Origin of the sequence: Chitiniphilus shinanonensis DSM 23277, assembly GCF_000374805.1 — a bacterium.
GTDB lineage: Bacteria > Pseudomonadota > Gammaproteobacteria > Burkholderiales > Chitinibacteraceae > Chitiniphilus > Chitiniphilus shinanonensis.
The window spans coordinates 1-112,446 of the sequence record NZ_KB895339.1 but is presented as its reverse complement, the minus strand read 5'-3'; the positions used below and the strand labels follow the sequence as shown (position 1 = coordinate 112,446).

105 protein-coding genes, 2 tRNA genes and 1 pseudogene (1 of these 108 only partly in view) are annotated in these 112,446 nt (G+C 66.8%); 55 read left to right on the top strand and 53 right to left on the bottom strand.

Features of this window, described 5'->3' with window-relative positions:
- The 3 genes from C556_RS0107680 to C556_RS0107670 form a co-directional block, all read right to left on the bottom strand.
- Positions 1–438, bottom strand: the 5' portion of a protein-coding gene (locus C556_RS0107680) for an ABC transporter ATP-binding protein/permease (RefSeq protein ID WP_018747659.1). Its footprint begins 1,284 nt before the window's first position; the window shows 438 of its 1,722 coding nt (coding positions 1–438); its start codon is at positions 436–438; its stop codon lies beyond the left edge, outside the window.
- A 235-nt stretch (positions 439–673) separates the two neighbouring features.
- Positions 674–1,108 (bottom strand): hypothetical protein, encoded by a 435-nt coding sequence (locus C556_RS0107675; protein ID WP_157236013.1) that lies wholly within the window; start codon positions 1,106–1,108, stop codon positions 674–676.
- Positions 1,105–2,790 (bottom strand): glutamine--tRNA ligase/YqeY domain fusion protein, encoded by a 1,686-nt coding sequence (locus tag C556_RS0107670; protein ID WP_018747657.1) that lies wholly within the window; start codon positions 2,788–2,790, stop codon positions 1,105–1,107. Before C556_RS0107670 ends, C556_RS0107675 begins: the two co-directional genes overlap by 4 nt.
- Before the next feature lie 209 nt (positions 2,791–2,999).
- Here C556_RS0107670 and C556_RS0107665 point away from each other — a divergent pair, with 209 nt between their 5' ends.
- The gene (locus C556_RS0107665; protein WP_018747656.1) at positions 3,000–3,569 is read left to right on the top strand and encodes a DUF1282 family protein; all 570 of its coding nucleotides are present in this window, start codon (positions 3,000–3,002) and stop codon (positions 3,567–3,569) included.
- 164 nt (positions 3,570–3,733) lie between these two features.
- On the opposite strand, the gene C556_RS0107660 is transcribed toward C556_RS0107665, so the two are convergent.
- Both C556_RS0107660 and upp read right to left on the bottom strand, forming a co-directional pair.
- Positions 3,734–4,975 (bottom strand): uracil-xanthine permease family protein, encoded by a 1,242-nt coding sequence (locus tag C556_RS0107660; protein WP_018747655.1) that lies wholly within the window; start codon positions 4,973–4,975, stop codon positions 3,734–3,736.
- A gap of 65 nt (positions 4,976–5,040) precedes the next feature.
- Positions 5,041–5,667 (bottom strand): uracil phosphoribosyltransferase, encoded by a 627-nt coding sequence (gene upp, locus C556_RS0107655; RefSeq protein WP_018747654.1) that lies wholly within the window; start codon positions 5,665–5,667, stop codon positions 5,041–5,043.
- Between the two features lie 247 nt (positions 5,668–5,914).
- Here upp and ku point away from each other — a divergent pair, with 247 nt between their 5' ends.
- From ku to C556_RS0107640, 3 genes are read left to right on the top strand one after another with little or no spacing between them, the layout of a single operon-like run.
- On the top strand, positions 5,915–6,784 hold the full coding sequence (gene ku, locus C556_RS0107650; RefSeq protein ID WP_018747653.1) for a non-homologous end joining protein Ku: 870 nt from the start codon (positions 5,915–5,917) through the stop codon (positions 6,782–6,784).
- Between the two features lie 14 nt (positions 6,785–6,798).
- Entirely contained in the window at positions 6,799–9,330 is a 2,532-nt protein-coding gene (gene ligD / locus C556_RS0107645; RefSeq protein WP_018747652.1) for a DNA ligase D, read from the top strand.
- A 37-nt stretch (positions 9,331–9,367) separates the two neighbouring features.
- Positions 9,368–9,802, top strand: coding sequence for a low affinity iron permease family protein (locus tag C556_RS0107640; RefSeq protein ID WP_018747651.1), 435 nt, complete (start codon positions 9,368–9,370; stop codon positions 9,800–9,802).
- Here the strand turns inward: C556_RS0107640 and C556_RS19745 are convergent.
- The 4 genes from C556_RS19745 to C556_RS0107620 all read right to left on the bottom strand — a co-directional run bounded on the left by C556_RS19745 (position 9,706) and on the right by C556_RS0107620 (position 12,088).
- On the bottom strand, positions 9,706–10,710 hold the full coding sequence (locus tag C556_RS19745; protein WP_211214695.1) for an NAD(P)H-hydrate dehydratase: 1,005 nt from the start codon (positions 10,708–10,710) through the stop codon (positions 9,706–9,708). The two genes, C556_RS0107640 and C556_RS19745, sit on opposite strands and share 97 nt — an antisense overlap.
- Complete coding sequence (locus tag C556_RS0107630) at positions 10,707–11,477, bottom strand: histidine phosphatase family protein (protein ID WP_018747650.1); 771 nt, start codon at positions 11,475–11,477, stop codon at positions 10,707–10,709. Before C556_RS0107630 ends, C556_RS19745 begins: the two co-directional genes overlap by 4 nt.
- Before the next feature lie 7 nt (positions 11,478–11,484).
- Entirely contained in the window at positions 11,485–11,652 is a 168-nt protein-coding gene (locus C556_RS22885; protein WP_018747649.1) for a hypothetical protein, read from the bottom strand.
- Between the two features lie 88 nt (positions 11,653–11,740).
- The gene (locus C556_RS0107620) at positions 11,741–12,088 is read right to left on the bottom strand and encodes a DMT family protein (RefSeq protein ID WP_026262900.1); all 348 of its coding nucleotides are present in this window, start codon (positions 12,086–12,088) and stop codon (positions 11,741–11,743) included.
- A gap of 120 nt (positions 12,089–12,208) precedes the next feature.
- Between C556_RS0107620 and C556_RS0107615 the strand changes: the two genes are divergently transcribed.
- Both C556_RS0107615 and C556_RS0107610 read left to right on the top strand, forming a co-directional pair.
- Complete coding sequence (locus C556_RS0107615; RefSeq protein ID WP_018747647.1) at positions 12,209–13,294, top strand: nuclear transport factor 2 family protein; 1,086 nt, start codon at positions 12,209–12,211, stop codon at positions 13,292–13,294.
- Positions 13,295–13,309: 15 nt separating this feature from the next.
- Positions 13,310–14,578, top strand: a complete 1,269-nt coding sequence (locus C556_RS0107610; RefSeq protein WP_051083219.1) for a L,D-transpeptidase family protein — start codon at positions 13,310–13,312, stop codon at positions 14,576–14,578.
- A 102-nt stretch (positions 14,579–14,680) separates the two neighbouring features.
- On the opposite strand, the gene fabG is transcribed toward C556_RS0107610, so the two are convergent.
- Entirely contained in the window at positions 14,681–15,421 is a 741-nt protein-coding gene (gene fabG, locus C556_RS0107605) for a 3-oxoacyl-ACP reductase FabG (protein ID WP_018747646.1), read from the bottom strand.
- Between the two features lie 215 nt (positions 15,422–15,636).
- Positions 15,637–15,933: pseudogene (locus C556_RS0107600) on the bottom strand (DUF3579 domain-containing protein); the annotation flags it as partial.
- Positions 15,934–16,132: 199 nt separating this feature from the next.
- Between C556_RS0107600 and argF the strand changes: the two are divergent.
- The 9 genes from argF (at position 16,133) to C556_RS0107555 (ending at position 22,881) form a co-directional block, all read left to right on the top strand.
- Positions 16,133–17,047 (top strand): ornithine carbamoyltransferase, encoded by a 915-nt coding sequence (gene argF, locus C556_RS0107595; RefSeq protein ID WP_018747644.1) that lies wholly within the window; start codon positions 16,133–16,135, stop codon positions 17,045–17,047.
- Positions 17,048–17,054: 7 nt separating this feature from the next.
- Positions 17,055–17,681 (top strand): leucine efflux protein LeuE, encoded by a 627-nt coding sequence (gene leuE, locus C556_RS0107590; RefSeq protein ID WP_018747643.1) that lies wholly within the window; start codon positions 17,055–17,057, stop codon positions 17,679–17,681.
- A gap of 78 nt (positions 17,682–17,759) precedes the next feature.
- The gene (locus C556_RS0107585) at positions 17,760–18,977 is read left to right on the top strand and encodes an argininosuccinate synthase (protein WP_026262897.1); all 1,218 of its coding nucleotides are present in this window, start codon (positions 17,760–17,762) and stop codon (positions 18,975–18,977) included.
- Between the two features lie 54 nt (positions 18,978–19,031).
- Positions 19,032–19,238: a DUF2788 domain-containing protein gene (locus C556_RS0107580; RefSeq protein WP_018747641.1), complete on the top strand. Its 207-nt coding sequence runs from the start codon at positions 19,032–19,034 to the stop codon at positions 19,236–19,238.
- A gap of 29 nt (positions 19,239–19,267) precedes the next feature.
- On the top strand, positions 19,268–19,579 hold the full coding sequence (gene ppnP, locus C556_RS0107575; RefSeq protein ID WP_018747640.1) for a pyrimidine/purine nucleoside phosphorylase: 312 nt from the start codon (positions 19,268–19,270) through the stop codon (positions 19,577–19,579).
- A gap of 12 nt (positions 19,580–19,591) precedes the next feature.
- Positions 19,592–20,092 (top strand): DinB family protein, encoded by a 501-nt coding sequence (locus tag C556_RS0107570; RefSeq protein ID WP_040430721.1) that lies wholly within the window; start codon positions 19,592–19,594, stop codon positions 20,090–20,092.
- A 15-nt stretch (positions 20,093–20,107) separates the two neighbouring features.
- The gene (locus C556_RS0107565) at positions 20,108–20,593 is read left to right on the top strand and encodes a YajQ family cyclic di-GMP-binding protein (RefSeq protein WP_018747638.1); all 486 of its coding nucleotides are present in this window, start codon (positions 20,108–20,110) and stop codon (positions 20,591–20,593) included.
- Between the two features lie 29 nt (positions 20,594–20,622).
- Entirely contained in the window at positions 20,623–22,485 is a 1,863-nt protein-coding gene (locus C556_RS0107560) for a diguanylate cyclase (protein ID WP_018747637.1), read from the top strand.
- A 201-nt stretch (positions 22,486–22,686) separates the two neighbouring features.
- On the top strand, positions 22,687–22,881 hold the full coding sequence (locus C556_RS0107555; RefSeq protein WP_018747636.1) for a DUF3149 domain-containing protein: 195 nt from the start codon (positions 22,687–22,689) through the stop codon (positions 22,879–22,881).
- Positions 22,882–22,936: 55 nt separating this feature from the next.
- Here C556_RS0107555 and C556_RS0107550 read toward each other — a convergent pair whose 3' ends face one another.
- The 5 genes from C556_RS0107550 to radA form a co-directional block, all read right to left on the bottom strand.
- On the bottom strand, positions 22,937–24,586 hold the full coding sequence (locus C556_RS0107550) for an ArnT family glycosyltransferase (RefSeq protein ID WP_018747635.1): 1,650 nt from the start codon (positions 24,584–24,586) through the stop codon (positions 22,937–22,939).
- 117 nt (positions 24,587–24,703) lie between these two features.
- Complete coding sequence (locus C556_RS0107545) at positions 24,704–24,973, bottom strand: type B 50S ribosomal protein L31 (protein WP_018747634.1); 270 nt, start codon at positions 24,971–24,973, stop codon at positions 24,704–24,706.
- 93 nt (positions 24,974–25,066) lie between these two features.
- A complete protein-coding gene (gene rho, locus C556_RS0107540; RefSeq protein ID WP_026262895.1) occupies positions 25,067–26,317 on the bottom strand; it encodes a transcription termination factor Rho in 1,251 nt (416 codons plus the stop codon).
- A 182-nt stretch (positions 26,318–26,499) separates the two neighbouring features.
- Positions 26,500–26,826 (bottom strand): thioredoxin TrxA, encoded by a 327-nt coding sequence (gene trxA, locus C556_RS0107535; RefSeq protein ID WP_018747632.1) that lies wholly within the window; start codon positions 26,824–26,826, stop codon positions 26,500–26,502.
- A gap of 228 nt (positions 26,827–27,054) precedes the next feature.
- A complete protein-coding gene (gene radA / locus C556_RS0107530) occupies positions 27,055–28,407 on the bottom strand; it encodes a DNA repair protein RadA (RefSeq protein ID WP_018747631.1) in 1,353 nt (450 codons plus the stop codon).
- 155 nt (positions 28,408–28,562) lie between these two features.
- Between radA and C556_RS19735 the strand changes: the two genes are divergently transcribed.
- Positions 28,563–29,996, top strand: a complete 1,434-nt coding sequence (locus C556_RS19735; RefSeq protein ID WP_020608484.1) for a hypothetical protein — start codon at positions 28,563–28,565, stop codon at positions 29,994–29,996.
- A 58-nt stretch (positions 29,997–30,054) separates the two neighbouring features.
- On the opposite strand, the gene flgL is transcribed toward C556_RS19735, so the two are convergent.
- From flgL to C556_RS0107465, 12 genes are all read right to left on the bottom strand, one after another.
- The gene (gene flgL / locus C556_RS0107520) at positions 30,055–31,440 is read right to left on the bottom strand and encodes a flagellar hook-associated protein FlgL (protein ID WP_018747628.1); all 1,386 of its coding nucleotides are present in this window, start codon (positions 31,438–31,440) and stop codon (positions 30,055–30,057) included.
- A 13-nt stretch (positions 31,441–31,453) separates the two neighbouring features.
- Positions 31,454–33,640 carry a flagellar hook-associated protein FlgK gene (gene flgK, locus C556_RS0107515; RefSeq protein ID WP_018747627.1) on the bottom strand — a complete coding sequence of 729 codons (2,187 nt, stop codon included), beginning with the start codon at positions 33,638–33,640 and terminating at the stop codon, positions 31,454–31,456.
- Between the two features lie 33 nt (positions 33,641–33,673).
- Positions 33,674–34,606: a flagellar assembly peptidoglycan hydrolase FlgJ gene (gene flgJ / locus C556_RS0107510; RefSeq protein ID WP_018747626.1), complete on the bottom strand. Its 933-nt coding sequence runs from the start codon at positions 34,604–34,606 to the stop codon at positions 33,674–33,676.
- A gap of 137 nt (positions 34,607–34,743) precedes the next feature.
- Positions 34,744–35,838 (bottom strand): flagellar basal body P-ring protein FlgI, encoded by a 1,095-nt coding sequence (locus tag C556_RS0107505; protein WP_018747625.1) that lies wholly within the window; start codon positions 35,836–35,838, stop codon positions 34,744–34,746.
- 17 nt (positions 35,839–35,855) lie between these two features.
- Positions 35,856–36,527, bottom strand: coding sequence for a flagellar basal body L-ring protein FlgH (locus C556_RS0107500; RefSeq protein WP_018747624.1), 672 nt, complete (start codon positions 36,525–36,527; stop codon positions 35,856–35,858).
- Positions 36,528–36,536: 9 nt separating this feature from the next.
- Complete coding sequence (flgG, locus tag C556_RS0107495) at positions 36,537–37,322, bottom strand: flagellar basal-body rod protein FlgG (RefSeq protein WP_018747623.1); 786 nt, start codon at positions 37,320–37,322, stop codon at positions 36,537–36,539.
- A 28-nt stretch (positions 37,323–37,350) separates the two neighbouring features.
- Positions 37,351–38,094 carry a flagellar basal-body rod protein FlgF gene (gene flgF, locus C556_RS0107490; RefSeq protein ID WP_018747622.1) on the bottom strand — a complete coding sequence of 248 codons (744 nt, stop codon included), beginning with the start codon at positions 38,092–38,094 and terminating at the stop codon, positions 37,351–37,353.
- Positions 38,095–38,112: 18 nt separating this feature from the next.
- Positions 38,113–39,414, bottom strand: coding sequence for a flagellar hook protein FlgE (flgE, locus tag C556_RS0107485; protein ID WP_018747621.1), 1,302 nt, complete (start codon positions 39,412–39,414; stop codon positions 38,113–38,115).
- A gap of 70 nt (positions 39,415–39,484) precedes the next feature.
- Positions 39,485–40,162 (bottom strand): flagellar hook assembly protein FlgD, encoded by a 678-nt coding sequence (locus C556_RS19730; protein WP_018747620.1) that lies wholly within the window; start codon positions 40,160–40,162, stop codon positions 39,485–39,487.
- A gap of 15 nt (positions 40,163–40,177) precedes the next feature.
- Entirely contained in the window at positions 40,178–40,588 is a 411-nt protein-coding gene (gene flgC / locus C556_RS0107475) for a flagellar basal body rod protein FlgC (protein WP_018747619.1), read from the bottom strand.
- 12 nt (positions 40,589–40,600) lie between these two features.
- A complete protein-coding gene (gene flgB, locus C556_RS0107470; RefSeq protein ID WP_018747618.1) occupies positions 40,601–41,005 on the bottom strand; it encodes a flagellar basal body rod protein FlgB in 405 nt (134 codons plus the stop codon).
- 348 nt (positions 41,006–41,353) lie between these two features.
- Positions 41,354–41,680 (bottom strand): DUF2325 domain-containing protein, encoded by a 327-nt coding sequence (locus C556_RS0107465; RefSeq protein ID WP_018747617.1) that lies wholly within the window; start codon positions 41,678–41,680, stop codon positions 41,354–41,356.
- Between the two features lie 387 nt (positions 41,681–42,067).
- Between C556_RS0107465 and C556_RS0107460 the strand changes: the two genes are divergently transcribed.
- The 4 genes from C556_RS0107460 to C556_RS0107445 all read left to right on the top strand — a co-directional run bounded on the left by C556_RS0107460 (position 42,068) and on the right by C556_RS0107445 (position 46,645).
- On the top strand, positions 42,068–43,180 hold the full coding sequence (locus C556_RS0107460; protein WP_018747616.1) for a Re/Si-specific NAD(P)(+) transhydrogenase subunit alpha: 1,113 nt from the start codon (positions 42,068–42,070) through the stop codon (positions 43,178–43,180).
- A 13-nt stretch (positions 43,181–43,193) separates the two neighbouring features.
- The gene (locus C556_RS0107455) at positions 43,194–43,538 is read left to right on the top strand and encodes a proton-translocating transhydrogenase family protein (protein ID WP_018747615.1); all 345 of its coding nucleotides are present in this window, start codon (positions 43,194–43,196) and stop codon (positions 43,536–43,538) included.
- 1 nt (position 43,539) lies between these two features.
- Positions 43,540–44,904: an NAD(P)(+) transhydrogenase (Re/Si-specific) subunit beta gene (locus tag C556_RS0107450; protein ID WP_018747614.1), complete on the top strand. Its 1,365-nt coding sequence runs from the start codon at positions 43,540–43,542 to the stop codon at positions 44,902–44,904.
- Positions 44,905–45,046: 142 nt separating this feature from the next.
- Entirely contained in the window at positions 45,047–46,645 is a 1,599-nt protein-coding gene (locus C556_RS0107445; protein WP_018747613.1) for a mechanosensitive ion channel family protein, read from the top strand.
- A gap of 94 nt (positions 46,646–46,739) precedes the next feature.
- Here C556_RS0107445 and C556_RS0107440 read toward each other — a convergent pair whose 3' ends face one another.
- The 3 genes from C556_RS0107440 to C556_RS0107430 all read right to left on the bottom strand — a co-directional run bounded on the left by C556_RS0107440 (position 46,740) and on the right by C556_RS0107430 (position 49,643).
- Positions 46,740–47,705, bottom strand: a complete 966-nt coding sequence (locus tag C556_RS0107440; protein ID WP_018747612.1) for an NAD(P)H-quinone oxidoreductase — start codon at positions 47,703–47,705, stop codon at positions 46,740–46,742.
- A gap of 17 nt (positions 47,706–47,722) precedes the next feature.
- Positions 47,723–48,874, bottom strand: coding sequence for a cell division protein ZapE (zapE, locus tag C556_RS0107435; RefSeq protein WP_018747611.1), 1,152 nt, complete (start codon positions 48,872–48,874; stop codon positions 47,723–47,725).
- 166 nt (positions 48,875–49,040) lie between these two features.
- Positions 49,041–49,643 carry a peroxiredoxin gene (locus tag C556_RS0107430; protein WP_018747610.1) on the bottom strand — a complete coding sequence of 201 codons (603 nt, stop codon included), beginning with the start codon at positions 49,641–49,643 and terminating at the stop codon, positions 49,041–49,043.
- A 251-nt stretch (positions 49,644–49,894) separates the two neighbouring features.
- Here C556_RS0107430 and C556_RS0107420 point away from each other — a divergent pair, with 251 nt between their 5' ends.
- Positions 49,895–50,794 (top strand): hypothetical protein, encoded by a 900-nt coding sequence (locus tag C556_RS0107420; protein ID WP_051083218.1) that lies wholly within the window; start codon positions 49,895–49,897, stop codon positions 50,792–50,794.
- Positions 50,795–50,882: 88 nt separating this feature from the next.
- Here C556_RS0107420 and C556_RS19725 read toward each other — a convergent pair whose 3' ends face one another.
- Complete coding sequence (locus tag C556_RS19725) at positions 50,883–53,306, bottom strand: EAL domain-containing protein (RefSeq protein WP_169338604.1); 2,424 nt, start codon at positions 53,304–53,306, stop codon at positions 50,883–50,885.
- Between the two features lie 607 nt (positions 53,307–53,913).
- Here C556_RS19725 and C556_RS0107405 point away from each other — a divergent pair.
- On the top strand, positions 53,914–55,632 hold the full coding sequence (locus C556_RS0107405; RefSeq protein ID WP_026262890.1) for a M30 family zinc metallopeptidase: 1,719 nt from the start codon (positions 53,914–53,916) through the stop codon (positions 55,630–55,632).
- Positions 55,629–55,925, top strand: coding sequence for a hypothetical protein (locus tag C556_RS0107400; protein ID WP_018747604.1), 297 nt, complete (start codon positions 55,629–55,631; stop codon positions 55,923–55,925). Before C556_RS0107405 ends, C556_RS0107400 begins: the two co-directional genes overlap by 4 nt.
- Before the next feature lie 61 nt (positions 55,926–55,986).
- Here the strand turns inward: C556_RS0107400 and hisC are convergent, their stop codons facing one another.
- From hisC to gyrA, 8 genes are all read right to left on the bottom strand, one after another.
- On the bottom strand, positions 55,987–57,087 hold the full coding sequence (gene hisC / locus C556_RS0107395) for a histidinol-phosphate transaminase (protein ID WP_018747603.1): 1,101 nt from the start codon (positions 57,085–57,087) through the stop codon (positions 55,987–55,989).
- A gap of 65 nt (positions 57,088–57,152) precedes the next feature.
- Positions 57,153–57,740 (bottom strand): LOG family protein, encoded by a 588-nt coding sequence (locus tag C556_RS19720; RefSeq protein ID WP_018747602.1) that lies wholly within the window; start codon positions 57,738–57,740, stop codon positions 57,153–57,155.
- 201 nt (positions 57,741–57,941) lie between these two features.
- Positions 57,942–59,015 (bottom strand): prephenate dehydratase, encoded by a 1,074-nt coding sequence (gene pheA, locus C556_RS0107385; RefSeq protein WP_018747601.1) that lies wholly within the window; start codon positions 59,013–59,015, stop codon positions 57,942–57,944.
- 6 nt (positions 59,016–59,021) lie between these two features.
- A complete protein-coding gene (locus C556_RS0107380) occupies positions 59,022–59,225 on the bottom strand; it encodes a hypothetical protein (RefSeq protein WP_018747600.1) in 204 nt (67 codons plus the stop codon).
- A gap of 50 nt (positions 59,226–59,275) precedes the next feature.
- Positions 59,276–60,346: a 3-phosphoserine/phosphohydroxythreonine transaminase gene (gene serC, locus C556_RS0107375; protein ID WP_018747599.1), complete on the bottom strand. Its 1,071-nt coding sequence runs from the start codon at positions 60,344–60,346 to the stop codon at positions 59,276–59,278.
- Between the two features lie 61 nt (positions 60,347–60,407).
- Complete coding sequence (locus C556_RS0107370) at positions 60,408–60,848, bottom strand: PaaI family thioesterase (RefSeq protein WP_018747598.1); 441 nt, start codon at positions 60,846–60,848, stop codon at positions 60,408–60,410.
- Positions 60,845–61,282, bottom strand: a complete 438-nt coding sequence (locus tag C556_RS0107365; RefSeq protein ID WP_018747597.1) for a PaaI family thioesterase — start codon at positions 61,280–61,282, stop codon at positions 60,845–60,847. The genes C556_RS0107370 and C556_RS0107365 overlap by 4 nt, the downstream gene beginning before the upstream one ends.
- Positions 61,283–61,298: 16 nt before the next feature.
- Entirely contained in the window at positions 61,299–63,917 is a 2,619-nt protein-coding gene (gene gyrA / locus C556_RS0107360) for a DNA gyrase subunit A (protein WP_026262887.1), read from the bottom strand.
- A gap of 321 nt (positions 63,918–64,238) precedes the next feature.
- On the opposite strand from gyrA, the gene C556_RS24070 reads away from it, so the two are divergent.
- The 6 genes from C556_RS24070 (at position 64,239) to C556_RS0107330 (ending at position 69,813) form a co-directional block, all read left to right on the top strand.
- Positions 64,239–64,928 (top strand): OmpA family protein, encoded by a 690-nt coding sequence (locus tag C556_RS24070; RefSeq protein WP_018747595.1) that lies wholly within the window; start codon positions 64,239–64,241, stop codon positions 64,926–64,928.
- A gap of 64 nt (positions 64,929–64,992) precedes the next feature.
- Complete coding sequence (gene lolA, locus C556_RS0107350) at positions 64,993–65,610, top strand: outer membrane lipoprotein periplasmic chaperone LolA (protein ID WP_040430715.1); 618 nt, start codon at positions 64,993–64,995, stop codon at positions 65,608–65,610.
- A complete protein-coding gene (locus C556_RS0107345) occupies positions 65,594–66,925 on the top strand; it encodes a replication-associated recombination protein A (RefSeq protein ID WP_018747593.1) in 1,332 nt (443 codons plus the stop codon). The genes lolA and C556_RS0107345 overlap by 17 nt, the downstream gene beginning before the upstream one ends.
- A gap of 91 nt (positions 66,926–67,016) precedes the next feature.
- Complete coding sequence (gene serS / locus C556_RS0107340) at positions 67,017–68,300, top strand: serine--tRNA ligase (protein ID WP_018747592.1); 1,284 nt, start codon at positions 67,017–67,019, stop codon at positions 68,298–68,300.
- A gap of 110 nt (positions 68,301–68,410) precedes the next feature.
- Positions 68,411–68,869 (top strand): NfeD family protein, encoded by a 459-nt coding sequence (locus C556_RS19710; protein WP_018747591.1) that lies wholly within the window; start codon positions 68,411–68,413, stop codon positions 68,867–68,869.
- Positions 68,866–69,813 (top strand): SPFH domain-containing protein, encoded by a 948-nt coding sequence (locus C556_RS0107330; protein WP_018747590.1) that lies wholly within the window; start codon positions 68,866–68,868, stop codon positions 69,811–69,813. The genes C556_RS19710 and C556_RS0107330 overlap by 4 nt, the downstream gene beginning before the upstream one ends.
- A gap of 59 nt (positions 69,814–69,872) precedes the next feature.
- On the opposite strand, the gene C556_RS0107325 is transcribed toward C556_RS0107330, so the two are convergent.
- The 4 genes from C556_RS0107325 to C556_RS0107310 all read right to left on the bottom strand — a co-directional run bounded on the left by C556_RS0107325 (position 69,873) and on the right by C556_RS0107310 (position 74,855).
- Positions 69,873–70,187, bottom strand: a complete 315-nt coding sequence (locus C556_RS0107325) for a PilZ domain-containing protein (RefSeq protein WP_083930469.1) — start codon at positions 70,185–70,187, stop codon at positions 69,873–69,875.
- A 231-nt stretch (positions 70,188–70,418) separates the two neighbouring features.
- Positions 70,419–71,888, bottom strand: coding sequence for a type II secretion system ATPase GspE (gene gspE, locus C556_RS0107320; RefSeq protein ID WP_018747588.1), 1,470 nt, complete (start codon positions 71,886–71,888; stop codon positions 70,419–70,421).
- Positions 71,885–74,035, bottom strand: a complete 2,151-nt coding sequence (gspD, locus tag C556_RS0107315) for a type II secretion system secretin GspD (RefSeq protein WP_018747587.1) — start codon at positions 74,033–74,035, stop codon at positions 71,885–71,887. The genes gspE and gspD overlap by 4 nt, the downstream gene beginning before the upstream one ends.
- Before the next feature lie 10 nt (positions 74,036–74,045).
- Entirely contained in the window at positions 74,046–74,855 is an 810-nt protein-coding gene (locus tag C556_RS0107310; protein WP_169338603.1) for a type II secretion system protein N, read from the bottom strand.
- 279 nt (positions 74,856–75,134) lie between these two features.
- Here C556_RS0107310 and C556_RS0107305 point away from each other — a divergent pair.
- A tRNA-Val gene (locus C556_RS0107305) sits at positions 75,135–75,210 on the top strand.
- A gap of 37 nt (positions 75,211–75,247) precedes the next feature.
- Positions 75,248–75,324, top strand: a tRNA-Asp gene (locus tag C556_RS0107300).
- A gap of 125 nt (positions 75,325–75,449) precedes the next feature.
- Here the strand turns inward: C556_RS0107300 and C556_RS0107295 are convergent.
- Entirely contained in the window at positions 75,450–76,676 is a 1,227-nt protein-coding gene (locus tag C556_RS0107295) for an SfnB family sulfur acquisition oxidoreductase (RefSeq protein ID WP_018747585.1), read from the bottom strand.
- 381 nt (positions 76,677–77,057) lie between these two features.
- Here C556_RS0107295 and msuE point away from each other — a divergent pair, with 381 nt between their 5' ends.
- The 8 genes from msuE to C556_RS0107255 all read left to right on the top strand — a co-directional run bounded on the left by msuE (position 77,058) and on the right by C556_RS0107255 (position 85,248).
- Complete coding sequence (gene msuE / locus C556_RS0107290) at positions 77,058–77,627, top strand: FMN reductase (RefSeq protein WP_018747584.1); 570 nt, start codon at positions 77,058–77,060, stop codon at positions 77,625–77,627.
- Positions 77,628–77,659: 32 nt separating this feature from the next.
- Positions 77,660–78,748 (top strand): dimethylsulfone monooxygenase SfnG, encoded by a 1,089-nt coding sequence (gene sfnG, locus C556_RS0107285; protein ID WP_018747583.1) that lies wholly within the window; start codon positions 77,660–77,662, stop codon positions 78,746–78,748.
- Between the two features lie 10 nt (positions 78,749–78,758).
- Entirely contained in the window at positions 78,759–79,907 is a 1,149-nt protein-coding gene (locus C556_RS0107280; protein WP_018747582.1) for an AMP-binding protein, read from the top strand.
- 10 nt (positions 79,908–79,917) lie between these two features.
- On the top strand, positions 79,918–80,697 hold the full coding sequence (locus C556_RS0107275; RefSeq protein ID WP_018747581.1) for an ABC transporter ATP-binding protein: 780 nt from the start codon (positions 79,918–79,920) through the stop codon (positions 80,695–80,697).
- 219 nt (positions 80,698–80,916) lie between these two features.
- Entirely contained in the window at positions 80,917–81,798 is an 882-nt protein-coding gene (locus C556_RS0107270; RefSeq protein WP_018747580.1) for a branched-chain amino acid ABC transporter permease, read from the top strand.
- 27 nt (positions 81,799–81,825) lie between these two features.
- Entirely contained in the window at positions 81,826–82,893 is a 1,068-nt protein-coding gene (locus tag C556_RS0107265; RefSeq protein ID WP_018747579.1) for a branched-chain amino acid ABC transporter permease, read from the top strand.
- Positions 82,894–83,079: 186 nt separating this feature from the next.
- Positions 83,080–84,402, top strand: coding sequence for an ABC transporter substrate-binding protein (locus C556_RS0107260; RefSeq protein ID WP_018747578.1), 1,323 nt, complete (start codon positions 83,080–83,082; stop codon positions 84,400–84,402).
- Between the two features lie 99 nt (positions 84,403–84,501).
- Positions 84,502–85,248 carry an ABC transporter ATP-binding protein gene (locus C556_RS0107255; RefSeq protein ID WP_018747577.1) on the top strand — a complete coding sequence of 249 codons (747 nt, stop codon included), beginning with the start codon at positions 84,502–84,504 and terminating at the stop codon, positions 85,246–85,248.
- Positions 85,249–85,282: 34 nt separating this feature from the next.
- Here the strand turns inward: C556_RS0107255 and ribB are convergent, their stop codons facing one another.
- From ribB to ssuD, 3 genes are read right to left on the bottom strand one after another with little or no spacing between them, the layout of a single operon-like run.
- The gene (ribB, locus tag C556_RS19705; protein ID WP_018747576.1) at positions 85,283–85,933 is read right to left on the bottom strand and encodes a 3,4-dihydroxy-2-butanone-4-phosphate synthase; all 651 of its coding nucleotides are present in this window, start codon (positions 85,931–85,933) and stop codon (positions 85,283–85,285) included.
- Between the two features lie 11 nt (positions 85,934–85,944).
- Positions 85,945–87,138, bottom strand: a complete 1,194-nt coding sequence (locus tag C556_RS0107245) for an acyl-CoA dehydrogenase family protein (RefSeq protein ID WP_018747575.1) — start codon at positions 87,136–87,138, stop codon at positions 85,945–85,947.
- On the bottom strand, positions 87,138–88,283 hold the full coding sequence (ssuD, locus tag C556_RS0107240; protein ID WP_018747574.1) for an FMNH2-dependent alkanesulfonate monooxygenase: 1,146 nt from the start codon (positions 88,281–88,283) through the stop codon (positions 87,138–87,140). Before ssuD ends, C556_RS0107245 begins: the two co-directional genes overlap by 1 nt.
- Before the next feature lie 381 nt (positions 88,284–88,664).
- Here ssuD and C556_RS0107235 point away from each other — a divergent pair, with 381 nt between their 5' ends.
- From C556_RS0107235 to C556_RS21575, 10 genes are all read left to right on the top strand, one after another.
- Positions 88,665–89,873: an acyl-CoA dehydrogenase family protein gene (locus tag C556_RS0107235; RefSeq protein WP_018747573.1), complete on the top strand. Its 1,209-nt coding sequence runs from the start codon at positions 88,665–88,667 to the stop codon at positions 89,871–89,873.
- Entirely contained in the window at positions 89,870–90,949 is a 1,080-nt protein-coding gene (locus tag C556_RS0107230; protein ID WP_018747572.1) for a sigma-54 interaction domain-containing protein, read from the top strand. Before C556_RS0107235 ends, C556_RS0107230 begins: the two co-directional genes overlap by 4 nt.
- Before the next feature lie 131 nt (positions 90,950–91,080).
- Positions 91,081–91,572: a rhodanese-like domain-containing protein gene (locus C556_RS0107225; protein ID WP_018747571.1), complete on the top strand. Its 492-nt coding sequence runs from the start codon at positions 91,081–91,083 to the stop codon at positions 91,570–91,572.
- A 16-nt stretch (positions 91,573–91,588) separates the two neighbouring features.
- Positions 91,589–92,527 carry a serine O-acetyltransferase EpsC gene (gene epsC, locus C556_RS0107220; RefSeq protein WP_018747570.1) on the top strand — a complete coding sequence of 313 codons (939 nt, stop codon included), beginning with the start codon at positions 91,589–91,591 and terminating at the stop codon, positions 92,525–92,527.
- Positions 92,524–92,751 (top strand): helix-turn-helix domain-containing protein, encoded by a 228-nt coding sequence (locus C556_RS0107215; RefSeq protein ID WP_018747569.1) that lies wholly within the window; start codon positions 92,524–92,526, stop codon positions 92,749–92,751. The genes epsC and C556_RS0107215 overlap by 4 nt, the downstream gene beginning before the upstream one ends.
- Positions 92,752–93,021: 270 nt before the next feature.
- A complete protein-coding gene (locus C556_RS0107210) occupies positions 93,022–93,948 on the top strand; it encodes a family 2A encapsulin nanocompartment shell protein (RefSeq protein WP_018747568.1) in 927 nt (308 codons plus the stop codon).
- Complete coding sequence (locus tag C556_RS0107205; protein WP_026262882.1) at positions 93,923–95,683, top strand: family 2A encapsulin nanocompartment cargo protein cysteine desulfurase; 1,761 nt, start codon at positions 93,923–93,925, stop codon at positions 95,681–95,683. The genes C556_RS0107210 and C556_RS0107205 overlap by 26 nt, the downstream gene beginning before the upstream one ends.
- Before the next feature lie 243 nt (positions 95,684–95,926).
- Positions 95,927–97,189 carry a PAS domain-containing protein gene (locus C556_RS0107200; RefSeq protein ID WP_169338602.1) on the top strand — a complete coding sequence of 421 codons (1,263 nt, stop codon included), beginning with the start codon at positions 95,927–95,929 and terminating at the stop codon, positions 97,187–97,189.
- Positions 97,190–97,572: 383 nt separating this feature from the next.
- Positions 97,573–101,502, top strand: coding sequence for an ATP-dependent RNA helicase HrpA (gene hrpA, locus C556_RS0107195; RefSeq protein WP_026262881.1), 3,930 nt, complete (start codon positions 97,573–97,575; stop codon positions 101,500–101,502).
- A gap of 249 nt (positions 101,503–101,751) precedes the next feature.
- A complete protein-coding gene (locus C556_RS21575) occupies positions 101,752–102,252 on the top strand; it encodes a PEP-CTERM sorting domain-containing protein (protein WP_018747564.1) in 501 nt (166 codons plus the stop codon).
- A 67-nt stretch (positions 102,253–102,319) separates the two neighbouring features.
- Here the strand turns inward: C556_RS21575 and C556_RS0107185 are convergent, their stop codons facing one another.
- The 4 genes from C556_RS0107185 to C556_RS23610 form a co-directional block, all read right to left on the bottom strand.
- Positions 102,320–103,156, bottom strand: coding sequence for a sulfurtransferase (locus C556_RS0107185; RefSeq protein ID WP_018747563.1), 837 nt, complete (start codon positions 103,154–103,156; stop codon positions 102,320–102,322).
- Positions 103,157–103,303: 147 nt separating this feature from the next.
- On the bottom strand, positions 103,304–104,482 hold the full coding sequence (locus tag C556_RS0107180; protein ID WP_018747562.1) for an acetyl-CoA C-acetyltransferase: 1,179 nt from the start codon (positions 104,480–104,482) through the stop codon (positions 103,304–103,306).
- Positions 104,483–104,536: 54 nt separating this feature from the next.
- The gene (locus C556_RS0107175; RefSeq protein ID WP_051083217.1) at positions 104,537–106,267 is read right to left on the bottom strand and encodes a PHA/PHB synthase family protein; all 1,731 of its coding nucleotides are present in this window, start codon (positions 106,265–106,267) and stop codon (positions 104,537–104,539) included.
- 181 nt (positions 106,268–106,448) lie between these two features.
- Positions 106,449–106,742, bottom strand: a complete 294-nt coding sequence (locus C556_RS23610; RefSeq protein WP_211214693.1) for a hypothetical protein — start codon at positions 106,740–106,742, stop codon at positions 106,449–106,451.
- Here C556_RS23610 and pbpG point away from each other — a divergent pair.
- A complete protein-coding gene (pbpG, locus tag C556_RS0107170; RefSeq protein ID WP_211214692.1) occupies positions 106,741–107,526 on the top strand; it encodes a D-alanyl-D-alanine endopeptidase in 786 nt (261 codons plus the stop codon). The two genes, C556_RS23610 and pbpG, sit on opposite strands and share 2 nt — an antisense overlap.
- Before the next feature lie 174 nt (positions 107,527–107,700).
- Here pbpG and trxC read toward each other — a convergent pair whose 3' ends face one another.
- Positions 107,701–108,123 (bottom strand): thioredoxin TrxC, encoded by a 423-nt coding sequence (trxC, locus tag C556_RS0107165; protein ID WP_018747559.1) that lies wholly within the window; start codon positions 108,121–108,123, stop codon positions 107,701–107,703.
- A gap of 230 nt (positions 108,124–108,353) precedes the next feature.
- On the opposite strand from trxC, the gene C556_RS0107160 reads away from it, so the two are divergent.
- The 5 genes from C556_RS0107160 (at position 108,354) to C556_RS0107140 (ending at position 112,309) form a co-directional block, all read left to right on the top strand.
- Positions 108,354–108,662, top strand: coding sequence for an ArsR/SmtB family transcription factor (locus C556_RS0107160; RefSeq protein ID WP_018747558.1), 309 nt, complete (start codon positions 108,354–108,356; stop codon positions 108,660–108,662).
- Positions 108,659–109,084, top strand: coding sequence for a YeeE/YedE family protein (locus tag C556_RS0107155; protein ID WP_018747557.1), 426 nt, complete (start codon positions 108,659–108,661; stop codon positions 109,082–109,084). Before C556_RS0107160 ends, C556_RS0107155 begins: the two co-directional genes overlap by 4 nt.
- An 11-nt stretch (positions 109,085–109,095) precedes the next feature.
- Positions 109,096–109,527, top strand: a complete 432-nt coding sequence (locus C556_RS0107150) for a YeeE/YedE family protein (protein WP_018747556.1) — start codon at positions 109,096–109,098, stop codon at positions 109,525–109,527.
- A gap of 109 nt (positions 109,528–109,636) precedes the next feature.
- Complete coding sequence (locus tag C556_RS0107145; protein ID WP_018747555.1) at positions 109,637–111,394, top strand: SulP family inorganic anion transporter; 1,758 nt, start codon at positions 109,637–109,639, stop codon at positions 111,392–111,394.
- A 39-nt stretch (positions 111,395–111,433) separates the two neighbouring features.
- The gene (locus C556_RS0107140; protein WP_018747554.1) at positions 111,434–112,309 is read left to right on the top strand and encodes an SMP-30/gluconolactonase/LRE family protein; all 876 of its coding nucleotides are present in this window, start codon (positions 111,434–111,436) and stop codon (positions 112,307–112,309) included.
- The last annotated feature ends 137 nt before the right edge of the window (positions 112,310–112,446 follow it).

The following is a 112,446-nucleotide window of genomic DNA, read 5'->3' as shown; positions in this document are numbered from 1 at the left end:
CACGTCTTCGGCGATCCGCTGGTCGGGGTTGTCGGTCTGCCGGTCGACCAGTTGCATGCGGTAGTAGCCCTGGTTCTCCAGCCAGCGCCGGTTGAAGCGCTCGGTCATCCAGCGGCGCCATTTCACGTCCAGCATCTGCCGCAGGTACTGCGCATATACCCCGGTCAGAATCCAGAAGAACGCCAGGATGCAGAACCGCCACATCTGCGCCCAGAACTCCTTGGCGTCGTAGCCCTGCATGGCGCGGTAGAACTTGCCGTACCAGTCGTTGAACTGGACGCTGAGGTAGACGATGCCGAGGTTGAGGCCGATCACCAGCGCCAGCAGCGCCCAGGCCTTCCACTTTTCCTCGCTGACCCAGAACGGCTTGGCCAGGCGCCAGAGGTTCTTGAACAGGTCGCGCTTGCGGATGCGCGGCGCGGACGGTTGCTGATCCATCTTCGCTTCTCGCTGGGTTGGCGCCCCTCGGTCTACGCCGGGGTGCTTTTCGGAATGAAACGGTGGGTATCAAGAGCGGCTGACAGAACCCAGCGTAGCGGTTCTGGCAAGACGCGCGAAACGCAGACAGTACAAGATGTACGGCAAGTAAGCGCGCCGCCGCCAGAAGGGTTTTGTCAGCCGCTCCACACGCGATGACGCCGGAGCGGGGCTCCGGCGTCATCGCCGCGAGGCGTTACTTGCAGGGACGCTGGGTCCAGCCCTTGCCGCCGCGGCGGCATTGCCAATCCTGGCGGGCATGGTCGATCACCCAGGCGTGGGCGGCATCGTCGAAGGCCAGCTTGAACTGGAAGCGCTGGGTGGCGACCGAGTCGTCCGTCAGGCCCTTCATCTGCACTTCGAGGCCGACGTGCTTGAAGTCCTCGCCCTTGGACTGCTGGGCGATGCGCAGTTCGCGGTAATCCGCCACGCCGTATTCGTCGGCGACGCGATCCTTCAGGTAGCGGTAGGCGACCTCCACCGGCGTCTGTCCCGGCTCGCCGCGATGGATCACCGGCGTCGGGGCCAGGATGGCGGTCGCCTCGGCGACGGCCGCTTCATCCGCCGCCAGCACCACGCCGGCCAACGACGCGGCGAGCATGCCGCCGACCATAGCTTGCAACAACGTCATGCCTGCTCCTTGGCCCAAGAATCCTTGAGCGTGACGGTACGGTTGAACACCAGCCGCTCGCCCGGACGATGGTCGTGGCGGTCGGTCACGAAATAACCCAGGCGCTCGAACTGGTAGCGCGCCTCGGCCGGCAGTTCGCGCGCCACCGACTCGACATAGGCAGTCACGGTGGTGAGCGAATCGGGATTGAGGAACTGCTTGAAATCGAGGTATTCGCCATCGTCGCCGCGCACCGCGTCGGGGCGCGGCACGGTGAACAGGCGGTCGTACAGGCGCACTTCGGCCGGCACGGCGTGCGCCTGGCTCAGCCAGTGGATCACGCCCTTGACCTTGCGCCCCACCGGGTTCTGCCCCAGCGTGTCGGGGTCGATGCTGCACTTCAGCTCGATCACCTTGCCGTCGGCGTCCTTGACCACTTCGTCGCACTTGATCACGTAGGAATAGCGCAGGCGAACCTCGCCGCCCGGCGTCAGGCGCTGCCAGCCCTTGGGCGGCACTTCGGCGAAATCGTCGCGCTCGATCCACAGCGTGGGGCCGATCGGCACCTCGCGCTCGCCGAACTCGGGGTGGTGCGGGTGGAACGGCGCGCTACGCGAGCCGGTGCGGCCTTCCTCGTAGTTGGTCAGCGTGACCTTGAGCGGATCGAGCACCGCCATGATGCGCGGGCTGGCTTCTTCCAACGCCTCGCGCACCGCGCCTTCCAGCACGCTGAAATCCACCACGTTCTCGGACTTGGACACGCCGACGCGGTTGGCGAACAGGCGCAGCCCTTCGGGCGAGTAGCCGCGACGACGCATGCCCGAGACGGTGGTCATGCGCGGATCGTCCCAGCCGCCGACCAGCCCTTCGCGCACCAGCTGCATCAGCTTGCGCTTGGAGGTGATGGTGTACAGCAGCTCCAGCCGCGAGAACTCGATCTGCTGCGGGTGGGCGGGAATGGTGATGTTGTCCAGCACCCAGTCGTACAGCGGGCGGTGGTCTTCGAATTCCAGCGAGCACAGGCTGTGGGTGATGCCTTCCAGCGCATCCGAGATGCAGTGGGTGTAGTCGTACATCGGGTAGATGCACCAGTCGTCGCCGGTGCGATGGTGATGCGCGCGCTTGATGCGGTAGATCACCGGATCGCGCAGGTTCAGGTTGGGCGAACCCATGTCGATCTTCAGCCGCAGCGTGCGGCTGCCGTCGGGGAACTCGCCCGCCTTCATCCGGCGGAACAGGTCGAGGTTCTCCTCGACGCTGCGGTTGCGGTAGGGGCTGTCCTTGCCCGGCTTGACGAAGTCGCCGCGGTACTCGCGCATCTGCTCGGGCGTCAGTTCGCAGACGAACGCCTTGCCGGCGCGGATCAGCTCCTCGGCGTAGTCGTACAACTGCTGGAAGTAATCGGACGCGAAGCGGGTCTGGCCCTGCCAGGCGAAGCCCAGCCATTTCACGTCGTCCTGGATCGCCTGGACGTACTCGTCCTCTTCCTTCTCGGGATTGGTGTCGTCCATCCGCAGGTTGCAGTTGCCCTGGAAATCCTGCGCCAGGCCGAAGTTGATGTTGATCGCCTTGACGTGGCCGATGTGCAGGTAGCCGTTGGGCTCCGGCGGGAAACGGGTGACCACCTCGCTGCGCTTGCCGCTGGCGAGGTCGGATTCGATGATGTGGCGGATGAAATTGCTGGCCGGTGCTTCGTTGCTCATGAGGAACGCGGTGACAGGTCGAAAGAATGCGATTGTAGCGGAAAGCCCGCGGCGGAACCTCCCGCGCCGTTGGTCATGCCGGCTGAATTCGAGAATGCAAACCAGTCTAAACAACACAGAAACGGCCGCCACGCGCCGGCCGCCGACCAGGGAGCGCAATCCGCACGCCGGCGCCCCGCCCCATGGGCGGCCCGGCCAGGAGTGGACCGATGAAACTGGCTGACTATTCGCAGATGTTCGTGTCCTACCACGAGGGCTGGGACCAGCTCGTCGCCGCGCACCCGGATCGCAAGGCGGTGTTCTACAAGCTGGTGCTGCCGCTGTCGATGATCCCCGCCTTCATGATCCTCTACGCCGGCACCCTGTACGGCAGCTACTACGCGCCGGTGCTGTCCGAGGCCGGCTGGGTGCTGCTGGCGGCGATCTTCCTCGCCGCCGAACTGGGCACCGTGGCACTGATGGGCTGGGTGATCCAGCAACTGGCGCTGCGGCACACCGGCAACGGCTACGATGGCGGCTTCCTGCTGGCCGCCGTGTCGGCGGTGCCGATGTGGCTGTCGTCGCTGACCCTGTTCGTCCCCAACCTGACTTTCAACATGGTGTGCGCGGTGCTCGGCCTGCTGGCCGCCTGCGCGCTGGTCTACCACGGCGTGCCGACCATGGCCGGCCACGAGCGGCGCGAGGACGTGCGCGACATGACCTACCTGGTGATGTGGATCGGCGTGGGCAGCTGGGCCATTCTCAGCATTCTGGTGCTGCTGCCGATGCTGGGGCGCTGAGCGCCGCCAGCAAAGCCCTCCTGGCGGCGCAGTGTTCACTTGCCGTACCAACGTACTGTCTGCGTTCACACTGCTTGCCAGGACCGCTGGCGCGGAACCGCGCCGATCGGGTACCCACAAAAAAAGCCGCCCCTCGGGGCGGCTTTTTGGTGGCACGGGCTGGATCAGATGTCCTGGCCCTCGACGATGCCTTCGTGATGCTTGTCGGCCGGCAGGATCAGGTTCAGCACGATGGCCAGCACGCTCACCAGGCCGACGCCGGCCAGGCTGAAATCGCCCAGCTTGAGCGTCAGGCCGCCGATGCCGCAGGTGAGCACCACCGCGACGATCACCAGGTTGCGCGGCGCCATCAGATCCACCTTGGCGTCGATCAGCGTCTTCAGGCCGATGCTGGCGATGGTGCCGAACAGCAGCACCATGATCCCGCCCATCACCGGCAGCGGAATCGACGTCAGGATGGCGTTGAACTTGCCGAAGAACGCCAGGATCACCGCCAGCACCGCCGCCCAGCTCATGATCACCGGGTTGAAGTTGCGGGTGATCATCAGCGCGCCGGTCACCTCGGAATAGGTGGTGATGGGCGGGCCGCCGATCAGGCCGGCGAAGCATACGCCGATGCCGTCGCCCGACAGCGTGCGATGCAGGCCGGGCTTGACGGTGTAGTCCTGCCCCGTGACCTTGCCCACCGCCATCACCGCGCCGATGTGCTCGATGGTCGGGGCGATCGCCACCGGCAGCAGGAACAGCGCCGCCGCCCAGCTCACCTCGGGCTTGACCCAGTTCGGCGCGGCGAACCACGGCGCCGCGGCGATACCGGAGAAATCGACCACGCCCAGCAATGCCGCCACCACGTAGCCGACGATCACGCCGGACAGGATCGGCACCAGCCGCAGCATGCCGCCGGCGAACACCGCCACCACGATGGTGGTGGCCAACGAGATCGCCGCCAGCAGCATCGAGGTCTGGTACGGCACCAGCTGCTGGCCGCCGCCCTGCCCCATCGCCATGCCCGACGCGGCCACCGCCACCGACAGGCCGATGACGATGATCACCGGGCCGATCACCACCGGCGGCAGCAGCCGGTGGATGAAGCCCATGCCGCGCCACTTGATCAGCCCGGCGATCACGAAATACATGAAGCCGGCACAGAACAGGCCGAACTGGGTCGCCGCCTGGCCCCAGGTGTGCATGGCGACGATGATCGGCGCGATGAAGGCGAACGACGAACCGAGGAAGATCGGCACCTGCCGCCCGGTCAGCAATTGGAACACCAGCGTGCCCACCCCCGCCCCCAGCAGCGCCATCGCCGGGTTCAGGCCGGTGAGCAGCGGCACCAGCACCAGCGCGCCGAAGGCGACGAACAGGATCTGCGCCCCCGAGATCGCCGTTTTCAATGTTGCGAACATCTCGACTCCCCTTGTTTAGGTTTTGTTTATCGCTGCCGGCCCCGCCCCCTGCGGCACCGGCGGGATCACTTGGTCCCGAAGATCTTGTCGCCGGCGTCGCCCAGCCCCGGGATGATGTAGCCCTGCTCGTTGAGGTGGCTGTCGAGCGACGCGGCGTAGATCTGCACGTCCGGGTGCCGCTCGTTCACCAGCTTCACGCCTTCGGGCGCCGCCACCATGACGATGGCCTTGATCTGCTGGCAGCCCTTGCGCTTGAGCATGTCGATGGTGGCGACCATCGAGCCGCCGGTGGCCAGCATCGGATCGATGATCAGCGCCAGCCGGTCGTCCAGCTTGCCGACGAACTTCTCGAAATACGGCTCGGGTTGCAGCGTCTCTTCGTTGCGCGCCAGGCCCACCACGCTGATCTTGGCCGACGGCACCAGATCGAGCACGCCGTTGAGCATGCCCAGGCCCGCGCGCAGGATCGGCACCACCGTCAGCTTCTTGCCCTTGATCTTCTGCACCTCCACCTCGCCGCACCAGCCCTGGATGGTCCTGGTCTCCAGCTTGAGATCGCGCGTGGCCTCGTAGGCCAGCAGGCGGGCCAGCTCCTCGGTCAGCAGGCGGAACTTGTTGGTGCTGACGTCCTCCTCGCGCAGCAGCGCGAGCTTGTGTTGGACCAGCGGGTGCGACACGACGGTGATCTGCATGATTCTGTTCTCGGGTAGGCGGACAAACCCTCCCATTCTAGACACATCCCCCCAACCGGATATTGCCGAAACCCGGTAGCGCGCGTGGCAGCGTTTGCGCTAGGCGGTGTAAAAGCTACTGCCCCGCGCGGCGTGCCCGGATCGCCCCACGCGCCGCCGCAGCCCGCGCCCCTTGGGCATCGCCACGCCGCCGGCCGTGGCATGGAAGCTGCTACAGCCTGCATCGACGACATCGACGGAGCGTTGCATGGCACGCGCATTGTGGAAGGGCGCGATCAGCTTCGGCCTGATCCATATCCCGGTGGAGCTGTTCCCCGCCGAACAGCGCGACGAGCTGGACCTCACGCTGCTGGACCGGCGCGACTTCGCGCCGGTGGGCTATCGCCGCGTCAACAAGCACAGCGGCGAGGAAGTGCCGCGCGACGACATCGTTAAGGGCTACCAGTACGAGGAAGACCAGTACGTGGTACTGGGCGACGACGAGCTGAAGTCGGCCAACGTCAAGGCCACCCAGACCGTCGACCTGATCGCCTTCGTCGACGCCGACGAGATCGAACCGCTCTACTTCGACCAGCCGTACTACCTCGCCCCCACCCGCGGCGGCGCCAAGGTCTACGCGCTGCTGCGCGAAACGTTGCGCCGCGCCGGCAAGGTGGGCATCGGCCAGGTGGTGATCCGCACCCGCCAGCACCTGGCCGCGCTGATGCCGGTGGGCGACGTGCTGCTGCTCGACACCCTGCGCTATGCCCACGAATTGCGCGACAGCGCCCAACTACCGTTGCCCGAGGGCGACCTCGAGGCGGCCGGTGTCGCCGAGCGCGAAGTGAAGATGGCGCTATCGCTGGTGGAGAGCATGAGCGAGGCGAGGCAGCCCGCCCAGTATCGCGACCGTTATCGCGACGACGTGCTGGCGCTGATCGAGCGCAAGGTGCGCAGCAAGCAGGTGCACGCCATCGCCGCACCGGTCGAGGACAATGAGGCCGCGCCAGCAGGCGACAACGTGGTCGATCTGATGGCGCTGCTCAAGCGCAGCCTCGACAGTGCCAAGCCCGCCAAGTCCGCCGCGCGCAAGGCGCCGGCCAAGACCTCCACCGCCCGCGCCCGCAAGCGCGCCTGACCGGGAGCGCCGCGATGAGCCTGGAGCGCTACCACCGCAAACGCGATTTCACCCAGACCCCCGAGCCACGCGGCAGCGTGGCCGAATCCGGCGACACGCTGGCGTTCTTCATCCAGAAGCACGCGGCGCGGCGCCTGCACTACGACTTCCGCCTGGAGCTGGGCGGCACCCTCAAGAGCTGGGCCGTGCCCAAGGGCCCCAGCCTGGACCCGCACGACAAGCGGCTGGCCGTCCATGTCGAGGATCACCCACTGGACTACGGCGACTTCGAGGGCACCATCCCCGCCCGGCAGTACGGCGCCGGCAGCGTGCTGCTGTGGGATCGCGGCACCTGGACCCCGCATGGCGACGCCGAGGCCGGCTACCGCAAGGGGCATCTGCGCTTCACCCTGCACGGCGAAAAGCTGTCCGGCGAATGGGCACTGGTACGGATGGCCTCACGCGACGACAAGCAGGACAACTGGCTGCTGATCAAGGCCGACGACGACACCGCGCGCCACGGCCCCGACGCCGAGATCACCGAGCAGCGGCCGGACAGCGTCAAGGCGCTCGCGCCGCCGCCCAGCGAGGCATCCGAGCCGCGGCCCCGCCGCGCGCCACGCAGCCGCGCCGCCGAGTTGCCGGTGCTGGTCGAGCCGCAACTGGCCAGCCTGGTGGCCCAGGTGCCCGGCGGCGACGGCTGGCTGGCCGAAGTGAAATACGACGGCTACCGCATCCTGGCGCGCATCGACGGCGACGGCCAGGTCGCCCTGTTCAGCCGCAACGGCAACGACTGGACCCGTCGCATGCCCGGCATCGCCCGCGCCGTGGCCGCGCTCGGCGCCCGCGATGGCTGGCTCGACGGCGAAGTGGTCGCCATCGACCGCCAGGGCCGCATCAGCTTCCAGGCATTGCAGAACGCCTTCGCCGACCAGGGCCCGCCCGCGCGCCTGGTCTATTACCTGTTCGACCTGCTCTACCTGAACGGCAAGGACCAGCGCGAGCAGCCGCAGCGGGAGCGCAAGCGCCGGCTGCAACGGCTGCTGCGCGACGTGGGCGACGCCAGCCCGCTGCGCTACAGCGACCACCTCGACGGCCAGCTCGACGACGTGTTCCACCATGCCTGCCTGCACGGACTGGAAGGCGTGGTGCTCAAGCGTGCCGACGCGCCCTATCGCCCGGCGCGCACCCGCAACTGGCTCAAGGTGAAGTGCAGCCAGCGCCAGGAATTCGTGATCGGCGGCTATACCGACCCGAGCGGCAGTCGCCAGGGCTTCGGCGCGCTGCTGCTGGGCGTGCACGATGCCGACGGCGCCTTGCGCTATGCCGGGCGGGTCGGCACCGGCTTCAACGAGGCCACGCTCGCCAGCCTGACCGCGCGGCTGAAAGCGCTGGAGCAGAAGAAGCCCGCGTTCGACGCACCGCCGCGCGGCCGCGAAGCGGCGGGCGCGCACTGGGTGAAACCCACGCTGGTGGCCGAGGTGCGCTTTGCCGACTGGACCGAACAGGGGCTGCTGCGCCAGGCATCGTTCATCGGCCTGCGCGAGGACAAACCGCCCGCCGCGATCACCCGCGAGCGCCCCCAGGCCACGCCGGCCCCCGAGGCGCCGGCGCGCCAGCAGCTGGTGGAACAACGCAGCAAGGGGCCGCGGCAGGCGGACGCAGTGGTCGCCGGGGTGACCATCACCCATCCGTCGCGGGTGGTCTACGCCGAAGGCGAACTGACCAAGCTCGACCTCGCGCGTTACTACGAGCGGGTGGCGGGACACCTGTTGCCGCACCTGCGCAACCGCCCGTTGTCGCTGGTGCGCTGCCCGCAGGGCTCGGCGCATGGCTGCTTCTTCCAGAAACACCTGGGCGACGCCCTGCCCGACAGCGTTCAGGCGGTGAGCGTGCCCACCGGCGACGGCGACACGGCCACCTACATGATGGTCGACGATCTGCCGGCGCTGATCGGGCTGGTGCAGTACGGGGTGATGGAATTCCACACCTGGGGCGCACGCGGCGATGCGCCCGAGCGGCCGGACCGGCTGATCTTCGACCTCGACCCCGCGCCGGACGTGGCGTGGGCGCAGGTGAAGGAAGCCGCGCAACTCACCCGCGCGCTGCTGGAGTATCTCGGCCTGCGCTGTTTTCTCAAGACAACCGGCGGCAAGGGCTTGCACGTGGAAGTGCCGCTGATCCGCGGCCCCGGCTGGGACGAAGCCAAGGCATTCGCCCGCGGCGTGGCCGAGCACCTGGCGGCCGAGATCCCCCAGCGCTTCACCACCAAGCTCGCCAAGAACCGGCGCGGCGGCAGGATCTTCATCGATTACCTGCGCAACGCGCTGGGCGCGACCGCGGTGGCCGCGTTCTCCACCCGCGCCCGCCCCGGCGCACCGGTCGCCGTCCCGCTGTTCTGGGAGGAACTGGAGCAAGGCATCCAGTCGGCGGACTTCACCGTGCGCAACCTGGACGCGCGGCTGCGCGACACCGCCGATCCCTGGGCCGATTACCACGACGCGCGCCGCCGCCTGACCGACGCGATGCGCCGCACCCTGGCCGACGCCGCCGCCCGGCGCGGCTGATCCACCACGGCCGATCCACCACGACAAGGAACCCGCCATGCGCCCGACTTCCCACCTGTTCAGCCGCTTCGCCCAGCGCGCCGCCTGCGCCGCCGGCAGCCCCGGCATGTTCCTGCTGGCGCTGCTGCTGGTGGGGACGTGGCTGCTGAGCGGGCCGGTGTTCCACTTTTCCGATACCTGGCAGCTGATCATCAACACCGGCACCACCATCGTCACCTTCCTGATGGTGTTCCTGATCCAGCACTCGCAGAACCGCGACACCCAGGCGTTGCAGCTGAAGCTGGACGAGCTGATCCGCGCGGTGCATGGCGCGCGCAACCAGCTGATCCGGGCCGAGGAGATGGACGATCGCGAACTGGCCGACCTGAAGCAGCACTACGAACAGATCGCCGCCGCCACCCACGATAAGCTGGACGACGTGATGGAACAGGTGGCCCGGCGCACCGGGCACGAAACCGCCGAGGAACGCTGAATCGCGCCAGGGCGAATCGCCCTAACGCTGGAACATCGCCATGCGGCGTGGGATCTCGTCGGCGATTTCCCGTGCCAGATAGCCGAGCGGCCCCAGCCTGGCCGCCAGCGCCTCGCCAGCGCCTCGCCGGCGCGCGCATGCAGCGCCACGCCCCACGCGGCCGCCTGCTCCAGCGCCGCGCCACGGGCCAACAGCCCCGCGATCACGCCCGCCAGCACATCGCCCGAGCCGGATACGCCAAGCCCGACGTTGCCGCCTTCGTGACGCCACGCCGTGCCGTCCGGGCAGGCGATATGGGTCACCGCACCCTTGAGCGCCACCACCGCCTGCCAGCAGGCCGCCGCCACCCGTGCCGCCGACAGCGGATCGGCCTGCAAGGTGGGCTTGGCGACGCCGGTGAGGTGCGCCATCTCGCCGGCGTGCGGGGTCAGCAATACCGGGCGCGGCGGCATCTCGTCGCGCACCGCCGCCATGGCGCAGGCGTCGAGCACCAGCGGCAGGCCCGGCAGACCGGGCAAGGCGGCGCGCACGAAGGCCGCGGCGGCGGCTTCGTCCTGCATGCCGGGGCCGATCAGTATCGCGTCGAGCTTGGGCGCCAACGGCGCCAGCAGGGCGGCGCCTTCCAATGCCAGGCCGCCGGCGGTGGTCTCGGGCAGCGCCAGCACGCGGGATTCGGGCAAGGTGGCCGCCACCAGCGGCGCCACACTGCGCCCGGTGGCCACCGACAACTTGCCGGCGCCGGCGCGCAGCGCAGCGGTCGCCGCCAGCAACACCGCGCCCGGCATCTCGGGCGAACCGCCCACCACCAGCACGTGGCCGCGCGACTCCTTGTCGCCATCGGGCTCGGGCATCGGCAACGGCCAGCGCAGCAGCGCGGCATCGTCCAGGGGATTGAGTCGCGCGTTCATGGCTTGGCGGCGACCGGCGCGTCCGGCTCGCTGGTGATGGGTGCATGCGCCTCGGCCAGCGGCGCGACGAAATTCACCTGGTCGAGCACCAGTTTGCCCTGCCGTCCCTGCGCCGGGTCGAAGCGGTAGCTGGTGACCGAGCAGTTGGGCACGTCGGCCAGGCGGTCGATGTCGAGGATCTGCCGTTCGTCCAGGCGTTCCAGCAGGTAGCGGAAGCAGTTGACGATCACCTGGTGGCCGACCACCAGCACCCGCTCGCGACGGTATTCGCGCACCACCATCTCCAGCACGCTGCGCAGGCGCAGGATCACGTCGCACCAGCTTTCGCCGCCCGGCGGGCGGAAGTAGAACTTGCCGACGTGTGCGCGTTGCGCTGCCAGTTCGGGATAGCGCAAGGCGATGCCGGCCTTGGTCAGGCGGTCGGTCAGGCCGAATTCCTTTTCGCGCAGGCGCTCGTCGTGCCGCAGCGTCAGTTCGTTTTCGGCCATGCCGGCGCCTTCCAGCAGCAATTGCGCGCTCTGCATCGCCCGCAGGTACGGCGAGGCGAGCACCACGCTGGGCCGCTCGGCCGGCGGCAACTGGCCGAACCAGGCACCCAGCGCCAACGCCTGCCGCCGCCCGAGATCGGACAACGGCACGTCCATGTCGCGCTCGGCGATGTCGATGGTGGGCAGGCTCGCCGCCTCGGCGGCGTCGCGCGCCACGTTGCCGGCGCTCTGACCGTGGCGCACCAGCCACAGCCGGTCGGGCCACTTCTGTTCCGCCATGACGATCTCAGCGCGCGGGCGGGCCGGCCAGCCGGCCGGTGTCGTGCTCGAAAGGGGCCTGCCGGGGCGGCTCGGCCAGCGGCGCCTCGCGGCTGGCGAGTTCGGCGCGTTCGGTCTCGGTGAGGTCGCGCTGCGCCTCGGCGGGATGGCGCGGGGGTTGCGGTTGTCGCGACATGGCAACACTCCGGGAACTGGGTGGTTCCAGTGTCGCCAAGTCGTGCGCCGTCAGCCATAGGACGACGGCGCGGCCGCGCGTAGGACGGTCAGCCGCGGAACATGAAGTACACCGCCCCGACCAGGCACAACCCCGCCCACAGGTAGTCGAGCTTGAACGGCTGGTGCATGTAGAACATGGCGAACGGCAGGAACACCGACAGCGTGATCACTTCCTGCATGATCTTGAGCTGTGCCAGCGAATACACGCTGTAGCCGATGCGGTTGGCCGGCACCTGCAACAGATACTCGAACAGAGCGATGCCCCAGGACACCAGCGCGGCCATCCACCAGGCCTTGCCGCTCATGTTTTTCAGGTGGCCATACCACGCAAACGTCATAAAAATGTTCGAGGCCACCAACAACAGCGGGGAAATCAATCCTGGGGGCAGGTTCATGGCACGGTTTCAACGCGGTTTTGCTAGAATTCGCGAGTTTACGCATGACGGGCGCACAGCGGGGCCACCAGCCGCGTTGTCGCACCGCAGCATCCTTTCCAGACACGGAACCGCCCACCCATGATTTTTCGCAGAGCGCTGCTCCCTCTGGTCCTCCTGCTTGCCTGTGGCGCCGCCGGCGCCGGCGAGGTCGACGACATCCGCCACCTGGTACAGGCCCGAGAATTCAATGCCGCGCTGGAGCGCGCCGACCGCTATCTGACCCGCACCCCCAAGGACGCGCAGGTGCGCTTCCTGCGCGGGCTGGCGCTGACCGAACTGGGCCGCACCAACGAGGCGATCAAGGCCTTCACCAGCCTGTCCGAGGACTACCCGCAGCTGCCCGAGCCCTACAACAACCTCGCTGTGTTGTACGCGCAACAGAATCAGCTCGACAAATCGCGCGCCGCGCTGCAATTGGCGATCCAGACCAACCCCAGCTACGCCATCGCCCACGAGAACCTGGGCGACCTGTATGCCCGCCTCGCGTCGCAGGCTTATGACAAGGCGCTGCAACTGGAAGGCCAGAACCGCCAGGTGCAGACCAAGCTGACGCTGGTGCGCGAACTGTTCAGCGGCGGCGCGCTGGCCCAGCCGCTGCCGCGCCAGCAGGTGGCCCAGGCCGCCACGCCCGCGCCGCGCCCCACCCCGACCCGCGCCGCCGCGCCGACCAAGGCGCCGGCCCCGACGGTGCAGCCGACCCCGCTGCCCACGCCGAAGCCGATGCCGACGCCGAAACCCACGCCGACGCCCAAGCCGGTGGTGACCCCGACGCCGACCCCGCAGCCCACTCCGACGCCGACCCCGGTGCCGGCCGATACGCGGCAGCGCGAACGCGAGCGGGTGGTCGAGGCGGTCGAAGCCTGGGCCAAGGCATGGTCGCGCCGCGACTTCGACGCCTACCTCGCCGCCTATTCGCGCAAGTTCGACGCCCCGGGCGGCCAGCGCTTCGCCGACTGGGCCGAGCAGCGCCGCCCCCGCGTGGTCGGGCCCAAGTACATCGAGGTGAAGATCAGCGGTGTGCAGGTCGATTTCCAGGGCGACGACGTGGCCGTGGTCAAGTTCCGCCAGAGCTATAAGTCCGACCGCCTGAGCAGCACCACCGGCAAGACGCTGGTGCTGGAGAAATCCGGTGGCCGCTGGCTGATTCGCGAGGAAAGAACCTAATTGAGAAAGCGTGTGATGCCCTGGGCCAAGTTCGGGCTCTGCCTGGTCCTGCTGCTGTTCTTCACCCCGGCGGCGCAGCCGCGGCTGACGCCGCCCTGGCCGCAAACGCATGTGCCGGTGTTCGAGCAGCCGGGCAAGGTGTTCGCCGGCTCGCCGGAGGAAATGATCGTCGCCGCCATCGACGCGGTGCGCCAGGGCCGTATGGCCGATGCGCGCGCCACCATCGACGCGTTGCTGGTCAAGGAACCCAACTACAACCTGGCGCATCTGGTCTCCGCCGACCTGTACGCGATGCGCGCCGCGCCGCTGGCCAGCCTGGGCGGCGCCGCCGTCGACGCGCCGCGCGACCGGCTGGACGACCTGAAGCGCGAAGCGCAGGTGCGGTTGCTGCATCACCTGGCGCCGCCGCCGGCCGAGCGCATGCTGCCGGCGCAGTTGCTGGTGCTGTCGCCCGGCCAGGAACACGCGGTGGTGGTCGACAGCAGCGCGGCGCGTGCCTACCTGTTCAAGAACGTGGACGGCGTACCTACCTACGTCACCGACTATTACGTCACCATCGGCAAGCTCGGCACCGACAAGACCCGCGAAGGCGACCAGCGCACGCCGCTGGGCGTGTATTTCGTGACCAGCCACATGACGCGCCCGCAGCTGGACAAGATCTACGGCGAAGCGGCGTCGCTGTACGGTGTCGGCGCCTGGCCGCTGTCGTATCCCAACGAGCTGGATCGCCGCGAGGGCCGCACCGGCCATGGCATCTGGCTGCACGGCGTGCCTTACGACACCTATTCGCGGGCGCCGCAGGCCTCCAACGGCTGCGTGGCGCTGACCAACGAGGACATGACGGCGCTGGCGCGCCAGTTGGCGCCCGGCAGCACCCCGGTGGTGAATGTCACCCGCATCGAATGGCTGGACCGGGCCAGCTGGGACGCGCGGCGCGCCCAGGCGCTGGCCCGGCTGGAAGCGTGGCGCGGCGCATGGGAATCGCTCGATACCCAGCGCTACCTGTCGTTCTACGGCAACCGCTTCACCGATCAGGACGGCCAGAACCTGGCCGGCTGGCAGAAGCAGAAGGCCGCCGTCAATGCAGGCCGCTCCTGGACCAAAATCACGTTGGACAAGGTCAGCATCTTCGCCACCAGCGGCGAAAACGCCACCTGGGTGGCGACCTTCGACCAGGACTACCGCAGCGACGCGCTGGACAACAGGATGCGCAAGCGCCTGTACTGGCAGGAAGAGAACGGCGCATGGAAGATCCAGTGGGAAGGCCGCGCCCGCGCCGGCTGAGCGAGGCGCAACCCGATACCCCCGACCCGGCCCTGCGCCGACGAACAGCGACAAAAAACCCCGGCTTCGATCCGGGGTTTTTCGTTGGGGCGGGAAGCTGGCTTACAGCGTCACGCCGCCAGTCACTTCGATCGCCGCGCCGTTGATGTAGCTGGCTTCGTCCGACGCCAGGAAAGCGTAGACATTGGCGATTTCTTCCGGCTGCGCCATCCGGCGCATCGGCACGCGTTCCTCCATGGCCTGGATCACCTTCTCCGGCATGGCCTTGACCATCGGGGTGGCGACAAAGCCGGGGCACACGGCGTTGGCACGGATGCCCTTCTTGCCCAGTTCCTTGGACCAGGTCTTGACCATGCCGATCACGCCGAACTTGGTCGCGGCATAGTTGGTCTGGCCGAAGTTGCCGTACACGCCCACCACCGACGAGGCATTGAGCAGCACGCCGCTGCCCTGCTCGACCATGGTGTCGATCACGGCGCGGGCACAGTTGTAGGTGCCCTTGAGATTGATGTCGATGACGCGGTCGAACTGCTCTTCGGTCATCTTCACGAATTGCGCGTCGGCGGTGATGCCGGCGTTGTTGACCAGCACGTCGATACGGCCGAACTTTTGCTTCACGTCAGCCACCATGCTGGCGATCTGGGCGGTGTTGGTGACGTCGACCAGATAGCCGGCCGCCGTGGCGCCGGAAGCCGCCAGTTCGGAAACAACCTGGTCCACGCCAGCCTGGTTCACGTCGCAGACCACGACCTTCGCGCCTTCGGCAGCGAATTTCTGGGCAGTGGCAAGACCGATGCCGCTGGCACCGCCGGTAATGATGGTTACCTTATCCTTAAGACGCATGCTGGAAATCCTCCGGTGATTAAAAAACTTAAAGACACATCCAGTCACCCTTGGCGACTGGTATTGTCAGTAAGCATAAGCGGCATTGTGCGATGCAGTAATCAGAAGAGTCGCAACGTTGACGGACGGCAAGCGGAAAGGATGGTGCAGGGCAGCAGCAGGGCAAATCGGCCTTCAAACGCGGGTGCGAAGGTCGACTCGCCCTAAAGGGGGGACTGCTGGTATTGATCGAGCAGCGTGCGGCAATCGACGATGCGCAGATCGTTGTCGCGGGCGAAGGTCATGATGAAATCGAACACGCGCGGATCGATCTTTTCCAGCTGCTTGTCCACGGCTACGCAGCGGACATTGTCGTGCACCATGGGGCGGACGTAAGGCGCGTAGGACAGTTTCTGGTCGAAGCCGAAGGTGGAGAGGATGCCGGAAAGTCGCTCTGCCCAATCACTGGGGCGGAACTCGCGACCGTTGCTGGTAAGACCCTGAATGATGATTTCGTATGGATTGCAGATCATGACGAGGCGGGCTGGTGCGACGTGTCCTGGCAAAGACAGCCGGAGTATATCACCCGCCGTGTTGCACCGCGTGAAAAAGAATCCGCGCGGGCCTTGCAGGCAGCGTCCGGCACTTGCCAGCCGGGGCCCGCCAACTGAATAATGGTCGTTTTTACTAGAGAGTAGCCAGCGGCACGATCAGCGCCCGGCCAGCACCCCTATGCGCCACTACCTGAAGTTCACCGATTTCACCCGCGACGAATATCAGTATCTGTTCGACCGCACCGTCAAGCTCAAGGCGCTGCACAAGGCCGGCGAGCTGTACCAGCCGTTCAAGGGCAAGGTGCTCGGCATGATCTTCGAAAAATCCTCGACCCGCACCCGGGTGTCGTTCGAGGCGGGCATGGCGCAGTTCGGCGGGCACGCGATGTTCATGCAGTCCAAGGATACCCAGCTGGGGCGCGGCGAACCGATAGAAGACGTGGCGCAGGTGATCAGCCGCATGGTCGATCTGGTGATGGTGCGCACCTACGAGCAGAGCATCATCGAGCGCTTCGCCGAGAACTCCAAGGTGCCGGTCATCAACGGCCTGACCAACGAATACCATCCCTGCCAGATCATGGCGGACATCTTCACCTACATCGAGCACCGCGGCCCCATCGCCGGCAAGACCGTGGCCTGGATCGGCGACTCCAACAACGTCAGCCGCACGTGGCTGCAAGCGGCGCGCATCTTCGATTTCAAGCTCAACCTCGCCTGCCCGCGCGGCTACGAGATGACGCTGCTGGGTGACGAAGCCTACGGCGCCGAGCACTTCGAGCAGTTCTACGATCCGTACCAGGCCGCGCGCGACGCCGACATCGTCACCACCGACGTCAGCGTGTCGATGGGCTACGAGCGCGAGACGCTGCAACGCAAGAAGGACTTCATCAATTACCGCGTCAACGAGAAGGTGATGCTCCAGGCCAAGGCCGACGCGGTCTTCATGCATTGCCTGCCCGCCCACCGCGGCGAGGAGGTCGATCCGGAAGTGATCGACGGCCCGCAATCGCTGGTGTGGGACGAAGCCGAAAACCGCATGCACACCCAGAAGGCGGTGATGGAATACCTGCTGCTGGGCAAGATCGAGGATTGACACGCCAGTGAGCCTGCTAGGGATCAGCGATCTCGCCACCTACCTGATCGGCACCCTGGTCATCATCCTGACCCCGGGGCCGAACTCGCTGTTCGTGCTGACCACGGCCAGCCGCCACGGCCAGCGCGCCGGCTTCGCGGCGGCGGGCGGCGTGTTCGTCGGCGATCTGGTGCTGATGACCGCCGCCGCGCTGGGCGTGGCCTCGCTGATGCACGCCTACCCGGTGGCGTTCGACCTCGTCCGCTACGCCGGGGCGGCCTATCTCGGCTGGCTGGGTCTCAAGGCCCTGCTGTTGCGCAAAGGGCCGGCAGCCACCGCCCCGCAGGCTGCCGATCCACGGCATGCGTTCCGCCAGGCGCTGGCCATCTCACTGGTCAACGTCAAGGCCATCCTGTTCTGCATGGCCTTCTTCCCGCAATTCGTCGATCCCGGCTATCCGCACGTGGCCGTGACGTTTGCCGCGCTGGGCCTGATCGTCCAGGTCACCAGCATGAGCTACCTGAGCGTGCTGATCCTCGCCGGCAGCCGCATCGTGCAGCGGCTGGCGCAACGACGATGGCTGGCGGGTCTGGCCAACAAGCTGACCGGACTGCTGTTCGTCAGCTTCGGGCTCAGGCTCGCCACCAGCCGCTGACTACCGATTACCGGGTTGGCGCAGCGCCAGTCGCGCCGATCGCAGGAACACACTGGCTTTTCAAATTTGAGGAATACCATGTCTGACGTTAAGAAAGTCGTCCTCGCCTATTCCGGCGGCCTCGATACCTCCGTGATCCTGAAGTGGTTGCAGGACAACTACGGCTGCGAGGTGGTCACCTTCACCGCCGACCTCGGCCAGGGCGAAGAGCTGGAGCCGGCGCGCCAGAAGGCGCTGAAGTTCGGCATCAAGCCGGAGAACATCTACATCGACGACGTGCGCGAGGAATTCGTGCGCGACTTCGTGTTCCCGATGTTCCGCGCCAACACCATCTACGAAGGCGAGTACCTGCTCGGCACCTCGATCGCCCGCCCGCTGATCGCCAAGCGCCTGATCGAGATCGCCCGCGAAACCGGCGCCGACGCCATCAGCCACGGCGCCACCGGCAAGGGTAACGACCAGGTGCGCTTCGAGCTGGGCGCCTACGCGCTGATGCCGGGCGTGAAGGTCATCGCCCCGTGGCGCGAGTGGGATCTGCTCAGCCGCGAGAAGCTGCTGGCCTACGCCGAAGCCAACGGCATCCCGGTCGAGATGAAGCACAAGAACGGCGGTGCGCCGTATTCCATGGATGCCAACCTGCTGCACATCAGCTTCGAAGGCCGCCACCTGGAAGACCCGAAGGCCGAGGCCGAGGAAAGCATGTGGCGCTGGACGGTATCGCCGGAGCAGGCCCCGGATGCGCCGGAATACCTCGACCTGGAATTCGAGAACGGCGACCTCGTGGCCATCAACGGCCAGCGCATGAAGGCCCACGAACTGCTGGCCAAGCTGAACGAACTGGGTGGCAAGCACGGCATCGGCCGTCTCGACCTGGTGGAAAACCGCTACGTCGGCATGAAGAGCCGCGGCTGCTACGAAACCCCGGGCGGCACCATCCTGCTCAAGGCCCACCGCGGTATCGAATCGATCACGCTGGACCGCGAAGTGGCGCACCTGAAGGACGACCTGATGCCCCGCTACGCCTCGCTGATCTACAACGGCTACTGGTGGAGCCCGGAACGCGTCGCGCTGCAGACGCTGATCGACCACACCCAGGCCCACGTGAACGGCTGGGTCCGCGTCAAGTTGTACAAGGGCGGCGTTTCGGTCGTGGCACGCGATTCCAAGGACACCCTGTTCGATCAGACCATCGCCACCTTCGACGATGACGGCGGCGCCTACAACCAGGCCGACGCCGGCGGCTTCATCAAGCTGAACGCGCTGCGCATGCGCATCGCCGGCAAGAAGGGCCGCTAAGCAACCGGCGGCGCGACCCGTGGGCCGCGCCGCCCTCCCCCCACCGACAACTCCATGAACATTTCCGAAGAAACCTTCACCACGCTCACGGTCTCGATCTTCTGCACCGCGCTGATCGCATACATGGGCTTCATCATCTACAGGCTCGCCAAGGATTCGAAGGCGGGCAAGTACGGCACGCTGGTGCTGTTCTTCGTGCTGGGCTTCGGCATGTTCGGCTTCATCGTCAAGACCATCCTGACCGAGGTGCTGCAGAAGTAACGCAGCCCGTTCTCCCACTGGAATCCATCATGTCCCAATTCGACAACGTCTCCGTCGTCAAGCAGGCCAACGTCTATTTCGACGGCAAGTGCGTCAGCCACACCGTGATCCTGGCCGATGGCACCCGCAAGAGCGTCGGCGTCATCCTGCCGTCCACCCTGGTGTTCAACACCGGCGCGCCGGAAATCATGGAACTGCTGGCCGGCGAATGCCGCGTCAAGCTGGCCGGCGAAGCCGAAGCCAAGCCCTACGCCGGCGGCCAGTCGTTCAATGTGCCGGGGAACTCCAGCTTCGAGATCGAAGTGACGGATACCCTGCACTACGTCTGTCATTTCGGCTGAGTCGTCGCCGCGATGAACGCCTCGGCTGCAAGCGTGATGGCCTGTTACAACCGCTGGATGAACCAGCGGTTGTTTGACATTTGCGACGCGCTCGACGACACCACGCGCCGCTCCGACCTGGGCGCCTTCTTCAAGTCCATCCACGGCACGCTGGCGCATCTCGTCTGGGCCGATTCGGTGTGGCTGGCCCGCTTCGCCGGCGAACCGCTGCCCGACAGCACCGTCGCCAGCGACGACTGGCAGACGCTGTGCACGCAGCGCCAGGCACTGGATCACCGTATCGAGGAGTGGGTGGCGGGGTTGTCCGAAACCTGGCTGGCCGAGTCGTTCACCTTTCGCTCCATGACCGGCATCGAGCGCACCCAGCCGGCCTGGGCACTGGTCCTGCATTTCTTCAACCATCAGACCCATCACCGGGGCCAGCTCACCACGCTGCTGGCGCAACTGGGCATCGACTTCGGCGTCACCGATCTGGCTGCGCTGCCCGAGCTGAACGGCACACCGCCACGGTGATTCGAGGAGTACACCATGCCATCGTTCGATATCGTTTCCGAAATCGATGAAGTCGAAGTCCGCAACGCGGTGGAACAGACCAACAAGGAAGTCGGCAACCGCTACGACTTCAAGGGCTCGGACGCCCGCGTCGAGCAGACGGAAAAGGTGCTGACCGCCTTCGCCGACAGCGAATTCCAGCTCGACCAGGTGAAGGACGTGCTGGTCAACAAGCTGGCCAAGCGCGGGGTGGACATCCGCTGCCTGGACGAAGGCAAGGTCGAGAAGGTGTCCGGCAACAAGGTCAAGCAGGCGCTGACCGTGCGCACCGGCATCGAGGGCGAACTGGCCAAGCGCATCGTGCGGCTGGTCAAGGATTCCAAGCTGAAGGTGCAGGCGGCGATCCAGGGCGACGCCGTGCGCATCAGCGGGGCCAAACGCGACACTTTGCAGGAAACCATCGCGTTGGTGAAGAAATCGGTCGACGACTTCCCGTTGCAGTATCAGAATTTCCGCGACTAGCCCGCCGATAAAAAACCCCTGCCCCGCTCATGCTCTGGTCCGCGCGCCAATCCGCCACCATCACGGTCTTCGCCATGCTGTTCGGGCTGGGAATGATTTCCATCCTGGGCTATCAGGTCAGCAGCTCCTATCAGGCCGAGGTGGCTCAGGCACGGACCCGCAGCGACAACCTGTCGCAGATCCTGGAAGCCCAGATGCGCAGCGCCCTGCGCGAAGTCGATCTGGTACTGCGCGATCTGGAGGATCGGCTCTCGCCGGAGGAAATCGCCAGCGGCGACCTCGGCGAAGCGCGCAACAAGGCAGTCCAGAGCCTGCTGCTGGATAAACTCACGCTGGTGCGGCAGGCGGACAACATCCTATTGATCGGCCCGGACGGCACGATGTCGCATCGCGCACTGGATGTCGGCAAGCCCGCCCAGTCGTTCGACCGCGCCTATCTGGAGCAGGTGCGGGACGACCCCTACCGCGAACGTCTGTACGCACGGATGCAGGGCCAGCAGGAAGGCATCCTGCTGGCGCGGCGCTACGAAACCCCCAACGGCGTGTTCGGCGGCCTGGTGATCGCCAGCGTTTCGGCCAGCTACTTCAATCAGGTGCTGGAAAACCTCAGCCTGGGCCGCCACGGCTTCGTGATGCTGGTCGACGAGCACGGCAGCGTCATCACCCGGCGTACCGCCGACAAGCGCGACCCGCCGTTCAAGCCCGACCCGGTCATCCTCGAAGAACTCAAGAGCGGCGCGGCACCCGCCGGCACCACCGTATCGCGCCAGAGCGACGGCGCCACGCGGCTGGTGAGCTATCGCCAGATCGCCGGCTCGCCGTTCTTCATCATCGTCGGCGCGTCGTCGCTCGATTACCTGGCGACCTGGCGCAGCACCACGCTGTACTACCTCACCGGCGGCAGCCTGCTGCTGGTGATGGCGCTGATGATGATCTACTTTTTCTGGCGCTCGCACCGCCTGGCGCGCAACCTGCAACAGAAGGAAAGCCGCCTCAATGTCAGCGAATCGCGCTTCCGCCAGATGATCGAGACCATCCCGGTGGCGCTGGTGCTGGCGCGGCTGCCGGAGTGCTTCATCACCTATATCAACCAGCAGGCGTCGCGCACCTTCGATATCCCGCAAGCGGGCGCGCTGTCGCTGCGCGCGGCCGATTTCTACCTGAACAGCGAGGATTTCCGCGAGCAGTTGCAGGCGGTGGGCCAGGCGCAGGGCATCCGCAACATCGAAGTGCGGATGCGCCGCTGGAACGGCGAATCGTTCTGGGCCAGCCTGTCGATGTCCAGCGTCACCGTGGGAGAAGAGATCACCCTGATGATCGGCATCTCGGACATCACCGAGCGCAAGCGGCTGGAAGGCGAACTGAAACGGCGCGCCACCACCGACGGCCTGTCCGGCCTGACCAATCGCGCCCATTTCATGGAGCTGGCCAACCAGGAACTGGCGCGCGCCGGCCGCTACAAGCGCCAGCTGGCGCTGCTGATGATCGACATCGATCACTTCAAGCGCATCAACGACACCTATGGCCACGACGTGGGCGACATGGCGATCAAGGCGGTCGCCAAGGTGCTGAGCAGCGCATTGCGCGACGTGGACGTGGTGGCACGGATGGGCGGCGAGGAGTTCACCGCGCTGTTGCCGGAGACCTCGCCCGATCTGGCGCAGGCCGCGGCGGAACGGGTGCGGGCGCAGATCGAAGCCCACCGCATCGTCCTCGGCGACGGCACCGTCGTCCAGTTCACCGGCAGCATCGGCATCGCGGCGCTGCGCCCGGAAGACCAACTGATCGACGATCTGCTCAAGCGCGCCGACGTGGCGCTCTACTACGCCAAGCAGCACGGCCGCAATCAAGCCACGGTGTACGACAACATCCCGGCCGACCCCCAGGGCTGAGGCCACCGCCGCAGCCTTGTCGCGGCGGTCGCGCCGCCTTGCCCGAATCGGCGGATTTCCGGGACGAGGTGGCATCCCTGCCTCGGATGAGGGCACTACAACCTGGGGTTATCTCCCGCTTTTCATGCCGTTGACGTGGATCAACATCGTCACGTGGGCAGGGACGCATGCTTCCTGGATCAATCCAAGAGGAGCCGCGCCATGGAGAACACGCCCTTCCAAACTCTGTTCATGTCGGATATCGGACTACTCAGCCTGTTCACCATCGGCTTCGTGGTCGCGATGGCGGTGTTCATCTTCTGTTATGCCCGCCGGGCGATCCGTCGCGATACCCTCGCCCATCAACAGGAAGAACAGCAGGCCGCCGAGCACTCCGGACACGCTCCGGCGCCCTGAGCCTCAGCGCCTGTTCAAAATCTTTTCGCGACAGCGAAAGATCTCGAACAGGCGCTCAAGGCAGCACCTGGCGGGTCGCTCCCTTGTCCAGCAGATAGAACATCTCGTCGCGCTGGTCACCACGGCGCCCGCCTTCCCAGATCACCTTCTCGCCATCCCTGGGCGGCCCCTGGCGCAATTGCCAGCGGCAGGCATCGATGCCCACCCGTCGCAGCTGCAATCCGGTGAAGTAATCGAGCGACACCACCATCGCATCCGGCGCGGTGCTGGCATCGATGCAGCTGCCCGGCTCGCCCGCCATCTTGCGCTCCAGCGAGACCGACGCTTCGCGATAGCTCTTGGTCTCGTCCAGCCACGGCTGCCACAAGCCGATCAGCACGCCCCACAGCAAGGTCACGCCGCAGGCCCAGTTGGTGACCGCCAGGCGCCCCAGCGGGCGCTTGCGCGTGATGACACGCCACCACACCACACTGAGCACGGCGGCGAACAGCAGGCCGGGCACCGCCATCGATGGCACGTGGTCGGGGTTCATGCCGTTGACCCAGGCGTAGAGCCGCGGCGGCACGCCGAAATGCAGCGCGACCCAGCACAACCACAACCCCAGCGTGCCCACCCCGAAAGTCATCAGGCCGAACCAGTTGAGCGCGGCGGCCGCGCCGCGCCGCAAGCCGTCGATCCCGGCCGTGGCCAGCAGCGACAGCGGAATCAGCAGGGGCAGCAGCGAGTAATCGCGTACCTCGCCAGCGCAAGCCAGCCAGACAGCCATCAGCGCCGCCATCGAGGCGGGCAGCACGATGGCCGGGCCGGACCACTGCCGACGGTTGCTCCACACGCCCCAGGCGGCCAGCGGCAGCGCCGGCCACGCGAACCAGGCGACGGTGGAGATGAAAAAACCAAAGCTGTGGAACAGTTGCAGCGATCCCAGCCCGCCGAACGGCCCCAGCGCGTCGAAGCGCCACCACGCCTGGAACGCCGCCGGGCTGAACTGGTGCAGCCACAAGGCCCAGACCGCCGCCAGCGGCAGCGAGATCACCAGCGCGGTCACCAGGGCGGTGAGATAGACCGCGCGTCGCCACGGGCGGAACACCAGCAACAGCACCGCGGAGGCCAGCGCCAGCAGGAATTCGCCCCAGGTCGCGCCGAGCAGCAGCACCAGCCAGGCCAGTCCCAGCAGCGCGCCGGCGATCAGCGGTCGGCGGGTGGAATGTGCCAGGGCGTAGGTATGCCAGGAAAATGCCGCCACCAGCAGCACCTGCGGCGCCAGTTGGTGGCCCCAGATGATGAGGCCGACGCAGCCGATCAGCGCCATCACCGCCACCCGCCCCTGCCGGCGCCCATACAGTTCGCGTCCGGCCAGACCGATGCCCCACAGCGACAGCGCCATCCACAGCCCCGTGACCAGCCGGCCGGCATCGTGGATATCCATGCCCAGCCGCGACAACGGCCAGGCGACGATTGCCGCCGACCAGTAGTACAGCGGCGCGAATTCGAGATAGGCCACATCGGCGAAACGCGGCAGCACCCAGTAGCCTTCGTCGACGAAGCGCTTCACCACCGCCGCGGTTTCCAGCTCCGCGGGCTTCCACGGGTCATGGCCGACCAGGCCGGGCAGCAGCCAGACCAGGCACAACAGCAGCAACAGCCATGGTCTCTGGTTGGGGATGACGGGCGTTTCGCGCTCGGTGGGCGGCACGTAGGTCAGCATGGATGGGCATTCCTGGAATTACGGCTGCCGAGATTATCGCAAAGCGCCGCCGCTGCCGCGCGTCGCGGCAACAAAAAAGGCAGCCTAAGCTGCCTTTTCGGGATGAACCAGCCGGTCTTAGCTTTCGCTCTTGCTGGTGTACATCGAGTACTTGCTGCGGAACTTCTCGATGCGGCCGGCGGTGTCGACGATCTTTTGCTTGCCGGTGTAGAACGGGTGGGATTCGCTGGAAACGTCCAGGCGCACCACCGGGTAGTCCTTGCCATCGGTCCACTTCATGGTTTCGCTGCCCTTGGCCTTGATGGTCGAGCGGGTCAGGAATTTGAAGTCGACGCTGGCGTCGAAGAAGATCACTTCGTTGTATTCGGGATGAATGCCGTCTTTCATTTTCTGTCCTTGTTTACGAGCGCGCCGGGGTTGTGCCGACGCAAAGGCGGGATTATTTCAGAACCCGCGCCAGGCCGCAAGGCGGCCGACCCCCTATCGCCGCATGGAATCGAAGAAATCCAGGTTGCTCTTGGTGGCCTTGATCTTTTCCTGCAGGAATTCCATCGCTTCCAGGTCGTCCATCGGGTACAGCAGCTTGCGCAATACCCAGATCTTCTGCAGTTGGTCCTGCGGCAGCAGCAGTTCCTCGCGGCGGGTGCCGGAGCGGTTGATGTTGATCGCCGGGAAGATGCGCTTCTCGGCCATGCGGCGATCCAGGTGGATTTCCGAGTTGCCGGTGCCCTTGAATTCCTCGTAGATCACGTCGTCCATGCGGCTGCCGGTATCGATCAACGCGGTGCCGATGATGGTCAGCGAACCGCCTTCCTCGATGTTGCGCGCGGCGCCGAAGAAGCGCTTGGGCCGTTGCAGCGCGTTGGCGTCCACGCCACCGGTCAGCACCTTGCCGGAGGCCGGCACCACGGTGTTGTAGGCGCGGGCCAGACGGGTGATCGAGTCGAGCAGGATCACCACGTCCTTCTTGTGCTCGACCAGGCGCTTGGCCTTCTCGATCACCATTTCGGCGACCTGCACGTGGCGGGTGGCCGGTTCGTCGAAGGTGGAACTGACCACTTCGCCGCGCACCGAGCGCTGCATTTCGGTCACTTCCTCGGGGCGCTCGTCGATCATCAGCACGATCAGCACCACGTCGGGGTGATTGGCGGTGATGGCGTGGGCGATGTTCTGCAGCATCACCGTCTTGCCCGACTTGGGCGGCGCCACCAGCAGGCCGCGCTGGCCTTTGCCGATGGGCGCGATCAGATCGATGATGCGGCCGGTGATGTTCTCGACGCCCTTGATGTCGCGTTCGAGCTGCATGCGCTCGGTGGGGAACAGCGGCGTCAGGTTCTCGAACAGGATCTTGTTCTTGGTGTTTTCCGGCGGCTCGCCGTTCACCTTGTCGACCTTCACCAGTGCGAAGTAGCGCTCGCCGTCCTTGGGGGTGCGGATCTCGCCCTCGACGGTGTCGCCGGTATGCAGGTTGAAGCGGCGGATCTGGCTGGGGCTGACGTAGATGTCGTCGGGGCCGGCCAGGTAACTGGTGTCGGGGCTGCGCAGGAAGCCGAAGCCATCCGGCAGGACCTCCAGCGTGCCATCGCCGAATATGCTTTCGCCCTTCTTCGCCTGGTTCTTCAGCAATGCGAAGATCAGATCCTGCTTGCGCATCCGATTGGCACCGTCGATGTCGGTGGCCATCTCGACGAGTTGAGTGACGTGATAATGTTTTAGGTCGGACAAATGCATGCGAATCTGCCGTAGATGCTGCTGCGGATAAGGGAGGAAGGACGGGGGATTTGGGGTGAACGGAGAACCCGTTCCAGTCGGGGAATTTCCCGTAAGCGTATACAACCGGGAAAGCCGCTGTCAACGCAGCGGCTGAGGTCGTGCAGGAAAGCGACACCCGGGCGGGCGCCCGGGTGTTTGGATCAGATGTTGCTGTCGAGGAAGGCGGTCAGCTGCGACTTGGACAGCGCGCCCACCTTGGTGGCCTTGACTTCGCCGTTGGCGAACAGCATCAGCGTGGGGATGCCGCGGATGCCGAACTTGGGCGGGGTGGCCTGGTTCTCGTCGATGTTGAGCTTGGCCACGGTCAGCTTGCCGGCGTATTCGGTGGCGACTTCATCCAGGATCGGGGCGATCATCTTGCAGGGACCGCACCATTCGGCCCAGTAGTCGACCAGAACGGGGCCCTGCGCCTTGAGTACCTGGTCTTCGAAGCTGGCGTCGGTCACGTAAACAATCTGGTCGCTCATAGGATTCTCCGGTGAGGGGTGAAGACCGCCGGATGTCTGGCGGCCGATACGATTGGGAATGGGGGCATTCTATCGGCTTTCAACTGTGCCCCGGAAAAAACGATTCAATCGGTCCGATAGCCAGTACATATGCGGGTTGGATAAATCGCACGCCATGCCTGGCGGCACAAGCCTTGCGGCGTTGCGGGATAACCGCCGGCGTTCGCCGCCAGCGCGAATCGCCCTCGCTCACAACGCCGCCGAGACCGCATCCTCCAGCCGCTCCACCGCAGTGACCACCATGCCGTCGATGCCGCCGCGCGGCCGGTTGGCCTTGGGCACGATGGCGTGGGTGAAGCCCAGCTTGGCCGCTTCGCGCAGCCGCTCCAGCCCGCGCTGCACCGGCCGCACCTCGCCGGCCAGCCCCACCTCGCCGAACACGATCAGCTTGTCCTGCAATGGCCGGTTCTTCAGGCTGGAGACGATGGCCAGCAGCACCGCCAGGTCGGCAGCCGGCTCGGCGATGCGCACGCCGCCGACGGCGTTGATGAATACATCCTGGTCGAAGGCGGCGATGCCGGCATGGCGGTGCAGCACCGCCAGCAGCAGCGCCAGCCGGTTCTGTTCCATGCCCACCGCCAGCCGCCGCGCCTGCGGCGAATGGGCGTCGTCCACCAGCGCCTGCACTTCCACCAGCATCGGACGCGAACCTTCCTGCGTCACCAGCACGCACGAGCCGGGCACCGGCTCGCGGTGCTGCGACAGAAACAGCGCGGATGGGTTGGAGACCTCGCGCAGCCCCTTGTCGGTCATGGCGAACACGCCCAGCTCGTTGACTGCGCCGAAGCGGTTCTTGATGGCGCGGATCAGGCGGAAGCTCGAATGCGTATCGCCCTCGAAATACAGCACCGCGTCGACGATGTGCTCCAGCACTCGCGGCCCGGCCAGCGCGCCTTCCTTGGTCACGTGGCCGACCAGCAGGATGGTGGTGCCGGTGCGCTTGGCGAAACGGGTCAGTTGCGCCGCGCATTCGCGCACCTGGGCGACGCTGCCCGGTGCGCTGGTCAGCGCCTCGGTATAGATGGTCTGGATCGAGTCGATCACCGCCACCTCCGGTTTTACCCGCGACAGGCCGGCCAGGATTTTTTCCAGCCCGATTTCGGCCATCAGCGCGACCGGGGCGTTCTCCAGTTGCAAGCGGCGCGCGCGCAACGCGATCTGTTGCGGCGACTCCTCGCCCGATACGTACAGCACCTTGCGCTGGGCCGCCAGGCGCGTCAGCGCCTGGAGCAGCAGCGTCGATTTGCCGATCCCCGGATCGCCGCCGATCAGCACCACGCCGCCGGGCACCAGCCCGCCGCCCAGCACGCGATCCAGTTCGTCCATGCCGGTGGGCGTGCGCGGCAGTTCCGCCGCGTCCACGTCGGACAACTGCTGGATTTCGCCATCGGCGGCCAGTGACTGGAAGCGCCCACTGCTCTTGGGCTCGGCGATCGACTCGACCAGCGTATTCCATTCGCCGCAGCCGGGGCACTGGCCCTGCCACTTGGGCGAGGTGGCACCGCAGGACTGACAGGCGTAGAGGGTCTTGGCTTTGCTCATGGCGGGCAATGATACGTGGCCGGACAGCACAGACCAAGCATCTTGCCGCCGCGCCAATACTTACAAAACACACCTAATGACATGACAATTACTTTCAATTAATATTTGTTAATAATTACAAAAACAATCAACTTAGACCACAACTGGAGACAAAAATGAGCAACAGCAGCGTCAAGCTGATCTCCGCTTCCGTACTGGCCACCATGCTGGCGGCCTGCGGCGGCGATGGCGACGGCAATACGAAGCCCACCCCGACGCCAGCCCCCTCGCCCACCCCAACCCCGGCGCCCGGTGAACCGGTCAGTCGCACCCTCACCGGCACGGTGCGCGCGGCCAACGGCGACCCGATCCCGTATGCCGCGGTCTACGTCGCCGGCAACGGCAGCGGCAAGCTGGTCAGCGTACGCCCGCCCAGCCGCGCCGAAGTGGATCCTTCCGCCGCGTGCCAGGCCAGCATTCCGGCCAATGTGCTGGCCGGAACGTGTAGCGGCCCCGACGGTTCGTTCAGCCTGACGCTGCCGCCGTCGTCGACCCCGCCGTCGCAACTGGTGATCCAGAAGGGTTCGCTCAAGACCACCAAGTCGATCGCATGCGGCCAGGAAGCCACCTGCGCACTGCCGAGCAGCGCGACCACGGTCGGGGCCGGCGACAACAACGCCTACCCGGCAGTGGCGGTGGTGACCGGCAACTACGACCAGATCGAAAACGTGCTGGCCAAGCTGGGCGACGCCGACCTGACCGACGAGGTGGCCGGCGTCTACGGTCGTGTCGACAGCGCCGGCCGCTTTGTCTACGGCTCGGAATACGGCAGCAAGCTCACCATCATCGATGGCGGCGGCATGCCGCTGATCAGCGAGAACGCGGCCCAGATCGGCAGCTATCCCACCTGGGCATCGTTCCTTGACGGCACCCGCCCGCTGCTCGACGCCAACGGCAAGCCGCTGTTCTCGGTGATCTTCATCGATTGCGGCAACGATGCCGACGGCCTGCTGAGCGATCCGGCGGTGCGCGCGCGCCTCAAGGCTTACGTGGACGCCGGCGGCCGCCTGTACGTGACCGACTGGTCGTACAACTTCGTCGAGCAGGTGTTCCCGCAGGCCGCCAAGTTCGAGGGCGATCCCGACGACGCCAGCACCCCCGGCTCGCCCGACGCCGCCAAGAGCGGCAGCGGTGGCCTGCACCTGAACGCGGCGATCAATCTGCCGGCGCTGGCTACGTGGCTGAAGGCCGTGCCGGTGGTGAGCAATGTCGCGGGCTCCGCGCCGGGCAACCCGGAGTCGGACTGCGCCAGCACCGGCACCGTCAATGGCGCGCTGAACAGCGACGGCACCCTGCCGGTGGGCGATTTCCTCGGCGCCTGGGTGCATATCGCGGGCTTCCACGACGCGGCCGGCTCGCTGGTGGTGTCGTCCGGCAGCGGCGTGGATTTCGACGGTCTGGTCAACCGCCCGCTCACCTTCATCCGCGCCGAGGGCAACCAGGGCGGCAAGCTGATCTATTCGTCGTACCACACCGCCGACGAGTGCCCCAGCACGCGCTTCTGGCCGCAGGAACGGGTGTTGCAATTCCTGATCTTCGAATCGATCTGATCGATCCGACGACAGCAAAAAACCCGGCCAAGGCCGGGTTTTTTGCTGGGCGCCCTGCTCAGATGTACTGGAACAGGCTGAGGTTCTGCACTTGCGAGAAGCTGCTGCGCGCGGCGTCCAGCAGCATCTGGTTCTGCGAGAAATCGCTGATCGCCTTGGGCCAGTCCAGATCCTGCAACTTGGACAGCGTGGCCGTGTATTGCAGGTTGACGTCCTCGTTGGTGTTGCGCACCGACTCGGTCTCCAGCATGCGCGCGCCGATGCTGGCCTGGGTGGACAACACGGTGTCCAGCGAGTTGGACAGGTTCTTGATGACGGTGTTGAGCTGGTTCTGGAAGTCGGTCTGGCCCTTGCCGTTGCCCGCGGTGTTGTAGTTGTTCAAGGCGCTGGAGAAATCCGCCAGCACGCTGAAGATGTCGGTGTTCTTGCTCGCCGCCACGGTGAAGGTGTCGCCGGTCTTGGGGTCGCCGGTGACGCTGGTCTTCACGCCGAAATCCCAGTTCGCCACCAGCGGCGTGGTTTCGCCCGGCAACTGCTTGAACTCGATGTCCGCGCCGCTCTTGTAGGTGCGCGGGTAGCTGTTCACGCCCGGCGTGCTGGGACGCGCGCCGCCGTTGTAGTCGTAGCCGTCGACCATCGACATGTTGTAGTTGGGGTTGGCGCTGCCGTCGGGCAGCGTGGCGCGGCTGTCGATGATGTCGTAGTTGACGATGGGTGCGGCGGTCGGGTCGTTGGGGTCGGGAATCGAGTTGAATTCGATGCGGAAGTCCTGCACGTTGGCCGCGTTGGCCCACTTGCTCGGATCGAGCACTTCGCCGGTGGTGATGATGCCGGTGCCGGTGTTGGCCATGTTCGCCGACGAGGTGAAGGTGCCGTTGCCGGTGGGCACGCGCTGGAACAGCTTGCTGCCCGCCTCCGACACCGGGATGGTGCGCGACGCCGAGATCTGGATGCCGCGCTGGCCGTCGTCGCCGTTGTAGGTCACGTTGCCGAAGCCGGCCTCGGTGAACGGCTTGGTATCGCCGCGAAAGCCCGAGAACAGGTACTCGCCGTTGCCGTCGGTGGCGTTCGCCAGCGCCAGCAGTTCCTGGTAGCGGCCTTGCAGTTCGGCATCCAGCATCTTTTTCTGGTCGGCGGTCTGCGTCGGGTTGCCGGCGCTCACCGCGAGGCTCTGCACGTTCTGGATCAGCGTCACCAGTTGGTTCAACGTCTTTTCGGTCATCGCCAGCGAGGTGTCGGCGCTGTCGCTGTTGGTCGAGTACTGGGTGTTGATCGATTGGGCCTGGCTGATCTGCAGCGCGCGCGACGAGGCGATCGGATCGTCCGACGGCGACAGCACACGGCGGCCGGTCGCCAGCTGGTTCTGCAGCTTGCTCTGCTGCGCCATCAGCCGCGAGATGCCCATGGAGCCCTGGCTGTAGACGGTATTGGTAGCGACGCGCATGGCTGTTTACTCCTTATGCGATGTTGGCGATCTGATCGAAGGTTTCCTTCGCGATCTGGATCACCTTGCTTGCCGCGACATAAGCCTGCTGGTAGCGCAGCAGGTTGGCCGCTTCTTCGTCGATGTTCACGCCGGAGACCGAATCGCGCGCGGTCTCGGCCTGCGCCAGGATGGTGTCCTGCGCTTCGGACATCACGCTGGCCTCGTTGGTCTGGATGCCGATGGTGGCGACCATCTGGCCATACGCCTCCTGGTAGGTGGAGGTTCCACCATTGAGGATACGCGTGGTCTGCAACGCGCCCAACGCCAGGGCGTTCCGGCCATCGGCCGAGCCGGCGACATTGGGGGTGATGTTCACCTTGTCGCCGACGGCGGGCACACCGTCCATCTTCATGGTCCAGCCATTGAAGCTGATGTCGGTGCCCGCGGTGTAAGTCTGCGGCGCGCTGGTCACGCCGGTCACCGTATCGGTGATGGTGTAGGTGGTGGCCGAGGTGAACTGGATGGTCACCGGGTTCTTCACCGCCGGATCGAGCGCGCCGCTGGTGGTGTCTGAGGGCGGCTTGTTGACCGTCGGCTGGGTGATGGTCAGCTTGCCGGTGTTGTTGCTGTCGGGCGCGGCGACGATGGGCGCGGCCGCGGCCACCTGGCGCGGATCGTTGATCGCCACCGACATGCCGCGCACCAGGCCGTCCAGCGGCTTGATGGTGAAGCGGTCGCCGGCGTTCATGGTGCCGCTGTCGATGCGCAGCGTCAGGCCGTCCTGATCGATGCCCGCCGCCATCTGCGCCGGGGTGTAGGTGGTCTTCACACCGTCGGACTTGCGGGTCACCACGTAGTTGGCACCGTCGAAGCCCAGTTCGTAGGCGCTGGTGGTCAGCTTGCTCACGTCGTTGATGTAGCCACCGATCTGGGCGTTGCCGGTATTGAGCGTGTTGTGGTCGATGTCGCCGAGTGCGGGCGGGAACGACCAGGTGGTGCTGGCGGCCGCGGCGGGCGGCGCGCCGGCCAGTTGCAGCGTGGTGCCGAGCGCGCTGTAGCCGGCCGCCATCTGCGCCGGGGTGATGGTGGCGGTCTGGTTGTCGGTCAGGCGGCGCAGGGTGTAGTTGGTGCCGTCGTAGGTCAGCGAGTAATCCGACAGCGGCACGCCGTTGGCCGGCGCGGTGATGTTGACGGTGGCGCCGCCCAGATCCGCGGTCAGGCTGTTGGCGCGCGGGAAGTCGAACATGTTGCCGCCAATGTTGCCGTTCAGGTCCTGGCCGGCGCGATGCTGGGCATTGAAGGTCTGGGCGAAGCCGAGCGCCACCTGCGCCAGGTTGTTCTTGGCCAGATCGAGCGACTTGCTGCGGAATTCCAGCAGGCCCTGCAAGTCGCCGCCGACCAGCTGCGATTCCGGCAGGTAGATGGTGTTGCCGCCCTGGTAGTACACCACCGACAGGCGCGAAGGATCGGACTGCGACGGCTCGACGCCCAGGTCGAAGCTGTTGCCGCCCACCACCAGGTTCTGGCCATTGCCGATGAACACGTTCATGGTACCGTCGCTCTGCATCACCGTGGTGGCCTTGACGTGGCTGTTCAGCTCCTTGAGCAGCTGGTCGCGCTGGTCGAGCAGGTCGTTGGGCGGCTGGCCCGACGCGCCCTGCACCGAGATCTCCTTGTTGAGGGTGGCGATCTGCTTGCCCAGCGCGTTGATGCTGGCCACGGTGTTGGTCAGCTCGCCGTTGAGGTCGGTGTACAGCTCGCTCAGCCGGTCGTCGATGGTCTGGAAGCGCGTCACCAGCGACTGCGCGGACGCCAGCAGCGCCGAGCGCGCGGCGGTGTCCGCCGGCTTGGTCGCCACGTTCTGCACCGCGGAGAAGAAGTTCTGGAGCGCCGGCGAGACGCCCGTGGTCGGGTCGGCCACGATGTTGTCGATGTCCTCGAGATGCGACAGATAGGTCTGGAGGTAGCTGGCGGCGCTCTGCGCGGTCTGCACCTGGCGGGTCAGGAACTGGTCGTACACCCGCTGGATGCTGTCCACCTTCACGCCCAGGCCGACGAAACCGCTGCCGGTGTATTGCGGGTACGGCGCGCTCTGCTTCAGGTACTGGCGCGAATAGCCCGGCGTATTGGTGTTGGCGATGTTGTGGCCCGTGGTCACCAGACCGAGGTTGGCGGCATTGAGGCCGGAAACGCCAATGTTGAAAACGCTGGATGCCATGCTGTTACTCCCAGTTCAAAGCCATCGGCCCGATCAGCCGATTCTTGAGGTGTCTTGGAACCGCGCCACCACGTTGGCCACCCGGGCCAGCTTGTTGGCGTAGTTCGGATCGGTGGCGTAGCCACCGGCCTGCAATGCGGCGCCGTAGGCCGAGGCGTTGTCGCCTTGCGACATCGCGGTCTTGTAACGGCGCTGGATCAGCGAGGCGTAGTCGGCGAACGCCTCGGTGTAGCTGTCGTAGGCGCGGAAGGTTTCCACCCGCTTCTGCGGCACGCCACCCACGTATTCGGTGGTGGTGATGTCCACCGTCCTGCCCTTCCAGTCCGGTGTCGCCTTGATGCCGAACAGGTTGTGACTGTCCTGGCCGTCGGCGTCCTTGATCGGCTTCTTGCCCCAGCCGGTTTCCAGTGCGGCATGGGCGACCAGCAAGGCCGGGGATACCCCCAGCACGCCGGCGGCTGTGTCGGCGGCCGTGCCGATGCGATCCAGGAATCCGGCGGCGCCACCGGCATTTTTTGCCGACCCGGCGCGCTCCTCGGCGGCAGATTTCGCCGCAGCCAGCGAGGCCTGGACCTGTGCCTGTACCTGGGTCTGGAACGGCAGGGCGAACGGATCGGCCTTCTTGCCGTAGGTCTGGTTCAGCAGTGCCGGATTGGTCTGGACTTCGATCTGGCGCAGGATGGCGTCGGCCAGGCCGGTGCCGCCGGAGCGGGTCCAGGTCTGCGACAGTTGCTGGTCGTACATGCCGCGGAACATGTCGGTGGCGGAGTTGTTGAACTCGTCGTACTGCGGCGTGGCTTCGCGCATCGACTTCATCATCTGCTGCACCAGCAGCGCTTCGAACTGCCGCGCCACTTCGCGGCTGGCGGCCTTCGGGTCCTGCTTGTTGAGCAGCCGCATCCCGTCCGCGCTGCGCACGTCGGCGGCGAAATCTCGGATCGGTTGGGAAGCCTTGGGGGTCAACATGGCACGGCGCTCGGCTGGGTTCTCGCCCCTATTCCAGCAAATGCCGTGCCAGGATTAGTCCGACTGGATTCGCCCGGCCTGAAACGCACAGGGCGCCCGCTCGGGGCGCCCTGTTCTGCGGCGATCCGCCAGCGGGATCAGATCACTTCGAGCTGGGCACGCAGGCTGCCGGCGGCCTTCATCGCCTGGAGGATCGCCAGCAGATCCTGCGGCGTGGCGCCGACGGCGTTGAGCGCGCGCACCACGTCTCGCAGGTTGGCGGCCCTGGGCAGGCGCACCACGCCGCCCGAATCGGCCTGGATCTGCACGTCGGCGTTCTGCACCCCGACGGTCTGCCCGGCTGCCAGCGCGTTGGGCTGCGACACCGCGTTGTTGGTGGTGATGGTCACGGTCAGGTTGCCGTGGGAGATCGCGCAGGGTTCGACCGTGACCGACTGGTTCATCACCACCGAACCGGTGCGGGCGTTGATGATGACCTTGGGCGCGGCCTCGGGCGTGGCGACGTCGACGTTCTCCAGCCGCGACAGGAAAGCCACGCGCTGGTTGTTGTCCATCGGCGCGCGCACCTGGATCACCCGGCCATCCAGCGCCGCGGCCACCGGACCCAGCGCGCCGTTGATGGCGTTGACCATGCGGCTGGCGGTGGTGAAGTCGGTTTCCAGCAGTTCGAGCTGCACGAACTCGCCCTGCCCCAACGCGTTCGGCACCACGCGCTCGACGGTGGCGCCGGCCGGCACGCGGCCGGTGGCGAGCTGGTTGACCTGGGTGCTGGAGCCGGCGGCCTGGGCGCCCGCCCCCGCGACCACCACGTTGCCCTGCGCCATGGCGTAGATCTGCCCGTCGGCGCCCTTGAGCGGAGTGAGGATCAGCGTGCCGCCGCGCAGGCTCTTGGCGTTGCCGATCGACGAGACGGTCACGTCCAGCGGCTGGCCCGGCCGGGCGAACGCCGGCAGCGAGGTGGTGACGGTGACCGCCGCCACGTTCTTCAGCTGCAGGTTGCCGCCGCTCGGTACCTGGATGCCCAGATTGCCGAGCATGTTGATCACCGATTGCACGGTGAACGGCGTCTGCGTGGTCTGGTCGCCGCTGCCGTCCAGGCCGACCACCAGGCCGTAGCCGACCAGCTGGTTGGTGCGCACGCCGGCGAAACTGGCCAGGTCGCGCACCTTCTCGGCCTGGGCCGAGGCCATCGCCAGCAAGGTGGCGCACAACACGACGATGATCCGCATCATGGCTCTCGTCCCCGCGATCAGAACGGCAACACGTTGAGGAAGAAGCGCTGCAACCAGCCCATGGTCTGGGCGTCGGCCACGTAGCCCTTGCCGACCTGCTCGATCCGCGCGTCAGCCACCTTGGTCGAGGAAATGGTGTTGCCGGCCTGGATGTCCAGCGGGTTGACCACCCCGGTGAAGCGCAAGGTGTTGACCTGCCCGTTCACCGCGATCTGCCGGTCGCCGCCGACCACCAGGTTGCCGTTGGGGAGCACCTCGATCACGGTGACTGCGATGGTGCCGGTGAAGGTATTGGAATTGGTGGTGGCGCCCTTGCCGGCGAAGGTGTTGGTGCCGCTGGCGGTCACGCCCGGGCTGGTGATGAATTTCTCGATGCTGCCCGGCACCATCGGCAGGTTGCCGGTGACCGAGTAGTCGATGCTGCCGTTGCGCGCGGCGCTGCTGTCCGACTTGTTGGTGGCGGACAGGTTCTCCTGCACCGCGATGGTCAGCAGGTCGCCGATATGGCGCGCCACGCGCTCTTCGAACAGCATCCGCGAATTGGCGGCCTGGAAGATCGCGCCCTGGTTCTGGCTGGGCAGCAGCGGCTCGGTCGGGCGTGCGCTGGTGGGCTGGGTGACGATGCTGCGCGGTTCCAGCGCGCAGGCGGTCAGCAGCAGCGCGGCGAGGAGAATGACGAATCTTTTCATGGCGCCATGTTACAGCTGAGTCAGCCGTTGCAGCATCTCGTCCGAAGTACGGACCGCCCGCGAATTGATCTCGTAGGCGCGCTGGGCCTGGATCATGTTGACCAGTTCCTCGGTGACGTTGACGTTCGAGGTCTCCACGTAACCCTGGTTGATCGCGCCCAGGCCGTTGGTGCCCGGCTGCCCCACCACCGGCGCGCCGGAGGCGGCGGTTTCCAGAAACAGGTTCTCGCCGATCGATTGCAGGCCCGGCGGGTTGATGAAGGTGGCGAGCTGGACCGTACCGAGCTGCACCGGCGCGGCGCTGTTGTTGTTGACGATGGCGGTGACGGTGCCGTCCTTGCCGATGGTCAGCTTGGTGGTGCCCTGCGGCACCTGCAGCGCCGGCTGGATCTGGTAGCCGCTCATGGTGACCACGTTGCCCTGGCTGTCCACCTGGAAGCCGCCGTCGCGGGTATAGGCGGTGGTGCCGTCCGGCAGCGAGATCTGGAAGAAGCCTTCGCCGTTGATGGCCATGTCGAGCGGGCCATCGGTCAATTGCAGGTTGCCCTGGATGAAGATGCGCTCGGTGGCGACCGGCTTCACGCCGGTGCCGAGCGCGAGGCCGGTGGGCAGTTGGGTCTGCTGGCTGGTCGAGGCGCCCGGCTGGCGCATGTTCTGGTACAGCAGGTCCTCGAACACCAGTCGCTGGCGCTTGAAGCCGTTGGTGCTGACGTTGGCCAAGTTGTTCGAGATGACGTCCACGTTCATCTGCTGGGCATCCATGCCCGTCTTGGCGATCCACAGCGAGCGCATCATGGCGGTGTTTCCTCGGTACGCGGGCCGGTCAGCCCGTCATCGTGATCAGTTGCGCGGCGGAGCGCGCGTTGGTATCGGCGGTCTGGAGCAGCTTGACCTGCATGTCGTAGTGGCGTTGCGCGGCGATCATGCCCACCAGCGCATCGACGGCGTTGACGTTGCTGGTCTCGACGAAGCCGCCGGACACGGTGACCAGTGCGTCGGCCGGCGCCGGCTCGCCGCTGCGCTGGCGGAACAGGCCATCGTTGCCGCGGTCGAGCGTGGCGAGATCCGGGTTCACCAGCTTGAGCCGCCCCAGTTCGTTCACCTGCGTCGGGTTGCTGCGATCGGCGCCGCTGATGGTGCCGTCGCTGCCGAAGGTGACGATGGTGTTCTCGGGAATGGTGATCGGGCCGTTCTCGCCCAGCACGGTCAGGCCGTTGCGGGTCTTGAGCAGGCCGGTGGGATCGATCTCGAAGCTGCCGTTGCGGGTGTACGCCTCGCCGGTATCGGTCTGCACCGCGAACCAGCCGCTGCCGTTGACCGCCACGTCCAGCTCGCGCCCGGTCTGTTGCAGGGTGCCGGCGCTGAAGTCGGTGCCGGTGGTCTGCTCCACCACGAAGGCCCGGGTCGGCAGCACGTTGCCGCCGCCGATCACCGGCACCGCGCGGAAGCTTTCCAGCTGCGCGCGAAAACCGTTGGTGCCGACGTTGGCGAGGTTGTGCGCGATGGCTTCCTGGCGGTAGGCGCTGTTCTTGGCGCCGGTCATCGCGGTGTAGATCAGGCGATCCATGGTCTAGGCGGCCGCTGGTTACAGGTTGACGATGGTCTGCAGGATGGTGTCCTGCGCCTTGATGGTCTGGGTGTTGGCCTGGTAACTGCGCTGCGCCACGATCAGGTTGACCAGTTCGGCGGTCAGGTCGACGTTGGAATCCTCCAGCGCGGCCGATTGCAGCCGGCCCAGGTCGGTGGTGCCGGGATCGCCCACGCGCGCCTGGCCCGATTCGTAGGTCTCGGCCCAGCGGTTGTCGCCCAGCGGCGCCAAGCCCTGCACGTTGGCGAAGTTGGCCAGCACGATCTGGCCGACGGCCTTGGTCTGGTTATTGGAGAACTGCGCGACGATGGTGCCGTCCTTGGCGATCGACATGCCGGTCAGCACGCCGTCGGCGTAGCCGTCCTGGTGCAGAGTATTAACCCCGAAATCGCTGCCGAACTGCGTGGAGTTGGCGAAGTTCACGTTGAAGGTGAACGGGCTGGTCGCGCCGCTGGGCGCCACCAGCGTGGTCGAGAAGGTATACGCGCCCACGCTGTCGGCCGGCGTGCCGTCCAGGCGGCCGTTGCCGTCGAAGTACAGGTAGCCCTGGGTACCCGCGGGCGAGCCGTTGGGGCTGGCCGGCACCGGTGCGGCGCCGTCGAACGAGGTCTGCACTTCCCACTTGTTGACGTCGATCTTGGTGAAGAAGTACTGCACCGTGTGCGACACGCCCTGCGCGTCGTACACGGTGGCCGAGGTCGAGTGGGTATAGGTGGTTGGGTCGGTGATGTTCAGCGGACCGACGCCGGTGGGCGGCGCGGTGCGATCGATGATGGGCTTGCCCGCATCCAGGTTGGCCGCCAGCTGCACGCCGGAATTCGGCAGGCCGGATGCGCCGGTGGCGCGCGCGCCGACGTTGCTGACGGTGACCTGCAACGGCACCGGCTGGCCGCCCTTGATCATGGCGCCGCTTACCGGATCGGCCATCCAGCCGGTCAGGAACTGGCCGTCGTTGACGATGAAACCCTGGTTGTCGAGCTGGAACTGGCCGTTGCGGCTGTAGCTGATGGAGCCGCCCGAACCTTCCATGCGGAAGAAACCGTTGCCGGTGATGGCGATGTCCAGCGGGTTGCTGGTGGTGGTGGTGTTGCCCTGGCCGAACTGCTGGGCAATGCCCTTCACCCGCACCCCGATCCCCGCGATATTGCTGGAGGAGGCAAAAGTGGAGGCGAACACGTCGGCGAATTCGGCGCGCGAGCCCTTGAAACCCACCGTGTTGGCGTTGGCGATGTTGTTGCCGATGACGTCGAGATTCTTCGACGAAGCGTTAAGCCCGCTCAGCCCCTGTTGAAAACCCATTTTGACTCTCCTGGCAATTCTTGCCGGTGCGGCAACCGCCGCGCCCTGGCATTGCGCCGTGGCGCGGGTATTACATGACCTGTTGGATGGTGTCGAAGCCGACCTTGCTGCCGCTGGCGAGGTTGACCTGCACCCCGTCCTTGGCGAACTCGACGCTCTTCACCTGCTGCCAGCCGTTGACCGTCAGGGCGACTTCCTTGCCTTCACCGTTGATGCCCTTGGCGACGATGTAATAGGTGCCCGCCTCGGCCTTGGTGCCGTCGGAGAGGCTGCCGTCCCACTCGAACGGCAGGAATTCGCCCGGCTTGACGCTGCCGGACATCTCGTCGACCACCTTGCCGTCCTTGTTGATGATGGCCACGGCCACCTGCGACACGTCGGACGGCACCGTCACGCCGGCTTCCAGCTTTTTCTCCGGATCGAATTCGAACGAGGACTGGGGCGCCATCACCTGTTTGCCGATCAGCGCGGCGGCCTGCATGCTCTGCGACGAGCCGTAGGCGCTCAGCAGATTGGTCATCGCCTCGTTCAGCTTCTCGATGCCGGTGACGGTATTGATCTGCGCGATCTGGCTGGTCATCTGGGCGTTGTCCATCGGGTTCATCGGATCCTGGCTCTGCAACTGCTTGACCAGCAGCTTGAGGAAGGTCTCCTGCTGATCCGCCATGGCGCTGGTCTTGCTGTCGGCCTTCTTGTTGAGGGCCGAGTAATCGAACGAGGAATCGCCGACGCTGTTGGTGGTGTTCATGGTGAGGCGCTCCTATCAGGACTGGCCGAGCTGCAGGGTGCGCAGCATCAGCGTCTTGGCTGTGTTCATGACGTCGGCGTTGGTCTGGTAGGCCCGCGACGCGGAAAGCATGTTGGTCATCTCTTCGACCACATTCACATTGGGCATGGCGATGTAGCCATTGGCATCGGCCAACGGGTTCTTCGGGTCGTACACCAGCTTGGGCGGCGCCTGATCCTCGACCACCGCGGCGACGCGCACGCCCGGCAGGGTCGAGCCGTTGTCCAGCGAGGTGGCTTCGAACACCACCTGCTTGGCGCGGTACGGCTGGCCGTTGGAGCTGGTGACCGACTCGGCGTTGGCCAGGTTGCTGGCCACGGCGTTGAGGCGCATCGATTGCGCCCGCATTGCCGAGGACGCCACGTCGAAAGTACGGAACAGCGACATCGCTCAGCTCCTTTATTGATTCTGTATCGCGCCACGCAGCCCTTCGATGCGGCGCTGCATGAACGTGATGGCGGCCTGGTAACGCACGGCGTTGTCCGAGAACTGCCGCATCTCGTTGTCCATCTCGACGGTGTTGCCGTCGATGGACGCCTGGTAGGGGTTGCGGTACATCAGCTCGGGCGACAGCGGATCGATGGTGTTCTTCGGCTGCAGGTGGCGCGCATCGGTGGTGGCCAGCGCCCCGCCCGCCTGCTTGGCGGTGGCGGCCTTGAAGGCGGCTTCGAAATCGAAATCGCGCGCCTTGTATTGCGGCGTGTCGGCGTTGGCGATGTTCGAGGCGAGCACTTCCTGGCGCAGGCTTCTCAGCTTGAGCGCGGTTTCCTGAGGGCGGAAATAATCGTCGATACGACCGAGCATGATGGGCTTCCCCGTGGTGTCTGCCCGGTAGTAAGCAGAAAGCGTGCCACAGAGCAGGCCCCTGGCTGGATGCGGCTTCGCGGGACATGGCCGTCCTCGGTGCCGGCGGCAGGCGGCAAGGATTGCCGGCCAGGGAACGAATCGGCGGTCGGATCACCGGGATATTCGGCGGCCCCGCCGGAGCGGAAAGCCCGGCGGAGCACAGTGCGCAGCAGGCGTCGCTTCGCGCCCTGCCCTCACGCGCAGAGGCCGCCGCCGCCGCAAAGCACATCGGCCGCGCAGGGCGGCCGATACGGCAAGGATGAAGCGACGGCGTTTTGTCTATAAAGGCGACGGAAGCCGCCGCGCTCAGCGCCGGTTTTTCTGGTTGGGGCAGGCGGCGCAGCCGTCGCGCGGGCACACCTTGTCCAGCGATTGCGACAGGGAACAGACCGAACGGCGGCAGGCGACGAAGCGGATGTTCTCCTCGTTGGCCAGCTCGCGGTAATGGCGCATCACGTTGTGGCCGAGGAAGTCGGTGAACAGGATGATGAGGTCCACGCCCTTCAGGCTGGCCGGCTTGCGCTGGTGCGCCGCGTGACGACCGGACACATGCTTGTGGATCGAGATGCCATATTGGGTGAGCAGATCGGGGATGTTGCCCAGCACGTCGGCGCCAACCAGGTATGCGTTCATTCCGGAGAATCCTTGTCGTGGAATAACCGCACGGGTCATGCGGCCTTTTCAAATGAGACTAATTCTCATTTATTGAACTCTGCTTGGCAAGTGATATTCCGATGAAAGGCAAATGACATGCTGATGTCCGCCATTGCGTGTCAAACAGTTGTTTTATTAAATGCCGTTGTACTCGTAACGGACTGGATGGTTTCCCCTTACCCACCCCGGAAGCATCCTTGCTTGCGTCCGGTCAAACCGCACGCATGCTGGAGCACGCCTAATTGAGGGTCGGATCAGAACAGGCGGATCGCCGGGCCGGCAGGCCGCGCGAACGCCGATAGGCAAAGCAGATTTCCGATACCGGCAACAGCCGGTTCCACCGTCAATGCAGGGAGGATTACACCAATGTTGATCGCGATTGCCGCCGAAACGCATCCGGGCGAGTGCCGGGTGGCGGCGACACCGGAAACGGTGAAGAAGTACGTGGCGCAGGGCCACACGGTCCGCGTCGCCCCCGGCGCCGGCCGTGGCGCGGCCATTTCGGACGACGCCTTCGTGGCGGCCGGCGCCACCATCGCCGCGGACGGCAACGTCTACGCCGGGGCCGAGCTGGTGCTGAAGGTGCGCGCACCCAGCGAGGCCGAACTGGCCAATATCCCCGATGGCGCCGCCATCATCGCGTCGTTCGACGCGCAGCGCTATCCGCACAAGCGCTGGCTGGCCGACAAGCGCCTGACCGCGTTCGCCCTGGAACGCATGCCGCGCACCTCGCGCGCGCAATCGATGGACGTGCTGTCGTCGCAGGCCAACGTGGCCGGCTACCGCGCCGTGCTCAAGGCCTGCCAGTACTACCCACGCTTCATGCCGATGATGATGACCGCCGCCGGCACCGTGAAGCCGGCGCGCGTGTTGATCCTGGGCACCGGCGTGGCCGGCCTGCAGGCGATCGCCACCGCCAAGCGTCTGGGCGCCGTGGTCGAGGCATTCGACGTGCGCCCGGTCGCGCGCGAGCAGGTGGAATCGCTGGGCGCACGCTTCATCGAGGTGCCCGCCGACGAAGGCCAGTCCGCCGAGACCAGCGGCGGCTACGCCCGCGAAATGTCGGCCGACTACAAGGCCCGTCAGGCCGCGCTGATCGCCGAGCGCGCGCGCGAGGCCGACATCGTCATCACCACCGCGCAGATCCCGGGCAAGCCGGCGCCGGTGCTGCTGACGCCCGAAACCGTCGAGACCATGAAGCAAGGCAGCGTGATCGTCGACCTGGCGGTGGAAAGCGGCGGCAACTGCCCGTTGTCGCGGATGGACCAGGTGGTGACCACGCCCAACGGCGTCACCGTGCTCGGCTCGGGCAACCTGCCCTCCGAACTCGCCGCCGACGCCTCGGCCATGTTCGCGCGCAACGTGCTCACCTTCGCCGCCCTGCTGTTCGACAAGGAAGCCAAGCTGGCGCTGAACTTCGAGGACGACATCGTCGAAGCCACCTGCATCGCCCACCAGGGCGAATTGAAGAATCTCTGATCCAGGACCCATCATGAACGAACCGATTGCCCAGGCGGCCTCCGCCATCGCGCAGGCGGGAGGCGTCGATCCCGTCGTCGCCAGCCTGACCGTCTTCGTCCTCGCCATCTTCGTCGGCTACCACGTGGTATGGAACGTCACCCCGGCGCTGCACACCCCGCTGATGGCCGTGACCAACGCCATCTCCGGCATCATCGTGGTCGGCGCCATGCTTCAGGTGGTCGACATCCAGGGCGACGTCATCACCCTGACCAGCGTCCTCGGCGCCATCGCCGTGTTCATCGCCAGCATCAACATCTTCGGTGGCTTCCTGGTCACCCGTCGCATGCTGGAAATGTTCAAGAAGAAGGAGCGCTGAGATGCAGAACCTCTACGCCCTCAGTTATCTCGTCTCCGCCGTGCTGTTCATCCTGTCGCTGCGCGGTCTGTCGTCGCCGGTGTCGGCGCGCGCCGGCAACGTCTACGGCATGGTCGGCATGGCGCTGGCCGGTGTCACCACGCTGTTCGTCGCATCCAGCCCGGTGCTGTGGCTGATCGGCATCGCCATCGCCGCCGGCGCCGCCATCGGCGCCTGGAAGGCCAAGACCGTGGCGATGACCGCCATGCCCGAGCTGGTCGCCGCCATGCACTCGCTGGTCGGTCTGGCCGCGGTGCTGATCGCCGTCGCCGCGATCTACCACACCGGGCAGAGCCATACCCAGGTGCAGAAGATCGAGCTGTTCCTCGGCGCCTTCATCGGCGCCATCACCTTCACCGCGTCGATCGTCGCCTGGGGCAAGCTGTCGGGCCGCTTCGCGTCCAAGCCGGTGCGCTTTGCCGGCCAGCACGTGTTCAACCTGGTGGTGTTCCTGGCCATGCTGGGCTTCGGCGGTGCGTACTTCGTCACCGACAGCCACAGCGCCTTCCTGATGATGCTGGTCCTGGCGCTGCTGCTCGGCGTGATGGTGATCGTGCCCATCGGCGGCGCCGACATGCCGGTGGTGGTGTCGATGCTGAACTCGTACTCGGGTTGGGCGGCCGCCGGCATCGGCTTTACGCTGGACAACTCGGTGCTGATCATCGCCGGCGCCTGCGTGGGCTCGTCCGGCGCCATCCTCAGCTACATCATGTGCCGCGCGATGAACCGCTCGCTGGTGTCGGTCCTGCTGGGCGGCTTCGGCGCGGCCGAGGGCACCGCCGCCGGTGGCGACGGCGCGGCGCGCAACTACAAGTCGGGCAGCCCCGAGGATGCCGCCTTCCTGATGTCCAACGCCGAAAGCGTGGTGATCGTTCCCGGCTACGGTCTGGCCGTGTCGCGCGCCCAGCATGCGTTGCAGGAACTGACCACCATGCTGGAAGAGCACGGCGTGAAGGTACGCTACGCCATCCACCCGGTGGCCGGGCGGATGCCGGGGCACATGAACGTGCTGCTGGCCGAAGCCGAAGTGCCGTACGACAAGGTGCTGGAGATGGAAGAGATCAACAGCGAGTTCTCCACCACCGACGTGGTGCTGGTGATCGGCGCCAACGACGTGGTCAACCCCGCCGCCAAGAACGACAGCGCCAGCCCGATCTACGGCATGCCGATCCTGGACGCCTACAAGGCTCGCACCGTGCTGGTGGTGAAGCGCTCGATGAGCGTGGGCTACGCCGGCCTGGACAACGACCTGTTCTACATGGACAAGACCATGATGGTGTTCGGCGATGCCAAGAAGGTGGTCGAGGACATGCTGCACGCGATCTGATCCTCGCGGCCTGCGGGCCGCAGCCGATCGAACGACGCCGCCCTTCGGGGCGGCGTTTTTCGTGGGCCACGCATCGCGCGGTTGACTTTCCGCGGCGGACTCTCCAAACCGTAGGAGAACATCACACGACCCGCCGCCCCCCATGATCCGCGCTTATCTCGCCTTGTTGCTGCTGTGCCTGGCCGGCCTGCTCCAGGCCGCGGCGCCCGATGCCAACCACCCGGTCACCGCCCGCATCCTCAACCGCGACCTCGTCACCTTCCGGGCGCCACTGTCGGGCTATACGCCCGAACAACGCGCGGCCGGCGCCGAGAAACGCATCCAGCGGCTGCTGGAACACCCTGCCGACCCCGCGCTGGTGAACGTCAGCATCGGTCCTTCCACCGCCATGCTGGAATACGACGGCGTACCGTTGTTCTCGATCCTGCACGCCGACGTCGACGTGCTGGGTGGCGACACCCTGGACAGCACCGCTCAACAGGCCCAACAGGCCTTGCAGGCGGCCATCACCGACAGCCAGTCGTTCCGCGACCCGATGCAGTACGTGTGGGCCGGCAGCCGGGTCGCGCTCGCCACGGTGGCGATGCTGCTGGCGCTGTGGCTGCTGCGGCGCATGGGGAGCTGGTTGTCGCAGCGCGCCACCAACCTGCTGATGAGCACCGCCAACCGCGCCCCGGCCGGTGTGCTCACCGTGACGCCGGGCAGCGCCCGCCGGCTGGTGCACCACCTGGGCCTGGTGATCTTCTGGCCGCTGTTGCTGCTGATCGGCTATCGCTGGCTGTCGGTGATGCTGGCGCAGTTTCCGCGCACCCGGATCTGGGCGGAACAACTGGACCGCTACGTGCTGGGGTTTCTGGAACAGGCGGGTTCGGCGGTACTGGACGCCCTGCCCGGCCTGGCGACGGCGGTGTTCATCGTGGCGGTCACCCGTTGGCTGACGCGCCTGCTCAACGTGCTGTTCCTGCGGGTGGAAAGCGGCCAGCTGAGCGTGAAGCTGCTGGACCCGGACACCGCCTCCACCACCCGCCGCCTGCTGATCTGCCTGACCTGGCTGGTGGCGCTGGCGATGATCTATCCCTATCTGCCCGGCGCCGACACCGACGCCTTCAAGGGCCTGTCGGTGATGGTCGGCCTGATGGTGTCGCTGGGCGCGTCCAGCGTGGTCAGCCAGTTCGCCAGCGGCCTGATCCTGATCTACAGCCGTTCGCTCAAGGTGGGCGAATACGTGCAGATCGGCGACCACGAGGGCACCGTGGCCGAGATCGGTCTGTTCGCCACCAAGATCCACACTAACCTGCGCGAGGAAGTGGCGATTCCCAACTCGGTGCTGGTCAGCCAGAACGTGAAGAACTTCAGCCGGCTGGCCGGCGGCGGCGGGGTGATCGTGTCGGTGGTGATGACCATCGGCTACGACACGCCGTGGCGACAGGTGGAGGCGATGATGCTGGAGGGCGCGCGCCGCACCGCCGGCATCCGCAATCACCCCGAGCCGATGGTGCTGCAGACGGCGCTGTCCGACTTCTACGTGGAATACAACCTGCGCGTAGCCCTGGACGAACCGCGACGGCGGCTGGAGATCCTGGACGAACTGCACGGCCACTTGCAGGACGTGTTCAACGAATACGGTGTGCAGATCATGAGCCCCAACTACGAGGACGATCCCGAATCGCCCAAGATCGTGCCGCCCGCCAACTGGTACCTGGCGCCGGCGAGGAAACCGGCCGCCGACAACGCCGGTTGATCGCAGGCGCCCGCCACACTGAACGGCCGAGGGCTGGGCGACAACCGCGCCGGCCCCGTCGGAACGCGCGAAGTGCCGGCCGCGCTCGGCTGGATCAATCCACCCGCAACACCACCTTGCCCAGGTTCCGGTTCTGCGCCAGATACGCGTGCGCCTCGGCGGCCTCTTCCAGCGCAAAGACGCGATCGAGCGTCAGCCGGATCTCGCCGGCCGCCAGCCGCGGCAGCAGCCACGGCCACAGCGCGGCGGCCACCTCGGCCTTGCGCGCCACCGGTAACGCGCGCAGCGTGCTGCCGATCAGTTGCTGGCGCTTCACCAGCAGCAGCCCGAGATTGGCCTGCGCCTCGGTACCGCGCAGCAGGCCGATCAACACGATGCGGCCATCGGTGGCCAGACACGCCTGGTTGCGCGGCAGGTAGTCGCCGCCCACCGTATCCAGGATCAGCCCGACCTCGCCGGCAGCCTTGACCTCGGCGGCGAAGTCGCCCGCGCGATGATCGATCACCAGATCGGCGCCCAGCTCGCGGCACCACGCGCACTTGGCGTCGCCACCCGCCGTCGCCGCCACCCACGCGCCATGCGCACGCGCCAGCTGGATCGCGGCGGCGCCCACGCCACTGGCACCGGCATGGACCAGCACCCGGCCGCCCGGACGCAAGCCGCCCAGCTCGACCAGATTGAGCCAGGCGGTCAGCCAGACTTCCGGCAGGCTGGCCGCCTGCTCGAAACCGAGCGCCGCCGGCAGCGGCACCGCCAGCCCCGCGTCGATCACGCAATACTCGGCGTAGCCACCACCGGCCACCAGCCCGAATACCGCGTCGCCCAGCGCGTAGCCATCGACGCCCTCGCCCAGCGCCGCCACCTCGCCGGCGATCTCCAGGCCGAGCAGCGGCGACTCGCCGCGCGGCGGCGGATAGTGGCCCGCCGCCTGCGCCAGATCGGCGCGATTCACCCCCGCCGCGCGCACCCGCACCAACAGCTGGCCGGCCTGTGGCACCGGGGGGGCGAATTCGCCCACGGTGAGCGGTTGTCCGGGAACGGGCGGAAGGATGGCGCGCATGGTCGGCTCGACTGGTTTCAGGTCTCGGAAATGCCGGCCAGCCGTTCGGTCTCGGACTGGTGCGGCAACGCCAGGTATTCCTGCGACTGCATTTCGGTGAGGCGGCTGGCGGTGCGGAAGAACTCGCTCGCCTGCACGCCTTCGGTATACAGCGCTGCGGCGTCGGTCTCGGCGGAAATGATCAGTTTGACGCGGTGGTCGTAGAACACGTCCACCAGCCAGGTGAAGCGCCGCGCCGCGTTGGCGCTGGCGGGCCCCAGGCGGGGAATGCCGGACAGCAGCACGGTGTGGTACTCGCGCGCCAGGTGCAGGTAGTCGGCCTGGGCGCGCCCGTCGCCGCACAGCGTGGCGAAATCGAACCACACCACGCCCGGCGCATGACGCCGCGCGGCCACCCGCCGTCCTTCGATGGTCAGGGTGTTGCCGAGGTCGTGGCCGGTGCTGATCGCCGAGAACAGCGTATCCAGCTCGGCTTCACTGGCCGCGTCGGCCGGGGTCAGGTAGGTGCGCGCGCGGGACAGCGTGCGCATCCGGTAGTCCTGGCCGCCGTCGACGTTGAGCACGTCCATCTGCGTCTTGATCAGCTCGATCGCGGGCAGGAAATTGGCGCGCTGCAAGCCGTTGGGGTACAGGTTGTCCGGCGCGTAGTTGCTGGTGGCCACCATCACCACGCCGCGCGCGAACAGTTGCTCCAACAGGCGGCGCAGGATCATCGCGTCGGCGATGTCGGAGACATGGAACTCGTCGAAGCACAGCACCCGCACCGCGCGGGCCCACTTTTCGGCCAGTCGCGCCAGCGGATCGTCGGCGCCTTGCTGCTTCTTCAGCTCGGCGTGCACCTCCTGCATGAAGTGGTGGAAGTGCAGCCGGCGCTTGCGGCGGTACGGCAGGCCGGCATAGAAGGCATCCATCAGGAAGCTCTTGCCGCGCCCCACCCCACCCCAGAAGTACAGCCCGCGCGGCAGGTCGGGCTGCGGCAACAGGCTCTTGCCGAACAGGCGATTGCGCTTGCGCTTGAACTCCACCAGCGCCTGCCACAGCGCCTCCAGCCGGTCGATGGCCTGCGCCTGCGCGGCATCGAAGATAAAGCCGGGCTGGCCGGAAAGGCTGTCATACCAGGCACGCGGGCTGATGCCGGCGGCCGGTGGGGCGATCACGTGTTGCGACATACGACGGTTTTCAGGAGGCAAAGCAGCATTATGCCGCAGCGCGGGCGGCCGGACGGACCGCGCGCTTTCGCGCCCGATGTGACGACGCCAGGCGCCGCAATGAAAAAGCCCCGGCGAACCGGGGCTTTCTTTTTTGGACCGAAGCGCCTTGAGCGGCAGATCCCGCTTACAGCGAGGCAGCTTCAGAGGCCAGGTACTCGGCCACGCCCTTGGCGTCGGCCTTCATGCCCTTCTTGCCCTTGTTCCAGCCCGCCGGGCACACTTCGCCGTGCTCTTCGGTGAACTGCAGCGCGTCGACGGTACGCAGGGTTTCGTCGATGTTGCGACCCAGCGGCAGGTCGTTCACCAGTTGGTGACGCACCACGCCGGACTTGTCGATCAGGAAGGTGCCGCGGAATGCCACGCCATCGGCGGATTCGACGTCGAATGCCTTGGCGATCTCGTGCTTCACGTCGGCGACCAGGGTGTAGCCGACCGGGCCGATACCGCCCTTGTCCACCGGGGTGTTGCGCCAGGCGCTGTGGGTGAACTGGCTGTCGATCGACACGCCGATCACTTCGACGTTGCGCTTCTTGAACTCTTCCAGGCGGTGATCGAAGGCGATCAGTTCCGACGGGCACACGAAGGTGAAGTCCAGCGGGTAGAAGAACACCACGGCGTACTTGCCCTTGATGTTGTCGTGCAGGTGGTATTGATCGACGATCTGGCCGTTGCCGAGTACGGCGGCGGCGGTGAAGGCGGGAGCTTGTTTACCAACGAGGACAGCCATGGTGATCTCCTGTGCGTATGTAGGGATGAAACAGAGAAGCGGATCGCTCCGCGGCGGCGCGCGGCCCGCGCTGGCGGCACCGTTCGCCCGGTGATGGGTAGGCGCAGCAACGATAGTCGCTCACTCCTGACCCGTCAAATAAGGAAAGTTGATATGGCTGATAGTTACTTCCTATCGCAGCGACAGCCATTGTCTCGTTCCCGGGGAGACGCGATCATCGTGATGTTGGATACGGAGGACAACTAAAGCATATGAAACCGACACCCCTCAACCCGTTGCGCCGGCGCTTCTGTCTGGGCCTGCTCGCCGGCCTGGCCCTTGCGTGGCTGCCGGGCGCGCGCGCCGAACAGAGCATCACCATCCTGACCCAGCAGGATGTCTACAACGACTACATCCGCTTCATCGGCAAGCGCGACCCGCTGACCTTGACCCATTTTTCCGGCCCTGGTTCGCGCCGCGACGTGGTGGAACTGGTGCTGACCCAGCAGGCGCTGCACCTGGGCGGCCTGCGCCAGCCGATCAAGCTGGTGAAGGTGGACCACAGTAGCGATTCGTACAGCCGCTTCCTGCGCGAAATCCTGTCCGGCACCGCCACGCTGGGCGGCAACACGGCCTGGCTGGTCGACCTGCAGGAGATCAAGGACAAGATCTACATCAGCCCACCGCTGATCCGCCAAGGCGAATTCGAGGCCGGCCTCTACACCGCCCCCGGCAACCAGAAGGCGCTGGCCGCCGACAGCCTGGCCAAGGTGCAGAAACTGACCGCCGTGGTGGCGGACAGCTGGCGCCCTGACGTGGCGACGCTGCAAGGGCTGGGCATGGCCAACGTGTTGATGACGCAAAGCTGGGATTCGATGGTGGGCATGGTGGCCAAGCAACGCGCCGACGTGCTGCTGGCACCGTTCCAGGCCACGCCGGACATGTCGCTCCAGGTGGGCAGCCAGCGCTTCCTGCCGATTCCCAAGGTAAAGGTGGGCCTGCAGGGCAGCCGGCACCTGTTCGTCAGCCGCCTGGCGCCGAACGGTGCGCAAGCGGCCGAGGCCCTGGAAAAGGGGCTGGCGATCCTGCGTGGGCGCGGCCTGATCGAGCGCGCCTATATCGAATCGGGGTTCTTCAACACCCGCACCGAGACCTGGCAGCGGCTGAACTGACCGGCCCGCCAAGCCAAAGCAAAGACCCCGCGCTGCGGGGTCTTTTTCGTGGGCGAAGGCGATGCCGCCAGCAAGCGGCCGGCGCCGCTCAGTAGAAGCCGGTGGTGCCGTTGCCCGGCGTGGGCGCCGGATCGAGCACCGGCTCGGGCATGCCGATGTGGTAGCCCTGCAGGAAATCGACGCCGATCTCGCGCAGCGCGCGGGCGATGTCCTCGCTCTCGACGTACTCGGCGATGGTCTGCCGCCCCATGGCGTGGGCGATGCGGTTCACCGCGATCACCATCTGCCGGCTGACATCGTCGTGCACCACATCGCGGATCAGGCTGCCGTCGATCTTGAGGTAGTCCACCGGCAGTGTCTTCAGGTAGGTGAACGACGAGAAACCGCTGCCGAAGTCGTCCAGCGCGAAACGGCAGCCGCGCTGGCGCAACGCCTCGATGAACTGCGTGGATTCCTGGATGTTGGCGATGGCGCTGGTCTCGGTGATCTCGAAACACAGCTGCGACGGCGTCACCTGGGTTTCCTCCAGCCGCTCCAGCACGAAGGCCAGGGTCTGCCGGTTGAGCGATTTGCCGGACAGGTTGACCGACAGCTGGATATGCGGCCCTTCGTCGCGCAGCACCTTCAGCGTATGCGCGATCACCCAGCGGTCGATGGTCGCCATCAGGTCGTAGCGCTCGGCGGCGGGAATGAACGCCCCCGGCGGGATCACCTTGCCGTGCTCATCCACCAGCCGCAGCAGCACCTCGTGATGGCGGGTGCCGCGCCCCGGGCGCGCCGGGACGATGGGCTGGAAGTACAGGCGGAACCAATCCTGCTCGGCAGCCTGCCGCAACGTGGCCAGCAATTGCAGCTCGTTGTGGCGCGCCTCCAGGTTCTCCTCGGCGCCGCGATACCAGGCGAAGCGGTTGCGCCCGGCCTCCTTGGCGGCGTAGCAGGCGACGTCGGCGCGGCTCATCACTTCCTGCGGATTGCAGACCTCGCGGTCCATCCGCACCAAGCCCATGCTGCCGGTGACCACGAACGGCCGGTCGCCCCAGACGAAGCGGTACTGCTCCAGCGCCAGCAGCACGTCGCTGGCCGCCTGCTGGGCCTGCGCCTCGTCGGCGGTATCGAGCAGGAAGCCGAATTCGTCGCCGCCCAGGCGGCCGACCAGCACGTTGGAAGAGATCACGTCGCGGAACTGCTGCGCCAGTTGCCGCAACAGCTCGTCGCCGGCCTGATGCCCGCAGGTATCGTTGACCAGCTTGAACTGGTCGAGGTCGAGCTGCATCACCACCCGCGCCTCGTCGTACTCCTGCACCAGATCGCGCGCGGTGGCCAGCGCGGTCATGAAGCCGCGCCGATTGGTCAGGCCGGTCAGTTCGTCGTGCATCGCCTGGTAGGCCAGCCGCGCGGTCAGCGCCTCGGCGGCGCTGATGTCGTGCAGGGCGACCACGTAGCCCATGCCGCCCTCGGCATCGCCGATCTGCACGATGGCCATCTCGACGCGGTAGTGCTCGCCATGGCGATTGGTGATGGTGGTCTTGACCGCTCCCGGCGGCAGCGCGCCGACCCGCGCCAGGTGCAGCAGCGAGGCGAAGTCGGCCTCGCCGGTATCGTCCAGCGTGACCACGATCTCGGTGATCGGCCGGCCGCGCGCTTCGGCGAAAGTCCAGCCGATCAGCTTCTCGGCCGCGGTATTGAGCAGCTTGACGCGCCCGTCGGCGGTGGTGGTGACGATGGCGTCGGCCACCGAGCGCAGCGTGACTTCGGCCAGCTCCTTCTCGCGCAGCATCGCCTGCTGCGCCTCGTCGCGCTGCGCGTTGCCGATCAGCAGGTTGCGCCGCATGGTGTTGATGGCGTCGGTCAGCGTCTGCAATTCGTCCATGCCGCGCTTCTGCCGCGCCAGCACCAGCGGCGCCATCATGCGTTCGTAGTCGAAGCGGCGGGTGTACTCGGCGATGTGCGACAGGTGACGCGCGATCAATCGGTGATACAGCCAGAGGAAGCACAGCGCCGCGCTCATCATGCCCAGCCCGAGCAGCAGCAGAATGCGGCCCAGCTGCGCCAGCAATTGCGCCTGCAGGCCGTCCAGGGTGTTGACCAGTTCCAGCTCGCCGAGCGGCACATTGCGATGGGTCAGCGGGTGTTCGTATTCGACGATGTAGCGCTTGCGGATCAGCTCGCGGTTCTCCGGCAACTGGCCCACCTCGTAACGGGTGCCGTCCGGCTCGACCAGCCGCGCCCAGCCCACCACCTTGGTCTGCAACAGCGAATGCAACTGGGTACGCACCGCCTCGGTGTTCACCAGCCAGAGATTCACCGCCAGCTGCGGCCGCACGCTGCTGGACAGCGTGTCGAGATCGGCTTCGATGCGGGCGATGCTGCGTTGATATTCGATCCGGACCAGGATCACCGTCAGCGAGGCGGTGACCAGCAGGCTGATGGCAATGACCGCCGCCACCATGCGCCAGGCAAGGCGGTTCTCGCGATAAAACTCCTTGGCGCGACGGAAGAAATTCTGGAGCACTGCGGGTAACCGGATGGGGGTGGTGCGACGAGCATAATCGGAGGGCATGGCTGGCACAAATCGTAATCTCAAAATGCCAGCCACATCCAATCAACGTGTGACTTCCGAAAGCAAAAACCGACGTGAGCTGGCAATTTGTAAAGCGGGCGGCAAATTGGCGCTTGACAATTGTCAGGTTGTTTCAGTTGAGCCATATCATATTTGGTGCATTCACCAGCACGAACCAACAGCTGTTTACATTACCCTTTCCATCGCAAACGGCCCATTACTGCATTCCTACGCACGGGCCGCCGCATCGAAAGTCGGTGGCCGCGGCATCGCGTTCCCTCCCACAAAGACCACCACAGCGCCCCCTTTCCTGGAGGAGACCATGGCAACGATGGCCGAGAACATCGTCGGAACGATGAGCGCCTCCCCCATACGATCCGCCGCCCTCCGCGTGCATGGTCACGCCCAAACCAATGAGACAAACCCGACGACCAAGTACGTGTTTTCCCTCGTTCCATGCAAAAAGAAACCCCACAGGTGCTACATTCTGCAAAACAACGGGTTCAAAACCGGCCGCGACGCCGGGGCCGGGCCCCACAATCACCGTACCGGGGAAACCATGAAGCAAGGCCAGTCGACAAGCTATCGCACCCTCCTGTTCACCACCCTGCTCAGCGCCGTGCTGCTCGGATGTGGTGGCGGCGGGGGTGGGGGCGGAGGCGGTGGAGATCCCGGCCTGCCGCCCACCACGGGGGCCGCGTTGAGCGTGGATTGCAGCGGCGCCAACTGTCAGGCCACCGACGCCGGTACCTATGCCGGCAGCGGCGTCGGCCTGTGGCGCTACACCAACACCACCAATGGCCAGGTCAATGTGCCGATTTCGATTGCCGGGCTGAACGATCGATCGACCGTCACGCTGATCTACACCAACCAGGGCGGCATGCCAGTGTCGCTACCAGCACCACCGGCCGCCGACTTCGCCCCGACGCCGCGCGCGGCGGCCGTGGCAGCGTTCGCCGAGGACACCGCCGACAGTCGAGCCAACCGGATTCCGAGCATGGTGCGCAATTTCGACGCCAAGGCGCGCATGGGCAGCGCGCCGTCGCGGGCGCTGGCATCGCGCCGCCTGCTGGCCGCCGCGCCCCACTCGGCCGCGGTCAACGACAAGCGCGACTGGTTCATCTCGCAGAACGACAACTCCATCACCACCCGCACCGCCACGCTGCAACGCAAGGTCACCGCCGACGACGGTCGCGTGGTCAATATCTGGGTGGAGGACAGCGAGTATGGCGACAGCAAGTTCAGCGCGGCGCGGGTCGAGCAGTTCGCCCAGCGCTTCGCCGTGGGCAGTCAGTCGGTGTATTCGATGGTGACCAGACTCGCCGGCCAGCCATGGGGGCCGCACAGCTATCCCGACCTGCTGATCCCGGCCAACCAGGAACTGGACATCGTGTTCGTCAACTTCGACCGCAACAACCGGCCCTACGGGATGATCGGCTACTTCTGGTCGAACAATAACTTCTTCGTCGACCCCAGCGTGCAGTACGGCGAATACAGCAACGAATCGCTGTCGTTCTATATGGATACCGAGACCGTCTACTGGGCCCCCGGTGAGGAAGGTGTGCAGATCCAGCTGAGCACGCTCGGGCACGAGCTCACCCACATGATCAACTTCTACCAGCGCGGCGTGCTGATGTCCGACCCGAACTCCAGCGCGTTCTACGACTTCGAGACCTTCCTGGAGGAATCGACGGCGCTGATGACCGAGGACATCATCGGGCTGAACCTCGATCCCACCTTCAACTCGTTGCGCGACGCCAGCTTCGCCGACTGGCTGAACAGCGGCCTGAACAATTGCAGCTACCCCGACTGGAACGGCGAGCCGAATACCCCGTGCTTCAGCTATTCCATCGCCGCCAGCTTCGGCGGCTACCTGCTGCGCCAGTACGGCATCGATTTCTACAAGGGCCTGTTGCGCAACCGGTCGTCGACCGATTCGCTGGTGGTGCTCGACGATGCGATCCGCCAGGCCGGCGGCCCCGGCTTTGCCGAGGCGCTGCGCCGCTGGAGCACCATGGCCGCGCTGTTGCCGGCCACCGGCGTGCCAGCCGGCTTCGGCCTGCCGCTGCGCCAGGAGCAAGGCTTCACCCTGCCGGCAGTCAATGGGCCCGACTTCGACTTCGCGGTCCGCTGGCCGACCACGCGGCCGTCGGTGCTGAAGCCCTACGCGCTGTTCCCGGTCCGCCGCGCCCCCGCCAACGGCGTCTACAAGGAAGTGGTGCCGGTGCCGATCAACACCACGCTGAGTGTGGTGATACAAACCATGGAGAATCAATGATGCGACTGGGCCGCTGGCTGCTGCCGCTGATGCTGGTCCTGGGCGCCTGCGCCCAGGCCGGTCCGGACCGGGCCGTGACGCTGTTCGGCACGCTGCTGCTCAAGGGCAACGCGCCGCACATTCAGCAGGTGCTGCAGACCGACGATGCGCAGTACCAGTTGTCCAAGGTGCCGTCGGAGCAGGCTGCGGCATTGCAGCGGCAGCGGGTGAAGGTGACCGGCGTGCTGGTGCGCGAAGCCCAGCCGCCACGCCTGCCGCTGGTGGAGGTGTCCAGGATCGAGGCGGCGCAGTAGTTGCCGCGACAATAAAAAAGGCCGGTTCGCAACCGGCCTTTTTTTATGGAAGCCCGGCGGATCAATCGCCCAGCGCTTCCTCCAGCACCGCGATGAAGCGCGCGTTCTCCTCCGGCAGGCCGATCGACACCCGCAGCGAATCGGGCATGCGATAGCCGGCCAGCGGGCGCACGATCACGCCACGTTGCAGCATGAAGCGGTTGAGCCCGGCGGCGTCGCCGCAATGGAAGGTCACGAAGTTGCCGCAGCTGGGGATGAAGCTCAGCCCCAGGCGCACGAACGCATCGGTCAGTTGCTTCATGCCTTCGTTGTTCACCCGCAGCGAATCGGCCAGGAACACGGTGTCGTCCAGCGCGGCGCAGGCGGCGGCCTGGGCCAGCAGGTTGACGTTGAACGGCTGGCGCACCCGGTTGAGGATGTCGGCCACTTCCGGGCTGGCCAGCCCGAAGCCGACACGCAGGCCCGCCAGGCCGTAGGCTTTGGAGAAGGTACGCACCACGATCAGGTTGGGGAAGCGTTGCAGCCACTGGATCGAATCGCTGCGCTTCTCGCGCGGCAGGAATTCGGTGTAGGCCTCGTCCAGCACCACCAGCACCTGCGGCGGGCACTGTTCCAGGAATTCGATCAGGTCGCCGGGCCGCGCCAGCGTGCCGGTCGGGTTGTTGGGGTTGGCGATCCACACCACCTTGGTGTCAGGGCGGATCGCCGCGCGCATCGCTTCCAGGTCGTGGCCGTAATCGACGGCGCGTACCTCGATCCCCTGCGAACCACAGGCCTGCACCACCAGCGGGTACACCGCGAACGCGTATTCGGAATACACCGACGAATCCGCGGGGGTGAGGAAGGCGCGGGCGACCAGTTCGAGGATGTCGTTGGAGCCGTTGCCCAGCACGATGCTGCCGGCCGATACGCCGAAGCGCTGCGCGATCTTGGCTTTCAGTTCAAAGCCGTTGCCGTCCGGGTAGCGCGCCAGCTCCGGCAGCGTGCGCTCGATCGCGGCGCGCGCCATCGGGCTCATGCCCAGCGGGTTCTCGTTGGACGCCAGCTTGACGATGTCCTCCGGCTCCAGGTTCATTTCGCGGGCCAGTTCCGAGATCGGCTTGCCCGGTTGATAAGGCGCGATGGCCCGGATGTACGAGGGAGCGAGGTCTTGCAGCGACATGGCGATTCCAGGAGTGAACGGTGGAAGATGGCAACGGTAAGGAAAGCGGCGCGCCGGCGCAATGCTCAGCTGCGGCTGCGCAGTTCGGCGCGGCGCCACCGGGCGTCGGCGACCGGGATCGCCGCCAGCGCCTGCAACAGGGTATCGGGCTCGCTGGCCAGCACCAGGCGCTCCACTTCCGCCGGATTGACGAAGCCCTGGCTGGCCGCGTTGCGCATGAAGTCGAGCAGCGAATCGAAATAGCCGCCGGTATTGAGCAGGCCCACCGGCTTGCCGTGCAGCCCGATCTGCGCCCAGGTCAGGATCTCGAACAGCTCGTCCAGCGTGCCGAAGCCGCCGGGCATGGCGACGAAGGCGTCGCCCAGCTCGGCCATGCGCGCCTTGCGGGTATGCATGGAATCGACCACCACCAGCTCGGTCAGCCCGCCGTGCGCCAGCTCGCGCTCGACCATGAAGTGCGGGATCACGCCGATGGCCTGTCCACCCGCATCCAGCACGGCGTCGGCCAGTACGCCCATCAGCCCGACATGGCCGCCCCCGTATACCAGGGTGCGGCCACTGGCGGCCAGGGCGGTGCCCAGTGCCTGCGCGGCCTGGGTGAAGATCGGGTCGGCGCCGTGGCGGGCACCGCAGAACACGACGACTTTCTGCATGGAAGACTCCAAAACACGTGGGCAGCCTGCGCTGCCCACCAAGAGCGACTAACAAAACCCTGCTGGCCGCGTCGCGCGTGGCGCCGGACCTCACTTGCCGTACTGCTTGGCACTGTCCGCGTTTCGCGCTTCTTGCCGGAACCGCTACGCAGGTTTTTGCCAACCGCTCCAGATTCGCACATCAGGCCGGCTTGCCGACCGCTACAGCACCGCCTGCGGGTAGCTGCCCAGCACCTTGACGAAGGCCGCGTCGCGCCGCAGTTCCTCCAGCGCCTGCTGCACCTTGGTCTCGGCCACGTGGCCCTCGACATCGACGAAGAACAGGTATTCCCATAAACCGGTGCGGCTGGGACGCGATTCGAATTTGGTCATCGACACGTTGTGCCGCGCCAGCGGCTCGACCAGCGCATGCAGCGCACCCGGGCGATTGGGCGCCGAGATCACCAGCGAGGTGCGATCGCGGCCCGACGGCGTGGTTTCCTGCCGTCCCAGCACCAGGAAGCGCGTGGTGTTGTTGGGCTCGTCCTCGATGTTCTGCGCCAGCTTGGTCAGGCCGAACTTCTCGGCCGCGGCGTCGCCGGCGATGGCGGCGGCGCTGGGGTCCAGGCTGGCCAGGCGCGCGGCCTCGGCATTGCTGGCGACCGAGATGCGCTCCACTTCGGCCGGCAGGTTGCGATTCAACCATTCGTGGCACTGCCCCAGGCTCTGGGCGTGCGAGTAGACGCGCTTGATGCCGTCCTTGCTCTCGCCCAACCGCAGCAGGTGGTGATGGATGCGCAGCACCACTTCGCCGCAGATATGCAGCGAGGTGTTGACCATCAGGTCCAGCGTGCGGCCGACCGCGCCTTCGGTGGAGTTCTCCACCGGCGCGACCACGTAGTCGGCGGCCCCGGCCTCGACGCTGCGGAACGCCTCGTCGATGGAAATACAGGCGGTGGTGGCCGCGGCATGGCCGAAATGCTTGATCGCGGCGGCTTGGCTGAAGGTGCCCTCGGGGCCGAGGAAGGCAATGGTCAGCGGGCGCTCCAGCGCCAGGCAGGCGGACATCACCTCGCGGAACAGCTTGGCCACGGTCTCGTCGGACAACGGCCCGGTGTTCAGGCTCTTGAGGCGCGCCAGCACCTGGGCTTCGCGCTCGGGCCGGTAGACCACGCCTCCGCCCTTGATTTCGCCGATGGTGCGCGCATGCCGCGCCCGATCGTTCAACAGTTCCAGGATGCGGGCGTCGATGCCGTCGATGGCATCACGATGCTGTTTGAGTTGTTGTTCGGACATGATGATTTATTTGTTGGGCTCGAAACGCGCGGCGTCGATGATCGACCACAGGTGGATGATCCATCCCAGCAGGATGAACCACAGCACGCCGGCGAGCACGAACATCAGCAGGGCGATCAACGGGCGGCCCTGCAACAGCTGCCCCAGCCCCGGTATGAAGAAACTTGCAAGGGCGGCCAATACGTTGCCGCCGGAACCTTGTCCTGCCATCCCCTACTCCCTGTGGATCGCGGCCAGCGTTGGCCGGCCGCGCATGGCGATCAGCCGTGGGTCCTGACGAATTCGCGCAGGTAGTCGCACAGCGCCTTCACGCCTTCGAGCGGCATGGCGTTGTAGATCGACGCCCGCATGCCGCCCACCGAGCGGTGCCCCTTCAGTTGCAGCAGGCCGCGCGCCTTGGCCCCTTCCAGGAAGGGGTCGTCCAGGCGCTCGTCGGCCAGGCGGAACGGGACATTCATGCGCGAACGGTACGGGCGCTCCACCGGGCAGGTATAGAAGCCGGAGGCGTCCAGCGTTTCGTAGAGCATCGACGCCTTCTCGATGTTGTGTTGCTCGATGCCGCTCAGGCCGCCGCGCTCCAGCAGCCACTTGAACACCAGCCCGGCCATGTAGATGGCGTAGGTGGGCGGGGTGTTGTACAGCGAATCGGCTTCGGCGTGGACCTGGTAGTCGAGCATGGTCGGTGTGCCGGCCCGGGCGCGGCCGAGCAGGTCTTCGCGCACGATCACCAGGGTCAGGCCCGACGGGCCGATGTTCTTCTGGGCGCCGGCATAGATCAGGCCGAACTTCGAAACGTCGAGCGGGCGCGACAGGATGTTGGACGACATGTCGCACACCAGCGGCACGTCCGATTGCGGGATGAAGGGGAATTCGACGCCGCCGATGGTCTCGTTCGAGCAGTAGTGCAGGTAGGCCGCGCCCTTGCTGCGCTGCCAAGCGGCCTCGTCCGGGATGCCCGAACCGTCGCCGCTGGCGATGATCTGCACGCTGGCGTAGCGCCGGGCTTCCTTGATGGCGATCTTGGACCAGTGGCCGGTATCGACGAAATCGACGGTGTCGTCCTGCTGCGCCAGGTTGAGCGGCACCTGGGCGAACTGGAAGTGCGCGCCCCCCTGCATGAACAGGATCTTGTAGCCGGACGGCACGCCCAGCAGCTTGCGCAGGTCGGCCTCGGCCTCGGTGATGATCTGGGTGAACTCGCGGCCGCGATGGCTCATCTCCATCACGCTCATGCCGGTGCCGTGCCAGTCGGTGAACTCGGCCTGCGCCGCCAGCATCACTTCGCGCGGCAGGACCGCGGGGCCGGAGCTGAAGTTGTATACCTGGGTCATCGTGTGTCCTTCTGTGGTCTTGCCCCTGCACGCGGCGCGGCAGGCAAATCGGGAAATCGCGTCACGCCAGCAGGAAGTGCGCCCGCGCGGAGGCGATGGGCTTGTCGGGGTCGTCCTGCCAGGCCATCAGTTGCACATTGGCCACCCGCTTGCCCTGGCGCACGATCTCGCAACGGCCGGACAGATCCTGCGGGCGACCGCTGCGCAGGTAATCGATGGAGAAATCCACCACCTTGGGCACGCTGCGCGTTTCGTGCGACGCCAGCAGGGTGAAGATCGCCACGTTCTCCAGGAAGCCGCCGATCACGCCGCCGTGCAGCGCCGGCAACAGCACGTTGCCGATGTTGGATTGCCGGAACGGCAGGGTGAAGCGCAACTGGCCGTCGACTTCTTCCATGGTCATGCCGATGGTGCGGGCATAGGGAATGGCCTGCATCAGCGCGTGGTAATCACCGCTGGCGCGAGCGGTTTCCCAGCAGTGTTTCATTTCCTCGTGCGTCATGCCCCGTTCCCCGCCTTGGTCCGCATGAAGGTGCCGACGCCGTGGGCGACCTCGCGTTCGCGCTGGTAGGCCACGGCCCGGGTAAAGGCGATCTGGTCGGTCAACCGATAGCATTCGGCGCGGCAGACGATGTCCTCGCCCGGGATCGCGGGACGCAGGTAGTCGATGCGCAGGTCGAGCGTGGCGACGGCCTCGGCCTCCTGCAACAGCGTGTAGATGCAGGTGCCGCTGGTGGTGTCGATCAGCGTGGTCACGGCGCCGCCGTGCACCACGCCGGTCTCGGGGTTGCCGACGATGCCCTCGGAGTACGGCAGCCGCAGTTCGACCACGCCCTCCTCGGCGCCGACGTACTCGATGCCGAGCACTTTGCAGTGCGGCAGGTCCATGAACCAGCGCCACAGCTGCTCGAACATCTTGGGGTTGGTCACGGCCATGTTGTCTCCTGCCGGATCAGTCCACGGTCTGGTCGCCGTCGCCGGTCGACGCTTCGCCCTGCTCGCCCTCGGGGGCGCCTTCGTCCTCTTCGTCGCTCTCGGCCAGCTTCTCCAGCCCGGACAGCTTCTCGCCTTCGTCCAGGTTGATCAGTCGCACGCCCTGCGCGGCGCGGCCGGTTTCGCGGATCTCCGCCACGCGGGTGCGGATCAGCACGCCGCCGGTGGTGATCAGCATCAAGTGGTCGCTTTCCTCGACCAGCGTCGCCGCGACCAGCTGGCCGTTGCGCTCGCCGGTATCGATGGCGATCACGCCCTGGGTGCCGCGACTGGTCAGGCGATAGTCGCCGATCGGGGTACGCTTGCCGTAGCCGTTCTCGGTGGCCGTCAGCACCTGCTGCTGATCGTCCGCCGCGACCAGCAGCGAAATCACGCGCTGGCCTTCCTGCAACTGCATGCCGCGCACGCCGGTCGCAGCGCGGCCCATCGCCCGCACGTCGGTCTCGACGAAGCGCACCGATTTGCCGGCGTTGGAGAACAGCATCACCTGGTCGCCTTGCTGGGTCAGCGCCACGCCGATCAGGTCGTCGCCGTCTTCGATATTGATGGCGATGATGCCCTTCTTCATCGGGCGCGAATAATCGACCAGCGAGGTCTTCTTCACCGTGCCGCGCGCGGTCGCCATGAACACGCACTGGTCCTCGCGGAATTCCTTCACCGGCAGCACGGCGCTGATCTTCTCGCCTTCCTGCAACGGCAGCAGGTTGACGATGGGCTTGCCGCGACTGGTGCGGCCGCCCTGCGGCAGCTCGTACACCTTCAGCCAGTACACGCGGCCGAACGACGAGAAGCACAGAATATAGTTATGCGTGTTGGCGACGAACAGCTGGTCGATGAAATCGTCGTCCTTGGTCGCCGCCGCCTGCTTGCCGCGTCCGCCGCGGCGCTGGGCCGCGTATTCGTCGACCGGCGTGGCCTTCATGTAGCCGCTGTGGGTCAGCGTGACCACCATGTCCTGCGGAGTGATCAGGTCCTCGATGCACAGGTCTTCGCCGTGGGCGACGATCTCGGAACGGCGGACGTCGCCATACTGTTCCTTCACCTGATTCAATTCGTCGGCGATCAACTGGGTGACGCGTTCCGGCGTGGCCAGGATGTCCAGCAGGTCGAGGATCCGCTCCATCACGTCGCGGTATTCGGCGACGATCTTGTCCTGCTCCAACCCGGTCAGGCGTTGCAGGCGCAGCTCCAGGATGGCCTGCGCCTGGGCGTCGGACAACCGATAGCCGTCGGCATGCAGGCCGAACTCCTCGAGCAGGCCGTCGGGCCGCGACGCGGACGAATCGGTGCGCGCCAGCATGTCCTCCACCAGTTCGGAGCGCCAGGCGCGCCCCATCAGCCCAGCCTTGGCTTCCGGCGGCGTGGCGGCGGCCTTGATCAGCGCGATGATCTCGTCGACGTTGGACAGCGCGACGGCCAGACCTTCCAGGATGTGACCGCGTTCACGCGCCTTGCGCAGTTCGAACACGGTACGGCGGTTGATGACCTCGCGGCGATGGCGCAGGAAGCACTCCAGCACCTGCTTCAGGTTCAGCAGGCGCGGCTGGCCGTCGACCAGCGCCACCATGTTGATGCCGAAGCTGTCCTGCAGTTGGGTGTGCTTGTACAGGTTGTTCAGCACCACGTCGGGCATTTCGCTGCGCTTCAGCTCGATGACCACGCGCATGCCCGAGCGGTCGGATTCGTCGCGGATCTCGGAAATGCCGTCGATGATCTTCTCGCGCACCAGCTCGCCGATGCGCTCCAGCAGCTTGGCCTTGTTGACCTGGTACGGCAGTTCGTCCACCACGATCATCTGGCGATCGTTGCTGCGCGGCACGTCCTCGAAGTGACAGCGCGCGCGCATCACCACGCGACCGCGGCCGGTGCGATAGCCTTCACGCACGCCATGGATGCCGTAGATGATGCCGGCGGTGGGGAAGTCGGGCGCGGGGATCAGCTCGATCAGCTCGTCCACGCCCATTTCGGGATTGGCCAGCAATGCCAGGCTGCCGTCGATGACTTCCGCCAGGTTATGCGGCGGGATATTGGTCGCCATCCCCACCGCGATGCCCGAAGAACCGTTGATCAACAGGTTGGGAATGCGCGTGGGCAGGACGGTGGGTTCGAGTTCCTTCTCGTCGTAGTTCGGCGCGAAATCGACGGTTTCCTTGTCGATGTCGGCCAGCAACTCGCTGGATACGCGCGCCAGGCGGCACTCGGTATACCGATAGGCCGCCGGCGAATCGCCGTCGATGGAACCGAAGTTGCCCTGCCCGTCGATCAGCGGGTAGCGCAGCGAGAAATCCTGCGCCATCCGCACCAACGCCTCGTATGCCGCGGCGTCGCCGTGCGGATGGTATTTACCGAGCACGTCCCCGATCACCCGTGCGCATTTCACATACGGTCGGTTCCAGACATTGTTACTCTCGTGCATCGCAAACAGAATGCGCCGATGGACCGGTTTCAAACCGTCACGCACATCGGGCAGGGCCCGCCCTACGATGACGCTCATCGCGTAATCGAGATAGGAACGGCGCATTTCCTCTTCGAGGCTGACTGGGATCGTTTCTTTGGCGAAGCTGCTTTGTTCGGACATCTTCTAGGACCATTGACGACGAGCTCGGGCTCGTGCGGAGAGGCTGGAACGGCACCTTGACACAGGAACGTGCAACAAGGAGGACTATCTGCTAATAAGGTAAGGAGTTTAACACGCACCCTGTACCACTCCAATTTTGCTTAGGGGCGTCGGAAAATTCACGGTGGCTTCATTTGCATACGCGAAAGTTAAGACACTAGAATATGCAACGTTACTGATTGATTGGATGGAACTTACTGTTCAGCCCTACAATCAATTGGCTAAGTTATGGGTTGCTATGTTTTCCCGGGCTCACAACGAAACCTACTAGGAGAAAAAACTATGCTGTCGCTCAAACAAACTCTGACGTCTCTGGCTGTAGCCGCCACCCTGGGCGCCGCTGCCCCCGCCTTTGCAGCAACCGATGCATACCTGACCAACTCCACCACCGTCAGCGCCGCCAATCCGGAAGGCGTGGTGAAGAACAGCATCGGCGAATGCTGGCAAACCAGCAGCTGGACCAAGGACAAGGCCGTCAAGGGTTGCCCGGGCTATGTCGAACCCGTTGCCGCCGCGGCTCCCGCCCCGGCTCCGGCCGCTCCCGCCCCGGCTCCGGCCCCGACCGTGAGCACCAAGAAGTTCACCCTGCAGGCCGAAGTGCTGTTCGACTTCAACAAGTCGGTACTGAAGCCGTCCGGCAAGGATGCGCTGGATCAGCTGTACAACGAAGTCGCCAACCTGGATCCGAAGGAAGGCGCCGCCGTGGTCGTGGGCCACACCGACCGCATCGGTTCCGACAAGTACAACGAGGAACTGGGCTATCGTCGTGCCAAGGCCGTTCAGGACTACCTGATCTCCAAGGGCGCTCCGGCCGACCGCATCTCCGCCGAAACCCGCGGCAAGCGCGAACCGGTGACCGGCGACACTTGCGACAAGGTGAAGCCGCGCGCCAAGCTGATCGAATGCCTGGCTCCGGATCGTCGCGTGGAAATCGAAGTGCGCGGCACCCGCGAAGTCACCGAAACCAAGTAATCGGTTTTCGGTCTGAAAGCCCCGCCCAGGCGGGGCTTTTTACTTTCTGGAGAACCCGCTTCCGATGAAGACATTGCTTGCCACCCTCGCCCTGCCGTTAGCCTTGCTGGCCGCGCCCCTGGCCCATGCCGATACCCTGGATGCGCTGAAGAGCGCACTGTCGGGCACCACCTCGCTGCAAGGTCGCTTCACCCAGACCGTTTCCCAGCACAAGGGCAAACCCCAGCAAAGCGCCGGCGATTTCGCGATCCAGCGTCCGGGCAAGTTCCGCTGGGCATATGCCACGCCGTATGAGCAATTGATCGTCGGTGATGGCAGCGAAGTGTGGCTGTATGATCCCGACCTGCGCCAGGCCACCGTCAAGTCAATGGGCAACGCGCTCGAATCCAGCCCCGCCGCGCTGCTGGCCGGCGACAACGCGCTGGAAAAGAACTACCTGATCAAGCCGCTGGCGTCCAAGAACGGCGTGGATTGGTTCGAAGCCAAGCCACGCCAGGAAGACGCCGGCTTTTCCAACATTCGCCTCGGTCTGAAGAATGGCCAGGTGGTCGAGATGGAACTGGTCGACCGCTTCGAACAGCTCACCCGCATCCGTTTCGACGGGGTGAAGCGCAACGCCAGGCTCGACGCGTCGCTGTTCCGCTTTACGCCACCGAAGGATGTCGATGTCGTCCGGGAATGACCTGTTCAGTGCCGACGCCGAGCGCCACGAGCCGCTCGCCGAACGCCTGCGCCCCAAGACCGTCGGCGAGGTCGTGGGCCAACAGCATCTGCTGGGGCCGGGCAAGCCGCTGACGCTGGCCATCGCGTCGGGCCAACCCCACTCGATGATCCTCTGGGGCCCGCCCGGCGTCGGCAAGACCACGCTCGCGCGCCTGCTGACCGGCGCCTTCGACGCCGAGTTCATTGCCTTGTCCGCCGTGTTCTCGGGCGTCAAGGACATCCGCGCCGCGATGGACCAGGCACAGGCCGCGCGCGGCATGGGCCGACGCACCATCCTGTTCGTCGATGAAGTACACCGCTTCAACAAAAGCCAGCAGGATGCCTTCCTGCCCTTCGTCGAATCGGGGCTGGTCACCTTCATCGGCGCCACCACCGAGAATCCCTCGTTCGAGGTCAACGCCGCGCTGCTGTCGCGCGCGCAGGTCTACGTGCTCAAGCCGCTGTCGGCGCAGGATCTCGCCACCTTGGTCGAGCGTGCCCGCGAACGCTGCTACCCCGACCTGGTGTTCGAGCCCAGCGCGGCCGATGTCCTGATCGGCTATGCCGACGGCGACGCCCGCCGTCTGCTCAATCTGGTCGAGCAAGCCGCCAATGCCGCCCAGGCCGAGCGGCGCACCACGCTGGACGCCGCCTTCCTCGAAGCCGCGCTGACCCTGAACAGCCGTCGCTTCGACAAGGGCGGCGATGCGTTCTACGACCAGATTTCAGCGCTGCACAAGTCGGTGCGCGGCTCCAGCCCGGATGGCGCGCTGTACTGGCTGAGCCGCATGCTCGACGGCGGGCTGGATCCGCGCTACCTGGCGCGACGCATCGTGCGTATGGCCTGGGAGGACATCGGCCTGGCCGATCCGCGCGCCATGCAGCTTTGCAACGACGCCGCCGAAACCTACGAGCGCCTGGGCAGCCCCGAGGGCGAGCTGGCGCTGGCCCAGGCGGTGATCTACCTGGCGATCGCCCCCAAGTCCAACGCCGGCTACATGGCGTACAAGGCCGCCCGCGCGCTGGTCGGTAGCGACCGTTCCCGCGAGGTGCCGGTCCACCTGCGCAACGCGCCGACCAAGCTGATGAAAGAGCTGGGCTACGGTCACGACTACCGCTATGCGCACGACGAGCCCGAGGCGTACGCCGCCGGCGAAACCTACCTGCCCGAAGGGCTGGAGGAAGTCAGCTTCTACCAGCCCACGCCGCGCGGCCTGGAAGGCAGGATCGCCGAGAAGCTGCGCCACCTGCGCGAGCTGGACGCGGCCTGGCTGGCCGAACACAAGCCCGACTGACGCCAGTTGGCACGCCAGCGGCGCGACCACGTTCACTTCCCGCTGGCGCGCCGTGTAAAATCCGACGATTCACAACGCTCCGACTCCACCCATGCTCGACATCAATCTGCTGCGCAACGACCTCGATGGCGTCGTCGCCCGCCTGGCCGCCCGCGGCTTCGCCTTCCCCGCCGACGAATTCACCGCGCTCGAAGCCGAACGCAAGACGCTCCAGACCGCCACGCAGGATCTCCAGGCCAAGCGCAACAGCGTGTCCAAGCAGATCGGCCAGGCCAAGGCACGCGGCGAGGATGTCGCGCCGATCCTGGCCGAGGTCGAGAACCTCAAGGGCGAGCTGTCGGCCAACGAAACCGCGCTCGGCGCCTTGCAGGACAAGCTGAACGACCTGCTGCTGCGCGTGCCGAACCTGCCGCACGACAGCGTCCCGACCGGGACCGACGAGCGCGACAACGTCGAAGTCCGCCGCTGGGGCACGCCGCGCGCCTTCGATTTCGCCGTCAAGGATCACGTGGACGTCGGCACCCCGCTGGGGCTGGATTTCGAAACCGGAGCCAAGCTGTCCGGCGCACGCTTCACCCTGCTGCGCGGGCAGATCGCGCGACTGCATCGGGCGCTGGCGCAGTTCATGATCAACACCCAGGTCGACGAGCACGGCTACAGCGAGACCTACACGCCTTACATCGTTAATCCGGAAGTCCTGTACGGCACCGGCCAGTTGCCCAAGTTCGCCGAGGACATGTTCCGGGTGGAGCGCGGCGGCGAGGACGGCAATACCCAGTACCTGATCTCCACCTCGGAGATCTCGCTCACCAATACCGTGCGCGACTCGATCCTCAAGGCCGAGGAACTGCCGATCAAGCTCACCGCGCATTCGCCGTGCTTCCGCTCGGAGGCCGGCTCCTACGGGCGCGACGTGCGCGGCATGATCCGCCAGCACCAGTTCGACAAGGTCGAGATGGTGCAGATCACCCAGCCGGATCAATCGTACGACGCGCTGGAGCAGATGGTCGGCCACGCCGAGGCCATCCTGCAAAAGCTCGGCCTGCCCTATCGCGTGGTGGCGCTGTGCACCGGCGACATGGGTTTCTCCGCCGCCAAGACCTACGACCTCGAAGTGTGGCTGCCGGCGCAGGACACCTATCGCGAGATCTCCAGTTGCTCCAACTGCGAAGCCTTCCAGGCCCGCCGCATGCAGGCGCGCTTCAAGAACGACGCGGGCAAGAACGAGCTGGTGCATACCCTGAACGGCTCGGGGCTGGCGGTCGGCCGCACCCTGGTCGCAGTGCTGGAGAACTACCAGAACGCCGACGGCAGCGTCACCGTGCCGGATGCCTTGCAACCCTATATGGGCGGAGTCAAAATCCTGAAAGCCTGATCTGGGTCAGAGTCATGAAAAGCGCGTCCCTGGCGACGCGCTTTTTTTATTGGCTTGTCATCCGCGATCGGGTATATCAGAGAATCCATTACATCGGAGCACGCTACGGTATGTCCGCGGTTACCTGGTGGCTGATCGCCGCCCTCGCCCTCGCCGGACTGGAAATGCTGACCGGCACCTTCTACCTGCTCGCCGTCGCCGCTGGTGCGGCATTCGGCGGCCTGGCCGCGCTGAGCGGGGTACCGCTGGCCGCCCAGATCGCCATCGCCGCGCTGTTCAGCCTGGTGGCCCTGGGCGCGCTCAAGCAATGGAAGCGCAAGCAGGCCGCCAGGCTGCCGCCGGAGCAATCGCTCGATATCGGCCATATCGTCGTGGTGGAGCAATGGCTGGATGCCAGCCGGGCGCGGGTCCGCCATCGCGGCACCCAATGGGACGCGGAACTGCGTCCGCCGCTGACCGGCCCGCTCAAGGACGAACTGCGCATCGTCGCCCAGCGCGGCGCCGTGCTGATCCTCGACCTGGCCTATCCCCGCTCTTCCTCATCCCAACAGGAGTCCCCCGCACCATGAGCCTCGGTTTTCCTATCGTCCTGTTCATCATCGTCGTGATCTTCATCGCCAAGACACTGAAGATCGTTCCGCAGCAGAATGCGTGGGTCCGGGAACGCCTGGGCCGCTTCCACGACGTGCTGGAGCCGGGCCTGCGGGTGGTGGTGCCCTTCGTCGACCGCATCGCCTATCGCCACAACCTGAAGGAAATCCCGCTCGACGTGCCCAGCCAGGTCTGCATCACGCGCGACAACACGCAGTTACAGGTGGACGGCATCCTCTACTTCCAGGTGGTCGATCCCAAGCTGGCCTCCTACGGCTCCAGCGACTACGTGCTGGCGATCACCCAACTGGCGCAGACCACGTTGCGCTCGGTGATCGGCAAGCTGGAGCTCGACCGCACCTTCGAGGAACGCGATGAGATCAACCGCGCCGTGGTGTCGGCGCTGGACGACGCCGCCGCCAGCTGGGGCGTGAAGGTGCTGCGCTACGAGATCAAGGATCTGACGCCCCCGGCGGAAATCCTGCGCGCCATGCAGGCCCAGATCACCGCCGAACGGGAAAAGCGCGCCCGCATCGCCCAATCGGAAGGCGTGCGCCAGGAGCAGATCAACCTGGCCAGCGGCGAACGCGAAGCCGCGATCCAGCGCTCGCAGGGCGAGATGCAGGCCGCCATCAACGAATCGGAAGGCCAGAAGCAGGCGCAGATCAACATGGCGACCGGCGAAGCCGAAGCCCTGCGCCTGGTGGCGCGCGCCAACGCCGAAGCCATCGCCGCGGTCGGCCATGCCATCGAACTGGAAGGTGGTATCGAGGCGGTCAACCTGAAGATCGCCGAGCAATACGTGGCCGCTTTCAGCAACATCGCCAAGCAAGGCAACACCATGCTGTTGCCGACCAACGCCAGCGATATCGCCACTTTGGTCGCGACCGCCACCTCGGTGATCCGCCAGCAGCCCAAGTAATCCGGGCCAGAGCGCTCCTGCAAAACATCAGGGCCGCCCAAAGGGCGGCCCTGATGTTTTCAGGCCAGTATCTGGACGATGAACAACCCCAGTTCGTAGAGCTTGCCGCGCTCCACTTCGTGGCAGCGCACCACACGCACCCGGGCCGACAACGGATCGCGCGGGCCGGCGCCGGACATGGGCGGCATCACGAAGATCTCGAACTCCTCGTCCGGGCGCGGCACGAAGGACGTGCGGATCGTCATGCCGGTCACACTGAGGTCGATGCATTCGCCGTAGTACGGAGGGCCGAAATCCAGGGTGCGGATCTTGACCTTGCAGTTCATCGGTACCCGAAGCGCACTGCGTTGCTCGCGTGAGGAAGGAAGGGCCATGGAGCCAACCGACTGAAGTAAGGGCGTAGTCTAGCGCTCAACGCTGCTCCGCTTGCCACCCCTCAGGGCGGGCCGGCAATCGGCATGGCTGGGCGTACGATCCCGAAGATCATCGCACCGATCGCAGACGGATGCACGTGGGGACCTACCTTATGGCGCAACGCAGATCCGCCGTGTCCGATGACTGCTGGCTCCCGCGCGACGCGGCGCCGACAGCCGGCATCGCGGCCGTTACGCGTCGCGCGTTACCCGCCAGATTTCCTCGAGCGTGGTATCGCCCGCCAGGATGCGGCGCACCCCGTCCTGCCGCAGGCTGAGCATGCCGTGCGCCAGCGCGTATTGCTTGATGTCCTGCTCCGCGGCCTGATTGTGGATCTTGCCGCGCAACGCTTCGTCGACCGTCAGCAGCTCGTAGACCCCCGTGCGGCCGCGATAGCCGTTGCCGTGGCAGACGGGGCAACCCACCGCGCGATACAGCGTCGCCGGGCCGGCAACGCCCATCGCCGCCAGTTCCGACGCATCCGCCGGATACGGCTCGCGGCATTCGGCGCAGAGCTGTCGGCCCAGGCGCTGCGCCAGCACCCCCAGCAGCGACGACGCCAGCAGGAACGGCTCGATGCCCATGTCGGTCAGCCGCGTCACCGCGCTGGCCGCGTCGTTGGTGTGCAGCGTCGCCAGCACCAGGTGGCCGGTCAGCGACGCCTGCACCGCGATCTGCGCGGTTTCCAGATCGCGGATCTCGCCGATCATGATCACGTCCGGGTCCTGGCGCAGGATGGCGCGCAAGGCGCGCGAAAAACTCATGTCGATGCGCGGGTTCACCTGGGTCTGGCCGACGCCGTCCAGGTCGTATTCGATCGGATCCTCCACCGTCATGATGTTGCTGGTGGTGGCATCCATGCGCGACAGCGCGGCGTAGAGGGTGGTGGTCTTGCCCGAGCCGGTGGGGCCCGTCACCAGGATGATGCCGTGCGGCTGCGCCAGCAGTTCCTCCAGCCGCGCCAGCGTATCGCCGGGCATGCCCAGCTTTTCCAGATTCAGGCGGCCGGCGGATTTGTCCAGCAGGCGCAGCACCGCGCGCTCGCCGTGGCCGGTGGGCAGGGTGGACACCCGCACGTCCACCGGGCGGCCGGCGACGCGCAGCGTGATGCGGCCATCCTGCGGCAGGCGCTTCTCGGCGATGTCGAGACCGGCCATCACCTTGATCCGCGACACCAGCGCGGCGTGCAGTGCCCGCTTGGGCTCGATCACGTCGCGCAGCTGGCCATCGACCCGGAAGCGCACCACCGAGCGCGTCTCGAACGGCTCGATATGCAGGTCGGAGGCATTCTCGCGCAGCGCCTCGGTCAGCAGCGCGTTGATCAGGCGGATGATGGGCGCGTCGTCCGCGGCCTCCATCAGGTCCTCGACCTCGGGGATATCCTGCGCCAGGCGCGACAGGTCGAGATCGTCTTCCAGGTCGCCCACCACGGTGGCGCTGCCGCCGCGCTCGCCGTCGCTGAACAGCGCGGTGATGCGCGCGTCGTACTCGGCCGCCTCCAGCACCGTCACGTTCAGCGGCTGCCCCGCCGCGCGGCGCAGTTCGGACAACGCCGACAGATCGCCGCCGCGCTTCATCAGCACATCGAGCGACCCATCGGCCGCCGCGAGGTCCACCACCCCGCGATCGCGGGCGAAGTGGTAGGGAACCAGTCGGCTCATTGCACCACCGCAGCGGCCGGCGCGGAGGCGTCCGGCACGCCGGGCGTCGCGGCCGGCGCCGGATCGACCGGGAACGGACCGGGCGCCGGCAGGTTGGCCGGCAGGTGCACCTTGGGCAGCGTCGGCAGCAGCAGGTGATCGGGGATCTGGAAGCCTTCCTGCTGGGTTTTCAGGTACTGGTAGCGCGAATTGGACAACGCCTCGCTGGCCTTGCCGTCACGCAGGATGTACGGCCGCAGGAAAATCATCAGGTTGGTCTTCTGCCAATCGCGCGATTCGTAGCGGAACAACTGGCCCAGGCCGGGGATGTCGCCCAGCCCCGGCACGCGCGATTGCCCGTTGGACAGGCGATCCTCGATCAGCCCGCCCAGCACCAGGATCTGGCCGTCGTCCACCAGCACCCGCGACTCGATCGCGCGCTTGCTGGTGGCGATGCCGGCGCCATCGGTCTGCACCGTGTTGTCGATGTTCGACACCTCCTGGTACACGCTCAGCGTGATGCTGCCGCCCTCGGACACCTGCGGCTTCACCTTCAGCGTGATACCGATGTCCTCGCGCTCCACCGTGGTGAACGGATTGGGGTTGCTGCCGGTGGAGGACTGGGTGCCGGTGATGATGGGGATGTTCTGCCCCACCATGATCTTCGCCTCTTCGTTGTCCAGCGTGATGAGGTTGGGCGTGGACAGGATGTTGGCGTTGCCGCTGCGTTGCAACGCGGTGGCCAGCACGCCCAGCGTCGGCGTCTCGCCCTTGAGCGGGTTGGCGTTGAGCACGCCGATGTTGAAGCCGGACGGCACGGTCGGCGTGCCGGCGATGATGCTGTTGGCGATGTTGGCCAGGTTGTTGGCCGCGGTGGCCGGCGCCAGCGCCGACATGCCGACGCCGACGATGTTGCTGCCCCCGCCCAGCACCCACTGGATGCCGAATTCGCCGGTCTTGGTGACGTTCACCTCGGCGATCATCGCCTCGATGTAGACCTGGGCGCGACGCACGTCGAGCTTGTCCACCACCGAGCGCAGGTTGTTGTAGATGTTGTCCGGGGCCGTGATGATCAGCGAGTTGGTCATCGGGTCGGCCTGGATCATCACCGTGGCGCCGCCCAGCTGTACGCTGGTCGCCACCGACTGCGCCGTGGCGCCGCCGGTGCTGGTGCTGGCGCCGGTCGCCGACAGATTCAGCGTATTGCCGCCGGTGGTGACGCCGCCGCCGGACGAACTGGTCGGGGTGGACGACAGACCACTGCCCGACGAGGCGTTGCCGCTGTCCTGCCCGGTGAGGATGCCCTTGAGCGTGTTGGCCAGCTTCACCGCTTCGGCATTGCGCAGGTAGATCACGTGGATGTTGCCGCCGGCCGCGCCGGGCTGGTCCAGCGTCTCCACCAGGCGGCGGATCTGCTGCGCGTGGACGGCCGTCTCGGCGCGCACCAGCAGCGCGTTGCTGCGGATGTCCGCCACCACCGCGCTGCGCCGCACGCCCTCGGGGATCGGCGTCGGCGGGTTCACGCCCTGCACGTTGACCTCGGGCAGCAGCCGCGCCAGCGTCTGCGCCACATCCACGGCGGACGCGTACTTCAGCGTGACCGGGAACACGTCCAGGCTGGGGGCCTGATCGATGCTCTCGATCACCCGGTTCAGGCGCTGGATGTTGTCGGCGTAGTCGGTGATCACCAGCGTGTTGCCGGCCGGATACGCCGCGATGGCGTTGTTCGGCGTGATCAGCGGCCGCAGGATCGGCACCAGCTGGCTGGCCGATTCGTACTTCAGCGGATACACCTGGGTGACGATGCGGTCGCCCGCCACCTTGGAGCCGGGCTTGGTGGTCACGCTGTAGTTCTGCTTGGCGTCGGCCTCGGGCACCACCTTGACCACCCCGCCGGCCTCCACCGTGGCGAACCCCTGCTGCCGCAGCGCGGACAACAGGATGGGATAGACCTGGCTCTTCTTCACCGGCTGGGTGGAGACGATGTTCACCGTGCCCTTCACCCGCGGGTCGAGGACGAAGTTGCGCCCGGTGATCATCCCCACGGCCTTGATGGTCGATTCGAGATCGGCGTTGACGAAATTGAGCGTCACCTCGTCGTCCGCGGCCGGCGCGGGGCCGGCGGCGAACAGCGCAAGGGCGAGCACGAGCGGGCGCAAGCGGATCATGGCGTACCGTTCATGGTTGGATTTGATATTGCAGGACCACCAGGCCGCCGTTGCGGACGACTTCGAGCGTGACCTGGCTGGTTTGACTGAACTGACTGTACACGAGCGACATGTCGGCGGTATCGCCGAGCGGCCGGCCGTTGGCGCGCTTGAGAATATCGCCGTCCTGCAATTGCAGCACCTCGGCGAACGGCTGCTGCCGCGCATTGGAGATGAAGATGCCCCCATCGGGCGCGTTGGCGAGGCCCTTCGACCAGTCGGCGATATTCATGTTCTGCATCGCATCGGCCATCACGCCGCGCGTCACCTTCATCTGCTGCGCCGGGCCGGAGGGCGACTGCGGCGCCACCGCGACCACGTCCGGCGGCTGCGGCGCGCCGATGCCGGGCATGGCCTTGTCCAGGCCCTCCAGCGGCACTTCCTCGATGCGACCGTGGTTGTCGATGCGCGCGCGGTCGCGCTCCACCGCCAACAGCTTGACGCCATCCTGCAGCGTATCGCCGGGGCGCGCGGCCAGCGGGCCGGCGCCAAAGCCGGTGAAGATCGCCGCGCTGAAGCCCTCGCCCCCGGCGATCACCGCCAGCAGCTTGGCCGACAGCGTGGTGGCCGTGGCGCTGGTCGCGGCATTGCCGAACCAGTTGGGCGCATTGCTCCAGGCAAACGCCTGCTGCGCCGGCGGTGCCGGCGGCTGCGTCAGGCGCAGATCGGGCGACGGCGGCGCCGCCACGCGCCACAACAGGCCGGCCGCGACCCAGGCCAGCGCCGCCACCAGCACGACCTCCGCCCCGCGAACGAGACGCGCGGTCGGGATACGTGGCAATTTCTGAATTCTCACTTGGCGCAGCGCTGTCGGCAAAAGCGGTATTTATACCTCAACGACGGAAAGCTTGCCCATCGGCGGCATGTTTCAGCCACCGATACGCCACAGCCCCCGCGGTCGCGCCTCCCTTCGTTTTCCGCTGACACCACGCCACCGGAACTCCTCGATTCATGCCGTAAGCATACCTATCCGACCGCGCAAAACGGGCCCCGAAAAAACTTTCGGCGAGTCGTTGACACCCCCAAAAGCCCGTGATTAAATGCGGCCTCTTTCGACGGCGGGTGGTTAGCTCAGTTGGTAGAGCGTCTGCCTTACAAGCAGAATGTCGGCGGTTCGATCCCGTCACCACCCACCAGCAGCTGCGGCTGCCGGGTTGTCGAAAACACCGCTGCGGAGCGGTAGTTCAGTTGGTTAGAATACCGGCCTGTCACGCCGGGGGTCGCGGGTTCGAGTCCCGTCCGCTCCGCCAAAATTTCACAATAAAGCCCTGATTCGTCAGGGCTTTATTGTTTTCTGCCTTCCGGGCCCGCCTCTGCGGGCCCGACTGCTTTCGGCGTCACCCGTCCGTACGCGATGCCGCCGGGAGCGTGGCGCCTACAGCCACGGATGGCGCGGCGGGAACACGCCGTTCAGGTGGTAATTGCCCACGTGGTGGTACTTCCAGCGCACCGGATCATGCAACGTGTGGGTACGCGCGTTGCGCCAGTGGCGATCCAGATTGAACTGGTTCAGCGTCGAGCGCGTGCCGGCCAGCTCGAACAGCTTGCTGCCGGCGAGCACCGCGGTCTCGGTGCTCAGCACCTTGGCCTCGGCGACGGCGATCTGCGCGGCAGCGACGTTGGCCTCGGTCGGCTCGGCCTGCGCCAGGTCGATCGCCTCGCCGGCGCGGCGCAGCAGCGCATCGGTGGCATGCACCCGGATGGTCAGGTCGCCGATCTCGCGGATGATCAGCGGGTCCTCGTAGCCGTGCTCGACCTCGCTGTCGATCCACGGCCGGGTGTGCTGGCGCACGAAGGCGATGGTGTCGTTCAGCGCGGCGTGGGCGATGCCGGCATCGACGGCGGCCTGGATGATCTGCGCGATCGGGCCCATCACCGTCGGCCGGTCGAACGCCAGGTGATGCGGCAGCACGTATTCGCGCGGCACGAAGATGTTCTCCAGCAAGGTGGTGCCGCTGGCCGTGGTGCGCTGGCCGAAGCTCGACCAGTCGTCGATCACCGTCAGCCCCTTGCTGCCCTTCTCCACGAACGCCACCACCGTTTCGTCGTGCTCGTTCTTGGCCACCACCGGCACCCAGTCGGCCAACAGCGCGCCGCTGGAATAGAACTTCTTGCCCGACAGCACATAGCCGCCCTCGGTGGGCGTCAGGCGCGTCTGCACGTCGTTCACGCTGCGGGTGCCAATCTCGGAAAACGCGTTGCCGAAGCGCACGCCGTCGAGCACCAGCTTGAAGAAGTGCTGCTTCTGCCAGTCGCTGCCGTCCAGCCGCAGGCCCTCGACCATATACAGATGGTTCTGCGGGATCTGGCCGATGCTGGGGTCGGCTTCGGAGATGATCTTCACCACCTCGGCCAGCGTCACGTTGGAGACGAAGGCGCCGCCGTATTCCCTGGGCACGGTGATGCCCCACAGGCCGCTTTGCGAATAGCGGTCCAGCTCGGCGCGCGGCAGGCGGCGCTCGGCATCGCGTTGCGCGGCCTCCTGGCGGAACTCCGCCGCCAGTTCGTGGGCGATGGCGATCGCTTCGGCGTCGTCGCGGATCAGGTGAGCGGCCGGCCGGGCGGCGGCCACCGGAGCGGAGGGTTGGGCAAGTTCGGACATCGGTGGACTTCCTCTGGAAAGAATGCCGCGGTAAAGGCCGCGGTCCGCAGCAGGAAATGCACACTTCATGCCATCAAACCATCCCTTTGATTTGAAAGAAAAAATCAAAAACCCGTCGCCGGAACGACGAGTGGGCCCGCAGCGAGTTGCTGCAACGTTGCTGCTCCACCAGCACCGCCCGCCGCCCGTTTGCTCCCACCCTGCCCGCCCGGCCGCTCACTGCTGCACCAGCAGCAACCCAGCAGCACGGTGCAGCAGGCGCAACATGCAGGTCACCGTCCAGCCACACCCAATGCATTGATAAATATAGAAAAACAGCTTTGGCACGCTTAGTGCTCATAGAGAGCCGGCAACAACCGGCAATCCCGCCCAGAGGACACTATGAGCAAGAAACTGAACGTGGTCGCCGTGACCGGCAGCCTGCAACGCCCGTCGCGCACCCTGGCCCTCACCGAGGCCATCCTGGCCCAGCTGACCGAGCACATCCCGGTGGAGATCCGGCTGATCGAGCTGGGCGAGATCGGCCCGTCGCTCGCCGGCGCGCTGCGACGCGACCAGTTGCCGGTGAGCGTGGCCGAGGATATCCGCGCCATCGAGACCGCCGACCTGCTGGTGGTGGCGACTCCCGTCTACCGCGCGTCCTTCACCGGCCTGTTCAAGCACCTGTTCGACTTCGTCCATCACGAGGCGCTGACCAACGTGCCGGTGCTGCTGGCGGCCACCGGCGGCAGCGATCGCCACGCCCTGGTCATCGATCACCAGCTGCGCCCGCTGTTCTCGTTCTTCCAGGCGCTGACGCTGCCGGTCGGCGTCTACGGCGCCGAGCGCGAGTTCAGCGACTACCGCATCGCCGACGACGCCTTGCGGGCACGCATCGCCCTGGCGGTGAAGCGCGCGCTGCCGCTGCTTTCCCATCGCGACGCGGCGATTCCCGCCGCCGTCGCGGCCTGAATCCACAGCCTTTCACACACAGGAACCTCCCCATGAGCCAGATCAAGTTCGCCTATTGGGTCCCCAACGTCAGCGGCGGCCTCGTCGTCAGCAAGATCGAGCAGCGCACCAGCTGGGACATCGACTACAACCGCAAGCTGGCGCAGCTGGCCGAGGCCAACGGCTTCGACTACGCGCTGAGCCAGATCCGCTTCACCGCCGGCTACGGCGCCGAGTTCCAGCACGAGCCGGTGGCGTTCTCGCATGCGCTGCTGGCCGCCACCACCAGGCTCAAGGTGATCGCCGCCATCCTGCCCGGCCCGTGGAACCCGGCCGTCGCCGCCAAGCAGATCGCCACCATCGACCAGCTCAGCGGCGGCCGCGTCGCGGTCAACATCGTCTCCGGCTGGTTCAAGGGCGAATTCCAGGCCATCGGCGAGCCGTGGCTGGAGCACGACGAGCGCTATCGCCGCTCCGAGGAATTCATCCGCGCGCTCAAGGGCATCTGGACCAGCGACAGCTTCAGCTTCCGCGGCGACTTCTATCGCTTCAGCGACTACACGCTCAAGCCCAAGCCATTGCAGCAGCCGCACCCGGAGATCTTCCAGGGCGGCAGCTCACGCGCCGCGCGCGACATGGCGTCGCGCGTGTCCGACTGGTACTTCACCAACGGCAATACCGTCGAAGGGATCAAGGCACAGATCGACGACATCCGCGCCAAGGCCGCCGCCAACCAGCACAGCGTCAAGATCGGAGTGAACGCCTTCGTCATCGCCCGCGAGACCGAGGAAGAAGCGCGCGCCGTACTGGCCGAGATCATCGAAAAAGCCGACCCGGAAGCCGTCAACGCCTTCGGCGACGCGGTGAAACAGGCCGGCAAGGCCAGCCCCGAGGGCGAAGGCAACTGGGCCAAATCCACCTTCGAGGATCTGGTGCAGTACAACGACGGCTTCAAGACCAACCTGATCGGCACGCCGCGCCAGATCGCCGAGCGCATCGTCGCGCTGAAGGCGGTGGGCGTCGACCTGATCCTGACCGGCTTCCTGCATTACCACGAGGAAGTGGTCTACTTCGGCCAGCAGGTGCTGCCGCTGGTGCGCGAGCTGGAAGCGCGGCAGGCCACCGAAGCCGTGGCAGCCTGAGGCCGCGCGCATGGACCACCCCGCGCCCGCCACCCTGCCCGACCACCTGCTTGCCCAGGCCCGCCGCCGAGGCGCGGCGATCGCTCTGCGTCACAAGCGGCTGGGCATCTGGCAGGCCCGCCGCTGGCGCGAACTGGCCAACGAAACGACGCGGCTGGCGGGCGCGCTCGCCACGGCCGGCTTCGGCGCCGGCGACGCGCTGGTGCTGCTGACGCAGCCGCGCCCCGAGGCATTGCTGCTGTCGCTGGCCGCGCAATGGCTGGGCGGCGTGGCGGTGCCGCTGGATCCGGACCAGCCCGACGCCGCGCTGCAAGCGTTGTTGCGGCAGCTGGCGCCGCGCCACCTGTTCGTCGAGGACGAAACCCAGTGGCGACGCGTGAGCCACGATGGCTACCACCTGGCCATCTATGGCGACGCGCGCGGCCTGGCCGGCATCGCCGGGTGGACCGCCTACGCGGCGCTCGACGGCGGCCCCGCCCCGGCCGAACCGCGGGCGCGTCCGACGCAGCCGGCCTTCGCCTTCTACCGGGTGCAGGCCGACGGCGCCATCGAGCGTCAGGCCATCGCCCATGCCGAACTGTTGCAGGAAGGCGTGCGCCTGGTCGCGGCCGAAGGGTTGACCGAGCACGAGGAAGCGCTGGCGGCGCGCGCCTTCGCCGCCGGCGGCCAGGCGCGCTACCTGCTGGCGCCGTGGCTGCTGGCGGGGTTTCGCCTCAACTTCCCGGAAAGCACCGCCACGCGCGACCAGGATCGACGCGAACTCGGCCCGACGCTGGTCGCCGGCACGCGCGAAACCTGGGGCCGGCTCGCCGATCAGGTGCAGCAACGCCTGCCGTTGCCCGGCTCGCTGCGCCGCCGGCTGGTCGATACCGCGCTCGCGCCGCCGCGCGGCTGGCCCGGCCGGCTGTGGCACGGCATCGCCGGCTACTGGCTGGTGCGCCGCCCGCTGCGCGACGTGCTGGGGCTGACCCGCACCCGCGTGCCGCTGCTAGTGGGCGAACCGCTGACCGAGCCCGCCGCCCGCCTGCTGGCGCAACTGGGCGTGACGGTGCGCGGCTGGCCGGACCCGGCGCAGTGGCAGGGCGCCACCGGCCCCGCAGTCCATGTCACCGGCTGGCAGGCGCCCGATTACGGCGCGGCGCTGCCGCAACCCGGTTGAGGTATTGAAGATGACCGAGATTTCATCCCCGCTGCTGCGCCTGGAGGGCATTTCGCTCTCGTTCAAGGGCGTGAAGGCGATCAGCGACATCAGCTTCGACGTGGCGCGCGGCCGCATCACCGCGCTGATCGGCCCCAACGGCGCCGGCAAGAGTTCGCTGCTCAACGTGATCAACGGCGTGTACCGGCCGCAGGCGGGGCGCATCGTGTTCGACGGCGAGGTGCGCCGGCGCATGGACCCGCATCGCGCGGCGGTGCGCGGCATCGCCCGCACCTTCCAGAACATCGCCCTGTTCAAGGGCATGAGCGTGCTCGACAACGTGCTGACCGGCCGCAACCTCAAGCGCCGCAGCAGCTGGCTGGAGCAGGCGCTGCGCATCGGCCGCGCCCCGGCCGAGGACGACGCGCAACGGCGACGCGCCGAGGAGGTGATCGCCTTCCTGCACCTGCAACCGTGGCGCCACACGCTGGTGAGCAAACTGCCCTACGGCCTGCAAAAGCGCGTGGAACTGGCGCGGGCGCTGGCGGCCGAGCCCAAGCTGCTGCTGCTCGACGAGCCGATGGCCGGGATGAACGCCGAGGAAAAACGCGAAATGAGCCGCTTCGTCGCCGACGTCAATCGCGAGTTCGGCACCACGGTGGTGTTGATCGAGCACGACATCGGCGTGGTGATGAACCTGTCCGACCACGTGGTGGTGCTCGATTACGGCCGCAAGATCGGCGACGGCCCGCCCGACGAGGTACGCCGCAATCCCGAGGTGATCGCCGCATACCTCGGCACCCGCCACTAGGAGCCACCGACAAAACCCTCCTGGCTGCGTCGTGCTTACTTGTCGTACGACTTGTACTGCCTGCGACCGAAGGAAGTCCGGTTTATCGCCGTTCAGGACGTTTCGCACTTCTTGCCAGGACCGCTTCGCTGGGTTTTGTCAGCGGCTCCAACCCGCCGGTTTCCCCTGCACCGACCGTGTCACCGCGGCCGGCAGGGCCCGGCTTGCCTGGAGCAACGTATGGATTTCTTTCTGGAAGTACTGACCGGCGGCCTGTTGGCCGGGGTGATGTATTCGCTGGTCGCCATCGGCTTCGTGCTGATCTACAAGGCGTCGGGCGTATTCAATTTCGCCCAGGGCGCGATGGTGCTGTTCGCCGCGCTCACCTTCGTCAGCCTGGTCGAGCGTGGCGTGCCGTTCTGGGGCGCGTTCGCGCTGACACTGGCCGCCATGGTGGCGCTGGCGCTCTTGATCGAGCGCGCGGTGCTGCGCCCGCTGGTGAACCGCTCGCCGATCACCCTGTTCATGGCCACGCTGGGGCTGTCCTACGTGATCGAGGGCGCGGCGCAGGCGCTGTGGGGCGCGCAGGTGCACGGGCTGGACCTCGGCATCGCCGACGAGCCGCTGGAGTTGGGCGGCATGCTGCTGTCGCAGTTCGACCTGTTCGCCGCCGGCACCGCCGCGCTGCTGGTCGCCCTGCTGTCCTTCCTGTTCAACCGCACCCGGCTCGGCCTGTCGCTGCGCGCGGTGGCCGACGATGCGCTCGGCGCGCTCGCCGTCGGCATCCGCCTGCCGCGCATCTGGGCCGTGGTGTGGGCGGTGGCCGGCTTCGTCGGGCTGGTCGCCGGCCTGCTGTGGGGCGCCCGGCTGGGCGTGCAGTTCTCGCTGTCGCTGGTGGTGCTGAAAGCCTTGCCGGTGCTGATCATCGGCGGCTTCACCTCGATGACCGGCGCCATCGTCGGCGGGCTGATCGTCGGCGCCGGCGAAAAGCTGGCCGAGGTCTATCTCGGGCCGCTGGTGGGCGGCGGCATCGAGAACTGGTTTCCCTACGCGCTGGCGCTGCTGTTCCTGCTGGTGCGCCCGGCCGGCCTGTTCGGCGAGCGCGCCATCGAGCGGGTCTGACCCAACGAGAAGACATCGGAGCCAACCATGTTCTACACCGAAGCCGGCCAGTTCAGCGGCCACTACCGCGCCGATCGCCGCCTGTTCCGCCTGCGGCAGGATCGCTACGCGCTCTACGCACTGCTGTTGTTCGCATTCGCCGTCGTCCCGGCCATCGGCTCGGACTACTGGCTGAACGCCATCCTGATCCCGTTCCTGGTGCTGTCGCTGGCCGGCCTGGGGCTCAACCTGCTGACCGGCTACGCCGGGCAGCTGTCGCTGGGCTCGGCCGCCTTCATGGCCGTCGGCGCCTTCGCCACCTACAACCTGGCGCTGCGCGTGCCCGGCCTGCCGCTGCTGGTCGGCATCGCGCTCGGCGGCGTGTTCGCCGCGGCCGCGTCGGTGCTGTTCGGCCTGCCCAGCCTGCGCATCAAGGGCTTTTACCTGCTGGTGTCGACGCTGGCCGCGCAGTTCTTCGTGCAGTGGCTGTTCACCAAGGTGAGCTGGTTCTCCAACGACAGCGCCTCCGGCGTGATCACCGCGCCGCCACTGCGGATCGCCGGCCACGATCTGTCGAACCCGGCCGGGCGCTATCTGCTGACGCTGGGCTTCGTGGTGGCGCTGACGCTGCTGGCGCGCAACGTGGTGAAGAGCGAGCTGGGCCGCAACTGGATGGCGGTGCGCGACATGGATACCGCCGCCGCGGTGATCGGCATTCCGCTGGCGCGCACCAAGCTGCTGGCGTTCGCGCTGAGCGGCTTCATCCTCGGCGTGGCCGGCGCGCTGTGGGCGTTCACCTACCTGGGCACGGTGGAGCCGCACGGCTTCGATCTCAGCCGATCATTCCAGGTGCTGTTCATCATCATCATCGGCGGCCTCGGCAGCATCGCCGGCAACTTCCTCGGCGCGGCCTTCATCGTGCTGCTGCCCATCGGCCTGTCGCTGCTCTCGGGCCTGCTGCCCCCCGGCGTGATCGACGCGGGCCAGCTGGAGAACCTGCAGAAGATCGTGTTCGGCCTGCTGATCATCGGCTTTCTGATCAAGGAGCCGGAAGGGCTCGCCCGGCTATGGCAGCAGTTGCGTGAGAGGGCCCGCGTCTGGCCACTGCGTTACTGAGCGCGGCCAACAAAACCCTCCTGGCGGCGTCGCGCGAACTTGCCGTACTTACACGTACTGTCTGCGTTTCGCGCTTCTTGCCAGGACCGCTTCGCTGGGTTTTGTTGGCCGCTTTGAGTAATCACCCCTTTCCCCCAAAGCATCAGCCGCGCCACAGCGGCAACCTCAACCACAGGGAGTATCACCATGAAGCACGCAACCTTCCGCCGCGTCGCGGCACTGCTCGTCGCGGGCCTGCTGGCCGGCGGCGCCCACGCGGCCAACGAGCAATATTTCCCGCTGCAAAGCTACCGCGTCGGCCCCTACGCCGCCGGCGGCACCGGCTTTTTCGGCGGGTTCATCGATTACCTGCAGTACGTCAACGCCAAGGGCGGGGTGAATGGCGTCAAGCTCACCTGGAGCGAATGCGAGACCGAATACGTGGTCGAGAAAGGCGTCGAGTGCTACGAGCGGCTGAAGAAAGGCCTGAACGGCGCGCCGGCCGCCGCCACCAATCCGCTGTCGGTGGGCATCGCCTACGCCACGCTCGATCGCTCCACCGCCGACAAGCTGCCGCTGATCACCATCAACCACGGCCGCACCGATTCCACCGACGGCAGCGTGTTCCCCTATGTGTTCCCGTTGCAGCTCAACCCGTATTCCGAGGTGTCGGCCATCGTGAACTACATCGGCCAGAAATCGGGCGGGCTGGATAAGCTCAAGGGCAAGAAGATCGTCACGCTGTACCACGGCTCGCCCTACGGCAAGGAGACCAACCCCATCCTGGAACTGCTGGCGAAGAAGTACGGCTTCGAGTTGACGCTGATCGAAGTGCCGCACCCGGGCAACGAACAGCAATCGCAGTGGCTGAACATCCGCCGCATCAAGCCGGACTGGGTGATCCTGCGCGGCTGGGGCGTGATGAACCCGGTGGCGCTCAAGACCGCCAAGAAGACCGGCTTCCCGGTCGATCACATCATCGGCAACATCTGGAGCAATTCCGAGGATGACGCCGCCCCCGCCGGCGACGCCGCCAAGGGCTACATCTCGATCACCACGCATCCGTCGGGCACGCAGTTCCCGGTGCTGCAAGACATCAAGAAGACGGTGATCGACGCCGGCAAGGGCAACCTGGCCGATCCCAAGCGCTTCGGCAACGTCTACTACAACCTGGGCGTGGTCAACGGCATCCTCAACGTCGAGGCGGTGCGCCTGGCGCAAGCCAAGTACGGCAAGAAGCCGCTCACCGGCGAACAGGTGCGCTGGGGCTTCGAGCATCTGAACCTGGACGACAAGCGCCTGAAGGAGCTGGGCGCCTACGGCCTGGTGCAGCCGCTCAAGCTGTCTTGCGCCGACCACGAGGGCGGCGGCGCGGTGCGCTTCCAGCAATGGGACGGCAGCAAGTGGAACGTGATCTCCGACTGGGTGCAGGCCGACCGCAAGCTGCTGCGGCCGATCATCGAGGAATCGTCGAAGAAGTACGCGAAAGAAAAGGGCATCACGCCGCGCGATTGCAGCAAGGAGAGTTAAGAGCAAAACCCTTCTGGCTGCGCTGGGTTTTGTCGATGATGCCCAGCCGCCCACGGCGGGTCGCGACGCGACCCGCCTTTTTCACCCCTGGAGCAAGACATGCCCCTGCTCGAACTGGAACAGATCGAAGTCATCTACGAGAACGTGATCCTCGCCGTGCGCGGCGTGTCGCTGTCGGTGGAGCAAGGCCGGATCGTGGCGCTGCTGGGCGCCAACGGCGCCGGCAAGAGCACCACGCTCAAGGCCGTCTCCGGCCTGGTGCGCGCCGAGCGCGGCGAGGTGGTGCGCGGCCGGGTGCGCCTCAGCGGCCAGGACATCACCGGCGCCGATCCGGCCCGGCTCGCGGCCGCCGGGCTGGTGCAGGTGCTGGAAGGCCGCCATTGCTTCGGCCATCTCACGGTCGAGGACAACCTGAAGACCGGCGCCTTCCTGCGGCGACCGTCGCGCGGCGAGCTGGCGACCGACCTGGAACGCATCTACCAGTACTTCCCGCGGCTCAGGACACGGCGACGCAGCCTCGCCGGCTACACCTCGGGCGGCGAGCAGCAGATGATCGCCATCGGCCGCGCGCTGATGGCCCGGCCGCGCCTGGTGCTGCTGGACGAACCGTCGATGGGCCTGGCGCCGCAGATCGTCGAGGAGATCTTCGAGATCGTGCATGCGCTCAACCGCGACGAAGGCGTGAGCTTTCTGCTGGCCGAGCAGAACGCCGCCGTCGCGCTGCGCTATGCGGACTACGGCTACGTGCTGGAAAACGGCGTGATCGCCGCGCACGACAGCGCCCAGGCGCTGGCCGGACACCAGGACCTGCACGCCTTCTACCTGGGCGGCGCCCAGGCCGCATGACGCACACGGGCGGCCTTGCGGCCGCCCGTTCCCGTCAGGCCACGGCCTGGAGCACGCGCTCGTCGGACGCCTGCAACCGCAGCCGGTACGCCACCAGCGCGGCGATGCTGACGATGGGCAGGCCGTGGCGCCGCGCAAAGCGGAACAACGCCGGCCGCCGCGCCATGCTGCCGTCGTCGTCGACGATCTCGCACAGCACGCCGGCGGGCGCGCGCCCGGCCAGCGCCGCCAGATCGAGCGCCGCCTCGGTATGGCCGCGCCGCCGCAGCACGCCGCCTTCGCGATAGCGCAGCGGGAACACGTGGCCGGGGCGGGCGAAATCGTCGGCGCCGATGGCGGGATCGGCCAGCGCGCGCAGCGTCGCCGCCCGATCCGCCGCGCTGATCCCGGTACTGGTGCCGTGGCGGTAATCGACGCTGACGGTGAACGCGGTGGCGTGCGATTCGCTGTTGTCCGCCACCATCAGCGGCAGGCGCAATTCATCCAGCCGCTCCGGCGGCAAGGCCACGCACACCACGCCGCTGCTGTGACGCACCAGGAAGGCCATCTGCCCGGTGGTGATGGCGTCGGCGGCAATGATCAGGTCGCCTTCGTTCTCGCGGTCGGTATCGTCCACCACCACCACGAAGCCGCCGGCCGCGATGGCGGCGACGGCGGTGTCGATCTCGTCGAAACACTGGTTCATGTCGGCTCCGGTCATGAGTAGAACGACGGCTTGGGATGGCGGGCATTGAGCCGCCAGTCGCCCAGCTCGCGCAGCTTGTAGTCGAACGGGTCGTGCAGCGTGTGCACGCGTAAGTTGCGCCAGTAGCGATCGAAGCGCAGCGCGGCGGTGGTGGCGCGGGCGCCGCACACTTCGAACATGCGGCTGGTGAGATCGAGCCCGACGCGGCCGGCGGCCACCTTGGCCGTGGCCACCGCCACCGCCACCTCGCCGCGCTCGGCCTCGCCCAGCGCCACGTCGCGCGCCCAGGCGGCGTCGAACAGCGCGGCGGCGCGGTCGGTCAGCAGGCGCGCGCCCTCCAGGCCGACGTGGAATTCGCCGTAGTGCGCCAGGATGTAGAGATCCTCGCTCGCCGATTCGGCCGGCGAGGTATACCAGCGCCGGGTCTGGGTGCGGGTGTAGTGCGCGGCCTCGGCGATGGCGCCCTCGGCCAGCCCCAGGTAGAGATTGGCCAGCACCAGTTGCGCCAGCAGCGGGCGCAGGCTGGCGAACGGCGTGGAGAGCGGGCCGGGGTCGGACAGGATTTCGGCCTCGTCGACGCGTACCGCGTCGAAGGCCACGCTGCCGCTGTCGGTCTGGCGCTGGCCCATGTTGTCCCAATCCTCAAACACGGTGATGCCGGCGCGGCCGGTGGGCACGGCGGCGATCACCAGCTTGTCGGCGCCGGGCTGGATCGCCGAGGCGATCAGCATGTCGGAGTCGGTGGCGCCGGAGCAGAAGCTCTTGCGACCGTTGAATTCGCGCCAGCCGGCGTGCGGCGTGCTGACGGTGCGCTCGTCCAGCGGGTTGAGCGCGTTGCCCCAGAACCAGCGCTGGCGCACGGTGGCCTCGAACCACGGTTGCCACTGCGCGGGCTGGCCGAACAGCCGGGTGGTGGCCAGCAGCAGGTGGTGAAAAGCGAACAGGTGGGCGACCGAGCTATCCACCCGCGCGATCTCGCGCGCCACGGCCAGCGTCTGCTGCCAACTGGCGCCGTCGCCCCCCTGTGCCCGCGGCACCGACATCGCCAGCAGGCCGCTGGCGCGCAGCAGATCGCGCTCGGCCTTGGGGCTGCCGCCGTCGCGGTCGCGCTGGGCCGCCGTGCGGGCAAAGGTGTCGCACAGCTCGCGCACGGTCAGCGCGCGGCGTTGCGCCGCGTCGGGCGCGGCGATGAGGGAATCGGGCATCAGGCGGGCTCCTTGGCGCTGGCGGGCAGGATGTCGTTGGCGATCATTTCGCCGAACGGCCCGGTGAGGTTGGTCTGCCCCGCCCGCTCGCGTTGCGCGATGGGCAGCAGCGGGAACAGCAGTTCGGCCACGCGGTACGCTTCTTCCAGGTGCGGGTAGCCGGAGAAGATGAAGGTCTCGATGCCGAGGTCGGCGTACTCGCGCATCCGCGCCGCCACTTCCTCTGGGCTGCCGACGAGGGCGGTGCCGGCGCCGCCGCGCACCAGGCCGACCCCCGCCCACAGGTTGGGCGAGATCTCCAGCCGGTCGCGCCGCCCGCCGTGCAGGGCGGCCATGCGCTGCTGCCCCACCGAGTCGAAGCGGGCGAACGCCTGCTGCGCGGCGGCGACGGTGTCGTCGGTCACGTAGCGGATCAGTTCCTCGGCGGCCTGCCACGCCTGGGCGCTGGTCTCGCGCACGATCACGTGCAGCCGGATGCCGAATTTCACCGTGCGGCCCAGCGCGGCCGCCCGCTCGCGCACCGCCGCGATCTTCTGCGCCACGGCGGCCGGCGGCTCGCCCCAGGTGAGGTAGACGTCCACCTGCTCGGCGGCCAGCTCGACCGCGGCATCGGACGAGCCGCCGAACCACAGCGGCGGGTACGGTCGCTGCACCGGCGGATACAGCGCCTTGGCGTTCTCGACGCGCAGATGCCTGCCGCTGAAGTTCACCGTCTCGCCGGCCGCCACGCCGCGCCAGATGCGCAGGAACTCGTCGGTCACCTCGTAGCGCTCGGCGTGGCTGAGAAAGCTGCCGTCGCCGTGCTGCTCGTCGGGGTCGCCCCCGGTGACCACGTTGAGCAGCAGCCGGCCGCCGGACAGACGATCGAGCGTGGCCGCCATGCGCGCCGATACCGTGGGCGAGACGATGCCGGGGCGGATGGCGACCAGGAACTTCAGGCGCTCGGTGAGCGGCGCCAGCGACGAGGCGACCACCCAGGCGTCCTCGCACGAGCGGCCGGTGGGGATCAGCACGCCCTCGAAGCCGAGTTCGTCCGCCGCCTGCGCCACCTGCCGCAGATAGGCGTGATTGACCGCGCGCGCACCGTGGCTGGTGCCGAGATAACGGCTGTCGCCGTGCGTGGGAAGAAACCAGAACAACTGCATGAAACGCTCCTGAGCGGGATTCAGGCGGCTCTCCAGAGCAGGGAGCGTGCCAAGCGCCGCGGGCCCGGCATTTGCCCGCGCCGGGGCCGCGCCGCCCGCCGGGCTTGCTGATGCACCAGCAATCGCCGGCCGCGGCTGCTGCCCCAGCAGCAGATTTGACCCAGGCTGCGCCGTCGCGGCGCGGCGATGTCCGCCCCGGTTCCCGCGTCGCCCTGGCGATTGCTCGAAAATCAGCAGATCCGGCCGGCATTTGCTGGTTTTTCAGCAGCAGCGGGCCGGCGGCGGGCGCGATTTTGCTGGGCTGCGCCGCAGATGGGCGCTGGCACGAAGCGTGCTCAAGGACACGGGTGCTGCCTGGGCAGCAATCGTCGAGGAACCCTTTTGAACAGCCCGCACCTGCCACCGTCCTACCTGCTCGACCCCGAGCGCGCCCGATCCGCCGAGGACATCGCCCGCCACCTGGCGCTGGCCTTCGCCGCGACCGCCGCCGAGCGCGACCACCGCGGCGGCACGCCCAAGGCCGAGCGCGACGCGCTGCGCGCCAGCGGCCTGCTGCGCCTGGCCATCCCCGCCCGGTTCGGCGGCGGCGGCGGCGACTGGCCGACCGTGATGCGCACGGTGCGACTGCTCGCCACCAGCGACAGCTCGGTGGCGCACGTCTATGCCTTCCACCACCTGATGCTGGCGACAGTGCGGCTGTTCTCGCGCCCCGAACAATGGCAGCCGTGGTTCGAGCATACCGCCGCGCACGACTGGTTCTGGGGCAACGCGCTCAACCCGCTGGACGAGCGCACCGTCGCCCGCCGCTTCGACGGCTGGCGCGAATTCTCCGGCCGCAAGAGCTTCTGCTCGGGCGCGACCGATTCCGAGATGCTGATCGCCTCCGCGCTCGACCAGGACACGCGCCAATTGCTGGTCGCCGCCGTGCCCACGCTGCGCAGCGGCATCTCGGTGCACGCCGACTGGGACAACATCGGCCAGCGCCAGACCGACAGCGGCAGCGTCGACTTCGAGCGGGTGCGGGTGGAGGAACACGAGATCCTGGCCGACCCCGGCCCGCTCTCCACGCCGTTTTCCTGCCTGCGCCCGCTGCTGGCGCAGCTGATCCTGGCCAACATCTACCTCGGCATCGCCGAAGGCGCCTACCAGGACGCGCGCCACTACACGCTGAACGAGGCGCGGCCCTGGCATCGCGCCCAGGTCGAGCAGTCGTGGCAGGACCCTTACGTGCTCAACCACTACGGCGAATTCTGGGCCGGGCTGGAAGGCGTGCGCAGCCTGATCGAGCGCGCGGCGGCGCACTTCGAGGCCGCGTGGCGGCAAGGCGAGGCGCTGGACGAAGCCGGGCGCGGCGAGGTGGCACTGGCCATCGCGGCGGCCAAGGTCGCAGCCACCCGCGTCGGCCTCGACGTGACCAGCCGCATGTTCGACGTGACCGGCGCCCGCTCCACCCATGCCGGGCTGCGGCTGGACCGCCACTGGCGCAACCTGCGCACCCACACCCTGCACGACCCGGTCGACTACAAGCTGCGCGAGCTGGGCGAGTGGGCGCTGCTGCAACACTATCCAACCCCGAGCTTCTACTCATGAATGCACGCTACCGCGAAGACGGCGACGACGCGCCGCTGATCACCCTGCCGAACTCGCAGGCGCTGGCCACGTCGATCCGCGCCACCGCCCAGGTGTTCGAAGACCCCAGATCGGTGGCGCTGCTGGGGCGGATCCGCCAGGTAGCGCCCAGCGAAGCCAATGTGCTGATCATCGGCGAGACCGGCACCGGCAAGGAGCTGATCGCCCGCCACGTGCACGCGCTCAGCCACCGGGCGCACGGGCCCTTCGTGGCGGTGAACTGCGGCGCGTTCTCCGAATCGCTGGTGGAGAGCGAACTGTTCGGCCACGAGAAAGGCGCGTTCACCGGCGCCTTCTCGGCCAAGGCCGGGTGGTTCGAGGCGGCCAGCGGCGGCACGCTGTTCCTGGACGAGATCGGCGATCTGCCGATGAGCATCCAGGTAAAACTGTTGCGGGTGCTCCAGGAACGCGAAGTGGTGCGGCTGGGCTCGCGCAAGGCGGTGCCGATCGACGTGCGGGTGATCGCGGCCACCAATGTGCGGCTGGAGGAAGCCGTGGCCGCCGGGCATTTCCGCGAGGACCTGTTCTACCGGCTGCGGGTGGTGAATCTGGAACTGGTGGCGCTGCGCGACCGCCCCGGCGACATCCTGCCGCTGGCGCGCTACTTCGTCGACGAATACCGGCGGCGGCTGGGCTACGGCAAGGTGGGGATCGCCGCCGACGCCGAGCACAAGCTGCTGCAACACGCGTGGCCCGGCAATATCCGCGAGCTGGAAAACGCCGTGCACCACGCGCTGCTGGTCTGCCGCAACCAGGTGCTGCGCGGCGACGATCTGCACCTGTCGTCGCTGCAATTGCGGCGCGCCACCGCGCCGAGCGCGCCGCCCGACGCCGCCACCCAGCTGGAACAAGCGCTGCTCGCACTGTTCGAGGAAGACCGCGAGGCACTGTTCGAGCAGATCGAGGAAATGGTGATGCGCACCGCCTACCACCATTGCCACCGCAACCAGGTGCAGGCGGCCAAGCTGCTGGGCATCAGCCGCAACATCCTGCGCGCGCGCCTGATCAAGAACGGCGAGATCGACGCCCTGCGCTGAGCGCGTCGCTGCCGGGCGCGGACATCCATAAAAAATTATTAAGACATAAAATCAAATTATTTTTTGAAATATAAAACCGCCCCATATAGTGGCTGCACCACGTCGCCCCCAAGACGAAAGGAAGTGCCGCCATGCCCCCCACCCCATCCACGCTCCAGGACCACGGCGCCATCGCGCCCGAGCTGCTCGCCATCCTCGAAGCGGCACGGGCCGCCGCCCGCGCCAGCAACCTCGGCTATGCCGGCGGCGTCCGGCCGGACGAAGCCTGGGCGCTGTTCTCCAACCACGCCGCCAAGCTGATCGACGTGCGCACCGGCGAGGAACGCAAGTTCGTCGGCCACGTGCCGGGCAGCGGCCACGTCGCCTGGCAGATCGGCGCCGCCCTGCTGCCCAACCCGCGCTTCACGCTGGAGCTGGGCAAGCTCGCTGGCAAGCACGACACCATCCTGCTGCTGTGCCGCAGCGGCAAGCGCTCGGCGACCGCGGCCGAGGCGGCCGGCCGCGCCGGCTACACCAACGTGTTCAACGTGCTGGAAGGCTTCGAAGGCGATCTCGATGCCGACCAGCAGCGCGGCGCCTCCAACGGCTGGCGTCATGCCGGCCTGCCCTGGGTGCAGGATTGATCCGCACGGAACGCACATGACCTTTTCCCCGCCCGAGCGCAACGAACAGGATTGGTCCTGGGATCTGGACCAGGTGGTGACCGAGCTGCACCAGGCCCGCCGCCGCTGGCGCGCCAAGCACCAGCGCAGCGCCGCCTCCGGCGAGCGCGAGTTCCCCTCGCGCGATGCCCTGCGCGCCATCGTGCGCGATCTGTGCGGCGTGCTGTTCCCGATGCGCCTGGGGCCGGTGGAATTGCGCCAGCAGGACGAGGACTACTACGTCGGCTACACGTTGAACCAGGCGCTGAACGCGCTGCTGCGGCAGTTGCAGCTGGAGCTGGGCCTGGTGCGTCCGCGCAACGACGCGGCCGGCATCGCCGCCCAGGCGCGGGAGATCGCCGGGCGCTTCGCCGCCGCGTTGCCCGGCCTGCGCGCGCTGATCGACACAGACATCGAGGCCGCCTACCGGGGCGACCCGGCGGCGCGCAGCGTCGACGAGGTGCTGCTGTGCTATCCGGGCATCCACGCCATCATCCTGCACCGGCTGGCGCACCAGCTCTATCGGCTGGACGCGCCGCTGCTCGCCCGCATCGTCGCCGAGATCGCCCATACCGAGACCGGCGTGGACATCCATCCCGGCGCGCGGATCGGCAGCGATTTCTTCATCGACCACGGCACTGGCGTGGTGATCGGCGAAACGGCCGTCATCGGCCAGCGGGTACGGCTCTACCAGGCGGTGACGCTGGGCGCCAAGCGCTTCGACCACGACGACGACGGGGTGCTGCTCAAGGGCAATGCCCGCCATCCCATCGTCGAGGACGACGTGGTGATCTATGCCGGCGCCACCATCCTCGGCCGCATCACCATCGGCCAGGGATCGGTCATCGGCGGCAATGTCTGGCTGACTCGCAGCGTGCCACCCGGCAGCCAGATCACCCAGGCCAACGCCGACACCCGCAGCGGTGTGCCCGCATGAATGCCGCGCCGCCGCTCCTGGGCCGCCAGTTCGGCAAGGTGGTCCGCCATTGGCGGCGCCAGCACCGCTGGTCGCAGGAAGCGCTGGCCGAGCGCGCCGACCTCAACCGTTCCTACCTGGGCGAGATCGAGCGCGGCGATGCCATGCCCTCGCTGGATACCGCCGCCAAGCTGGCCCGCGCGTTGGGCGTCAAGCTGTCGGAACTGATCACCTTCTGCGAATAGACGCGGTCGGCGGCGCGTTTTCGCCGGCCCCAATCGCCGGTGCGGCGCCACGCCGCCCTGCCCCGCATCCCCGCTTTCATCTTCGCGTTTGTACGTCAATCCGCCCTGGCACCGATCCATCGGCGCGCTTTCGCCCGCGCCAGCCCCGGCTTGCGCGTCGCCGACACGATTTCGCGAATTTGATGGCTATAGCATGTTGAGTCGTCATCCTGCTTTTTGGATATTTACTTATAACTTTTCACCACACACCAACCCCCGCAGGAACACACCATGGCCGACCAAGACGTGCAACTGGCCCTGGGCGACAACGCCGCCCGCCAGCTTGCCAACGCCACCAAGACCACCCCCCAACTTTCCACCATCTCGCCGCGCTGGCTGGTCCACCTGCTGCAATGGCTGCCGGTCGAGGCCGGCATCTACCGGCTGAACCGGGTGAAGAACCCGCTCGACGTGCGCGTCGGCTGCTCGCAGCGCGACGAGGCCGAGCTGCCGCGCACCTTCGTCGATTACGACGAAGCGCCGCGCGAGCTGTTCCTCAACGCCGTCACCACCGTGCTCGACGTGCACACCCGCGTGTCGGACCTGTATTCCAGCCCGCACGACCAGATCAAGGAACAGCTGCGCCTGACCATCGAGACGATCAAGGAGCGCCAGGAATCCGAGCTGATCAACAACCCGGAATACGGCCTTCTGGCCAACGTGGCCGATTCGCAACGCATTGCCACGCTGACCGGCGCGCCGACGCCGGACGACATGGACGACCTGCTGACCCGGGTGTGGAAGGAGCCGGGCTTCTTCCTCGCCCACCCGCTGGCCATCGCCGCCTTCGGCCGCGAATGCACCCGCCGTGGCGTGCCGCCGCCCACCGTCAGCCTGTTCGGCTCGCAATTCCTCACCTGGCGCGGCATTCCGCTGGTGCCTTCGGACAAGCTGCCCATCATCGACGGCAAGACCAAGATCCTGCTGTTGCGCACCGGCGAGAAGCGCCAGGGCGTGGTCGGGCTGTTCCAGCCGGGCCTGGCGGGCGAACAGAGCCCCGGGCTGTCGGTGCGCTTCATGGGCATCAACCGCAATGCCATCGCGTCCTACCTGATTTCGCTGTATTGCTCGCTGGCAGTGCTCACCGACGATGCCCTGGCCGTGCTCGATGACGTGGAGATTGGCAAGTACCATGACTATCCAGACACCTACAAGTAACCCGCTTCCCGCAGGGGCGGCGGCCGGCTTGCCGGGTGAAGGAGAGTTGTCGCGGCTGGCGAGCGAGCTGTTCGCGCTGCTGCCCGGGCAGTCCGCGCCAGCGCCACAACGCGTCGCGCCGACGCTGGAACCCGCCAGCGCCGGCATCCCCGCCCAGGCCGGCCGCGCCGGGCAGCAGACGCTGGCCGTGCCGCAGGCGCCCGCCGCGCACCAGCCCGCCGTTGGTGGCGGCGCCCTGCCCGGCGCGCCGAGCACGCCGTATTACTTCCTCGGCGAAACCGGCAGCGATCCGCTCGATGGCCTGGCGGCCCAGGCGCTGGGCGGCGATGCCTTGCGCGGTGGCCCGGCCGGTCTGCCCGGCAACGACGCGCTGGCTGCGTTGGTGCTGGACATCGACTTCGGCCGGCCCAGCACCACGCATGCGCAGTTCGCGCCGGCGGGCAGCTATTACTTCCTGACGCCGGACGGCCTGCAACGCGGCGGCGACGCCACCGCCCACCCGCAGGCGACGCGGCCGCCGTTCGACGTGAACGCGGTGCGGCGCGATTTTCCGATCCTGGCCGAGCGGGTCAACGGCAAGCCCTTGATCTGGCTGGACAATGCCGCGACCACGCATAAGCCGCGCGCGGTGATCGAGCGCCTGGCGGCGTTCTACGAGCACGAGAACTCCAACATCCACCGGGCGGCGCACGAGCTGGCCGCCCGCGCCACCGACGCCTACGAGGATGCGCGACAGACGGTCACCCGCTTCATCGGCGCCCGCTCGCCCGAGGAGATCGTGTTCGTGCGCGGCGCCACCGAGGCGATCAACCTGGTGGCGCAGACCTTCGGCAAGCAACAGATCGGCGCGGGCGACGAAATCATCGTCAGCCACCTGGAGCACCACGCCAACATCGTGCCATGGCAACAACTGGCAGCCGAGAAGGGCGCGACGCTGCGGGTGATCCCGGTGGACGACGACGGCCAGTTGCGGTTGGACGAATACCAGAAGCTGCTGAACAGCCGCACCAGGCTCGTCGCGGTGACGCACGTGTCGAACGCGCTGGGCACGGTGACGCCGATCGCGGAGATCATCCGCCTGGGCCACGCGGCGGGCGCCAGGGTATTGATCGACGGCGCGCAGTCGGTATCGCACCTGCGGGTGAACGTGGCCGCGCTCGATGCCGATTTCTTCGTGTTCTCCGGGCATAAGGTGTTCGCCCCCACGGGTATTGGCGTGGTCTACGGCAAGGCCGAGCTGCTGGAGACGCTGCCACCCTGGCAAGGCGGCGGCAACATGATCGCCGACGTGACCTTCGAGAAGACGGTGTTCCAGCCCGCGCCGATGCGCTTCGAGGCCGGCACCGGCAACATCGCCGACGCCGTGGGGCTGGGCGCCGCGCTCAAGTACGTGGAGCGGCTGGGGCTCGACCACATCGCCGCCTACGAACACGGCCTGCTCGAATACGCCACCGCCGGCCTCAAGACCGTTCCCGGCCTGCGGCTGATCGGCACGGCGCGCGAGAAGACCAGCGTGCTGTCGTTCGTGTTGCCGGGCTATCGCACCGAGGAGGTCGGCCACGCGCTGAACGAGGAAGGCATCGCCGTGCGTTCCGGCCACCATTGCGCACAGCCCATCCTGCGTCGCTTCGGGCTGGAGGCCACGGTGCGCCCCTCGCTGGCGTTCTACAACACCTGCGCCGAGATCGACACGCTGATCGGCGTGGTGAGCCGGCTGGCGCATGCGCGACGCTGAGCGGCGCGGGCGTGCCCTGGAAGCCGGCGCAAGCCGGCTTCCGCTTCCGCCTGTCCCGCGATGCCGGGGCGTTGTCCGCAGGGCGCGGCTGCCCGCTCCGACACCTCGCACGCACCGCTTCCCGCTGGCGTCGGCGGCCTGGGCCGGGGATCGGATACGGATCATTTCCGCCGCGCGCGTCGCCAAGCGGACAAGCACCGACTACACTGTCATGCGTTACCCGTGGCGCAACGTTTCTTCGGCATGACCGCTCGCTCCGTACACAATCACCTCGAAACCGCCTTTCTCGGCCTTGCCCTGGCCGCCTGCCTCGTGGCGGCGGGCACCTTGCAATGGTGGGCCGCCGACCGCCTCGGCGAGCGCATCTGGTTGATCCATGGCCTGCTGGTGCTGGCGGTGATCGGGCTGATCTACCTGGTGTTGCGCCGCCCCGCTCCGGCCGGCGCGCCGCAGGAATCCACCGTCCTGGCGGTGGCCGCCGAATCGCAACCCATCGCCCATTGCCTGCCCGACATCGTCTGGCGCATCGACTACGCCACCCGCGCGGTGATGCCGCTGAACGCCGCCGGTGCCGCCGAGCACCCGCGCGCCGACGAGGAAAGCGCCCGACTGTCGATGCTGTTTCCGGCCCGGGTGTCGCGGCAATACCTGGAAGCGCTGATCAACGTGCAGAGCACGCAGACGCCGCAGCAGTTCGAATACCGGCTCGCGCCGGCCGACGGCAAGGAACAGCACGTGTTCGAGGCCCGGTTGCTGCCGCTGTCGGGCAAGGAATGCCTGGCGGTGATCCGCGACATCACCGAGATGAAGGCCACCGAGGAGGCGCTGTTCAACCAGCAGTTGTTCGTCCACCAGATCATCGATTCCAGCCCCAGCCTGATCTTCGTGCGTGACAAGCACGGCCGCTTCCTGCTGGTGAACCGCGCGACGCAAAGTGCCTTGGGCCACGATCTGCTGGTGCAATCGCACATGGGCCTGTCCGAGCAACAGATGCCGTTCACCAACGGCGACCACGACGTGCTGGAGAAAGGCGAGACCGTGCGCATCGTCGACCACTACACGCTGGCCAACGGCCGCACGCACTGGTTCGACATCATCAAGCAGCCGCTGATCCGCGACGGCGAGGTCTACATCCTGTCGATCGCCATGGATATCTCGCACGTGAAGGCTGCCGAGGCGGCGCTCGCCAACAGCGAACCATTGTCGGGCGACGTGGCCGACGCGCTGCCGCAACCGTTCATGCTGGTGCGCGACGGCAATATCGAATTCGCCAACCTGGCAACCTGCCTGCTGCTGAACGCGCCGCCGTCCGCCGTGCTCGGCCGCCCGTTGTCGGCGTTCGCCGGCAACGCGGACAGCCTGCTCGCCGCCCCCGACTTCCAGCCCAGCCGTTTCGAAGTGCCGCATGGCGACGGCTTCCCCTGCTGGGCCCGCCGCATCCGGCAGAACGCCGGCGACGCGCACCTGATCGTGTTCGATACGGTGCGCGAAGCCCAGGCCGCCTGAGCACCGGTTCAAAATCCTAGGGTGAATCGACATTCAAACGCGGGTGCGAAGGGCGAAGGCCGGGATGCAGGGCAAGGCGTGCCGAGCGAAGTGGGGTAATCCCCACGAACGAGGCGCAACGCGGCCATGCGCCCGGCCTTCGCCCTTCCCTGCGGGTTGGTCCGTGGGCCGGCGTCTGCTTTGTCGCACGGCTTGCAGATAGGAAGGCTATCTGCTGCGCCGCGCTTCGCGCAGCCATCCGGCCCACGGATCAACGCATCCCACGTTTGAATGTCGATTCACCCTAGCGCGACCATCCCGAGCATCCCGCGCCGCCCGGCGCGGACATGGACGCGTGCTAGAATCCGCGGTCTTCCGACCTCGATCTTTATACTGCCCGCCGCATGTCCGCTTCTTCCTCCCTTGCCCCCCTCCTCGCTCAACTCGATCACGTGCCCGCGCGCCTGCGCTGGCCATTGGAAAAGAAGCTGCGCACGCTGGAACAACGGCTGGCGGCCGGCAAGCCGGCGGATCGCGGGCTGGCCGAACTGACGCGCGAGCTGGAAACCGCCGCCGCGCAGACCGCGCGCCGCCGCGAACGCCTGCCGCGACCGAAATTCGACGACCACCTGCCGGTCAACCAGCGACGCGACGAGATCGCCGCCGCCATCCGCGACCATCAGGTGGTGATCGTCTGCGGCGAGACCGGCTCGGGCAAGACCACCCAGTTGCCGAAGATCTGCCTGGAGCTGGGCCGCGGCGTGACCGGGCTGATCGGCCACACCCAGCCGCGCCGTCTGGCCGCGCGCTCGGTGGCGTCGCGCATCGCGCAGGAGCTGGACAGCGAGCTGGGCAGCGTGGTCGGCTACAAAGTGCGCTTCACCGACAAATCGTCCGGCGATAGTTACATCAAGCTGATGACCGACGGCATCCTGCTTGCCGAAACGCTGTCGGATCGCTATCTCGCCAACTACGACACCCTGATCGTCGACGAGGCGCACGAACGCAGCCTGAACATCGATTTCCTGCTGGGCTACCTGAAGCAGTTGCTGCCGCGCCGGCCGGACCTGAAGGTGATCGTCACCTCCGCCACCATCGACGCCGAGCGCTTCAGCCAGCATTTCGACGGCGCGCCGGTGCTGGAAGTCTCGGGCCGCACCTTCCCGGTGGAAGTACGCTACGCGGCGCTGGAGGCCGACCGTCGCCGTGGCGCCACGGCGCAGGGCGGCTCGGCGCTCGACGACGACGACGCCGAGATCGAGATGGAAGAAGCCATCGTGCGCGAGGTCGAGCACCTGTGGCGGCACGACGGGCCGGGCGACGTGCTGGTGTTCCTGCCCGGCGAGCGCGAAATCCGCGAGACCGCCGAGGAATTCCGCCGCGCCAGGTTGCGCGACGCCGAGGTCATCCCGCTGTTCGCACGCCTGTCCAACGAAGACCAGCAGCGCATCTTCCGGGCGTCCAATGGCCGCCGCGTGGTGCTGGCGACCAACGTGGCCGAGACCTCGCTCACCGTGCCGGGCATCCGCTACGTGGTCGACTCGGGCCAGGCGCGCATCAACCGCTACAGTCCGCGCGCCAAGGTGGAACAACTGCTGGTGGAGAAGATCAGCCAGGCCAGCGCCCGCCAGCGCGCGGGCCGCTGCGGCCGGGTGGCCGCCGGGGTCTGCGTACGCCTGTATTCGGAGCAGGATTTCCTCGGCCGCCCGGAATTCACCGACCCGGAAATCATCCGCTCCAGTCTGGCGGCGGTGATCCTGCGCATGGCCGCGCTCAAGCTCGGCCGGGTGGATGCGTTCCCGTTCCTGGAAGCGCCGTCCGGCAAGCTGATCGCCGACGGCTACCAGCAACTGCGCGAACTGGGCGCGGTGGACGACGACGACCAGCTCACGCCGGTGGGCCAGCAACTGGCGCGACTGCCGGTGGATCCGCGGCTGGCGCGCATGCTACTGGCCGGCCATGAGAACGCCTGCCTGCGCGACATCCTGGTCATCGCCTCGGGCCTGTCGGTGCAGGATCCGCGCGAGCGGCCGTTCGAGGCGCGCGACGCCGCCGACCGCGCCCACGCCCGCTTCACCGACGACAAATCGGACTTTCTGTCCTACCTGCACCTGTGGGCGTTCTTCGAGAAGGCGCTGGCGGAGAAGACCTCCAACAAGCAGCTGGTCGGGCAGTGCCACACCCATTTCCTGTCGTACCTGCGGCTGCGCGAATGGCGCGACCTGCACCGCCAGCTGGGCGAGATCGTCGAGGACCTGGGCTGGCGGCTGAACGACGCGCCCGGCACCTACGAACAGGTGCACAAGGCGCTGATGACCGGCCTGCTGGGCAACCTGGGGATGAAGCAGCCGGAGAACGACGAATACCTCGGCGCGCGCGCGATCAAGTTCAATATCTTCCCCGGCTCCTGCCTGAAGAAGAGCCGCCCCAAGTGGGTGGTCGCCGGCGAGCTGGTGGAGACCACCAGGCTGTACGGCCGCGTGGTGGCCGCGGTGGAGCCGGAATGGGTGGAGCGGCTGGCGCAGCACCTGGTGAAGAAGCAGTACTTCGATCCGCACTGGGAGAAGGATTCGGCGCAGGTGGTGGCCAGCGAGCGCGTCACGCTGTACGGCCTGCCCATCGTCAACCGCCGCCGGGTGCACTACGGCCGCATCAACCCGGCCGAGGCCCGCGAGATCTTCATCCGCGAGGCGCTGGTGCGCTTCAACTACAAGACCAACGCGCCGTTCTTCGACCACAACCTGGGGCTGCTGCTCGACATCGAGGAGCTGGAGCACAAGGCGCGTCGCCAGGACGTGCTGGTGGACGAGGATGCGCTGTACGGCTTCTTCGATGCGCTGATCCCGCCCGAGGTGCACAACGGCGCCGGCTTCGAGCAATGGCGCAAGAAGGCCGAGGCGCAGCAGCCGAAGCTGCTGTGGCTGACCCGCGACTTCGTGATGAGCCATTCGGCCAGCGGCGTCACCGAAGAACAGTTCCCCACGCACTTCCGCCTGGCCGAGGCCAAGCTGCCGTTGTCGTACCGCTTCGAGCCCGGCCATCCGCTGGACGGCGTGACGCTCAGCCTGCCGCTGCACCAGCTCAATCGCGTCAACCAGGCGGTGTTCGACTGGCTGGTGCCGGGCATGCTGCGCGAGAAGATCACCTTCCTGATCAAGTCGCTGCCCAAGCACCTGCGCCGCATGTGCGTGCCAGTGCCGGAATTCGCCACCCGCATGCTGACCGAGCTGGAGCGCGCCGACCGCGAGGCGCCGCTGCTGCCGCAACTGGCGCAGGCGGCGACGCGCGGCATCGGCAGCACGGTGAGCGCGGACGATTTCGACGACACCGCCATCCCCACCCATCTGCGGATGAACTTCCGGGTGATCGATGACGGCGGCCAGGAACTGGCCAGCGGCCGCGACCTGGTGGCGATCCGGGCCCAGCTGGGCGAGGCGGCGCAACTGACCTTCCGCGACGAAGCCGACGATGCCGGCATCGAGCAGAACGGCCTGACCAAGTGGGATTTCGGCGATCTGCCGGCGCAGCTCACCATCAAGCGCCAGGGCCGCAAGCTCACCGGCTACCCGGCCTTGGTGCCGGACGAGGACGCCTGCGCCATCCGCCTGTTCGACACCGCGCACGCGGCCGACGCGGCGCATCGCCAGGGCGTGGTGCGGCTGCTGCGGCTGGAGCTGGCGCAGCACGTGAAGCAACTGGAAAAGTCGGTGCCCAACTTCCAGCAACTGGCGATCCAGCTGCGGGCGCTGGGCAACGCCGACCGCCTGCTGGCCGACATCGTCGATGCCATCTGCAATCGCGCCTTCCTCGGCGACGACGAAGCGCCGCGCCGCAAGAAGGATTTCGACGAGCAGAAGGCGCGCGCCAAGGTGCGCCTGCCCAGCGTGCGCGATGCGGTGGTCCGGGCGCTGGGCGACGTGGTGGCCGAATACGCGCCGCTGTCCGCTGCGCTGGCCAAACCCGGCCCGCTGAGCCAGCCGCTGAAGGAGCAGCTGGGACAGTTGGTGTACGACGGTTTTCTCAGCGCCACGCCGTGGGAGCAGTTGCCGCGCCTGCCCATCTATCTGAAAGCCATGCGGGTCAGGATGGAGAAGCGGGTGCAGAACCCTTCCCGCGACGGGCAGCGCGCCGCGGAGATCGCCGCGCTGTGGGCGCGCTGGGAGGACGAACTGGAAAAATGGCAGCGCGAAGGCCGCGACCTGGCGCCGCTGCTGCCGTTCCGCTGGATGATGGAGGAATTGCGGGTCAGCCTGTTCGCCCAGGAACTGCGCACGCCCTACCCGGTGTCGCTCAAGCGCTTGAACAAGCAATTCGAAGAGCTGACACGACGCTGAACATGACGTTCGATTAGCCCAAATACATACAACGCTGCATTGCAGCATTGTCAGGCTTCAATATGCTGTAAGCATTCGTCCTTTCGTCGGTCAGATGCGGGTTTGTATCCGGAAATCAATGCCTAACGTCGGTTTTCATTTAGTTGAAATTGATTAGCACTGAGCAGGCCGGATACGATCCACGAGCGGAAAACTTTCGTCCGCTTTAAAACACAATTAATCAGCATTTACTGATATAGGAGTGTACACATGCGTCTGCCCCAAACCCTGATCGCCCTCGCTGTGGGCGCCGTGTTCGCCGCGTCGGCCAATGCCGCCGTGGTGTCCTCCGGCAGCCAGTCCTTCAGCCACGACAGCTTCCTGCTGTTCGGCGATTCCTTCACCTCCAGCTTCACCACCAACGACGCCGTGCTGGATGTCGACTTCAGCCCGACCGTGAATGGTTCGCTGTCCAACGTGCTGCTCGGTCTGTTCGACGTCACCGCGGGCAACTTCCTGGCCTTCAACAGCTTCAGCAGCACGGGCTTCCTGCACGACGGTCCGCGCAAGGTCGGCTTCGACTATTCGTTCGACGATCTGTCGCTGGTGAATGGCCACAACTATCTGTTCGGTGTGCTCGCGCTCGGCAACGACTACAGCGGCACGTTCTCCTACACCCTGACCAGCCCGGTTCCGGAGCCCGAGACCTACGCCCTGATGGGCCTGGGTCTGGCGGCCCTGATCGCGCGCCGTCGCAAGGCCGGCAAGTAATTCGGTCCTTCGCGTCAAACAAAAACCCCGTTCCTCGGAACGGGGTTTTTGTTTGGGCCGGATCGGCTCAGCGAGCCACCGGGCGCGCCGGATCGGCGCACCACTCGCTCCAGGACCCGGGATACAGCCGCGCCCCCGGCAGGCCGGCGGCTTCCAGCGCCAGCAGGTTGTGACATGCCGTCACCCCGGAGCCGCACTGGTGGACCGTCTCGCTCACGTCGCGCCCGGCCAGCAGCGCCTGCCATTCGGCCCGCAAGGCTTCGGGCGACTTGAAACGCCCGTCGTCGCCCAGGTTGGATTGGAAAAACCGATTGAGCGCGCCGGGGATATGGCCGCCGACGGGATCGAGCGTTTCGCCCTGCCCGGCGTAGCGCTCGGGGCTGCGCGCGTCGACCACCACGAATTGCGCCGCCTGCAGGTTGGCCAGCACGTCGGCGCTGTTCACCCGCATGGTCGAGCGCACGTCCGCCACGAAGCGCTGCTGCGGCAACGCGACCGGCGCGTCGCTCAGCGGCAACCCCGCCGCCTGCCAGGCGGGCAGGCCGCCGTCGAGCACCTGGACCGCGTCGTGTCCGAGCCAGCGCAGCAGCCACCACAGGCGCGCGGCGAACATGCCGCCCGACGCATCGTAGGCGACCACGTGGCTGTCGTTGCCGATGCCATGCGCGCCCAGCCACGCTGCCAGTTCGAGCGGATCCGGCAGGGGATGACGACCGTTGCCGCCGGTCTTGGTGCCCGACAGCACGTTGTCCAGATGGGCGAACAGCGCCCCCGGGATATGCCCGGCGGCATAGGCCGCTGCGCCGGCCTGCGGTTGCGCCAGGTCGTGGCGGCAATCGACCACCACCACGTTGGCGTTGTTCAGCAAGGTGTTCAGTCGATCGACGCTGATCAATGGCGACATCGGCATGCTCCTGACGGGGCCCGGGCGAAGCGGCGTGGCGCTGGAGCGCACGGCGATTCGCCTGCGGCAAAAAGGGGAAAGCGGCGTCCAGACGCCGGAACGCCCTCCGAAGAGGGCGTTCCGCATGTTACCTCAGCACCGGGTGGATCAGCGTTCGACGGCCAGCGCCACGCCCATGCCACCGCCGATGCACAGCGTCGCCAGGCCGCGCTTGGCGTCGCGGCGCTGCATTTCGTGCAGCAGCGTCACCAGCACGCGGGCGCCGGAAGCGCCGATCGGGTGGCCCAGTGCGATCGCGCCGCCGTTGACGTTGACGCGGTTCCAATCCCACTTCAGTTCGCGGGCCACGCCCAGCGCCTGCGCGGCGAAGGCTTCGTTGGCCTCGATCAGGTCGAGATCGGACAGCGACCAGCCGGCACGGCTCAGCGCCTTCTGGGTCGCCGGCACCGGGCCCATGCCCATGATGGTGGGGTCGACGCCGGCGGACGCGCTGGCGCGAATGGTGGCCAGCGGGGTCAGGCCCAGCTCGCGCGCCTTGGCCTCGGTCATCAGCAGCACCGCGGCGGCGCCGTCGTTGATGCCCGACGCGTTGCCGGCGGTGACGGTGCCTTCCTTGTCGAACGCCGCGCGCAGCTTGGACAGGCCTTCCATGGTCGCGTTGGTCTTGATGAACTCGTCGTTGTCGAACACCACCGGATCGCCCTTGCGCTGCGGGATCAGCACCGGAACGATCTCGTCCTTGAAGCGCCCGGCGGCCTGCGCGGCGGCGGCCTTCTGCTGCGACGCCAGCGCCAGTTCGTCCTGCTCGGTACGGCTGATGCCGTACTTCTTGGCGATGTTCTCGGCAGTGACGCCCATGTGGTACTGGTTGTACACGTCGGTCAGGCCGTCGTAGACCATGCTGTCGATCAATTGCGCATTGCCCATGCGGAAGCCGTCGCGGCTGCCGTTCAACAGGTGCGGCGTGGCGCTCATGTTCTCCTGGCCACCGGCGATGACGATGTCGCTGTCGCCGGTGAGGATGGCCTGCACGCCCAGCGCCACGGCCTTCAGGCCGGAGCCGCAGACCTGGTTGACGGTCAGGCCGGGCGTGGTGTCGGGCAGACCGGCGCGACGCAGTGCCTGGCGGGCGGGATTCTGGCCCAGCCCGGCGGTCAGCACGTTGCCCAGGATGACTTCACTGACTTGATCGGCGGCCACGCCGGTCTTTTCGAGGAGGGACTTGATGATGATCGCGCCCAGTTCGGGTGCGGAGACTTTGGCCAGGCTGCCGCCGAAATTGCCCAGGGCGGTCCGCTGTGCGGCCACGATTACTACATTGGTCATTGCTCATTCTCCAAGAGGTGGATTTAGTCCCGATTCCCTGATTTGGCGGTCGTTTCAGTCGACACGCTCTTTCACATATCGACCAGGTGCCGGCTCGATTTCTTTGTATTTGGTATTGCCCAACTTCTTGGGCGCCGCAACCTGCTTGCCCGCACGAGGCGACAGCCAGGCGGCCCAATCCTGCCACCAGCTGCCTGGCCGGGATTCGGCTTTTTCGAACCATTGCTCCGGATCGGCCGGCAATTCCTCGTTCACCCAGTAATTGCGCTTGTTGGCGGTGACCGGATTGATGGTGCCGGCGATATGACCGGAGGCGCCCAGCACGAAACGCAGCGGCCCCTTGAACAGACGGGTGGTGCCATAGGCGGAGCGCCACAGCACGATATGGTCCTCGCGCGCGGCGAACACGTAGGTGGGCAGAGTGATCCGGGTCAGATCGATGGGCACGCCGCACAGGCTGAACGAGTTGGGCTTGGTCAGGTTGTTCTTCAGGTACATGTTTTCCAGGAAGAACGTGTGCATCGGCAGCGCCAGGTTGGCCGAATCGTTGTTCCAGTACAGCAGGTCGAACGGCGGCGGCGTCTTGCCCTTGAGGTAGTTGTTGACCACGTAGTTCCAGATCAGGTCGTTGGCGCGCAGCGATGCGAAGGTGCGCGCCAGTTCCTTGCCGGACACCACGCCGCCCTGCGCCAGCTTCGGCTTGCGGGCATTGATCAGGTTCCAGTCGATGAAGTGCTTGATGTCGCCCGGCTCGGAGTGATCGAGGATCACCGTCATCAGGGTCAGCGATTCGAACCAGTCCAGCCCGCGCGACTGCATGACCGGGATGGCGGTGGACACCAGTTCGCCGCCGATGCAGAACGACAGCACGTTCATCTTTTCGCGACGGGTGATCTCGCGCACCACCTCGGCGGCGCGGATCACGCCCTGCTCGATGTAGTCGTCCCAGACCAGCTTGCCTTGCTCCGGCTGCACCGATTTCCACGACACCAGGAAGGTGGTGTACCCCTGCTCGACCACCCAGCGCACCATCGAATTCTCGGGCTGGAGATCCATGATGTAGTACTTGTTCACGCACGGCGGCACGATCAGCAGCGGCACTTCGTAGACCTTGGCGGTGCTCGGCGTGTATTGCAGCAACTGGAACAGGTCGTTCTCGTAGACCACGGCGCCCGGCGTCACCGCCAGGTTGCGGCCCACTTCGAACACGCTTTCGTCGGTGGTGGTGATCAGGCCCTTCTGCACGTCGGTCAGCATTTTCTGCATGCCGGCGGCCAGGCTCTCGCCCTTGGTCTCCTGGGCGAGCTTGAGCACTTCGGGATTGGTCAGCGCGAAGTTGGCCGGGCTGATCGCATCGACGTACTGGCGGGTGAAGAACTCGATCTTCTCGCGCATGCCGTCGTCGGTGGCGGCGGCGGAAACCGACTCCATCAGCCACTTGGAGGTCAGCAGGTAGTTCTGCTTGATGAAGGAGAACAGCGGGTCTTCCCATTCCGGCGCATTGAAGCGGCGATCGCCCCTTTCGGGCTCGATCAGCTTCAGCGGCGGCTTGGCGCCGATCAGGCCCAGCCAGAGGTCGAGCTGGGCGCGATAGTATTCGGTCTGCTTTTCGATCCACTCAGGGCGGCTGTTCAATGCCGCCAGCCAGGAAGCCTGCGCCGTGCTGCCAGCCGGGGCCTGGGCGCCGCCGAGCGAATTGGAGGTGTGTTCCCAATGCTGCCACCATTGGCGGTTGGCATCGTTCAGTTGTTGCAATAGCGTTTGGAAATTCGGTGGATTCAACACGGTTCACTCCGCAGGATGGTGGACGGTAATAGACGTGCTTCTATCCGGGATCGATTCCGGGCCATCGTCATAAGCAATGGGGGATAGCACTTATTTTGTGCAACGCAGCATACAAAACTCCCCGTTTTGGCGCAAGCCAGGAGAAATCACTCTCGAAATTGCATGCAATTTCAGATGGTTCTCATTGATTAAACATGACATTTTTGGAATCGTTGCTTAAAATCAGCAGCAACTGATAGACAAGATTGCCCGGGATAAGCGCGGGGAGGCAAGAAATGCGTAATTGGATCAATATGTTGGGCTTGGCCGTTTTGGCCGCCGCCTTGACGTTGCCTGCCCAAGCGGCACAGAAAACCACCGAGAAGCAAGCCAGCAGCAAGCAAAGCGCCTCGGCCAAGCGCGCCAAGCGCAACAGCAACCTCAGTAAGGAAGCGACTGCCAAGGCGCGCGACAGCGTCAATGTGTCGCGTGCCATGACCGCGGTCGAGCATCCGGGCGTGCAATCGGCCGGCGTGCTGGTGATGAACGAAAACACCGGCGAAGTCGTGTACCAGAAGAGTGCCGACGACGTGGCGCCGATCGCCTCGATCACCAAGCTGATGACCGCCATGGTGGTGCTCGATGCCGCCCTGCCGATGAACGAACTGCTGACCATCGGCCCGGAAGACGTCGACCTGCTGAAGAACACCTCGTCGCGACTCGGCGTCGGCACCTCGCTCACCCGCGCCGAAATGCTGCTGCTGGCGTTGATGTCGTCGGAAAACCGCGCCGCCTCGGCGCTGTCGCGCTACTACCCCGGCGGTCACGCGGCTTTCCTCAAGCGGATGAACGACAAGGCGCGCGAGCTGGGCATGGTGCATACCCGCTTCTTCGACGCCACCGGCCTGACCCCGAACAACGTGTCCACTCCGCGCGAACTGGCGCGCATGGTGGTCGCGGCGCGGCAGTATCCCGAGATCCACCACTTCACCACGTCGAGCGAGTATTCCTTCGTCTCGAACATCACCGGCCGCGAGTTGCAGTTCCGCAACACCAACCCGCTGGTGCGCGAAGGCGACTGGAACATCGGCCTGTCCAAGACCGGCTACACCAACGAGGCCGGGCGCTGTCTGGTGATGCAGGCCACCATCGGCGGCTCGCCGGTGGTGATGGTATTGCTGGATTCCGCCGGCAAGTACACCCGGATCGGCGACGCCACCCGCGTGCGCAAATGGCTGGAGACCAGCCCCTACGCCCGACTGCACGCCGGCACCTTCTGATAGCAGCCAACAAATTCCAGCGGAGCGGTTCTGGCAAGGAGCGCGAAACGCAGACAGTACAAGGCGTACGGCAAGTTTCGCGCGACGCAGCCAGAAGGAATTTGTTGGCTGCTCTGAGCTTGGCACAACGAAAAACGGCGCCCTTGGGCGCCGTTTTGCATTGGGTCGCGTCGTTCAGAAGAACTGCGTCAGCCACGCCTTGAACTGGCCCGCCGGCAGCGCCCCGCTCATCCGTTCCAGTTCCTGCCCGTGTTCGAACACGGCGATGGTCGGAATGCTGCGCACCTTGTATTGCGTCCCCAGCGCCGGCTGGGCCTCGGTGTCGATCTTCACGAACAGCGCCTGGCCGGCATACGCCTCGGCGGCGGAAGCAAAGCCCGGCGCGAACGCCTTGCACGGGCCACACCACGGCGCCCAGAAATCGACGATCACCGGCACCTTGCTGTACTTCACCAGATCGGCAAAGTTCTCGGCCGTGCCGGCGATCGGCACACCCGCCAGCAACGGCTGGTGACAGGCGCCGCAGTTGGGGTTCTCGCTCAGCCGGGCCGGCTCCAGGCGGTTGCCGGTGTGGCAGTGGGGACATTCGACGATCATGGCGCTCCTCCGGGTTTATGGGCGGCATCTGGCGCCGCCGGGTATGGATTTGGGTCCGATTATGAACAGGTTTGCCGCGGGCCGGAACGCGGCGGGCCGCATCGCCCGGGCCGTGGCACCCGCTACACCCGGTCGCCGCAAGTGCTTCGACCTCATCTTGCGGCGAAAATCTTCTTTTCAAACATAATATATTTTTATATTATGAATAAACATATATTGAAGGAACGAACGTGGACATCGCCAAGCTGCGCGACGCCGCCGGACAGGCCGCAACGCTGCTGAAGCTGCTCGCCAACGAGGATCGCCTGCTGCTGCTGTGCCAGATGGTCGAGCAGGAGCGCTGCGTCTCCGACCTGGAAACGCTCACCGGTATCCGTCAGCCCACGCTCTCGCAACAACTGGGCGTGCTGCGGGCGGAACAGGTGGTCGATACGCGGCGCGAAGGCAAGCGCATCTACTACCGGCTGGCCAGCGAGGAAGTCCGGGCCACGCTCGCCCTGCTCTATCAGCTCTACTGCAACCAGGAAAACGCCAAATGACCATCGATTGGGCCTCGTTCACCCCCTGGAGCGCGCTGGCCGGCGGCGCGCTGATCGGCCTTGCCGCCAGCCTGCTGGCGCTGGGTGCCGGCCGCATCGCCGGCATCAGCGGCATCGTCGGCAACCTGGTCGGCGGCACGCCGGCACGCTGGCAACTGGCCTTCGTGGCGGGATTGCTGGCCGCGCCCGTCGCCTGGCTGCTGCTGGCGGATGCGCCATCGTTCCGGCTCGATGCCGGGCCCGTTCTGCAAATCATCGCCGGGCTGCTGGTCGGCATCGGCACACGCTACGCCAACGGTTGCACCAGCGGCCACGGGGTCTGCGGGCTGTCGCGCCTGTCGCTGCGCTCGTTGAGCGCCGTGCTGGCGTTCATGGGCGCCGGCTTCGTCACCGTCTACCTGCTGCGCCACGCGCTCGCCTGAGGAGTTTCGTCATGAACGCCAAATCCACCTGGGTGGCCTTCGCCAGCGGCCTGCTGTTCGGCGTCGGCCTGATCGTGTCCGGCATGGCCAATCCGGCCAAGGTGCTGGGCTTCCTGGACCTGGCCGGCCAGTGGGACCCGAGCCTGACCCTGGTGATGGGTGGCGCCATCGCCGTCGGCCTGCTCGGCTTCGGCTGGGCGCGCCGCCGTACCACCACGCTGTTCGATCACGCGCCGCTCCAGTTGCCGGACAACCGCCGCATCGACCGACGCCTGATCCTGGGCAGCATCGCCTTCGGCGTCGGCTGGGGCCTTGCCGGCATCTGCCCGGGGCCGGCGGTGGTGGCGCTGGTGCTCGCCCCCGGCCAGGCCTGGCCGTTCGTGGCCGCGATGCTCGCCGGCTTCTGGCTGTACGGGCGGCTGGCGCGGGGCGGCCGGGGCTAGGGCGAATCGGCTTCGATCGCACCAAAGATCCTCCGCTACGCTCATGTCCCGCGTGGGCATGTCGCACGAAGCGGACTAAGATGCCCGGATCGCCGCCCCCGTCCCCGCCATGCCGAGTCCCCGTCGCGCGCTGTTCCATCCCCTGCTCGATCACCTTCGCCCCGGCCGCCACTGGCTGCCGCTGCTGAACTGGCTACCCGGCTACCATCGCCACCTGTTCCTCGCCGACTTCGGCGCCAGCCTGATCGTGGCGGCGCTGCTGATCCCGCAGGCCATCGCCTACGCGCTGCTGGCCGGACTGCCGCCGCAGACCGGCCTGTACGCCAGCACGCTGCCGCTGCTGGCCTACGCGCTGTTCGGCAGCGCGATGACGCAGTCGGTGGGGCCCACGGCGCTGACCTCGATGATGACCGCCAGCGCGCTCGCCCCCATCGCCGCGCGCGGCGAGGACCCGATCGCCGCGGCGCTGCTGCTGGCGCTGCTGTCCGGGGCGATGCTGATCGCCTGCGGCCTGCTGCGGCTGGGCAGGATCACCCAGTTGCTGTCGCACCCGGTGGTCAGCGGCTTCACCAGCGGCACCGCCATCCTGATCGCGCTGGGCCAGCTCGGCCCGCTGTTGCAATTGCCGCTCTCCGGCAACCTCGTCCCCGCGCTGCTCGGGGGCCTGTGGCGGGCGCTGCCGCAGGTCTCGGCCGCCGCGCTGTCGTTCGGACTGCTGGCGCTGGCCGCGTTCGCGCTCGGCAGCGAGCTGCTGCCCGGCCTGTTGCGCCGCCTGGGCGTGCCGCCGCGACACGCCGGCTGGGCCGGCCGGCTGGCGCCGTTGCCGATCCTGGCCGCCCTGGCGGTCTACGCGACCTACGCCCCGGGCAATCCAACCCTGGTCGGCCCGCTGCCCACCGCGGCCCTGGTGCTCGAATGGCCCAGCTTCACCCCGGACGAAGTGGCCACGCTGTGGCTGCCGGCGCTGCTGCTGGGGCTGGTCGGCTTCCTGCAGAGCATCACCATCTCGCAGAGCCTGGCGCTGGCGCGCGGCGAAACCGTGTCGCCGGACCAGGAACTGATCGCCTTGGGCGCGGCCAACATCGCGGCCGGCGTCGCCGGCGCCCTGCCGGTCAGCGGCGGTTTCGCCCGCACCGCGGTCAACGCCAATGCCGGTGCGCGCACGCCTCTGTCCGGGGTGTTGGCCGCCGGCTGGGTGCTGCTGGTGGCGGCATGGCTGTCGCCGCTGCTGCAAGCGCTGCCGCGTGCGGCGCTGGCCGCGACCATCATCCTCGCCTCGCTCAAGCTGATCGATCTGCGCCTGCTGCTGGCCACCTGGCGCTACGACAAGCGCGACGCCGCCGCCCTGCTGGCGACACTGCTGGTCACGTTGTGCTTCGGCGCGCTGCCCGGCATCGGCAGCGGCGTGCTGTTGTCTCTGGCGCTGTTCATCCACCGCGTCAGCCAGCCGCAGGTGGTCGTGGTCGGACGGCTGCCGGGCACCGAGCACTTCCGCAATATCGAGCGCTTCCCGGTGCAGACCTGGCCCGGATTGCTGCTGTTGCGCGTCGACGAGAGCCTTTACTTCGGCAACGCGCAGGCGGTGCAGCTGCGCGTGGCCGAGCTGCTGGCCCGCCACCCCGATACCCGCGACGCGGTGCTGATCCTCTCCGGCGTCGCCAGCATCGACTTCAGCGCGGCCGAAGCGCTGGCGCAACTCGACCACGGTCTGGCCAAGCGCGGCGTCACGCTGTACCTGGCCGAGCTGAAAGTACCGCTGCGCCAGGCGCTGGTCGGCAGCGGGCTGCTCGATCCGCTGCTGGAGCGCACCTTCCTCAGCGCGCAACACGCGGTGCTCGGGCTGGCCGGGTGGCGCGGCGAACGCTAAGGTATCGACCGACCCCGTGACCAAGGAAACTCCCACCCCATGAACGTGCAAGCACTCGGCAACACCCGTTTCGGCCTGTCGGAAGGCATTCTCTGGGATGACCGCCTGGAAGCGCTGTGGTGGACCGACATCCACGCCGCCACGCTGTGGCAGTTCCATCCCGGCAGCGGCGTCGAGCGCAGCTGGCACCTGCCGGAGCGGCTGGGCTGCTTCGCCTTGACCGCGCAGACCGGCGTGCTGCTGCTGGGCCTGGAACAGGGGCTGGCGCGCTTCGACAGCGCCAGCGGCCAACTGACGCAACTGGTGCCGGTGGCGGCGAACCAGCCCAATCACCGCGTCAATGACGGCCGCTGCGACCGGGCCGGCAACTTCGTATTCGGCACGCTGAACGAGGGCGGCACCGACAAGACCGCCGGCTTCTACCGCTACACCCGCGACGGCGATTTGCAGCGGCTGTCGCTGCCGGGCGTGGCGATCTCCAACAGCATCTGCTTCAGCCCGGACGGCGGCACGATGTATTTCTGCGATTCACCGGCCAAACGCATCATGGCCTGCGACTACGACGAAGCCAGCGGCCGCACTGGCAACATCCGCGTGTTCGCCGACCTCAGCCGCGGCCAGGCCGACCCGGACGGCGCCATCGTCGATGCCGAGGGCTGCCTGTGGAGCGCCGAATGGGGCGGCTCGCGGGTGGTGCGCTACAACCCGCACGGCCAGCCGCTGCGCGAGATCGCGCTACCCACCGGGCAGATCACCTGCCTGGCGCTGGGCGGGCCGGTGCTCGATACGCTGTACGTGACCAGCGCCAGCGCCGGCATGGACGACGCGGCCCGGGCCGCGGACCGCAACGCCGGGGCAGTGTTCCGCATCGACGGCGCCGGGGTGCGCGGCCTGCCGGAGTGCCGCTTCGGCTGAGGTGTGAGGTGTGAGGCGTGAGGCGTGAGGCGTGAAGCGTGCGGCGTGAGGCGTGAGGCGTGAGGCGTGAGGCGTGAGGCGTGAGGCGTGAGGCGTGAGGCGTGAGGCGTGAGGCGTGAGGCGTGAGGCGTGAGGCG

What these genes read in the sequence shown, in the direction of transcription:
- C556_RS0107675 (WP_157236013.1), bottom strand. Translation starts at nt 1,108, where the DNA reads ATGACGTTGTTGCAAGCTATGGTCGGCGGCATGCTCGCCGCGTCGTTG.
- C556_RS0107670 (WP_018747657.1), bottom strand. Translation starts at nt 2,790, where the DNA reads ATGAGCAACGAAGCACCGGCCAGCAATTTCATCCGCCACATCATCGAA.
- C556_RS0107665 (WP_018747656.1), top strand. Translation starts at nt 3,000, where the DNA reads ATGAAACTGGCTGACTATTCGCAGATGTTCGTGTCCTACCACGAGGGC.
- C556_RS0107660 (WP_018747655.1), bottom strand. Translation starts at nt 4,975, where the DNA reads ATGTTCGCAACATTGAAAACGGCGATCTCGGGGGCGCAGATCCTGTTC.
- upp (WP_018747654.1), bottom strand. Translation starts at nt 5,667, where the DNA reads ATGCAGATCACCGTCGTGTCGCACCCGCTGGTCCAACACAAGCTCGCG.
- ku (WP_018747653.1), top strand. Translation starts at nt 5,915, where the DNA reads ATGGCACGCGCATTGTGGAAGGGCGCGATCAGCTTCGGCCTGATCCAT.
- ligD (WP_018747652.1), top strand. Translation starts at nt 6,799, where the DNA reads ATGAGCCTGGAGCGCTACCACCGCAAACGCGATTTCACCCAGACCCCC.
- C556_RS0107640 (WP_018747651.1), top strand. Translation starts at nt 9,368, where the DNA reads ATGCGCCCGACTTCCCACCTGTTCAGCCGCTTCGCCCAGCGCGCCGCC.
- C556_RS19745 (WP_211214695.1), bottom strand. Translation starts at nt 10,710, where the DNA reads ATGAACGCGCGACTCAATCCCCTGGACGATGCCGCGCTGCTGCGCTGG.
- C556_RS0107630 (WP_018747650.1), bottom strand. Translation starts at nt 11,477, where the DNA reads ATGGCGGAACAGAAGTGGCCCGACCGGCTGTGGCTGGTGCGCCACGGT.
- C556_RS22885 (WP_018747649.1), bottom strand. Translation starts at nt 11,652, where the DNA reads ATGTCGCGACAACCGCAACCCCCGCGCCATCCCGCCGAGGCGCAGCGC.
- C556_RS0107620 (WP_026262900.1), bottom strand. Translation starts at nt 12,088, where the DNA reads ATGAACCTGCCCCCAGGATTGATTTCCCCGCTGTTGTTGGTGGCCTCG.
- C556_RS0107615 (WP_018747647.1), top strand. Translation starts at nt 12,209, where the DNA reads ATGATTTTTCGCAGAGCGCTGCTCCCTCTGGTCCTCCTGCTTGCCTGT.
- C556_RS0107610 (WP_051083219.1), top strand. Translation starts at nt 13,310, where the DNA reads ATGCCCTGGGCCAAGTTCGGGCTCTGCCTGGTCCTGCTGCTGTTCTTC.
- fabG (WP_018747646.1), bottom strand. Translation starts at nt 15,421, where the DNA reads ATGCGTCTTAAGGATAAGGTAACCATCATTACCGGCGGTGCCAGCGGC.
- argF (WP_018747644.1), top strand. Translation starts at nt 16,133, where the DNA reads ATGCGCCACTACCTGAAGTTCACCGATTTCACCCGCGACGAATATCAG.
- C556_RS0107585 (WP_026262897.1), top strand. Translation starts at nt 17,760, where the DNA reads ATGTCTGACGTTAAGAAAGTCGTCCTCGCCTATTCCGGCGGCCTCGAT.
- C556_RS0107580 (WP_018747641.1), top strand. Translation starts at nt 19,032, where the DNA reads ATGAACATTTCCGAAGAAACCTTCACCACGCTCACGGTCTCGATCTTC.
- ppnP (WP_018747640.1), top strand. Translation starts at nt 19,268, where the DNA reads ATGTCCCAATTCGACAACGTCTCCGTCGTCAAGCAGGCCAACGTCTAT.
- C556_RS0107570 (WP_040430721.1), top strand. Translation starts at nt 19,592, where the DNA reads ATGAACGCCTCGGCTGCAAGCGTGATGGCCTGTTACAACCGCTGGATG.
- C556_RS0107565 (WP_018747638.1), top strand. Translation starts at nt 20,108, where the DNA reads ATGCCATCGTTCGATATCGTTTCCGAAATCGATGAAGTCGAAGTCCGC.
- C556_RS0107560 (WP_018747637.1), top strand. Translation starts at nt 20,623, where the DNA reads ATGCTCTGGTCCGCGCGCCAATCCGCCACCATCACGGTCTTCGCCATG.
- C556_RS0107555 (WP_018747636.1), top strand. Translation starts at nt 22,687, where the DNA reads ATGGAGAACACGCCCTTCCAAACTCTGTTCATGTCGGATATCGGACTA.
- C556_RS0107550 (WP_018747635.1), bottom strand. Translation starts at nt 24,586, where the DNA reads ATGCTGACCTACGTGCCGCCCACCGAGCGCGAAACGCCCGTCATCCCC.
- C556_RS0107545 (WP_018747634.1), bottom strand. Translation starts at nt 24,973, where the DNA reads ATGAAAGACGGCATTCATCCCGAATACAACGAAGTGATCTTCTTCGAC.
- rho (WP_026262895.1), bottom strand. Translation starts at nt 26,317, where the DNA reads ATGCATTTGTCCGACCTAAAACATTATCACGTCACTCAACTCGTCGAG.
- trxA (WP_018747632.1), bottom strand. Translation starts at nt 26,826, where the DNA reads ATGAGCGACCAGATTGTTTACGTGACCGACGCCAGCTTCGAAGACCAG.
- radA (WP_018747631.1), bottom strand. Translation starts at nt 28,407, where the DNA reads ATGAGCAAAGCCAAGACCCTCTACGCCTGTCAGTCCTGCGGTGCCACC.
- C556_RS19735 (WP_020608484.1), top strand. Translation starts at nt 28,563, where the DNA reads ATGAGCAACAGCAGCGTCAAGCTGATCTCCGCTTCCGTACTGGCCACC.
- flgL (WP_018747628.1), bottom strand. Translation starts at nt 31,440, where the DNA reads ATGCGCGTCGCTACCAATACCGTCTACAGCCAGGGCTCCATGGGCATC.
- flgK (WP_018747627.1), bottom strand. Translation starts at nt 33,640, where the DNA reads ATGGCATCCAGCGTTTTCAACATTGGCGTTTCCGGCCTCAATGCCGCC.
- flgJ (WP_018747626.1), bottom strand. Translation starts at nt 34,606, where the DNA reads ATGTTGACCCCCAAGGCTTCCCAACCGATCCGAGATTTCGCCGCCGAC.
- C556_RS0107505 (WP_018747625.1), bottom strand. Translation starts at nt 35,838, where the DNA reads ATGATGCGGATCATCGTCGTGTTGTGCGCCACCTTGCTGGCGATGGCC.
- C556_RS0107500 (WP_018747624.1), bottom strand. Translation starts at nt 36,527, where the DNA reads ATGAAAAGATTCGTCATTCTCCTCGCCGCGCTGCTGCTGACCGCCTGC.
- flgG (WP_018747623.1), bottom strand. Translation starts at nt 37,322, where the DNA reads ATGATGCGCTCGCTGTGGATCGCCAAGACGGGCATGGATGCCCAGCAG.
- flgF (WP_018747622.1), bottom strand. Translation starts at nt 38,094, where the DNA reads ATGGATCGCCTGATCTACACCGCGATGACCGGCGCCAAGAACAGCGCC.
- flgE (WP_018747621.1), bottom strand. Translation starts at nt 39,414, where the DNA reads ATGGGTTTTCAACAGGGGCTGAGCGGGCTTAACGCTTCGTCGAAGAAT.
- C556_RS19730 (WP_018747620.1), bottom strand. Translation starts at nt 40,162, where the DNA reads ATGAACACCACCAACAGCGTCGGCGATTCCTCGTTCGATTACTCGGCC.
- flgC (WP_018747619.1), bottom strand. Translation starts at nt 40,588, where the DNA reads ATGTCGCTGTTCCGTACTTTCGACGTGGCGTCCTCGGCAATGCGGGCG.
- flgB (WP_018747618.1), bottom strand. Translation starts at nt 41,005, where the DNA reads ATGCTCGGTCGTATCGACGATTATTTCCGCCCTCAGGAAACCGCGCTC.
- C556_RS0107465 (WP_018747617.1), bottom strand. Translation starts at nt 41,680, where the DNA reads ATGAACGCATACCTGGTTGGCGCCGACGTGCTGGGCAACATCCCCGAT.
- C556_RS0107460 (WP_018747616.1), top strand. Translation starts at nt 42,068, where the DNA reads ATGTTGATCGCGATTGCCGCCGAAACGCATCCGGGCGAGTGCCGGGTG.
- C556_RS0107455 (WP_018747615.1), top strand. Translation starts at nt 43,194, where the DNA reads ATGAACGAACCGATTGCCCAGGCGGCCTCCGCCATCGCGCAGGCGGGA.
- C556_RS0107450 (WP_018747614.1), top strand. Translation starts at nt 43,540, where the DNA reads ATGCAGAACCTCTACGCCCTCAGTTATCTCGTCTCCGCCGTGCTGTTC.
- C556_RS0107445 (WP_018747613.1), top strand. Translation starts at nt 45,047, where the DNA reads ATGATCCGCGCTTATCTCGCCTTGTTGCTGCTGTGCCTGGCCGGCCTG.
- C556_RS0107440 (WP_018747612.1), bottom strand. Translation starts at nt 47,705, where the DNA reads ATGCGCGCCATCCTTCCGCCCGTTCCCGGACAACCGCTCACCGTGGGC.
- zapE (WP_018747611.1), bottom strand. Translation starts at nt 48,874, where the DNA reads ATGTCGCAACACGTGATCGCCCCACCGGCCGCCGGCATCAGCCCGCGT.
- C556_RS0107430 (WP_018747610.1), bottom strand. Translation starts at nt 49,643, where the DNA reads ATGGCTGTCCTCGTTGGTAAACAAGCTCCCGCCTTCACCGCCGCCGCC.
- C556_RS0107420 (WP_051083218.1), top strand. Translation starts at nt 49,895, where the DNA reads ATGAAACCGACACCCCTCAACCCGTTGCGCCGGCGCTTCTGTCTGGGC.
- C556_RS0107405 (WP_026262890.1), top strand. Translation starts at nt 53,914, where the DNA reads ATGAAGCAAGGCCAGTCGACAAGCTATCGCACCCTCCTGTTCACCACC.
- C556_RS0107400 (WP_018747604.1), top strand. Translation starts at nt 55,629, where the DNA reads ATGATGCGACTGGGCCGCTGGCTGCTGCCGCTGATGCTGGTCCTGGGC.
- hisC (WP_018747603.1), bottom strand. Translation starts at nt 57,087, where the DNA reads ATGTCGCTGCAAGACCTCGCTCCCTCGTACATCCGGGCCATCGCGCCT.
- C556_RS19720 (WP_018747602.1), bottom strand. Translation starts at nt 57,740, where the DNA reads ATGCAGAAAGTCGTCGTGTTCTGCGGTGCCCGCCACGGCGCCGACCCG.
- pheA (WP_018747601.1), bottom strand. Translation starts at nt 59,015, where the DNA reads ATGTCCGAACAACAACTCAAACAGCATCGTGATGCCATCGACGGCATC.
- C556_RS0107380 (WP_018747600.1), bottom strand. Translation starts at nt 59,225, where the DNA reads ATGGCAGGACAAGGTTCCGGCGGCAACGTATTGGCCGCCCTTGCAAGT.
- serC (WP_018747599.1), bottom strand. Translation starts at nt 60,346, where the DNA reads ATGACCCAGGTATACAACTTCAGCTCCGGCCCCGCGGTCCTGCCGCGC.
- C556_RS0107370 (WP_018747598.1), bottom strand. Translation starts at nt 60,848, where the DNA reads ATGACGCACGAGGAAATGAAACACTGCTGGGAAACCGCTCGCGCCAGC.
- C556_RS0107365 (WP_018747597.1), bottom strand. Translation starts at nt 61,282, where the DNA reads ATGGCCGTGACCAACCCCAAGATGTTCGAGCAGCTGTGGCGCTGGTTC.
- gyrA (WP_026262887.1), bottom strand. Translation starts at nt 63,917, where the DNA reads ATGTCCGAACAAAGCAGCTTCGCCAAAGAAACGATCCCAGTCAGCCTC.
- C556_RS24070 (WP_018747595.1), top strand. Translation starts at nt 64,239, where the DNA reads ATGCTGTCGCTCAAACAAACTCTGACGTCTCTGGCTGTAGCCGCCACC.
- lolA (WP_040430715.1), top strand. Translation starts at nt 64,993, where the DNA reads ATGAAGACATTGCTTGCCACCCTCGCCCTGCCGTTAGCCTTGCTGGCC.
- C556_RS0107345 (WP_018747593.1), top strand. Translation starts at nt 65,594, where the DNA reads ATGTCGTCCGGGAATGACCTGTTCAGTGCCGACGCCGAGCGCCACGAG.
- serS (WP_018747592.1), top strand. Translation starts at nt 67,017, where the DNA reads ATGCTCGACATCAATCTGCTGCGCAACGACCTCGATGGCGTCGTCGCC.
- C556_RS19710 (WP_018747591.1), top strand. Translation starts at nt 68,411, where the DNA reads ATGTCCGCGGTTACCTGGTGGCTGATCGCCGCCCTCGCCCTCGCCGGA.
- C556_RS0107330 (WP_018747590.1), top strand. Translation starts at nt 68,866, where the DNA reads ATGAGCCTCGGTTTTCCTATCGTCCTGTTCATCATCGTCGTGATCTTC.
- C556_RS0107325 (WP_083930469.1), bottom strand. Translation starts at nt 70,187, where the DNA reads ATGGCCCTTCCTTCCTCACGCGAGCAACGCAGTGCGCTTCGGGTACCG.
- gspE (WP_018747588.1), bottom strand. Translation starts at nt 71,888, where the DNA reads ATGAGCCGACTGGTTCCCTACCACTTCGCCCGCGATCGCGGGGTGGTG.
- gspD (WP_018747587.1), bottom strand. Translation starts at nt 74,035, where the DNA reads ATGATCCGCTTGCGCCCGCTCGTGCTCGCCCTTGCGCTGTTCGCCGCC.
- C556_RS0107295 (WP_018747585.1), bottom strand. Translation starts at nt 76,676, where the DNA reads ATGTCCGAACTTGCCCAACCCTCCGCTCCGGTGGCCGCCGCCCGGCCG.
- msuE (WP_018747584.1), top strand. Translation starts at nt 77,058, where the DNA reads ATGAGCAAGAAACTGAACGTGGTCGCCGTGACCGGCAGCCTGCAACGC.
- sfnG (WP_018747583.1), top strand. Translation starts at nt 77,660, where the DNA reads ATGAGCCAGATCAAGTTCGCCTATTGGGTCCCCAACGTCAGCGGCGGC.
- C556_RS0107280 (WP_018747582.1), top strand. Translation starts at nt 78,759, where the DNA reads ATGGACCACCCCGCGCCCGCCACCCTGCCCGACCACCTGCTTGCCCAG.
- C556_RS0107275 (WP_018747581.1), top strand. Translation starts at nt 79,918, where the DNA reads ATGACCGAGATTTCATCCCCGCTGCTGCGCCTGGAGGGCATTTCGCTC.
- C556_RS0107270 (WP_018747580.1), top strand. Translation starts at nt 80,917, where the DNA reads ATGGATTTCTTTCTGGAAGTACTGACCGGCGGCCTGTTGGCCGGGGTG.
- C556_RS0107265 (WP_018747579.1), top strand. Translation starts at nt 81,826, where the DNA reads ATGTTCTACACCGAAGCCGGCCAGTTCAGCGGCCACTACCGCGCCGAT.
- C556_RS0107260 (WP_018747578.1), top strand. Translation starts at nt 83,080, where the DNA reads ATGAAGCACGCAACCTTCCGCCGCGTCGCGGCACTGCTCGTCGCGGGC.
- C556_RS0107255 (WP_018747577.1), top strand. Translation starts at nt 84,502, where the DNA reads ATGCCCCTGCTCGAACTGGAACAGATCGAAGTCATCTACGAGAACGTG.
- ribB (WP_018747576.1), bottom strand. Translation starts at nt 85,933, where the DNA reads ATGAACCAGTGTTTCGACGAGATCGACACCGCCGTCGCCGCCATCGCG.
- C556_RS0107245 (WP_018747575.1), bottom strand. Translation starts at nt 87,138, where the DNA reads ATGCCCGATTCCCTCATCGCCGCGCCCGACGCGGCGCAACGCCGCGCG.
- ssuD (WP_018747574.1), bottom strand. Translation starts at nt 88,283, where the DNA reads ATGCAGTTGTTCTGGTTTCTTCCCACGCACGGCGACAGCCGTTATCTC.
- C556_RS0107230 (WP_018747572.1), top strand. Translation starts at nt 89,870, where the DNA reads ATGAATGCACGCTACCGCGAAGACGGCGACGACGCGCCGCTGATCACC.
- C556_RS0107225 (WP_018747571.1), top strand. Translation starts at nt 91,081, where the DNA reads ATGCCCCCCACCCCATCCACGCTCCAGGACCACGGCGCCATCGCGCCC.
- epsC (WP_018747570.1), top strand. Translation starts at nt 91,589, where the DNA reads ATGACCTTTTCCCCGCCCGAGCGCAACGAACAGGATTGGTCCTGGGAT.
- C556_RS0107215 (WP_018747569.1), top strand. Translation starts at nt 92,524, where the DNA reads ATGAATGCCGCGCCGCCGCTCCTGGGCCGCCAGTTCGGCAAGGTGGTC.
- C556_RS0107210 (WP_018747568.1), top strand. Translation starts at nt 93,022, where the DNA reads ATGGCCGACCAAGACGTGCAACTGGCCCTGGGCGACAACGCCGCCCGC.
- C556_RS0107205 (WP_026262882.1), top strand. Translation starts at nt 93,923, where the DNA reads ATGACTATCCAGACACCTACAAGTAACCCGCTTCCCGCAGGGGCGGCG.
- C556_RS0107200 (WP_169338602.1), top strand. Translation starts at nt 95,927, where the DNA reads ATGACCGCTCGCTCCGTACACAATCACCTCGAAACCGCCTTTCTCGGC.
- hrpA (WP_026262881.1), top strand. Translation starts at nt 97,573, where the DNA reads ATGTCCGCTTCTTCCTCCCTTGCCCCCCTCCTCGCTCAACTCGATCAC.
- C556_RS21575 (WP_018747564.1), top strand. Translation starts at nt 101,752, where the DNA reads ATGCGTCTGCCCCAAACCCTGATCGCCCTCGCTGTGGGCGCCGTGTTC.
- C556_RS0107185 (WP_018747563.1), bottom strand. Translation starts at nt 103,156, where the DNA reads ATGTCGCCATTGATCAGCGTCGATCGACTGAACACCTTGCTGAACAAC.
- C556_RS0107180 (WP_018747562.1), bottom strand. Translation starts at nt 104,482, where the DNA reads ATGACCAATGTAGTAATCGTGGCCGCACAGCGGACCGCCCTGGGCAAT.
- pbpG (WP_211214692.1), top strand. Translation starts at nt 106,741, where the DNA reads ATGACCGCGGTCGAGCATCCGGGCGTGCAATCGGCCGGCGTGCTGGTG.
- C556_RS23610 (WP_211214693.1), bottom strand. Translation starts at nt 106,742, where the DNA reads ATGGCACGCGACACATTGACGCTGTCGCGCGCCTTGGCAGTCGCTTCC.
- trxC (WP_018747559.1), bottom strand. Translation starts at nt 108,123, where the DNA reads ATGATCGTCGAATGTCCCCACTGCCACACCGGCAACCGCCTGGAGCCG.
- C556_RS0107155 (WP_018747557.1), top strand. Translation starts at nt 108,659, where the DNA reads ATGACCATCGATTGGGCCTCGTTCACCCCCTGGAGCGCGCTGGCCGGC.
- C556_RS0107150 (WP_018747556.1), top strand. Translation starts at nt 109,096, where the DNA reads ATGAACGCCAAATCCACCTGGGTGGCCTTCGCCAGCGGCCTGCTGTTC.
- C556_RS0107145 (WP_018747555.1), top strand. Translation starts at nt 109,637, where the DNA reads ATGCCGAGTCCCCGTCGCGCGCTGTTCCATCCCCTGCTCGATCACCTT.
- C556_RS0107140 (WP_018747554.1), top strand. Translation starts at nt 111,434, where the DNA reads ATGAACGTGCAAGCACTCGGCAACACCCGTTTCGGCCTGTCGGAAGGC.